Annotated in this window: 99 protein-coding genes, 2 tRNA genes and 4 pseudogenes (1 of these 105 only partly in view); 59 read left to right on the forward strand and 46 right to left on the reverse strand. The window is 73.2% G+C overall.

Annotation, left to right across the window (positions count from 1 at the left end):
- The first annotated feature begins 158 nt into the window (after window positions 1-158).
- Entirely contained in the window at window positions 159-770 is a 612-nt protein-coding gene (locus GXP71_RS00275; RefSeq protein ID WP_162351014.1) for a hypothetical protein, read from the forward strand.
- 125 nt (window positions 771-895) lie between these two features.
- Here GXP71_RS00275 and GXP71_RS00280 read toward each other — a convergent pair whose 3' ends face one another.
- On the reverse strand, window positions 896-1594 hold the full coding sequence (locus GXP71_RS00280; protein WP_162351015.1) for a class I SAM-dependent methyltransferase: 699 nt from the start codon (window positions 1592-1594) through the stop codon (window positions 896-898).
- A gap of 105 nt (window positions 1595-1699) precedes the next feature.
- On the opposite strand from GXP71_RS00280, the gene GXP71_RS00285 reads away from it, so the two are divergent.
- Complete coding sequence (locus tag GXP71_RS00285) at window positions 1700-2647, forward strand: AraC family transcriptional regulator (RefSeq protein WP_162351016.1); 948 nt, start codon at window positions 1700-1702, stop codon at window positions 2645-2647.
- A gap of 15 nt (window positions 2648-2662) precedes the next feature.
- Here the strand turns inward: GXP71_RS00285 and GXP71_RS00290 are convergent, their stop codons facing one another.
- The 4 genes from GXP71_RS00290 to GXP71_RS00305 form a co-directional block, all read right to left on the reverse strand.
- Window positions 2663-3055 (reverse strand): hypothetical protein, encoded by a 393-nt coding sequence (locus tag GXP71_RS00290; protein WP_162351017.1) that lies wholly within the window; start codon window positions 3053-3055, stop codon window positions 2663-2665.
- A gap of 15 nt (window positions 3056-3070) precedes the next feature.
- Window positions 3071-4564, reverse strand: a complete 1494-nt coding sequence (locus tag GXP71_RS00295) for an MDR family MFS transporter (protein ID WP_162351018.1) — start codon at window positions 4562-4564, stop codon at window positions 3071-3073.
- 239 nt (window positions 4565-4803) lie between these two features.
- Entirely contained in the window at window positions 4804-5373 is a 570-nt protein-coding gene (locus GXP71_RS00300; RefSeq protein WP_162351019.1) for a hypothetical protein, read from the reverse strand.
- Between the two features lie 46 nt (window positions 5374-5419).
- Window positions 5420-6568, reverse strand: a complete 1149-nt coding sequence (locus GXP71_RS00305) for a zinc-dependent alcohol dehydrogenase (RefSeq protein WP_162351020.1) — start codon at window positions 6566-6568, stop codon at window positions 5420-5422.
- 167 nt (window positions 6569-6735) lie between these two features.
- Here GXP71_RS00305 and GXP71_RS00310 point away from each other — a divergent pair, with 167 nt between their 5' ends.
- The 7 genes from GXP71_RS00310 (at window position 6736) to GXP71_RS00340 (ending at window position 20562) form a co-directional block, all read left to right on the forward strand.
- Window positions 6736-10446: a nitrate reductase subunit alpha gene (locus GXP71_RS00310; RefSeq protein ID WP_162351021.1), complete on the forward strand. Its 3711-nt coding sequence runs from the start codon at window positions 6736-6738 to the stop codon at window positions 10444-10446.
- Between the two features lie 37 nt (window positions 10447-10483).
- A complete protein-coding gene (narH, locus tag GXP71_RS00315; protein ID WP_162351022.1) occupies window positions 10484-12226 on the forward strand; it encodes a nitrate reductase subunit beta in 1743 nt (580 codons plus the stop codon).
- Window positions 12223-12930 carry a nitrate reductase molybdenum cofactor assembly chaperone gene (narJ, locus tag GXP71_RS00320; protein ID WP_238402524.1) on the forward strand — a complete coding sequence of 236 codons (708 nt, stop codon included), beginning with the start codon at window positions 12223-12225 and terminating at the stop codon, window positions 12928-12930. Before narH ends, narJ begins: the two co-directional genes overlap by 4 nt.
- Entirely contained in the window at window positions 12930-13691 is a 762-nt protein-coding gene (gene narI, locus GXP71_RS00325) for a respiratory nitrate reductase subunit gamma (protein ID WP_162351023.1), read from the forward strand. The genes narJ and narI overlap by 1 nt, the downstream gene beginning before the upstream one ends.
- Complete coding sequence (locus tag GXP71_RS00330) at window positions 13688-14896, forward strand: NarK/NasA family nitrate transporter (RefSeq protein WP_162351024.1); 1209 nt, start codon at window positions 13688-13690, stop codon at window positions 14894-14896. Before narI ends, GXP71_RS00330 begins: the two co-directional genes overlap by 4 nt.
- Before the next feature lie 454 nt (window positions 14897-15350).
- The gene (locus tag GXP71_RS00335) at window positions 15351-20147 is read left to right on the forward strand and encodes a hypothetical protein (RefSeq protein ID WP_238402526.1); all 4797 of its coding nucleotides are present in this window, start codon (window positions 15351-15353) and stop codon (window positions 20145-20147) included.
- Window positions 20148-20196: 49 nt separating this feature from the next.
- On the forward strand, window positions 20197-20562 hold the full coding sequence (locus GXP71_RS00340; RefSeq protein WP_162350964.1) for a hypothetical protein: 366 nt from the start codon (window positions 20197-20199) through the stop codon (window positions 20560-20562).
- A 223-nt stretch (window positions 20563-20785) separates the two neighbouring features.
- On the opposite strand, the gene mscL is transcribed toward GXP71_RS00340, so the two are convergent.
- The 3 genes from mscL to GXP71_RS00355 form a co-directional block, all read right to left on the reverse strand.
- On the reverse strand, window positions 20786-21346 hold the full coding sequence (mscL, locus tag GXP71_RS00345; protein WP_162351026.1) for a large conductance mechanosensitive channel protein MscL: 561 nt from the start codon (window positions 21344-21346) through the stop codon (window positions 20786-20788).
- A gap of 68 nt (window positions 21347-21414) precedes the next feature.
- Window positions 21415-22110, reverse strand: a complete 696-nt coding sequence (locus GXP71_RS00350) for an SAF domain-containing protein (RefSeq protein WP_238402527.1) — start codon at window positions 22108-22110, stop codon at window positions 21415-21417.
- Between the two features lie 270 nt (window positions 22111-22380).
- Window positions 22381-22716: an FmdB family zinc ribbon protein gene (locus GXP71_RS00355; protein ID WP_162351027.1), complete on the reverse strand. Its 336-nt coding sequence runs from the start codon at window positions 22714-22716 to the stop codon at window positions 22381-22383.
- Between the two features lie 209 nt (window positions 22717-22925).
- Here GXP71_RS00355 and GXP71_RS00360 point away from each other — a divergent pair, with 209 nt between their 5' ends.
- Complete coding sequence (locus GXP71_RS00360) at window positions 22926-25499, forward strand: penicillin acylase family protein (RefSeq protein WP_202924298.1); 2574 nt, start codon at window positions 22926-22928, stop codon at window positions 25497-25499.
- A gap of 74 nt (window positions 25500-25573) precedes the next feature.
- Here GXP71_RS00360 and GXP71_RS00365 read toward each other — a convergent pair whose 3' ends face one another.
- The gene (locus GXP71_RS00365) at window positions 25574-26221 is read right to left on the reverse strand and encodes a 5-formyltetrahydrofolate cyclo-ligase (RefSeq protein ID WP_162351028.1); all 648 of its coding nucleotides are present in this window, start codon (window positions 26219-26221) and stop codon (window positions 25574-25576) included.
- A 167-nt stretch (window positions 26222-26388) separates the two neighbouring features.
- Here GXP71_RS00365 and GXP71_RS00370 point away from each other — a divergent pair, with 167 nt between their 5' ends.
- The 5 genes from GXP71_RS00370 to GXP71_RS00390 all read left to right on the forward strand — a co-directional run bounded on the left by GXP71_RS00370 (window position 26389) and on the right by GXP71_RS00390 (window position 31354).
- On the forward strand, window positions 26389-27777 hold the full coding sequence (locus GXP71_RS00370) for a UTP--glucose-1-phosphate uridylyltransferase (RefSeq protein WP_162351029.1): 1389 nt from the start codon (window positions 26389-26391) through the stop codon (window positions 27775-27777).
- A 237-nt stretch (window positions 27778-28014) separates the two neighbouring features.
- The gene (gene glp / locus GXP71_RS00375; RefSeq protein WP_162351030.1) at window positions 28015-29253 is read left to right on the forward strand and encodes a gephyrin-like molybdotransferase Glp; all 1239 of its coding nucleotides are present in this window, start codon (window positions 28015-28017) and stop codon (window positions 29251-29253) included.
- A 1-nt stretch (window position 29254) separates the two neighbouring features.
- Window positions 29255-29863: a GNAT family N-acetyltransferase gene (locus GXP71_RS00380; RefSeq protein WP_162351031.1), complete on the forward strand. Its 609-nt coding sequence runs from the start codon at window positions 29255-29257 to the stop codon at window positions 29861-29863.
- A gap of 63 nt (window positions 29864-29926) precedes the next feature.
- Window positions 29927-31231, forward strand: coding sequence for a hypothetical protein (locus GXP71_RS00385; protein ID WP_162351032.1), 1305 nt, complete (start codon window positions 29927-29929; stop codon window positions 31229-31231).
- A 50-nt stretch (window positions 31232-31281) separates the two neighbouring features.
- Window positions 31282-31354, forward strand: a tRNA-Ala gene (locus GXP71_RS00390).
- A 61-nt stretch (window positions 31355-31415) separates the two neighbouring features.
- Here GXP71_RS00390 and GXP71_RS00395 read toward each other — a convergent pair.
- The 6 genes from GXP71_RS00395 to GXP71_RS00420 all read right to left on the reverse strand — a co-directional run bounded on the left by GXP71_RS00395 (window position 31416) and on the right by GXP71_RS00420 (window position 36543).
- Window positions 31416-32540, reverse strand: coding sequence for a tyrosine-type recombinase/integrase (locus GXP71_RS00395; protein ID WP_162351033.1), 1125 nt, complete (start codon window positions 32538-32540; stop codon window positions 31416-31418).
- On the reverse strand, window positions 32537-32710 hold the full coding sequence (locus GXP71_RS00400) for an AlpA family transcriptional regulator (protein ID WP_162351034.1): 174 nt from the start codon (window positions 32708-32710) through the stop codon (window positions 32537-32539). Before GXP71_RS00400 ends, GXP71_RS00395 begins: the two co-directional genes overlap by 4 nt.
- A gap of 38 nt (window positions 32711-32748) precedes the next feature.
- Entirely contained in the window at window positions 32749-34155 is a 1407-nt protein-coding gene (locus tag GXP71_RS00405) for a replication initiator (protein WP_162351035.1), read from the reverse strand.
- A gap of 116 nt (window positions 34156-34271) precedes the next feature.
- Window positions 34272-35741 carry an ATP-binding protein gene (locus tag GXP71_RS00410; protein ID WP_202924299.1) on the reverse strand — a complete coding sequence of 490 codons (1470 nt, stop codon included), beginning with the start codon at window positions 35739-35741 and terminating at the stop codon, window positions 34272-34274.
- On the reverse strand, window positions 35741-36088 hold the full coding sequence (locus GXP71_RS00415) for a hypothetical protein (RefSeq protein WP_162351036.1): 348 nt from the start codon (window positions 36086-36088) through the stop codon (window positions 35741-35743). The genes GXP71_RS00410 and GXP71_RS00415 overlap by 1 nt, the downstream gene beginning before the upstream one ends.
- A 29-nt stretch (window positions 36089-36117) precedes the next feature.
- Window positions 36118-36543, reverse strand: a complete 426-nt coding sequence (locus GXP71_RS00420) for a plasmid replication, integration and excision activator (RefSeq protein ID WP_162351037.1) — start codon at window positions 36541-36543, stop codon at window positions 36118-36120.
- Between the two features lie 159 nt (window positions 36544-36702).
- Between GXP71_RS00420 and GXP71_RS00425 the strand changes: the two genes are divergently transcribed.
- Together GXP71_RS00425 and GXP71_RS00430 are read left to right on the forward strand one after the other, a co-directional pair.
- Window positions 36703-37443 carry an XRE family transcriptional regulator gene (locus GXP71_RS00425; protein WP_238402775.1) on the forward strand — a complete coding sequence of 247 codons (741 nt, stop codon included), beginning with the start codon at window positions 36703-36705 and terminating at the stop codon, window positions 37441-37443.
- 20 nt (window positions 37444-37463) lie between these two features.
- Window positions 37464-37934, forward strand: coding sequence for an NUDIX hydrolase (locus GXP71_RS00430; protein ID WP_162351039.1), 471 nt, complete (start codon window positions 37464-37466; stop codon window positions 37932-37934).
- Here GXP71_RS00430 and GXP71_RS00435 read toward each other — a convergent pair.
- Window positions 37884-38435: an HD domain-containing protein gene (locus GXP71_RS00435; RefSeq protein ID WP_238402528.1), complete on the reverse strand. Its 552-nt coding sequence runs from the start codon at window positions 38433-38435 to the stop codon at window positions 37884-37886. The two genes, GXP71_RS00430 and GXP71_RS00435, sit on opposite strands and share 51 nt — an antisense overlap.
- 935 nt (window positions 38436-39370) lie before the next feature.
- Here GXP71_RS00435 and GXP71_RS00440 point away from each other — a divergent pair.
- Both GXP71_RS00440 and GXP71_RS00445 read left to right on the forward strand, forming a co-directional pair.
- Window positions 39371-41266, forward strand: a complete 1896-nt coding sequence (locus tag GXP71_RS00440; RefSeq protein WP_162351041.1) for an AHH domain-containing protein — start codon at window positions 39371-39373, stop codon at window positions 41264-41266.
- Between the two features lie 14 nt (window positions 41267-41280).
- Window positions 41281-41820: a hypothetical protein gene (locus GXP71_RS00445; RefSeq protein ID WP_162351042.1), complete on the forward strand. Its 540-nt coding sequence runs from the start codon at window positions 41281-41283 to the stop codon at window positions 41818-41820.
- Between the two features lie 212 nt (window positions 41821-42032).
- On the opposite strand, the gene GXP71_RS00450 is transcribed toward GXP71_RS00445, so the two are convergent.
- From GXP71_RS00450 to GXP71_RS20210, 6 genes are read right to left on the reverse strand one after another with little or no spacing between them, the layout of a single operon-like run.
- Window positions 42033-42710 (reverse strand): hypothetical protein, encoded by a 678-nt coding sequence (locus GXP71_RS00450; protein ID WP_162351043.1) that lies wholly within the window; start codon window positions 42708-42710, stop codon window positions 42033-42035.
- A complete protein-coding gene (locus GXP71_RS00455; RefSeq protein WP_162351044.1) occupies window positions 42701-44014 on the reverse strand; it encodes a M23 family metallopeptidase in 1314 nt (437 codons plus the stop codon). The genes GXP71_RS00450 and GXP71_RS00455 overlap by 10 nt, the downstream gene beginning before the upstream one ends.
- 15 nt (window positions 44015-44029) lie before the next feature.
- Complete coding sequence (locus GXP71_RS00460) at window positions 44030-44596, reverse strand: hypothetical protein (RefSeq protein WP_162351045.1); 567 nt, start codon at window positions 44594-44596, stop codon at window positions 44030-44032.
- Complete coding sequence (locus GXP71_RS00465; RefSeq protein ID WP_162351046.1) at window positions 44596-46731, reverse strand: hypothetical protein; 2136 nt, start codon at window positions 46729-46731, stop codon at window positions 44596-44598. Before GXP71_RS00465 ends, GXP71_RS00460 begins: the two co-directional genes overlap by 1 nt.
- Window positions 46728-49430: an ATP-binding protein gene (locus GXP71_RS00470; protein ID WP_162351047.1), complete on the reverse strand. Its 2703-nt coding sequence runs from the start codon at window positions 49428-49430 to the stop codon at window positions 46728-46730. The genes GXP71_RS00465 and GXP71_RS00470 overlap by 4 nt, the downstream gene beginning before the upstream one ends.
- Window positions 49430-49870 carry a hypothetical protein gene (locus tag GXP71_RS20210; RefSeq protein WP_162351048.1) on the reverse strand — a complete coding sequence of 147 codons (441 nt, stop codon included), beginning with the start codon at window positions 49868-49870 and terminating at the stop codon, window positions 49430-49432. The genes GXP71_RS00470 and GXP71_RS20210 overlap by 1 nt, the downstream gene beginning before the upstream one ends.
- A 51-nt stretch (window positions 49871-49921) precedes the next feature.
- Here GXP71_RS20210 and GXP71_RS00480 point away from each other — a divergent pair.
- The 3 genes and pseudogenes from GXP71_RS00480 to GXP71_RS00490 all read left to right on the forward strand — a co-directional run.
- Window positions 49922-50796, forward strand: a pseudogene (locus GXP71_RS00480) (IS5 family transposase); the annotation flags it as partial.
- Window positions 50797-50903: 107 nt separating this feature from the next.
- Window positions 50904-51479 (forward strand): hypothetical protein, encoded by a 576-nt coding sequence (locus tag GXP71_RS00485; RefSeq protein WP_162350965.1) that lies wholly within the window; start codon window positions 50904-50906, stop codon window positions 51477-51479.
- Window positions 51480-51528: 49 nt separating this feature from the next.
- Window positions 51529-52194 carry a hypothetical protein gene (locus GXP71_RS00490; RefSeq protein WP_162351049.1) on the forward strand — a complete coding sequence of 222 codons (666 nt, stop codon included), beginning with the start codon at window positions 51529-51531 and terminating at the stop codon, window positions 52192-52194.
- 335 nt (window positions 52195-52529) lie between these two features.
- Here GXP71_RS00490 and GXP71_RS00495 read toward each other — a convergent pair whose 3' ends face one another.
- Window positions 52530-53489, reverse strand: coding sequence for a hypothetical protein (locus GXP71_RS00495; RefSeq protein ID WP_162351050.1), 960 nt, complete (start codon window positions 53487-53489; stop codon window positions 52530-52532).
- Window positions 53490-53773: 284 nt separating this feature from the next.
- On the opposite strand from GXP71_RS00495, the pseudogene GXP71_RS20600 reads away from it, so the two are divergent.
- The 4 genes and pseudogenes from GXP71_RS20600 to GXP71_RS00515 form a co-directional block, all read left to right on the forward strand.
- Window positions 53774-54058 (forward strand): annotated as a pseudogene (locus GXP71_RS20600) (hypothetical protein); the annotation flags it as partial.
- Window positions 54059-54377: 319 nt separating this feature from the next.
- The gene (locus GXP71_RS00505; protein WP_238402529.1) at window positions 54378-55643 is read left to right on the forward strand and encodes a site-specific DNA-methyltransferase; all 1266 of its coding nucleotides are present in this window, start codon (window positions 54378-54380) and stop codon (window positions 55641-55643) included.
- Complete coding sequence (locus GXP71_RS00510) at window positions 55643-56509, forward strand: DNA methylase (RefSeq protein WP_162351051.1); 867 nt, start codon at window positions 55643-55645, stop codon at window positions 56507-56509. The genes GXP71_RS00505 and GXP71_RS00510 overlap by 1 nt, the downstream gene beginning before the upstream one ends.
- A 193-nt stretch (window positions 56510-56702) precedes the next feature.
- The gene (locus tag GXP71_RS00515; RefSeq protein WP_162351052.1) at window positions 56703-57305 is read left to right on the forward strand and encodes a hypothetical protein; all 603 of its coding nucleotides are present in this window, start codon (window positions 56703-56705) and stop codon (window positions 57303-57305) included.
- A gap of 279 nt (window positions 57306-57584) precedes the next feature.
- Here the strand turns inward: GXP71_RS00515 and GXP71_RS00520 are convergent, their stop codons facing one another.
- Window positions 57585-58166 carry a hypothetical protein gene (locus GXP71_RS00520; protein WP_162351053.1) on the reverse strand — a complete coding sequence of 194 codons (582 nt, stop codon included), beginning with the start codon at window positions 58164-58166 and terminating at the stop codon, window positions 57585-57587.
- A gap of 15 nt (window positions 58167-58181) precedes the next feature.
- A complete protein-coding gene (locus GXP71_RS00525) occupies window positions 58182-59984 on the reverse strand; it encodes an IS481 family transposase (RefSeq protein WP_238402776.1) in 1803 nt (600 codons plus the stop codon).
- Window positions 59985-60596: 612 nt separating this feature from the next.
- On the opposite strand from GXP71_RS00525, the gene GXP71_RS00530 reads away from it, so the two are divergent.
- On the forward strand, window positions 60597-60938 hold the full coding sequence (locus GXP71_RS00530; RefSeq protein WP_162351055.1) for a PadR family transcriptional regulator: 342 nt from the start codon (window positions 60597-60599) through the stop codon (window positions 60936-60938).
- On the forward strand, window positions 60935-61387 hold the full coding sequence (locus tag GXP71_RS00535; protein WP_162351056.1) for a hypothetical protein: 453 nt from the start codon (window positions 60935-60937) through the stop codon (window positions 61385-61387). Before GXP71_RS00530 ends, GXP71_RS00535 begins: the two co-directional genes overlap by 4 nt.
- An 88-nt stretch (window positions 61388-61475) precedes the next feature.
- On the opposite strand, the gene GXP71_RS00540 is transcribed toward GXP71_RS00535, so the two are convergent.
- Window positions 61476-61922, reverse strand: coding sequence for a hypothetical protein (locus GXP71_RS00540; protein ID WP_162351057.1), 447 nt, complete (start codon window positions 61920-61922; stop codon window positions 61476-61478).
- Window positions 61919-62473 (reverse strand): RNA polymerase sigma factor, encoded by a 555-nt coding sequence (locus tag GXP71_RS00545; protein WP_202924303.1) that lies wholly within the window; start codon window positions 62471-62473, stop codon window positions 61919-61921. Before GXP71_RS00545 ends, GXP71_RS00540 begins: the two co-directional genes overlap by 4 nt.
- Window positions 62474-62626: 153 nt before the next feature.
- On the opposite strand from GXP71_RS00545, the gene GXP71_RS00550 reads away from it, so the two are divergent.
- Genes GXP71_RS00550 through GXP71_RS00575 form a run of 6 tightly spaced genes read left to right on the forward strand, consistent with a single transcriptional unit; the run spans window position 62627 to window position 65200 of the window.
- Complete coding sequence (locus GXP71_RS00550) at window positions 62627-63085, forward strand: Asp23/Gls24 family envelope stress response protein (RefSeq protein WP_162351059.1); 459 nt, start codon at window positions 62627-62629, stop codon at window positions 63083-63085.
- Window positions 63082-63462 (forward strand): Asp23/Gls24 family envelope stress response protein, encoded by a 381-nt coding sequence (locus GXP71_RS00555; RefSeq protein ID WP_238402531.1) that lies wholly within the window; start codon window positions 63082-63084, stop codon window positions 63460-63462. The genes GXP71_RS00550 and GXP71_RS00555 overlap by 4 nt, the downstream gene beginning before the upstream one ends.
- A gap of 2 nt (window positions 63463-63464) precedes the next feature.
- Window positions 63465-63644, forward strand: coding sequence for a DUF2273 domain-containing protein (locus tag GXP71_RS00560; protein ID WP_162351060.1), 180 nt, complete (start codon window positions 63465-63467; stop codon window positions 63642-63644).
- Window positions 63637-64005 (forward strand): Asp23/Gls24 family envelope stress response protein, encoded by a 369-nt coding sequence (locus GXP71_RS00565; RefSeq protein ID WP_162351061.1) that lies wholly within the window; start codon window positions 63637-63639, stop codon window positions 64003-64005. Before GXP71_RS00560 ends, GXP71_RS00565 begins: the two co-directional genes overlap by 8 nt.
- Window positions 64002-64625: a DUF6286 domain-containing protein gene (locus GXP71_RS00570; protein ID WP_162351062.1), complete on the forward strand. Its 624-nt coding sequence runs from the start codon at window positions 64002-64004 to the stop codon at window positions 64623-64625. Before GXP71_RS00565 ends, GXP71_RS00570 begins: the two co-directional genes overlap by 4 nt.
- Complete coding sequence (locus GXP71_RS00575; protein ID WP_162351063.1) at window positions 64622-65200, forward strand: hypothetical protein; 579 nt, start codon at window positions 64622-64624, stop codon at window positions 65198-65200. The genes GXP71_RS00570 and GXP71_RS00575 overlap by 4 nt, the downstream gene beginning before the upstream one ends.
- 162 nt (window positions 65201-65362) lie before the next feature.
- Here GXP71_RS00575 and GXP71_RS00580 read toward each other — a convergent pair whose 3' ends face one another.
- Window positions 65363-65638, reverse strand: a complete 276-nt coding sequence (locus tag GXP71_RS00580; RefSeq protein ID WP_162351064.1) for a GlsB/YeaQ/YmgE family stress response membrane protein — start codon at window positions 65636-65638, stop codon at window positions 65363-65365.
- Window positions 65639-65826: 188 nt separating this feature from the next.
- Between GXP71_RS00580 and GXP71_RS00585 the strand changes: the two genes are divergently transcribed.
- Entirely contained in the window at window positions 65827-66810 is a 984-nt protein-coding gene (locus tag GXP71_RS00585) for a bile acid:sodium symporter family protein (protein WP_370520958.1), read from the forward strand.
- 49 nt (window positions 66811-66859) lie between these two features.
- Window positions 66860-68338, forward strand: coding sequence for a family 20 glycosylhydrolase (locus GXP71_RS00590; RefSeq protein ID WP_162351065.1), 1479 nt, complete (start codon window positions 66860-66862; stop codon window positions 68336-68338).
- Between the two features lie 48 nt (window positions 68339-68386).
- On the opposite strand, the gene GXP71_RS00595 is transcribed toward GXP71_RS00590, so the two are convergent.
- Window positions 68387-70378, reverse strand: coding sequence for a dolichyl-phosphate-mannose--protein mannosyltransferase (locus GXP71_RS00595; RefSeq protein WP_238402533.1), 1992 nt, complete (start codon window positions 70376-70378; stop codon window positions 68387-68389).
- An 84-nt stretch (window positions 70379-70462) separates the two neighbouring features.
- On the opposite strand from GXP71_RS00595, the gene rsmI reads away from it, so the two are divergent.
- The 3 genes from rsmI to GXP71_RS00610 all read left to right on the forward strand — a co-directional run bounded on the left by rsmI (window position 70463) and on the right by GXP71_RS00610 (window position 73855).
- Window positions 70463-71371 carry a 16S rRNA (cytidine(1402)-2'-O)-methyltransferase gene (gene rsmI / locus GXP71_RS00600; protein WP_370520959.1) on the forward strand — a complete coding sequence of 303 codons (909 nt, stop codon included), beginning with the start codon at window positions 70463-70465 and terminating at the stop codon, window positions 71369-71371.
- 155 nt (window positions 71372-71526) lie between these two features.
- Window positions 71527-73293 (forward strand): ABC transporter ATP-binding protein, encoded by a 1767-nt coding sequence (locus GXP71_RS00605; protein ID WP_162351066.1) that lies wholly within the window; start codon window positions 71527-71529, stop codon window positions 73291-73293.
- Between the two features lie 127 nt (window positions 73294-73420).
- The gene (locus tag GXP71_RS00610; RefSeq protein ID WP_162351067.1) at window positions 73421-73855 is read left to right on the forward strand and encodes a MarR family winged helix-turn-helix transcriptional regulator; all 435 of its coding nucleotides are present in this window, start codon (window positions 73421-73423) and stop codon (window positions 73853-73855) included.
- A 46-nt stretch (window positions 73856-73901) separates the two neighbouring features.
- Here the strand turns inward: GXP71_RS00610 and GXP71_RS00615 are convergent, their stop codons facing one another.
- Window positions 73902-74492 carry an isochorismatase family protein gene (locus GXP71_RS00615; protein ID WP_162351068.1) on the reverse strand — a complete coding sequence of 197 codons (591 nt, stop codon included), beginning with the start codon at window positions 74490-74492 and terminating at the stop codon, window positions 73902-73904.
- A 197-nt stretch (window positions 74493-74689) separates the two neighbouring features.
- Here GXP71_RS00615 and GXP71_RS00620 point away from each other — a divergent pair, with 197 nt between their 5' ends.
- The 12 genes and pseudogenes from GXP71_RS00620 to GXP71_RS20610 all read left to right on the forward strand — a co-directional run.
- Complete coding sequence (locus tag GXP71_RS00620; protein ID WP_238402534.1) at window positions 74690-75829, forward strand: sorbosone dehydrogenase family protein; 1140 nt, start codon at window positions 74690-74692, stop codon at window positions 75827-75829.
- 215 nt (window positions 75830-76044) lie between these two features.
- Window positions 76045-76212 (forward strand): hypothetical protein, encoded by a 168-nt coding sequence (locus tag GXP71_RS20065; RefSeq protein WP_200829872.1) that lies wholly within the window; start codon window positions 76045-76047, stop codon window positions 76210-76212.
- 19 nt (window positions 76213-76231) lie between these two features.
- Window positions 76232-77155 (forward strand): PH domain-containing protein, encoded by a 924-nt coding sequence (locus tag GXP71_RS00625; RefSeq protein ID WP_162351070.1) that lies wholly within the window; start codon window positions 76232-76234, stop codon window positions 77153-77155.
- Between the two features lie 78 nt (window positions 77156-77233).
- Entirely contained in the window at window positions 77234-77623 is a 390-nt protein-coding gene (locus tag GXP71_RS00630) for a hypothetical protein (RefSeq protein ID WP_162351071.1), read from the forward strand.
- Between the two features lie 56 nt (window positions 77624-77679).
- Window positions 77680-79464 carry a methionine--tRNA ligase gene (metG, locus tag GXP71_RS00635; protein WP_162351072.1) on the forward strand — a complete coding sequence of 595 codons (1785 nt, stop codon included), beginning with the start codon at window positions 77680-77682 and terminating at the stop codon, window positions 79462-79464.
- A gap of 1 nt (window position 79465) precedes the next feature.
- On the forward strand, window positions 79466-80416 hold the full coding sequence (locus GXP71_RS00640) for a TatD family hydrolase (RefSeq protein WP_162351073.1): 951 nt from the start codon (window positions 79466-79468) through the stop codon (window positions 80414-80416).
- A 181-nt stretch (window positions 80417-80597) separates the two neighbouring features.
- Window positions 80598-81788, forward strand: coding sequence for a ubiquitin-like domain-containing protein (locus GXP71_RS00645; RefSeq protein ID WP_238402535.1), 1191 nt, complete (start codon window positions 80598-80600; stop codon window positions 81786-81788).
- 324 nt (window positions 81789-82112) lie between these two features.
- On the forward strand, window positions 82113-83399 hold the full coding sequence (locus GXP71_RS00650) for a resuscitation-promoting factor (RefSeq protein WP_238402536.1): 1287 nt from the start codon (window positions 82113-82115) through the stop codon (window positions 83397-83399).
- Between the two features lie 88 nt (window positions 83400-83487).
- Entirely contained in the window at window positions 83488-84441 is a 954-nt protein-coding gene (gene rsmA, locus GXP71_RS00655) for a 16S rRNA (adenine(1518)-N(6)/adenine(1519)-N(6))-dimethyltransferase RsmA (protein ID WP_162351074.1), read from the forward strand.
- Window positions 84438-85382, forward strand: a complete 945-nt coding sequence (locus tag GXP71_RS00660) for a 4-(cytidine 5'-diphospho)-2-C-methyl-D-erythritol kinase (RefSeq protein ID WP_162351075.1) — start codon at window positions 84438-84440, stop codon at window positions 85380-85382. The genes rsmA and GXP71_RS00660 overlap by 4 nt, the downstream gene beginning before the upstream one ends.
- 96 nt (window positions 85383-85478) lie before the next feature.
- A pseudogene (locus GXP71_RS20605) lies at window positions 85479-85961 on the forward strand (ATP-binding cassette domain-containing protein); the annotation flags it as partial.
- A 153-nt stretch (window positions 85962-86114) separates the two neighbouring features.
- Window positions 86115-87281 (forward strand): annotated as a pseudogene (locus GXP71_RS20610) (ATP-binding cassette domain-containing protein); the annotation flags it as partial.
- A 28-nt stretch (window positions 87282-87309) separates the two neighbouring features.
- On the opposite strand, the gene GXP71_RS00670 reads toward GXP71_RS20610, so the two are convergent.
- Window positions 87310-87825, reverse strand: coding sequence for a hypothetical protein (locus GXP71_RS00670; RefSeq protein WP_162351077.1), 516 nt, complete (start codon window positions 87823-87825; stop codon window positions 87310-87312).
- A gap of 244 nt (window positions 87826-88069) precedes the next feature.
- Between GXP71_RS00670 and GXP71_RS00675 the strand changes: the two genes are divergently transcribed.
- Window positions 88070-88816 (forward strand): ZIP family metal transporter, encoded by a 747-nt coding sequence (locus tag GXP71_RS00675; RefSeq protein WP_162354130.1) that lies wholly within the window; start codon window positions 88070-88072, stop codon window positions 88814-88816.
- A gap of 42 nt (window positions 88817-88858) precedes the next feature.
- Here GXP71_RS00675 and GXP71_RS00680 read toward each other — a convergent pair whose 3' ends face one another.
- The 7 genes from GXP71_RS00680 to GXP71_RS00710 form a co-directional block, all read right to left on the reverse strand.
- Window positions 88859-89482 carry a GNAT family N-acetyltransferase gene (locus tag GXP71_RS00680; RefSeq protein ID WP_162351078.1) on the reverse strand — a complete coding sequence of 208 codons (624 nt, stop codon included), beginning with the start codon at window positions 89480-89482 and terminating at the stop codon, window positions 88859-88861.
- Window positions 89479-91782, reverse strand: coding sequence for a penicillin acylase family protein (locus GXP71_RS00685; RefSeq protein ID WP_162351079.1), 2304 nt, complete (start codon window positions 91780-91782; stop codon window positions 89479-89481). The genes GXP71_RS00680 and GXP71_RS00685 overlap by 4 nt, the downstream gene beginning before the upstream one ends.
- Window positions 91783-91870: 88 nt before the next feature.
- Window positions 91871-93742 (reverse strand): IucA/IucC family siderophore biosynthesis protein, encoded by a 1872-nt coding sequence (locus tag GXP71_RS00690; protein WP_162351080.1) that lies wholly within the window; start codon window positions 93740-93742, stop codon window positions 91871-91873.
- On the reverse strand, window positions 93739-94302 hold the full coding sequence (locus GXP71_RS20615; RefSeq protein ID WP_162351081.1) for a GNAT family N-acetyltransferase: 564 nt from the start codon (window positions 94300-94302) through the stop codon (window positions 93739-93741). Before GXP71_RS20615 ends, GXP71_RS00690 begins: the two co-directional genes overlap by 4 nt.
- Entirely contained in the window at window positions 94299-95657 is a 1359-nt protein-coding gene (locus GXP71_RS00700) for a lysine N(6)-hydroxylase/L-ornithine N(5)-oxygenase family protein (RefSeq protein WP_162351082.1), read from the reverse strand. Before GXP71_RS00700 ends, GXP71_RS20615 begins: the two co-directional genes overlap by 4 nt.
- Window positions 95654-97114 (reverse strand): pyridoxal-dependent decarboxylase, encoded by a 1461-nt coding sequence (locus tag GXP71_RS00705; protein WP_162351083.1) that lies wholly within the window; start codon window positions 97112-97114, stop codon window positions 95654-95656. Before GXP71_RS00705 ends, GXP71_RS00700 begins: the two co-directional genes overlap by 4 nt.
- 192 nt (window positions 97115-97306) lie before the next feature.
- Window positions 97307-98008 (reverse strand): TetR/AcrR family transcriptional regulator, encoded by a 702-nt coding sequence (locus tag GXP71_RS00710; protein ID WP_162351084.1) that lies wholly within the window; start codon window positions 98006-98008, stop codon window positions 97307-97309.
- A 93-nt stretch (window positions 98009-98101) separates the two neighbouring features.
- Here GXP71_RS00710 and GXP71_RS00715 point away from each other — a divergent pair, with 93 nt between their 5' ends.
- Window positions 98102-98842, forward strand: a complete 741-nt coding sequence (locus tag GXP71_RS00715; protein WP_162351085.1) for a DUF4386 domain-containing protein — start codon at window positions 98102-98104, stop codon at window positions 98840-98842.
- Between the two features lie 127 nt (window positions 98843-98969).
- Here GXP71_RS00715 and aztD read toward each other — a convergent pair whose 3' ends face one another.
- On the reverse strand, window positions 98970-100244 hold the full coding sequence (aztD, locus tag GXP71_RS00720; RefSeq protein WP_162351086.1) for a zinc metallochaperone AztD: 1275 nt from the start codon (window positions 100242-100244) through the stop codon (window positions 98970-98972).
- Between the two features lie 245 nt (window positions 100245-100489).
- Between aztD and GXP71_RS00725 the strand changes: the two genes are divergently transcribed.
- Window positions 100490-101134 (forward strand): DUF6518 family protein, encoded by a 645-nt coding sequence (locus tag GXP71_RS00725; RefSeq protein ID WP_162351087.1) that lies wholly within the window; start codon window positions 100490-100492, stop codon window positions 101132-101134.
- 114 nt (window positions 101135-101248) lie between these two features.
- On the opposite strand, the gene GXP71_RS00730 is transcribed toward GXP71_RS00725, so the two are convergent.
- From GXP71_RS00730 to GXP71_RS00740, 3 genes are read right to left on the reverse strand one after another with little or no spacing between them, the layout of a single operon-like run.
- A complete protein-coding gene (locus tag GXP71_RS00730; RefSeq protein WP_162351088.1) occupies window positions 101249-102514 on the reverse strand; it encodes a CynX/NimT family MFS transporter in 1266 nt (421 codons plus the stop codon).
- Between the two features lie 33 nt (window positions 102515-102547).
- Entirely contained in the window at window positions 102548-103072 is a 525-nt protein-coding gene (locus GXP71_RS00735) for a MarR family winged helix-turn-helix transcriptional regulator (protein WP_124344215.1), read from the reverse strand.
- A 53-nt stretch (window positions 103073-103125) separates the two neighbouring features.
- Complete coding sequence (locus tag GXP71_RS00740) at window positions 103126-103737, reverse strand: TetR/AcrR family transcriptional regulator (protein WP_162351089.1); 612 nt, start codon at window positions 103735-103737, stop codon at window positions 103126-103128.
- A gap of 125 nt (window positions 103738-103862) precedes the next feature.
- Here GXP71_RS00740 and GXP71_RS00745 point away from each other — a divergent pair.
- The 5 genes from GXP71_RS00745 (at window position 103863) to pth (ending at window position 108487) form a co-directional block, all read left to right on the forward strand.
- Window positions 103863-103934: transfer RNA gene (locus GXP71_RS00745), tRNA-Gln, on the forward strand.
- A 157-nt stretch (window positions 103935-104091) separates the two neighbouring features.
- Window positions 104092-105747 (forward strand): bifunctional UDP-N-acetylglucosamine diphosphorylase/glucosamine-1-phosphate N-acetyltransferase GlmU, encoded by a 1656-nt coding sequence (gene glmU / locus GXP71_RS00750; protein WP_162351090.1) that lies wholly within the window; start codon window positions 104092-104094, stop codon window positions 105745-105747.
- Window positions 105744-106727 carry a ribose-phosphate diphosphokinase gene (locus GXP71_RS00755; RefSeq protein ID WP_124342936.1) on the forward strand — a complete coding sequence of 328 codons (984 nt, stop codon included), beginning with the start codon at window positions 105744-105746 and terminating at the stop codon, window positions 106725-106727. Before glmU ends, GXP71_RS00755 begins: the two co-directional genes overlap by 4 nt.
- A gap of 424 nt (window positions 106728-107151) precedes the next feature.
- Window positions 107152-107781, forward strand: coding sequence for a 50S ribosomal protein L25/general stress protein Ctc (locus GXP71_RS00760; protein WP_162351091.1), 630 nt, complete (start codon window positions 107152-107154; stop codon window positions 107779-107781).
- An 85-nt stretch (window positions 107782-107866) separates the two neighbouring features.
- Window positions 107867-108487 carry an aminoacyl-tRNA hydrolase gene (gene pth / locus GXP71_RS00765; RefSeq protein WP_162351092.1) on the forward strand — a complete coding sequence of 207 codons (621 nt, stop codon included), beginning with the start codon at window positions 107867-107869 and terminating at the stop codon, window positions 108485-108487.
- A 149-nt stretch (window positions 108488-108636) separates the two neighbouring features.
- Here the strand turns inward: pth and GXP71_RS00770 are convergent, their stop codons facing one another.
- The 4 genes from GXP71_RS00770 to GXP71_RS00785 all read right to left on the reverse strand — a co-directional run.
- Complete coding sequence (locus tag GXP71_RS00770; RefSeq protein WP_162351093.1) at window positions 108637-110844, reverse strand: right-handed parallel beta-helix repeat-containing protein; 2208 nt, start codon at window positions 110842-110844, stop codon at window positions 108637-108639.
- A 401-nt stretch (window positions 110845-111245) separates the two neighbouring features.
- Window positions 111246-112868, reverse strand: a complete 1623-nt coding sequence (locus GXP71_RS00775; RefSeq protein ID WP_162351094.1) for a right-handed parallel beta-helix repeat-containing protein — start codon at window positions 112866-112868, stop codon at window positions 111246-111248.
- 583 nt (window positions 112869-113451) lie between these two features.
- Window positions 113452-114552 (reverse strand): glycosyltransferase family 1 protein, encoded by a 1101-nt coding sequence (locus GXP71_RS00780; RefSeq protein WP_162351095.1) that lies wholly within the window; start codon window positions 114550-114552, stop codon window positions 113452-113454.
- Window positions 114549-115343: the 3' portion of a glycosyltransferase family 2 protein gene (locus GXP71_RS00785; RefSeq protein ID WP_162351096.1), read on the reverse strand. The gene runs 135 nt beyond the window's last position; only the last 795 of its 930 coding nucleotides appear in the window; the start codon falls outside the window, past its right edge — the gene reads right to left on this strand; its stop codon occupies window positions 114549-114551. The genes GXP71_RS00780 and GXP71_RS00785 overlap by 4 nt, the downstream gene beginning before the upstream one ends.

Consider the following 115343-nt stretch of genomic DNA (forward strand, 5'->3'; position numbering starts at 1 on the left):
CGGGGACCGCTCGCACCGCACGCGGCCCCACGGGTTCACCGACGGGGACGACGCGCCGGCAGGACGACAGGCTGCGGAGACCCGGACGGACCGCGTCCCGACCCACGGCGGATCGCCCGTCGGCGCGCGCCCCGACGCACCCGCGGGGACACTGGGGCGTGCTCGACCGCTACGACGGCCACATCCTGGGGTTCGCGACGGCCGACGGCCGCCGGGTCGTCGTCGGTCGCTGGCTCCGCTCGCCGTGGCCGCCGTTCGCCGACGTCATGACGCAGGACTCCGACGGCCGACGCACGCTGCTCGCGCCGCATCGCGACGTCGCCGACGAGATCGCCGCCACCTACGTGTTCGACGACGTCGTCGTCACCCCCGTGCGCGTGACCTGCGACGCGGCGGCACGTCGCTGGCTCGTCGACGCCGGACCGCTCACCGCCGACGTCACGATCGGCGACCGCACGCCGCTCGGCCGGCTGCTCGCCGCCGTGCCGCGCTCGCTGGCCCGCTCCCGCACGTTCGCGACGCTCGCGGACCCCGTCGCCCGCGCGCTCCTCCCCGGTGTGCGGACCCGCGGCAGCGCGGGTGCCGGACGGCGCGAGTGGTACGGCGCGACCGACCAGCACGCCGTCGTGGACGCCCGCGTCGCCTGGGACGGTGAGCCGTGCGGCGACCTGGTGCCCGCCGTGCCGCCGGTCGCGTTCGGGTTCTCGTCCGTGCCGCGCCGCCCGACGGTCACCACCGTCCGCACGACGATCGAGCGCCCCGACCCGTAGGCGGCCGAGCACCGCGTCGCCGCACCCGCGGCCACCCCGGCGGCCCGATGCCCCCGGGCACCCGTCCTCCGTGACGGCCGAGCGATCCCGCGGACCGGCCGCCGACGCGTCGCCGACGCCGCGCGTCAGGCCTTCCTGGCGCCGACGTACGTGATCTCCGCGCCGGCGAGGCGCCCGCGCGCGACCTCCCGCGCGTCGACGAGCCCGGCCCCCGCGAGCAGCCGCACGAGCCCGTCGTCCTGGTTCGCGCGGACGCGGTCCGCGACGGCCGGCCCGAACCGCGGCGCGTGCGCCCGCACGGCTGAGCGGCCTCCGTGCGCACCCCCGCCGAAGTCGAGGATCGTGACGCGCCCGCCGGGCCGCAGCACGCGCGCGACCTCGGCGGCGGTGGCGGCCCGGTCGGCGTCGGGCACGTGGTGCAGCGCGAGCGAGGACACGACGTGGTCGACGCTCGCGTCGGGCAGCGGGACCGCCTGCCCGTACCCGCGCACGAACGTGAGCGGCACGCGTGCCCGTCGGGCCTTGCGCGCCGCCCGGCGCAGCGCGGGCAGGTCGGGGTCGAGGCCCGTGACGACCGCGTCCGGGATCGTGCGCGCGACGAGCTGCGCGACGTTGCCGGTGCCGCACCCCAGGTCCAGGACACGGTCGCCGGCGCGGATCCCGGCGAGGCCGACGAGCCGGGCGTGGCGGCGCCGCACGCCGGTCACGGTGCTGAGGACGTCGTAGAACGGCAGGAGCGGCGCCTTGCCGGTCGGGGGGAGGTAGGGCGTGACGGCGTCGTCGGCGAGGTCGTCGACGAGCGTCACGTCAGGCTTCGTGGACATCGGGCACCACCTGTTCTGGTCGTCGGCGGCGTGGTAGACCGTCGCCGGGCTCACACCAGCGTCGCGGCCCCACGGGGACGCGGACAGGACGGAAGTGCGGGGAGAATGCGACGTTCTTCGGCAGCCACGCCGCTGCCGTTCGCGCGCGCCCGGCGCCGCGCCGACGGCGCACCGGTCGTCGCGTACGACCGGCGTCCGGGACGTGTGCCGATCGGCGCCGAGCTCTTCAGCGGCGACCAGGTCTCGCCGCAGGCGCTGCCCGGGGGAGTGCCCCACGCGCACGACTTCTTCGTGCTGGTCCACGTCGCGCGCGGCTCGGGGACGCTGCTCGTCGACGGTCGGCCCGTCCCGCTCGTGCCCGGCGACACCTGCCTCGTGCCGCCCGGTCAGCTCGTCGGGGGAGCGACGACGGACGACCCCGCGGACGCCCGCTCGTGGGTCGTGTTCTTCACCGCCGACGCGGTGGCCGGCGCGACCGCGAGCCCGCTGGCCTGGCGCTTCCACCCGCTGCTCGCGCCCTTCGCGGAGACGGCCGGGGGCGGCCCGCGGACGCTGCGGGTGCCCGACGAGGACCGCAGCACGTGGGACGCGCTGCTCCGTGTGCTGGCCCGCGAGGCGCCCGCGCACGACGACCCGCCCGCGCTCGCGGCGACCGACGAGGCGGCGACGGCGGCGCTCACGCTGCTGCTCGTGTCGCTCGCGCGGCTGGTCGGTCCGCCCGCGGACGGCGGCGCCGACCCGCTGGTCGCCGCGGTGCTCGACGCGGTCGAGGCGGGCTTCCGTGACCCGATCTCGACGCGTGACGTCGCCCGCGCGCTCGGCTACACGACGGGCCACCTCACGACCGTCGTCCGTGAGCGGACCGGGCGGACGGTCCTCGAGTGGCTCACGGAGCGACGCATGATCGAGGCGCGCCGCCTGCTGGTCGAGACCGACCTGCCGGTCGCGGTCGTCGCCGAGCGCACGGGCCACCGGGACGCCGCCTACCTGGTGCGACGCTTCCGCGAGCAGCACGGCGTGACCCCCGCGCGGTGGCGCCGCGGCGCCCGCTGAGACGACGACGCGCGGTCAGTGCGCGCCGAGGCCGTCGATGACGCCCGGGTCGCCCGCGAACGGGCGCAGCGCCGCCGGTGCCGGGAAGGGCAGGACGTACCGCGTGACGACGGCGTTGACGTCGCCGAAGTCGTCGGTGGTGACGACGACCCGGTCGGCGGCGACCTCGGACATCCGGACCCGCACGACGCGCCCGTCGTCGAGCGTCAGCTGCCACCGGTCGGCGAGCCAGTGCAGGCCGTGGCCGTCGAGCGCCTCCTCGGCGTCGTGCCAGTCGACGACCCCGGTGAGCTCGCGGCCGATCCGGTCGACGGCGACGAAGCCGTCGCCGTCGACGCGGATCCAGCCGAGCAGCTCACGGTCGCCCTCGCGCCGGTGCTCGATCCAGTCGGCCGTGAGGCTGCTCATCGGTGCACGCCCGCCTCAGTGCCCGCCGCCGTGCGCGCCCTCGACCCGCTCGCGCGGCACCGCGAAGGCGAGCGGGAGCGCGACGAGCGACAGGATCGCGCCGACGAGGAACGCCGAGTGGATGCCGCCCGCGGTGGCCGCGACCTCGCTCGCACCGCCGTCGGCGAGCGCGATCGACTGCGCGGTGAGGACGGTGACGAACAGCGCCGTGCCGGCCGCACCGGCCACCTGCTGGAGCGTCCCGACGACCGCGGACCCGTGCGAGTACCGCTCGGCGGGCAGCGACCCGAGGGCCGAGGTGAACAGCGGCGTGAACATGAGCGCGAGCCCGGCCGACATCGTGAGGTGCGCGGCCAGCAGCATCCACGGCGAGGAGTCCGGCTGCAGCAGGACGAAGCCCCACAGCGCGAGGCTCAGCGCGATCGCGCCGGGCACGAGCAGCGGACGCGGCCCGACCTTGTCGTACGCGCGCCCGACGGCGGGCGCGAGCAGGCCCATGAGCAGCCCGCCCGGCAGCAGCAGCAGACCGGTCTGGAGGGTCGTGAGGCCCAGGACGGACTGCGCGTAGATCGGCAGCAGGATGATCACGCCGAACAGCGAGACCATGAGGCCCGCGAGCAGCGCGACGGACACCGCGAACGTGCGGGACGAGAACACGCGCAGGTCGAGCAGCGCGTCGTCGACGCGGGCGAGCGACCGCTGCCGCAGGACGAACAGCACGAGCGCGACCGCGCCGACACCGAGCGAGATCCAGGTGGTGGTCGCGACCCCGCCGTCGGTGATCTCGCCGAAGCCGGCCAGCCCGTAGACGATCCCGCCGAAGCCGAGCGCGGACAGGATGACGGAGGTCACGTCGACCTTGGCGTAGCGCGGCTCGGTGACGTTCGGCAGGCGCATCGCACCGAGCACGATCGCGACGACGGCGATCGGCAGGACGAGCCCGAACATCCAGCGCCAGCTGAGCACCGACAGGATGAGGCCGGAGATCGTCGGGCCGATCGCGGGCGCGACCGAGATGACGACGGAGATGTTGCCCATCGTGCGCCCGCGCGCGGCCGGCGGGGTGACCGTCATGACCGTCGTCATGAGCAGCGGGAGCATGATCGCCGTCCCCGACGCCTGGACGATCCGCCCGGCGAGCAGCACGACGAACCCGGGTGCGAGCGCGCAGATCAGCGTGCCGGTCGCGAACAGCGTCATGGCCAGCAGGAACGCGGGGCGCGTCGTGATGCGCTGCAGCACGAACCCGGTGACGGGGATGACGACGGCCATCGTCAGCATGAACGCCGTGGTCAGCCACTGCGCGGTCGACGCGGTGATCGCCAGGTCCTCCATGAGCCGCGGCAGCGCGACACCCATGATCGTCTCGTTGAGGATGACGACGAACGTCGAGACGAGCAGCACCGTGACGGCGAGGCGGTCGCGCGGGTTCATGCGGTCAGGGGGCGCGGCGGCAGCCTTGCCAGCGGCTGCGTCGTCGCGCAGCGGGGCGGTGGAGGTCTCGGTCACAGGGGCACCTGGCTTCCGGGGGGACGGTCGGGAGTGGTGTCGCACGCGTCGACGCGAGCGGCGTCGACGGCGGAGCGTCCAGTCTTGTCGAGGGGTCTGACACGGTCGACGCAAATACGCCACCGGCAGACGGGCCTCTTCCTGACCGACCGCCCACCACGCCACAACTCATCGGCCCGCGCGTTGCTTCCTTCCCCGGCGGGTGACGCGCGGACGCGTGACCTGCGCCCGCGCCGGGGTCAGGCCGCCCGGCGGCGCAGCGCGCGCACGACGAGCACGGCGCCGGCGGCCGCGAGCACCCACGGCCCCGCGACGAGGACCGGGTCCATCGCGTGGTGGTGGCGGTCGACGCGGTGGCCCTCGGCCCGCGACGCGAGCCCGTGGCGCCGACCCTCGGCGAGCACGCCCGTCTCGGTCACGGGGTTGTCGGGGTGCGGCGTCGCGAAGGACGCGAGGTGCTGCTCGACGGCGTCGACGCGGTCGGCGGCGATGAGCAGCAGCCAGTGCGCTGCCCGCCCCTCGCTGTAGGCGGCGTAGGCGTGCCGGCGGATCGCGCCCGAGACGCCGTGCAGCGGCTGTGCCGTCCCGAAGACCGGGGTCAGACGGGCGTGCTCGATCGACCGCTCGCGCGGCGCGAGCTCGGGCTGCTGCTCGGGCTCGGTCCAGTGCGCACCGGTCTCGAGGTCGGTGCGCTCGCGCGGGTACGACGGGCGGTCGGCGGGGTCCTTGTCGACGCCCCAGCCGGGGATGCGGGCGGCGAGCTGCTCGGGGGTCTCGGGCAGCGGGGGCTTGTCCGGGGTGTACGGCATGACGGACCTCCTCGGGAGGGCGGGCGGTGGGCGCTGTGCGGGAGGGTCAGCTCGCGCCCGGCAGGACGAGCGTCTTGACGCAGCCGTCGAGCTTCGCGGAGAACATGTGGTACCCCTCGGCGATGTCGTCGAGCGGGATGCGGTGCGTGACGATGTCGCTCGGCTTCAGGTAGCCGTTGCGGATGTGCTCGAGCAGCCGCGGCCACTGCCGCTTCACGGGGGCCTGGTTGGTGCGGATGGTGAGGCCCTTGTTGACGGCGTCGCCGAACTTCACGGCGGAGAAGATCGGGCCGTACGCGCCCATGACCGAGACGGTGCCGCCCTTGCGGACGGAGTCGATGGCCCAGTTCAGCGCGACCGGCGATCCGCCCTGCAGCTTGAGCTTGGTGCCCGTGACGTGCTGCGTGAGGTTGCCGTCGGCCTCCGCGCCGACCGCGTCGATGACGACGTCGGCGCCGAGGTACCCGGTCGCCTGCTTGAGGTGCACCACGATGTCGTCGACCTCGGCGAAGTTCACCGTCTCGGCGAACGCGAACGTGCGGGCCTTCTCGAGCCGGTAGTCGACGTGGTCGACGACGATGACGCGGCCGGCGCCCATGAGCCACGCGGACCGCGCGGCGAACAGCCCGACGGGTCCCGCGCCGAGCACGACGACGACGTCCCCCTCGGCGATGTCGCCGAGCTGCGCGCCGAAGTACCCGGTCGAGCACGCGTCGGTGAGCAGGACCGCGTCCTCGTCGGCCAGCCAGTCGGGGATCTTCGACGGCCCGACGTCGGCGAACGGGACGCGCACGAGCTCCGCCTGGCCTCCGTCGTACCCGCCCGTGGTGTGCGAGTAGCCGTAGATCCCGCCGACGGCCGTCGCGTTCGGGTTGACGTTGTGGCAGTTGGACCACAGGCCGCGAGCGCAGAAGAAGCACGTGCCGCAGAAGATGTTGAACGGCACCATGACGCGGTCGCCGACGGCGAGGTTCCGCACCGACGGGCCGACCTGCTCGACGACGCCGACGAACTCGTGGCCGAACGTGTGGCCGACCCGGGTGTCCGGCATCATCCCGTGGTAAAGATGCAGGTCGGAGCCGCAGATCGCCGCGCAGGTCACTCGCACGACCGCGTCGTTCGGGTGCTCGATGCGGGGGTCGGGCTTCTCCTCGACGCGGACCTTGTACGGGCCTCGGTAGACCATCGCGCGCATGGGGCGTCTCCTCGCGAGCCGTGGCGGCGCGCGCCCGGTCCCGACGCTTCCGACAGGCTCGCACGGGGGCGCGCAGGTCGCAGCCCGGCGTGGTCGGCTGGAGGACGACGCGTGCCGCGGGCGACTTCCGGTGGCGACGCCCGGCGGGCTCCGGCATGGTCGGGGACATGGGCGACGGGGCTCGACTCGACGGACCTGCGACGGACGCGCTCCTGCAGGCAGGGCGCTTCTTCACGCGGTGGGACGAGACCGCCGACAACCGCGCGGTCTTCCGCGAGGGCGGCCGGCGCGGCGACGCGTTCTACCGGGACCGCTGGCGCCACGACAAGGTGGTCCGCTCGACGCACGGCGTGAACTGCACGGGCTCGTGCTCGTGGAAGGTCTACGTCAAGGACGGGATCATCACGTGGGAGGCCCAGCAGACGGACTACCCGTCGCCGGGCCCGGACCGCCCCGACTACGAGCCGCGGGGCTGCCCGCGCGGGGCGGCGTTCTCCTGGTACACGTACTCGCCGACGCGGGTCCGCTACCCGTACGCGCGCGGCGTGCTCGTCGAGATGTACCGCGAGGCGAAGGCCCGGTTGAAGGACCCGGTGCTCGCGTGGGCGGACGTCGTCGGGGACCCCGAGCGGCGGCGGCGGTACCAGCAGGCCCGCGGCAAGGGCGGGCTCGTGCGCGTCGGCTGGGACGAGGCGGTCGAGATGGTCGCGGCGGGCCACGTGCACACCATCAAGACCTACGGGCCGGACCGCTGCGCGGGGTTCTCGCCGATCCCGGCGATGTCGATCGTGTCGCACTGCGTCGGGACGCGGTTCGTGCAGCTCATCGGCGGCGTGATGACGTCGTTCTACGACTGGTACGCCGACCTGCCCGTCGCGAGCCCGCAGATGTTCGGCGACCAGACGGACGTCCCGGAGTCGGGCGACTGGTGGGACGCGACATACCTCATGATGTGGGGCTCGAACGTCCCGGTCACGCGCACCCCGGACGCGCACTGGATGGCCGAGGTCCGCTACCGCGGCACGAAGGTCGTCACGGTGTCGCCGGACTACGCGGACAACACGAAGTTCGCCGACGAGTGGCTGCCCGCGCAGGCGGGCACGGACGCGGCGCTCGCGATGGCGATGGGGCACGTCGTGCTGCGGGAGTTCCTCGTCGACCGGGAGGTGCCGTTCTTCCGCGACTACGTGAAGCAGTACACGGACCTGCCGTTCCTGGTGACGCTGACGCCGCACGGCGAGGGTGGCTACGTCCCGTCCAAGTTCCTGCGCGCCGCCGACCTCCCGGACGCCGTCCCGGGGGCCGAGGGCGACGACTGGAAGACCGTCCTGCTCGACGCGGCGACCGGGCGGCCCGTCGTGCCGAACGGGTCGATGGGGTTCCGCTACACGGAGTCGGGCGAGGGGCGCTGGAACCTCGACCTGGAGGGCGTCGACCCGGCGCTGTCGGCGGCCGACGCGGTCGGCCCCGCGGACGCCGTCCCCGTGCTGCTGCCGGTGTTCGACCAGCCCGACGGGTCCGGCTCGGTGCTGCGGCGCGGCGTCCCCGCACGGCGCGTCGGCGACCACCTCGTCACGACCGTCTACGACCTCATGCTCGCGCAGTACGGCGTCGGGCGGGACGGGCTGCCGGGGGAGTGGGCGGCGGGCTACGACGACGCCGACACCCCCTACACGCCGGCCTGGCAGGAGGCGATCACGTCGGTCCCGGCGGCGGCCTGCGCGCGGATCGCGCGGGAGTTCGCGGCGAACGCGGAGAAGTCGCGTGGCCGGTCGATGATCATCATGGGCGCGGGCATCTGCCAGTGGTTCCACGGCGACGCGACGTACCGCGCGGTGCTGGCCCTGCTCGCGCTGACCGGGTGCTTCGGGCGCAACGGCGGCGGCTGGGCGCACTACGTCGGGCAGGAGAAGTGCCGCCCGCTGACGGGGTGGCTCTCGCTCGCGAACGCGCTCGACTGGTCGCGGCCGCCGCGGACCATGACGGGCACGTCGTACTGGTACATGCACACCGACCAGTGGCGCTTCGACGGCTACCGGGCCGACGCGCTCGCGTCGCCGCTGGCCGAGGGGCACCTCGCCGGCATGCACACCGCGGACACGATCGCGCAGTCGGCACGGCTCGGCTGGATGCCGTTCTACCCGCAGTTCGACCGCAACCCGCTGGACCTGGCGGACGAGGTGCGCGCGGCCGCCGACGCGGGCGAGGCGCCCGACGCGACGGCGGCACTCGTGGAGCGCATCGCGGACCGCCGGGTGCGCTTCGCCGTCGAGGACGTCGACGCCCCCGAGAACTGGCCGCGCACGCTGATCCTGTGGCGCGCGAACCTGCTGGGGTCGTCCGCGAAGGGCAACGAGTACTTCCTGCGCTACCTGCTCGGCACGCACTCGAACGTCACGGCCGAGCCGGCCGACGTGCGCCCCCGCGACGTGACCTGGCGCGACGGCGTCCCCGAGGGGAAGCTCGACCTGCTGGTCAGCGCGGACTTCCGCATGACGTCCACGACGCTGCTGTCCGACGTCGTGCTGCCCGCGGCGACCTGGTACGAGAAGTACGACCTGTCGTCGACGGACATGCACCCCTTCGTCCACGCGTTCACCCCGGCCATCGACCCGCCGTGGGAGGCGCGCTCCGACTTCGACGCGTTCCACCTGGTCGCACGCCGGTTCTCCGAGCTCGCGCGCACGCACCTCGGCACGCGGTACGACGTCGTGAGCGTCCCGGTCCAGCACGACACCCCCGGTGAGGCGGCGGGGCACGTCGGGGGCCGGGCGCGGGACTGGGCGGGCGGTGACATCGCGCCGCAGCCCGGCGTGAACCTGCCGCTGCTGCAGGTCGTCGAGCGGGACTACACGGCGGTCGCGGACAAGCTCGGCTCGCTCGGGCCGCTCGCCGACACGCTGGGGTTCACGATCAAGAACGTCACCTACCGGCTCGAGCACGAGGTCGAGCGGCTCGGTCGGCTCAACGGCGTCATGCTCGGCGGCGCGGGCGACGGGCGGCCGGCGCTCGACACCGACGTCAAGCTCGCCGAGGCCATCCTGTCGCTGTCCGGCACCACGAACGGCGAGCTCGCGACGCAGGGCTTCCGGTCGCTCGAACGTCGGGTGGGCAAGCCGCTCGCGGACCTCGCGGAGGGGTCGGAGGAGAAGCGGATCACGTTCGCCGACACCCAGGCCCGCCCGGTGCCCGTCATCACGTCGCCCGAGTGGTCGGGGTCGGAGACGGGAGGCCGCCGGTACGCGCCGTTCACGGTCAACGTCGAACGGCTCAAGCCGTGGCACACCCTCACCGGGCGCATGCACTTCTTCCTCGACCACGACTGGATGACGGACCTCGGCGAGGCGCTGCCGATCTACCGCCCGCCGCTCGACCTGCACCGGCTGCTCGGCGAGCCACGGCTCGGCCCCGACGGCGACGCGCAGGTCACCGTGCGGTACCTGACCCCGCACAACAAGTGGTCGATCCACTCCGAGTACCAGGACAACCTGCTGATGCTGTCGCTGTCGCGCGGCGGGCCCGTCTGCTGGGTGTCGGTGCAGGACGCGGCGATCATCGGGGCTGCCGACAACGACTGGATCGAGTGCGTCAACGCCAACGGCGTCTTCGTCGCGCGGGCGATCGTCAGCCACCGCCTGCCGCAGGGCGTCGTGTTCGTGCACCACGCGCAGGAGCGGACCATCGACGTCCCGAAGTCGGAGAAGACGGGGCGCCGCGGCGGCATCCACAACTCCGTGACCCGCCTGCTGGTCAAGCCCACGCACCTCGTCGGCGGCTACGCGCAGCTGTCCTACACGTTCAACTACCTCGGCCCCACCGGCAACCAACGGGACATCGTGGCGACGATCCGCCGCCGCTCGCAGGAGGTGGAGTACTGATGCTCACCGCACCGGAGGTCCAGGGGAGGGCCGACGCATGAGGGTCATGGCGCAGATGGCGATGGTCATGAACCTCGACAAGTGCATCGGGTGCCACACGTGCTCGGTCACCTGCAAGCAGGCGTGGACGAACCGCGCGGGCGTCGAGTACGTGTGGTTCAACAACGTCGAGACGCGGCCCGGGCAGGGGTACCCGCGACGCTACGAGGACCAGGAGCAGTGGCGCGGCGGCTGGACGCTCAACAAGCGCGGCCGGCTCACGCTCAAGGCCGGCGGCCGCGTCAAGAAGCTCCTGACGATCTTCGCGAGCCCCGTCCAGCCGAAGCTCGAGGACTACTACGAGCCGTGGACGTACGACTACGAGAACCTCATCGACGCGCCGCTCGGCGACGACTTCCCCGTCGCGCGCCCGAAGTCGCTCATCACGGGCGAGGACACGAAGATCCGGTGGTCGGCCAACTGGGACGACAACCTCGGCGGCACCGCCGAGATGGGGCACCTCGACCCGATGGTCGCGAAGGTCCGGGCGGAGTCCGAGGACCGCATCCGGTTCGAGCTCGAGCGCACGTTCATGATGTACCTGCCGCGGATCTGCGAGCACTGCCTCAACCCGTCGTGCATGGCGTCGTGCCCGTCGGGCGCGATCTACAAGCGGGCCGAGGACGGCATCGTCCTCGTCGACCAGGACCGCTGCCGCGGCTGGCGCCAGTGCGTCACCGGCTGCCCCTACAAGAAGATCTACTTCAACCACAAGACCGGCAAGGCCGAGAAGTGCACGTTCTGCTACCCGCGCGTCGAGGTGGGCCTGCCGACGGTGTGCTCGGAGACGTGCGTCGGGCGCCTGCGCTACATCGGCCTCGTGCTCTACGACGCCGACCGCGTCACGGAGGCTGCGTCGGTCCCCGACGACCAGGACCTCTACGAGTCCCAGCTCGACCTCATGCTCGACCCGACCGACCCCGCGGTGATCGCCGCCGCCCGCGAGCAGGGCATCCCCGCCGACTGGCTCGACGCCGCCCGCCGCTCGCCCGTCTACGCGCTCGCCAAGACGTACCGCGTCGCCCTCCCGCTGCACCCCGAGTACCGGACCATGCCGATGGTCTGGTACGTCCCGCCGCTCTCGCCCGTCGTCGACCTGCTGCGCGAGCAGGGGCACGACGCCGAGGACCACGGCAACCTGTTCGGCGCGATCGACGCGCTGCGCATCCCCGTCGAGTACCTCGCGTCGCTGTTCACCGCGGGCGACACCGACGTCGTCACGGGCGTCCTGCGCCGTCTCGCCGCGATGCGCGGCTACCTGCGCGGCATCACGCTCGACGAGGACGCCGACGAGCGCATCCCCGCGTCCGTCGGCATGACCGGGCAGCTCATGTACGCGATGTACCGGCTGCTCGCGATCGCCAAGTACGAGGACCGGTACGTCATCCCGAAGGCCCACGAGGAACGCGGGCACGAGCTCGAGGAGCTCGGCTGCTCGCTCGACTACGACGAGGGCCCGGGCATGTACGAGCAGGCGCCGTTCGGCGAGGCGTCCGGCCGGCCCGTGCCCGTCGCGGTCGAGACGTTCCACGCGCTCAAGCAGCGGCAGACGTCCGACCGGCTCGCGACACCGTCCGAGATGCACGGGAGGGTCAACCTGCTCAACTGGGACGGCAAGGGGACACCGCCCGGGCTGTTCCCGTCGTCCGGCGGACGGGCCACACCACCCGGACCGGGCGCGACCGGCGGGGCCGACGACGGGCCGGGCGTCGACCCGGGCGTCACGGGGACGCGGTCGTGAGGGGGCCGGTGGTCCGGGGGCGGCGCGCGTCGACGGCACGCCGGACGTCCGCGCGCGTCGTGCACCAGGCGGCGTCGTGGTGCCTCGCGTACCCCGACGACGACCTCGTCGACCGGCTGCCGCTGCTCGTGGCCGCCGTCGACGAGCTGCCCGCCGGAGCCGCGCGCGACGGGCTCCGCGGCTTCCTCGACCACGCCGCGACCACGCCGCTCGCCGACCTCCAGCGCGCCTACGTCGACGCGTTCGACCTGTCGGGCCGCCAGACGCTCTACCTGTCGTACTGGACCGACGGCGACACCCGCCGCCGCGGCGAGGTGCTCGCCGCCTTCAAGGCCCGGTACCGCGCGTCGGGGATGCTCGTCGACACCCGGGGCGAGCTGCCCGACCACCTGCCGCTCGTGCTCGAGTACGCCGCCGTCGCCGACCCTGCCGACGGGCCCGCGCTGCTGCAGGAGTACCGGCCCAGCCTCGAGCTCGTCCGGCTCGCGCTCGTGGAGGCCGGGAGCCCGTGGGCCGGGGTGCTCACCGCCGTCTGCGCGACGCTGCCCGGGGAGTCGCCGCGCGACCGCGCCGCGGTGCACGCGATGGCGGCGGCCGGGCCGCCGCGCGAGTCCGTCGGGCTCGACGCCGCCGACCCTCGGCTGCTGCCGCTCGCGGTGTCTGTCCCGGCCGGTGCTGACGGGCCGACCGGAGGAGGGCGCTGATGGACGTGCTGCTGTGGGGTGTCGTGCCGTACCTCGCGATCGTCACGCTCGTCGGCGGGACGATCTGGCGGTACCGGTACGACCAGTTCGGCTGGACGACCCGCTCGTCGCAGCTCTACGAGTCGCGCCTGCTGCGCATCGGCAGCCCGCTGTTCCACTTCGGGCTCGTGTTCGTCATCGTCGGGCACGTCGGCGGCCTCGTGATCCCGCAGTCGTGGACCGACGCGGCCGGGCTGTCGCAGGAGGCGTACCACGCGATGGCGCTGGTCGTGGGGGGCATCGCGGGCTTCTGCACGCTCGTCGGCGTCGCCATCCTCGTCTACCGGCGGCGCCGCACCGGGCCCGTGTTCATGGCGACGACGAAGAACGACAAGACCATGTACGTCGCGCTCGTCGCCGCGATCGTGCTCGGCCTCTGGACGACCCTGAACTCCGTCGGCGCGGGCCACGAGGCGCACAACTACCGCGAGACCGTCGCGCCCTGGTTCCGGTCGCTGTTCGTCCTCCAGCCCGACGTGGACTCGATGGCCGCCGCGCCCGCGTCGTTCCAGTGGCACACCCTCGTCGGCCTCGCCCTGATCGCGATCTTCCCGTTCACGCGCCTCGTGCACGCGTTCACCGCGCCGTTCCACTACCTGTTCCGCCCGTACATCGTCTACCGCAGCCGCGACGCCCGGCCCACACCCGGTGCGAGCGCACCCCGACGCGGGTGGGACCCCGTCGGCACACGTGACCGCGAAGGATCGGGGAGGGGCCGATGACGACCACCACAGCTCCGTCGACCCGCGTGGCGGGACGGACGCTCAACCTCGTCCTCGCGACGTGGACGTTCGCGATCACGTTCTGGGCCTGGAACCTCGTCGGGCCGCTCGCCGCGCGGTACACCGAGGAGCTCGGGCTCTCCGCGACCCAGAAGTCGCTGCTCGTCGCGACCCCCGTGCTCGTCGGTGCCGTCGGCCGCATCCCCGTCGGCGCGCTCACCGACCGCGTCGGCGGTCGGCGCATGCTCGGGATCCTGTCGCTGGTCTCGATCGTCCCCGTGCTGCTGGTCGCGTTCGCGGGTGAGCAGGAGTCGTACGCGCTGCTGCTGCTGTTCGGCTTCCTGCTCGGCATCGCCGGCACGACGTTCGCCGCGGGCATCCCGTTCGTCAACGCCTGGTACGAGCCCGCCCGCCGCGGCTTCGCGACCGGCGTCTTCGGCATCGGCATGGGCGGCACCGCGCTCTCGTCGTTCTTCACGCCGCGCATGGTGAACTCGTTCGGCTACGTGACGACGCACGTCCTGGTCGCGGTCGCGCTCGCGGTCACCGGCGTCGTGGTGCTCTCCGTCTCGCGCGACGCACCCGCCTGGAAGCCGTCGACGCAGCCCGTCGTGCCCAAGCTGCGCGCCGCGATCAAGCTGCCCGTGACCTGGCAGATGTCGTTCCTCTACGCCGTGACGTTCGGCGGCTTCGTCGCGTTCTCGACCTACCTGCCCACGTACCTGTCCGACGTCTACGGCTACGACCTCGCCGACGCCGGCGCGCGCACCGCGGGGTTCGCGATCGCGGCCGTCGTCGCGCGCCCGCTCGGCGGCATCCTCTCCGACCGCGTGCACCCCAAGCCCATCGTCCTCGTGTCCCTCGCCGGCGCCGCGGTCATGGCCGTGCTGCTGTCGTTCAAGCCCGTCCCGGAGATCCCCGCAGGCACCGAGTTCGTGCTCATGGCCTTCTTCCTCGGCATCGGGACGGGCGGCGTGTTCGCCTGGGTCGCCCGTCGTGCACCCGCCGACCGGGTGGGCTCGGTGTCGGGCATCGTGGGTGCTGCGGGTGGCCTCGGCGGGTACTTCCCACCGCTCGTCATGGGGGCCACGTACGACGAGGCGACGCACTCCTACACGGTCGGCCTGCTGCTGCTCTCGGCCACCGCTGTCGCGTCCTTCCTGTTCGTCCTGCTGCGCCTGAAGCGCGAGGACCGGGTAGCGTGAAGGACGGCGGCGACGACCGCGCCGACGGGTGTGCACAGCGGCAGACCCGATCGTGTGAAAACCGCTCCCCGGCGTGGCCTGGACGTTTGACCAAGAGCCCCCTCATGCCGCACACTCGTACTCGACGGTGCGCATCGCCTGCCCCCTGCGCGGTGCGCACCGTTTTGACTTCCCAGGAGCGGGACGGGTCTTCGGAACCGTCCCGCTCCGGTCGTCTGCCGGCACGTCCGCAACCCTCTCCGCACGCGGGTGAGCGCTGCGGCCCGGGGTGCGCCGCGCGGCCCCGTCGGCGGCGCCCGGACACCCCGGGATCCGTACGACGACGGACGGGAACCGCGTGACGGCGGGGAAGGGGCGCCCCACGACGTCCCCGGAGCGTGACCCGGCGACACCATCGGGGGAGCCACGGCGCGCCACGCCGCCGACCGCAGACCCTGCCGTTACCGTTCCTGGGGTGACAGTCCCCGCGCGCTCGTCCGGCACGGGTCCCGACCAGGCTCCCGCGACCGACGCGACCCCGAACGCCCCCGTCGCCCTCGTCGCCCCGCCGACCCGGGCCGACCTCGTCGACCGCGCGGTGGAACGCTGGCGCGAAGGCCTGGTCGAGGCCGCCGGCGGGTCGACCCTCGCCGACATGGAGCTGCTCGGCGACGCCGCGCTCGACCTCACCGCCGCCCACCCCTCGGGCATGGCACAGCTCTTCGCCGGCCGCCCCACCCGCCTGTCCAACCTGGTCCGCGAGGGCGCCGCGCTCTCGACCGCCCGCCGCCGTGCCCGTGCCGTCGCCTCGCGCGCCGCGGTGTACGAGCAGCGCTACGGCATCGCCCCGACCGCGCTCGCGATCGGCGTCGCGACCTGGACCGAGCGGCCCGCCGCACGCGACGACCACGACGACGTCGACGCGCTCGCCGTCGCGACCCGGCCCGCCGACCCCGCGCCCCGCTCGACCACGCAGGCCCGCACCGTCCGCGCGCCCGTCCTGCTGCGACCCGTCACGCTGCGCGCCCGCGGCACCGGCGAGGCCGACTACGAGATCGCGCTCGAGCCGACGCTCGACGTCAACCCCGTCCTCGCGCGGGCCCTGCGCACCCGGGGCGCCCTGCTCGACCCGGGCGCCGTCGCGCGCGGCACCTTCGAGAGCGGCGGCTTCGACCCGCGTGGCGCGCTCGCGCGCCTGTCGTCGCTCGGCGAGGCCGTGCTCGACGACTTCCGGCTGACCGAGAAGGTCGTCGTCGGGACGTTCGTGCACCCCGGGCAGATCCTCGTCGACGACCTCGACGCGCTGTCCGCGGCGCTCGACCAGCACGAGGTCGTCTGCGCGCTCGCCGGCGTCGACGTCGACCGTGAGCGCCTCGTCGTCCCCCTGCCCGAGCCCGTCGCGGGCGACCGCGACCCGGGCGTCGAGCGCGGCGTCGGTGACCTCGACCCCGCGCAGCAGCACCTGCTCGACGCGCTCAGCACGGGCGCCCACCTCTTCGTCGACGCCCCCACCGGCGCCGACGTCACGGGCACCCTCGCCGCGGTCGTCGCCGACGCCGCCGCGTCCGGCCGCACGGTCCTCTACGTCCCCGGCCACCGCCGGGGTGCCACCGCGCTCGCCGCCAGGCTCGACGAGCTCGGCCTCGGCGACCTGCTGCTCGACGTCGCCCCCGAGGCCGGCTGGCGCACCGCCGCGGCGCGCCGCCTGCTCGGTGCGATGACCCTCGACGCGCCCCCGGTCGACGGGCAGAGCCTGCACGTCCTGCGGACGCGCCTCGTCGAGCACCGCGAGCGGCTGCGCGCGTACGTCGACGACCTGCACGCGACCCGCACGCCGTGGGGCGCGTCGGCCTACGACGCACTGCAGCAGCTCGCCCGGCTGACCTCGACGCGTCCGGCACCGCGCACCACCGTGCGGCTCACGCCCGACGTCGCGCGCGTTCTGGACGCCGAGCGGCGCGCAGCCCTCGGCGCGGACCTCGTGCGGGCCGGCGAGCTCGGTGCGTTCGACGTCCGCCCCGTCGACACGCCCTGGTACGGCGCCGACCTGCGCACCCGCGCGGACGCCGACGTCGTCGTGCGCCGGATCTCGCGGCTGCTCGACGGTGCCCTGCCCGCGCTCGTCGAGCGCACCGCGCAGGTCGCGGCGGACACCGGGCTCACGCAGGCGACGTCCGTCGCGTCGTGGGCCGAGCAGCTCCGGATGCTCGACGGCGTCCGCGGGGCGCTCGACGTCTTCCTGCCGATCGTCTTCGAGCGGACCGCCGCCGACCTCGTCGCCGCGACCGCGACACCGCAGTGGCGCACCGAGCGGGGCGTCGACATGGGGTTCTGGCTGCGCCGTCGGCTGCGGCGGCAGGCGCGCGACATGGTCCGCCCGGGCCGTCCCGTCGCCGACCTCCATACCGCGCTGCTCGACGTCCAGGCGCAGCGCGAGATCTGGCAGGCGCACTGCCCCGCGGGTGGCTGGCCCCGGCTGCCCGACGGGCTCGAGCACATCGAGGAGGAGCACCAGGCCGTCGCCGAGGACCTGCGGGCCCTCGACGAGGTGCTCGCGTCGACCCCGGGTGGGGCCGGGCTCGCCCAGCTGCCGTTCGCCGCGCTCACCGAGCGGCTGTCGCGCCTGCGCGCCGACACGAGCGCGCTCGACACGCTGCCCGACCGCACCGGTCTGCTGCACCGGCTGCGCGCCGCCGGGCTCGGGGAGCTCGTCGACGACCTCGCGACGCGCCGCGTCGACCCCGCGCTCGCCCCCGCCGAGCTCGACCTGGCGTGGTGGAGCACGGTCATCGAGCAGATCCTCACGCAGGACCCCACGCTCGCGGGCTACGACGGTGCCGCGCTCGGCGACCTGTCCGCGCAGTACGCCGCGCTCGACCGCGCGCACGTCGCGAGCCTCGCCGGACCCGTCCGGCAGGCCGTCGCCGCGCACACGCAGGAGGTCCTGCGGCAGAACCGCGAGCAGTCCGAGTCGCTGTTCGTCGAGCTCGTCGAGGAGCGGCTCACGTCGCTGCGCGACACCATCGCGCGCCACCCCGACATCGCCCGCCGACTGCGTCCCGTCGTCGCCGCGAGCCCCATGCTCGTGCCGCAGGTGCTCCCGCCGTCGCGCACCGTCGACCTCGTCGTCATCGACGCCGCCGCGCACCTGCCCGTCGACATGGCCGTCGCCGCCATCGCGCGTGGCCGGCAGGTCGTCGTCGTCGGCGACGCCCGCTGCGCCTCCGGCACCGCCGTGCGCGAGCTCGCCGCGGTCCTGCCCGTCGTCGCCCTCCACGCCGAGACGTCGCGCCGCGACCCGTACCTCACCGCGTTCCTCGCCGCGCACGGCTACGAGGGCGTGCTGTCGCCGACCCCGCTGCCCGAGCACCGCCCGCTCGTGCGGCTCGACGTCGTCGACGGGACCGGCATGCCCGACGCCGCCACCGGCACCGTCGCCTCGACCCGCGCCGAGGTCGAGCACGTCGTCGAGCTCGTGCTGCACCACGCGCTCATGCAGCCCGACGAGTCGCTCGCCGTCGTCACCCCGTCCGCCGTGCACGCCGACGCGCTGCGCGACGCGATCCTCACCGAGGTCCGCGGCAACCCCGCCGTCGCCGCGTTCTTCGACGGCGGCCGCGCCGAGCCGTTCGTCGTCACCGACCTCGCCAACGTCGCGGGCCTGCGCCGCGAGGCCGTCATCCTGTCCGTCGGGTTCGGCCGCACGCCCCACCGCCGCGTCCTGCACTCGTTCGGCGTCGTCGGCGAGCCCGGTGGCGACGCGCTGCTCCTCGACGTCCTCGGCGCCACGCGACACCGGCTCACCGTCGTGTCCTGCTTCGGTGCCGACGACCTCGACCCCGAGCGCGTCCGCGCCGCCGGCCCGCGGCTGCTGCGCGACCTCCTCGCGTTCGCCGAGTCCCGCGGCGCCGGCGCCACCGGCGACGACGTGCGGCTCGTCGCGCCCGGTCCCCGCCCTGACGCCGACATCGACCTCCGCGCCGCCGAGGCGGCCGCCGAGACGTCGGGCGGGACCGCCGGCGGGTCGGCCTCGGCGTCGGCCGGGGTCGCTCGTGGCTCGGCGCACGACTCCGGCGAGCCCGACCGGCTGCTGCTCGACCTCGCCGAACGGCTCTGGCGGCACGGCCTGACCGTCGAGGTCGACTACGGCATCCCTGGCGGCACGCGCATCCCCATGGTCGTCGGGCACCCCGACGCGCACGACCGGCTGCTCGTCGCCGTCCTCACCGACGACGAGGCCTACGTCGGAGAGCCGTCCGTGCGCGTCCGCGACCGGCTCCTCGCCGACCGGCTCGAGCGGCTCGGCTGGACCGTCGTGCGCGTGTGGTCCGCCGCCGCGTTCCTCGACCCCCAGGCCGAGGTCGACCGCATCCGTCGCGCCGTGCACGGCCGCGTTCCCGCACCCGCGATCCCGCGCAAGGCACCGCTCGTGCTCGGCATCCCGTCGTCCGTCGACGAGAGCGACGACGTCGAGGAGCTGCCGCCCGTCACCGCACCCATCCGCATCTCCGTCCGCGCGACCCTCGCCGCGCGCCGCGCGGCCGGCGCCGACGACGTGGACGGGGCGACCGCCGACGACGAGCCCGACGCGGGGGCCCAAGGCCGCGACCGCAGCACGGGGACCGAAGGCCGCGATCGCGACGCCGGGTCCGAAGGCCGCGACCGAGGTGCGGGTGTCACGGGCGACGACCCCGACGCGAGCGACTTCACGCGCGACGCCGACGGCGCGGTCGCCGCTCGTGACATGGTCCGCTCGGAGGCAGGCGACGTCACGCACGACTCGGGCGGGGCGGTCGCCGCTCACGACATGGTCCGCTCGGAGGCAGGCGACGTCACGCACGACTCGGGCGGGGCGGTCGCCGCTCACGACACGGTCGACACGGACGACCCGACGACCGACGCCGGACGCGCTCCGATCGACGAGGCTGCGACGGCGGGGGCCGGGATGGACGCGGCCTCGGGCGAGGCGAGCGTCGCGCGGGTCGACGGTGAGTCGTCGACCGTGTCCCCGCCCACGACCGGTGCCCACCACGTGCAGCTCACGCTCGCCGGGGTGCCCGGTGCGCCGCGGCCCGACGTGCGCAAGGGTCTGCCGATCGGCGCCTACAGCGACGACCAGCTCGACGAGCTCGTCGCGTGGCTCCGGTCGGACGGGGAGGACCGCAACCGTGAGCAGCTCGCCGCCGCGCTCCGCGACGAGCTCGGGATCACGCGCCGCTCCTACCGGATCGACACGGCCGTCCGCTCGGCCGTGAGCCGCGCCCTGCGCTGACGCGCCGGGGTCTGCCGGACGGAGCTGCGCCGGATGGGATCATCGTGCGGTGAGCGACAGCCCCGAGAACCTGGCCTGGACGGAGGCCGTCGACGGTCCAGGTCGGACGTCGACCTCGGCCGTGCGTGCGGACGCCGGAGCGGCGTCCGGGCGGTCGCCGCGTGCCCCGCGACGAGCCGTCCGACGGGCCGGGACGGTGGGCACCGACGAGTCGGTGCTGCGTTCGACGCACCCGGCGGCTCCGGCCGACGGCCAGGACGACGCCGCGTCTCCCGCGACACCGGCGCAGCCCGCTGACGCGTCCCACGACCCGGCCGTCCCGCTGCGTGCCCTCGACGACACCGACGTCGGCTGGGGCCACGACGCCGACTCGAACGACGACCGTCTGCACCGCGACCGCCCCCCGCACTGGTGACGCGCGCGAGCACGCCGCGCGCGATCCGCGCTCGTCGGTGCCACCGGTGAACCACGCCACCGTCTGACGGGTGCGGGACGCGGCCCGCGCCGGTGCGCTCGTCCGGGGCGGCGACAGCGGTGGCCGTCGCCCACTCAGCGTCGGTGGGCGGTGTCGCCTGTCGCAGCGACGGTGAGCGGTGTCGCCTGTCGCAGCGACGGTGAGCGGGTTCGCCCGTGCGGTGTCAGGCGGTCGGAGGAGGCGTCGCCGGGCCGCTGCCCGGCTGGAACGTCGGGGGCGTGCCGGGAGCCGTGCCGGTCCCTGGAACCGCGCCGGCGTCGTTGGCCACGGCAGGGCTCGGGCGGGCGGCGAGCAGGTCGCGGATCTCCTGCAGCAGCAGGATGTCCTCGGCCGGGGCCTTGGGCTCCTCCTCCTCGCCGCGCTTGCGTCGTGCGGCCAGCGCGTTGAGAGGCAGCACGATGACGAAGTACACCGCGGCCGCTGTGATGAGGAACTGCAGCAGCGCGTTGAGGATGAGCCCGATCGAGAACGTGGCCCCGTTGATCGTGAAGCGGCCCAGGGCGGACAGGTCCGGCTCGCCGAAGATCGCCGCGATCAGCGGGCCGATGAACCCGTCCTGGAGCGCGGTGACCACGCCCGTGAACGCCGCGCCGATGACGACGCCGACGGCGAGCTCGATCGCGTTGCCGCGCGAGATGAAGTCCTTGAAGCCCTGGAACACCTTGGGCAGCCCGCGCAGGTGCTCGCCGGCGCCCCGCAGGCCCTTGTTGACGGTGTCGGTCATGTGTGCCCCCGGCAGCTCATGGCGTGCGTCAGGGCCGGTCGGAGGGGCCCTGTCGCTGGACTGGACGATCATGGCACGACCACCGCGGAGAGCAAGGCGGTCGCGGACGCCCCTGCGAGCGCGCGTGCCTCGTCGGGCGTGACGGCGACCAGGACCGGTGGCGCGGGGCCGGAATCCGCCCCGAAGGACGTCGGGTCGCGCGGGAGCTCCCCCGTGGTGGGCGTCGGCAGGACGAGGGCGCGCGTCGCGACGACCCGTCCGTCGCCCGCGTCGGGAGTCGCCGCGAGGACGTCGACGCGCATCCCGGGTCGCAGGAGCGCCGCGGCCGCCTCGTCGGCGAGGCGCACGGCGGTGACGACCGTGCCGGGTGGTCCGGCCGCGTCCGGCGCCACGAGGACGCCCGGGACCAGGGGGGTGCCGGCCACGAGGTCCACGGCCGTGACCCGTCCGACCACCACGTCGGCGTCGGCCGGGACGTCGTCCGGTGCGACGGCCACGGGCACGGCGTGCACCGTCACGTCACCGTCGACGAGCGTCGCACCGGCGTCGAGCGGCCGGGCGGCCACGACGAGGTCGACCGTCGGCGCCGGCGGGGGCCGCAGCGCGCCCACAACGCCCAGAGCGGCCGCGGCGAGCGTCAGCGCCAGCAGCGCAGGACGAGCCCGCCACAGCACGGCACGCGCGCGCAGCGCGGCGGGTGCGCGGCGGCGCGCGAGCGGTGGCGGGCGGTCCGGTCGGGGCCGGTCACGTCGGTCGGGATGCACGTCGGCGACGCTACGGACGCAGCCGCCAGGTCCCTCGGGCGCCGGACCGCCTCGGTGGACGTCAGCGTGCCGGCGCGGGCTGTGGACGGCTGGCGATCCGCGGGAGGACCTCCGTCCCGATGCGGTCGCGGGCGCCGCCGACGCGGCGTGACAGCCAGATGCCGTCAGCGCGGGGGACGGGGGAATGCCGTCAGCGCAGCCGGGCGGCGAGATGCCGTCAGCGCGGCGGGGCGGCGAGATGCCGACAACGCGGCGAGACGGCGGATGCCGTCAGGACGAGGCGGCGGGCGCCTTGCTCGTGGCCGACGTCGACGACGTCGTGCTCGGCGAGCTCGTCGACGGGCTGTCCGACGTGCCGGACGCAGACGACGACGAGGAGGGGGTGGACGACGAGGACGACGACGTCGTCGACGAGGACTTCGACCCGGACGAGCGCGCGTCGTTGCGGTAGAAGCCCGAGCCCTTGAACACGACGCCGACGGCCGAGAACACCTTGCGCAGGCGGCCCTCGCACTCGGGGCAGACGGTCAGCGAGGCGTCGGAGAACGACTGCTGGATCTCGAAGGCGTGACCGCACGCCGTGCACGCGTAGGCGTAGGTGGGCATCGGGGCTCCTGGACGAGGTCGACGGGCCGGCCCGGCGGGACGTCCGGGTGGCCTGGCACTCACATGGATCGAGTGCCAATCCTAACGGCACGCGCGCCGGCCGCATTCCGCCGGCTCCCGGACGGGCACCCCGCGCCGCGCCTGCCCTGGTCATCCCCAGGTCTGGTGTGTTGCCACCCGGGGCCCAGACGGACAAGTACCCTCGCAACGTGTCCCGCCTGCGCCTCGTCCGGGTCGCGTTCGCGACCGTTGCCGTCGTCCTCGTCCTCGCCCTGGTGGCGACGGCCGTGGGCGTGGTCGTCGTCCTGCGCCGTCCGCTGCCCGAGGTGTCCGGCGAGCTCACGCTGCCCGGCCTCGAGAGTGAGGTGACGGTCACCCGCGACCCGCGCGGCGTCCCGACGATCACGGCGTCGACGTCCGAGGACCTGTTCCGCGCGCAGGGGTACGTCACGGCCCAGGACCGCTTCTTCGAGATGGACTACCGCCGGCACGTCACCGCCGGGCGGCTGTCGGAGCTCGTCGGCGAGAACGAGGACGCGCTCGCGGCGGACAAGGTGATCCGGACGTTCGGCTGGCGGCACGTCGCCGAGCAGGAGTGGGACGTGGTCGAGCAGTCGACGCGCGACGCGCTCCAGGCCTACGCGGACGGCGTCAACGCGTACCTGGCGGACCGGGACCCGTCGCAGATCGCGGTCGAGTACACGGTCCTCGGGGCCCGGACCAGCACGCCGGCCCCGGAGAAGTGGGACCCGGTCGACTCGCTCGCGTGGCTCAAGGCGCTCGCGTGGGACCTGCGCGGCAACTACGACCGTGAGCTCGCGCGTGCGCGGACGTTCGCGTCGGTGCAGGACGTCGCCCGCGTCGAGCAGCTGTTCCCGGCCTACCCGCAGGACGTGAACCAGCCGATCCTGTCGGCGGAGCAGGTGGGTCAGGGCGCGACCACGACCGCGGCGACGACGGGGCTCGACCTCGCGGGCGACGACCTGCAGGCGGCGCTCGCGTCGGCGCAGCGGGCGCTCGACGCGGTGCCGCACCTGGTCGGGGACGGCGAGGGCGTCGGGTCGAACTCGTGGGTCGTCTCGGGCCGCTACACCGAGTCCGGCGCGCCGCTGCTGGCGAACGACCCGCACCTCGGGATCTCGGCCCCGGGCATCTGGGCCCAGGTGGGCCTGCGCTGCGCGGAGGTCACCGCGGAGTGCCCCTACGACGTCACGGGGTTCGCCAACGCGGGCATGCCCGGCGTCGTGATCGGCCACAACGCCGACCTCGCGTGGGGCCTGACGAACCTCGGGGCGGACGTCACGGACTTCTTCCTCGAGAAGGTCGACGACGACGTGACCGTGCGGGACGGCGGCACGGCGCCCATCCGGCACCGGCGTGAGGTGATCCACGTCAACGGCGGTCGGTCGGTCGAGCTCGACGTCCGCGAGACGGTGCACGGCCCGATCGTGTCCGACGTCCTCGACATCGACGCGGTCGAGGACACCCCCGTGCCCGACGGCGCGCCGGGCCGCCAGTTCGAGGTCGCGCTGGGCTGGACGGCGCTGCAGCCGGGCCGCACGGCCGACGCGCTGCTCGCGATGGCCACGGCACGCGACGCGGACGACATCGCCGCGGTCGCGGCGCTCCTCGAGGTGCCCGCGCAGAACATCGTGTTCGCGACGGTCGACGGCCACATCGGCTACCAGGCGCCGGGACGGATCCCGGTGCGGACGTCGGTGCTGGGCGGTCCGGTCCCGTCGGACGGCACGTGGCCGCGGCCGGGCTGGGACAGCGCGTACGACTGGCAGGGGTTCGTCGACCCGGCGGACATGCCCCGCACGCTCGACCCGGCGGAGGGGTTCGTCGTCGCCGCGAACCAGGCCGTGACGCCGAGCGGCGTGGGCCCGTTCCTCACCGACGACTGGGACTACGGCTACCGCTCGCAGCGGATCCGGACCCTGCTGACGGAGCGGCTCGCGACGGGCGAGCCCGTGTCCGTGGCCGACATGGCGGAGATCCAGTCGGACCAGCGGAACCCGTACGCCGACATGCTGGTGCCGACGCTGCTGTCGCTGCCGATCGAGGACGAGTTCGACGACGACGGCCAGGAGCTGCTGCGCGACTGGGACCGGGTGTCGTCGTCCGACTCCGCGGCGGCCGCGTACTTCGCGGCGGTGTGGAAGACGATCCTGACCCTCGCGTTCGACGACGACCTGCCCGACGACGCGTCGCCCGCGGGCGACTCACGCTGGCTCGAGGTCGTGCGACGCCTGGTCGACGACCCGTCGTCGCCCTGGTGGGACGACCGGTCCACGCCCGCCGTCGTCGAGGGCCGCGACGAGATCCTCACGCGCGCGATGGTGTCGGCCCGCCGGCAGCTCACGACGCAGCTCGGCCGCGACGCCGAGGACTGGCGCTGGGGCATGCTGCACGTCGCCGCGCCCGAGCACCCGGTGCTCGGCGGCGAGTCGCTCCCGGGCGTCCTGCGGCGCCTGGTCAACCCGTCGCCGCTGAGCGTCGGCGGGGGCTCGTCGATCGTCGACGCGACCGCGTGGGACGCGAGCACGCCGTCGTACGCGGTGACGGCCGCGCCGTCGATGCGGATGGTCGTGGACCTGGGCGACCTGGACTCGTCGACGTGGGTGAACCTCACCGGGACGTCGGGCCACCCGGCGAGCGTGCACTACACCGACCAGTTCAAGGCGTGGGCGACGGGGGAGACGTTCCCGTGGCCGTTCACGCAGGCCGCGACGCAGGCGGACGCGACGGACCACCTGACGCTGCTGCCGTCGACGGACTGACACCGTCCTCGCGCCGGTGGGCCGCTGCGCCCAGCCGGACCGTGCCCAGCGTCCCGGCCGACCGGTCGCGCCGGTCAGGCGGCGCCCGGCCCGACGGGTCGCCAGCCGTCGGGCGTCGCGACACCGTCGACGAGGCGGTCGTGCGGCTCACGCGGGAGGGGACGCGACTCGGCGTCGTACAGCTCCTCCGGGAAGACGATCGCGATGACGGGCGCCCCCGGCCGCGCGTGCTGCAGCGCCCGGTCGTACCACCCGCCGCCCTGCCCGAGCCGTGCGCCCGCGGTGTCGACCGCCAGCGCGGGGGCGAGCACGACGTCGGCGTCGGCGAGCGCGGCGGCACCGAGCGTGGGCCCGCCGGGCTCGGGCGGGCGACCGGGTGCACGTTCGCGCAGGTCCTCGGCGCCCGCGTACTCCGCCCAGTCGCGCTGCAGGCCGGAGCCGAGCACGGGAAGCAGCAGGCGGACGCCGCGGTCGGCGAGCGCGTCGAGCAGCGGCACGGTGCCGGGTTCGGAGGGGCGAGCGGCGTACAGCGCGACGCAGGTCGCCTCGGACACCGCGGGGATCGCGGTGACGACCTCGGCGAGCGCCTGTGCGGCCGCCTCGCGTCGTCGGGGGGAGCGTGCGTGCCGCGCGTCGCGGATCGAGCGCCGCAGCCGCTCCTTCACCTCCTCGACCTCGTCGCCCTCGGCGGCGTGCGGGTACGGCTGGGCGACGCTGCTCATGGGTCCAGTCTGGCCCACGGTGCGCGCGTCGGGGGCGCGTCGCGGCCGTGAACGTCGGCGGGACACGGGTCTCAGCACATGACGGGAGCCCGAACGACGGACCAATGTCACGGGTCGCGTGACGCCCGCCACTGCGCTCTCGCACCCGGTCGACCTAGCATCGCAAGATGAGCGCCCACGGACTCGCACAGGCCCAGCGCAAGATGACCGACGGCGGGGTGCACCCGACCGCGGTCGACGTGTTCACCCGCTTCTACGGACTCCTCGAGTCGGGGGAGACGGGGATGATCCCCGAGAGCGGCGTCCGCCCGCTGACCGACGTCCCGCACCTCTCGGACCTCGACGTGGACGACGCGGCCGCGCGCGACGCGCTCGCCGTGACCGCCGTCGTCAAGCTGAACGGCGGCCTCGGCACGTCGATGGGCATGGACCGCGCGAAGTCGCTGCTCCGCGTCCGCGACGACGCGACGTTCCTCGACGTGATCGCCGGTCAGGTCCTCGCGGCGCGCCAGGCGACGGGGGCCCGTCTGCCGCTCGTCCTCATGAACAGCTTCCGGACGCGCGACGACACGCTCGCGGCGCTCTCCGGCTACGCGGACCTCGTCGTCGACGGCCTGCCGCTGGACTTCGTGCAGAACCGTGAGCCGAAGCTGCGCGCCGACGACCTCACGCCCGTCGAGTGGTCCGCCGACCCCGACCTCGAGTGGTGCCCGCCGGGCCACGGCGACCTGTACACCGCGCTGCACGCGTCGGGCGTGCTCGACGCCCTGCTCGACGCGGGCTTCCGCTACGCGACGGTGTCGAACTCCGACAACCTCGGGGCGTCGCCCGACGCGCGCATCGCCGGGTGGTTCGCGGCGACGGGTGCGCCGTTCGCCGCCGAGGTCGCGCGTCGCACGCCCGCGGACCGCAAGGGCGGCCACCTCGTCGTCCGGGAGTCCGACGGCCGGATCGTGCTGCGCGAGTCGGCGCAGACCCCGAAGGACGACGCCGACGCGGCCGGCGACATCGACCGGCACCGCTACTTCAACACGAACAACCTGTGGCTCGACCTGCGGGCGCTGCGCGCCGAGCTCGACCGCACGGGCGGCGTCCTGGACCTGCCGCTGATCCGCAACGAGAAGACCGTCGACCCGGCGGACAAGACGTCGACCAAGGTCGTGCAGATCGAGTCGGCCATGGGCGCGGCGATCGAGGTCTTCGACGGCGCCGCGGTGCTCGAGGTCGACCGCTCGCGGTTCCTGCCGGTGAAGACCACGAACGACCTGCTCGTGCTCCGCTCGGACGTGTACCGGCTCGAGCCGGACCACCGGCTCGTCGCGCAGGTCGAGGCGCCGTTCGTCGACCTCGACGAGGACCACTACAAGGTCATCGCGGCGTTCGACGCACGCGTCCCCGCGACCCCGTCGCTCGCGCAGGCGACCTCGCTCCGGGTGCGCGGCGACTGGACGTTCGGCAGCGGCGTCGTCGTGACCGGCGACGCGGTGCTCGACGACCCGGGCACGCCGTCGCAGGTGCCGGACGGCGCGACCGTCGGACCGGACGGGCTCGGCTGACCCCTCCCTGACCGCCCGAGGGCCGTCGACGGTGCACGACGCCGCCGGCGGCCCTCGTCGCGTGCGGCGACCGCCGGAGCGTGACGTCGGAGGGCGCCGTCCGGCGCGGGCCGACCGGGAGCGCGTGCGCGAGCGCGCCGGCCGCCGCGGCCGGGCGACGAGGTCCGCCCCCGACCCGGCCCGACACGAGCGGGTCGCCCGGCGGGCGGTCGCCCGACGGCAGGGCAGAATGCGCGCATGAGATCGGTCCAGGACCACCTGGCCGCGGTGCTCGCCGCGGTCGGCCCGGTCGCGCCGCTCGACGTCGTGCTGCACGACGCCGTCGGCTGCATCCTCGCCGAGGACGTGGTCGCCGGCCGCGACCTGCCGCGGCAGGCGCTCGCGTCGCGTGACGGGTACGCGGTCGCAGCGCACGACACCGCGGTCGCGGCCGGGTACGCCGCGTCGCGCGCGCTGCCCGTGGCCCACGACGTCCGCCCCGGCCTCGAGGCGCCGCTGCGGCTGGTCCCCGGTCAGGCCGTGCGCGTCGCGTCGGGTGCGCCGCTGCCGCTCGGTGCCGACGCCGTCGTCCCGCTCGAGGAGACCGACCGCGGCACCGCGCAGGTCGCGATGCAGCGCCCCGCCGTCGCGGGCCAGCACGTCCGGCCCGCCGGGTCCGACGTCCGCGAGGGCGAGAAGGTGCTCGCCGCGGGCACGCGCCTCGGCGCACGCCAGCTCGCGCTCGCCGCGTCGCTCGGCCGCGGCCGGCTGCGGGTGCACCCGACACCGCGCGTCGTGCTGCTGTCCGTCGGCGACGAGCTCGTCGAGCCCGGCACGGTCGGGGCGCGCGACGGCGCGACGTTCGAGGCCGACGGGCACGCGCTCGAGGCCGCCGTGCGCGACGCCGGGGCCAACGCCGTCCGCGTCGGGATCGTCGCCGACGACCGCGCCACCCTGCGCGAGGCCCTCGACGACCAGCTCGTCCGCGCCGACATGGTGGTCGTCACCGGCGGCCTGTCCGAGCTCGCGCACGACACCGTCAAGGACGTGCTCGCCCCGCTCGGGACCGTCCGGCTCGACCAGGTCGCGATGACGCCGGGCTTCCGGCACGGGTTCGGGTCCGTCGGCGACGAGCTCGGCCGCGACCGCGCCGTCCCGATCTTCGCGCTGCAGGGCCACCCCGTCGCCGCGCAGGTGTCGTTCGAGGTGTTCGTGCGTCCCGCGCTGCGGGCCATGGCCGGCCACACCGAGCTCTTCCGCCCGTCCGTCGCGGCCGAGGCGACGAGCGGCTGGGTGTCGCCGCCCGGGCTCCGGCAGTTCGTGCCCGCGACGGTCCTCGGTTCGCCCGACGAGGGCTACCGCGTGACCCCCGTCGGCGAGCCCTCCGCGCCCACCGTCCGCGACCTGGCGCACGCGAACGCCCTGGCCGTCGTCGGCGAGCAGGACCTGACCGTGCACCCGGGGCAGGTCGTCCACTGCCTCGTCCTGGAGGGCTGAGGTGGCAGTCGGGTGGCCTGCCGTCCTGCAGGACGGGCCCGTGCGGCTGCGGCCGCTGCGGCGGCGTGACCAGGACACGTGGATGGAGCTGCGCTCGCGGAACGCGGGCTGGCTCGAGCCGTGGGACGCGACGAGCCCCGAGCCACCCCCGGCGGTGCGGCCGACGTTCGGCGCGTTCGTCCGGACGCTGTCGGCGCAGGCCCGGTCGGGAGTGACGCTGCCGTTCGCCGTCGACTTCGAGGACCGGCTCGTCGGCCAGCTCACGGTCGCGTCGATCGCGTACGGGTCGCTGCGGTCGGCGAGCATCGGCTACTGGGTGTCGGAGCACGTCGCGGGGCGCGGGATCACGCCGACCGCGGTCGCGCTGGCGACGGACCACTGCTTCGGCGTCCTCGGCCTGCACCGCGTCGAGATCAACATCCGCCCGGAGAACCGGCCGTCGCTGCGGGTCGTCGAGAAGCTCGGCTTCCGCGACGAAGGGCTGCGCGAGCGGTACCTGCACATCCAGGGCCGCTGGTGCGACCACCGCACGTTCGCCCTCACGGCGGAGGAGGTTCCCGAGGGGCTGCTGGCCCGCTGGCGCGCGACCCGTGGAGCCTCCGCGGGGTGACGCGCCACCCGACACGCCGATATGGTCCCGGCGAGTCCGTGGAACGACCCCTACCGTCGTGACGTGGACGATCTCGCAGGCCTCGTCGCCTTGGCGCTCGTGGCTCTGTGGGGGGCCTACCTGGTGCCGCACAAGCTGCGGCACCGGCAGCAGCTGCTCGAGTCCCGGGCTGACGACCGGTTCTCGGAGGCGCTGCGCGTGGTCGCCGTGAGCGAACGCACGGGCCGGCTCCGCCGGTCGGGGACGTTCCGACGGTCGCGCGAGGCGCCTGCGGTCGGATCGGCCGACTGCGGGACGACGAGCGGCGGATCGCCGGGGCTGCTGACCCCGGGCGCAGGGCTCCCGGTGCTCCATGCCGGGCCCGGGACAGGAGGTGCCACCGTGGACCGACCGACGGCGACGCAGGACAGGATCACCGCGGACGCGGCCCGTCGTGCCGCGCAGGCGCGCGCAGCGAGAGCGGCTTCGGTCGCGCGCCGTGCTGCCGCCGCACGGCGCCGTGCCGTGCTCGCAGGGGTGCTGGTGGTCGCGACGATCGCCGGCTGGACCATCGCGGGCCTCGCGCCCGCCGTGACGTGGGTCGCCGGTGCCGTGCCGAGCGTGCTGCTCGGCGGCGTGCTCGTGCTGGGCCGTCGTGCCGTGCTCGCGGGTCGTGCCGCCGACGCGGCGTGGGAGGCCCGCATGGCCGACGAGCGCCGGGTGTCCGGCGGTCCGCGGACCGGCGCGATGCGTGCGGTCGCGGAGGCGTCGCGCACGTCGTCCGCCCCGGCGTCGGCGCCGACGCGTGCCGTCACGGGCGCGCAGCCGACGGTCCGTGCGTCCTCGCCCGCGCAGAAGACCCCGGTCGTGGAGCGCGCCACCGACGAGGGCCAGCACGTCGAGACGCACGACGCGCACGTCCCGCACGCCATCGTGACAGGCCGTGCCGTGCACCCGTCGGAGGCGAGCACCGAGGTGTTCGCGCGCATCGTCGAGGACCGCGGCGAGGCCGAGGCCCCCGCGCGGCACGCGTCGACCGGACAGACGCCCGTCGTGCGGACCGGTGTCGCCGACCGCCTCGCGAAGGCGACGCGCGACGTGGACACCGACGACGCGACCCGCGCGCCCGCCGAGGACGAGGACGGCGCCTGGTCGCCCGTCCCCGTCCCGCGCCCGACCTACACGATGAAGGCCACCGCACCGCGCCGCGAGCCCGTCCCGCTCGAGGACACCGACGCGTCGACCGGTGCGAAGGCCGCCCCGGTGGGCGACACGGTCACCGAGCCTGTCGCGCAGGTCGTGGCCGAGGTCGCGGAGCCTCCGGCGGCGACCACCGGCAGCATCGACCTCAACGCGATCCTGGCCAAGCGCCGGGCCGCGGGGGAGTGACCCGATTTCACGAACGACCCTGGTGGGGTGCTAGTCTGTAGCCCGCTCGCGGGGCTGTGGCGCAGTTGGTAGCGCGTCTCGTTCGCAATGAGAAGGTCAGGGGTTCGAATCCCCTCAGCTCCACCGACGAGGACCCTCGTCCGACCAGGCTTAACGGCCCGGGAGGGCGAGGGTCTTCTGCTTGTCACTTCGGCGTGACCGCATCGCGCGTACCCCCCGCGTACCCCGCGCCCTGATTGAGCCTGTCGAGGCCGGCTCTGTCGGCTCCAGTTCCGAGGAAGTGCAGGTACCGGTTCGTCGTGGCGATCGACTCGTGCCCGCACCACGCCTGGACCGTCCCGGGGTCGACGCTTCGCGCGAGCCACAGGCAGGCCGCGGTGTGTCGCAGATCGTGTAGGCGGCGTCCGCCACCGGTCCTGGGCCAGGCCAGTGCGCGCAGGACGGTGGAGCGGTGCAGCTTCCCGCCTCGCGCGGTCGTCAGCAGCAGATCGTGTGGCGCCTTCCCGTGGGCGAGCTCGCGAACGAGCGGCAAGACCCGGTTCGCCAGCGGCACCCGGCGCGAGCTGCGGCCCTTGGTCGCCTTTCGCCCCACGCCCTCGGGGTCGGACCGGCGCACGAGCAGTCCCGGAGTCGGGACCTCGACGAAGTCGGCGACGGTCAGCGCTCGCGCCTCAGCCCATCGGAGGCCGGTCCACCCGAGGATCAGCAGAACGTTCGCCAGCACCGAGTCGCGCTCCGCCCACAGCTCGAAGTGGCGCTCAAGCTCTGCCTCCGTGAACGGGTGCATCTCGGTCCGTTCCTTCGAGCTCTTCGGCACCGGCACGCCGGTCACCGGGTTGTGGACGATCAGGTTCTCCCGCACGCACCACGAGAAGAACGTCGACAGGCTGGCGCGATAGCGGACTACCGAGGCGTACTCCAGCGGCTTTGGCGCCCGTCCACTGGCGCCCGCGGCACGCGGGGGTGCCGTGGAGAGCAAGGACTCGAACGACCGGGCGACGTCCCGACCGGTGACCGACGACAGGTGCACGTTCTGCATCGACGTCGGCATAAGCCGCATGAGGTCCCGGTCGGCGCGGAACGTCTTGACCGCAACTGTGCGCTCACGCACCGCCAACCAGCGCTGCAGGACCTTGCCTGTACGTTCCCTCCCCGCGCGCGGGTCGACACCGCCCTCAAGTGCGGCGCGCTCACGACGAAGCCACCCGTCAGCCTCGCGCTTGGTGTCGAACGTCCGCGACGCCACGACGACGCGTCCGCTCTTGAGGAACGCCCGGAACCGACCACCCGCGGTCTTCTGGATGCTCATGCCGCAACTCCCTGCAGCCAGGCGATCACGTCCGCCTTGCGGTAGCGCGGCAGCGCCGGCGACAGCCACGTCACCCGCGGGCCTCTCCCCGCCAACCGCCACCGGCAGACCGTCGACGGAGCGACCCGCAGCCACGTCGCCACTTCCTCGGTGGTCAGATACTCGTCCACGATTCCCCCTACTCCGTGTCGGTGCGCTCGTTCGGCGATCAGGCCGGCTGGGTGGTGCGCTGCTCTGCCCGCCACCGGGCGTACGCCCGCGCCCGGGATGCCGCGGCGTCCGCGAGTGCCTTGTCGCCGGCGCGCGGCCATCCGGAGCCGTCGTAAACCCACGAGCCGATGACCAGCGTTGTCTCTGCCGCTTCGGCCATGAGGCGCTCCTCGAGCTCGCGAGCGTCGAGCGCCGTCGCACGACTTCTCGCCTCGACCGCCATCCCTTGGAAGCGCCGACGAGCGCGTCGGAGGGCTCCGAGGGTCACCGAGTAGTGACGGGACTTCGTCGAGAAGTGGCCGCGGAACCCGAGCATCGACGCCCACCGGCCGAGCAGTGCGTACGGATGGCCAGCGCAGTCCCCGCACAACCGCGGGCGCCTGTCGCCGACGCGCTTCCCGCAGCCGAAAGGGCAGCCTGCCAGCGCGCGGGCGGCAAGCGCGCGGCAGGACTCGCTGAGCCACACCAGGTGGGGGAGAGCGTGGCCCGGCTCCACTCCGGCTGACTTCGTCGAGTACTTCGCCAGGTAGGCGGCTACCTGCTCGGCGGTGATCTCGTCACCCGCGACGGACCGGTCGCGGACGACCCGTACGTCCGTCTGCGCCCCGAAACGGAGCGTCCGTGCGACGTCGGACTCGTCGAGCGGGAGCGCGGGGCAGTGCGCGGCGACGGCGGCCTGCCGCACGACGTTCTCCAGCGCGGCAGCGGTGACCTGCGCGGGGGATCCGGGACCGTCCGGTCCATCTATCCGAACGAGGGCGTGGAAGTGGACCAGGCCGCGCGTCTGGAACTCGGCGACCTTGGCGTACTCGACGCGCACGTGACGCTTGAGGTCGACATCCCGCACCCCGAGCTCGACCGCGAGCTGGCGCCGCATGGCGATGGTGAACCGCCTCCAGAGCTCCGGCGCGTGCCACTGCCAGACGACCGCGGACTCCGTGTCGTAGCAGTCACGGCACAGCGGCGCGCCGACCCGAGGATCGAGGACGTCGTGCCGCGTCCAGCACGTGAGGCGGCGGCCGTGCGGACACATCGCGAGCCGGGTCCGCGGGTGGCACGGCTGTCTCCCGTCACGGACTGCGTGCACCGGGCCGAACGACGGTGCGGTGAGGGTGACGAACAGGAGGGGATTGGTGTTGACCGTCACGGGCACCCCCTTGCCGCCGTGCAGCCCGGTGGAGATGAGCTCGAAGGTGTCCCGCGCGTAGATGCGGGAGCAGGGCGGGCAGACGTCGGCCCGACGGTTGCCGCACGGCTTGTAGAGCAGCCCCATCGGTTCGTTGCCCGACCGGTAGGTCTCGACGATCTCGCCGGTCCGGAGGTCCACCGTCTCTGACTGCCCGACGAGGCGGACGGGGTGCAGGCAGTTGCCGACCTTGCTGAGCGTCGCCGTGAGGGCCGGCATCGTTCCGTCCCCGAGACGCCGGGCGATGGAGTCAGCCTCGGGCCCTGTCAGCAGGCCGAGGTCGAGGGGCGCGTCGGGCCCATGACCCCAGAAGCCGTCGTTCCGCGGCGTCGCCATCAGGCTGCCTCGGGATCCTCTGGTTCGCGCGGCGCGCGCGGTGTGCGGGGACGACGAGGAGCCACCTCGTCGACGTCGAGCCCCATCAAGGGGAGCACCTCGCCAGGAGCCTGAGCGTTGTCGAGCGACGCATCCTCCGGCAGGGCCGGGTACTGCTCGGCGACGAGCCGGATCAAGTCGTCGGGCCAGAAGTCGGCTCGGACACGTTCCACGACGCCGTCGTTTCGCACGACGTACCCGGCGCCGGGCATGGTCCGGTCGATCCGGTGCGCCGGTGCCACGTCTCCGTATCCGTCGCCCAGAACCATGCGGGTTTCCGAGGTCGACGCGAGCCGCAACGCGATCGTCTGCGTGAAGAGCTCCCGCATCCCCACCGTCTCCTTGCGCGGGTCCTGCACGAACGCGACGACGATCACCCCGAGCGCGCGCCCCTGGGTCAGGATCCGCTTGAGGAGCGTGGTGCCTTGGTTGACCACATCACGGGAGGCGTAGCCGGTGAGGACGGCGAGCTCGTCGATGAGGAGCACGTGCACCGGGTCACCCGGCGAAGGCTCGAACTTGCGAGTCCGTCCACGCATCGCACCCTGCCGCTCGGCGATGACTGCGTGCAGCGAGCTCAGGAGCCGAAGTGCGCTCTGCTCGTCGATCGCCACCGAGGAGAACATGCCGGCGCCCACGGCGACCTCGACTCCGCCCTTGAGGTCGATGCCCCACAGCCTCACGAAGCCGGCCCGGGCAGCTGGCGCCAGATTGCCGGCGATGCCCCAGAGGACTGACCCCTTCCCGGCGCCGGAGCGACCCACCACGAGGGTGTGCCGGCCGCCGAGCTGAAGCCGCCACGGCGCTCCGTCCGACAGACGGCCCAGCGTGACTGCGTCGGTCTCGATCTCGGAGGGGACCACCGGCGTCGTCGGTTCGTGGAGCAGCTCGCGCATCGTCAGCACCATCTCGACGACACCCGGGCCCACCCTGCGGGACTCCGCGGACTCCGCCTCGAACGCCGTGGCGATGGCCTCGAGTGCTCCGTCCAGGTCATCCACGGTCTGTCCCACCATTGCCCGGACGCGGAGCGTGAGGGTGTTGGTGCTTGTGCGGACGTGAAGCAGATGGGGGAGCGCGTCTCGCTTGTCGCCGCCCCACGGCCACGCGAGCCCGCAGCGTCGGGCGACCTCGCTCCACTCCCTGCGAGCCCGATGTCGCCACGCGCGCCGCCGGAGCAGACCCCCGAGCGTGGCCTCGTAGGTCAACGGACTCACCGCGTCCCAGGCGGCCCGCACGAGGTTGCACAGGGGCACCAGTGCGAACACCGCGGCGGCCGCCGCCTCGCGATCGGCGATCACCAGCAGGTTGCCGATCACGAGGCAGACGAGCACTGCGCGCCATGCCTGGCTGGTCCAGCGCACGAAGTTCCAGGTCGCGCCCGCCAGTCGACGCAGCACGAGCCCGGAGACGCGGAACACGGCAGACATCACGCCGCACCCGGGAGGACCGTGGTGTCCGGGGCCGGGCGAAGGTCACGCGGAAAAGCCCGCAGCGGCCGCAGGAGATCCCCACCGCAGAAGACCTTGAACTCCGGTTCCGGCCATCCGCCGCCGCTCCAGACGGCGAACCCCTCGCAGGTGCGGGTCGGCTCGTAGTCGGCCACATTACCGAGCGCGAGCCTCCACGCCAGGTACTCGGCGGTGGCCTGGCTCGTCGCGCGCACCGAGACCACTCCGAGGCCGACGCCCACCCACTCGACCTGGCCGTGCACCATCGTGACCACGTCAGCAGCCATGGTCAGCAACTCGGTGATGGTCGGTCCGGGCTCGTTCATCGGAGCTCGTCCGTGACTCAGCTCGGGCATCACGCCACCGCCTTCGGCTCTCCGACCTTGACGGCCTGGCCCGGCGTGATGAAGCCCTCGGCCCGGAACGACCAGGCGATGCGGGGCCGGCGGCCCGAGTCGTCGACGTACGGCAGTGCGGTCAGGCCTACGAACTCCACGGGCGTCCACGGCATCGGCGACGTGTTCTTCGGCGGGACGGGCTGGTGCTCAGCTGCGAACTTCACCGTCACGCCGATCTCGCGGCGACCCGCCTCGTCGTCGCCGTCGATGACGGTGCACTGCCACAGGGGCAGGCCCGTGTCCTTGTCCCGCTGCTGCGGTCGGAACCCGTCCGGGCGCTGCTCGGCCTGGAAGTCCGTGACGGGCTCGACGAGCCCTCGCAGGAACGCGCCCTTGGGGAACGCCGTGTCATGGGCGATCTCGAAACGCTTGGCCATTGCCATGATCTCGACTCCTCGTGCTCTGGTGTTCGTGCTTCCCGATTGGGCTACCTGCCCACGAACTACGAGACCCGTATGGAGCGGGACGCCGTCACCCCCTAGTGGGACGTCTTGGGACGTCCTACGATGATCAAAACGTCCCAAGGCGCCCCTGGAGGCGTGATGACGAACGAGCGACTCCGAGCGGCGATCGCCGATGCAGGGCTCTCGTTGCAGGGCTTCGGCGAGAAGGTCGGCGTTGACCCCAAGACCGTCGAGCGCTGGATCAGCACCGACCGGATCCCGCACCGGACGCACCGGATGAACGCCGCGCGCATCCTCGGCAAGACCGACGTGTTCCTGTGGCCGGCGACCGACTCGGATCCGCGTACGAGGTCAGCGACCAGGGCCGAGTTCGTCGACCTGTACCCGAGCCGCGCGTCGCTACCCGTCTCGACCTGGGCGGACTTCATCGACAACGCACGCGAGGCCGTCGACCTGCTCGCGTTCGCCGGCAGCTTCCTGCACGACAGCGTCCCCGACTTCGCCGAGCGGATCGCCGCACGAGCCAAGAGCGGGGTGCGGATCCGGTTGTTGTTCGGTGACCCGGAGAGTCCCGCAGTCGCCCTGCGGGGCGAGGAGGAGGGGATCGGTCCGCTCATGGCTGCTCGGTGCAGCCTGACCTGGAACTACCTCACTCCGTTGCTCGGGGGCGTCGCGGGGATCGAGGCTCGCAAGCACGGCAGCACGCTGTACGCCTCGCTGTTCCGTTTCGACGACCAGCTGCTGGTCAATCCGCACGCGCTGGGCGCGCCGGCCGGGCACTCGCCGATGATGCACGTGAACCGGATCCCCGGCGGCCGTCTCTTCTCCCACTACATGGAGTCGTTCGAGCGCACGTGGCAGGCCGCCAAGCCTGCGTGACCGCCCGTACGCTCGGAGGCATGGCGCGCATCGACTACATCGATGACCCGAACGCCCCGGAGATCAACTCCGTGGTGCCCTCCGTCGTGGCGATCGTCCAGGACGACGAAGGTCGCGTCCTGATGATCCACAAGACCGACAACAACAAGTGGGCCCTGCCGGGCGGCGGCCATGAGCCGGGCGAGAGCATCGCCGACACCGTCCTCCGCGAGGTCAAGGAGGAGACCGGCTACGACGTCGAGATCGACACGATCACTGGTACCTACACCAACCCGAACCACGTCATGCAGTACGACGACGGCGAGGTGCGCCAGCAGTTCTCCATCGCGTTCCGCGCCCGCCTGGTCGGAGGTTCCAGGCGCACGAGCTCCGAGAGCGACGAAGTCGAGTGGCTGACCCCGGAGCAGATCGAGTCGCTCGACCTCCACGCGTCGATGCGGCTACGGCTCGAGCACGCCCTCCGCGGCACCGGCCGGCCATTCATCGGATAGACCAAGACGCGCCCGCGCCCGACCGGCTGCAGCGAGGAGCTCTGCCCGAGAACGGCTGACAGCCCTGTGCACGGGGCTCGACGCCGGATATCGACCGAGAATCTCGGCGATACGGGTCTCCGGATCGGTAGGCGAGCCGTCCGGTGCAGTCACCAGGTCGAGAAGCGTGAGGACATCGAGGTCAGCCGGCGCCGCTGCAGGCATCGCGGCCAGTTGGGTCGCCAGCCCGCGCTCCTCGGCCTCGAATGCGGCCCCCGTGTGGTGCGCCACCAATGCGACGACGTCAGCGGGCGCTCCCTCGGCCACGAGGAACGCCGCCCCGTCGAGCGCGTGCAGGCCGGTCATCGACAGCTCTTCGGCGTAGCCAACGTCGTGCAGCCATGCGGCCGCCACGACCTCCGCCGAGATGCTGCCGACCGCGGCGAGCGACTCAGCCCGTTCCCCTACGGCGCGGACGTGCTCCCACCGGCGCCCGAGGTTTGAGAGGTACTCGGATGCCACCTTCGAGGCTCGCTCGGCGGTCCACATACGGACTCATCCTGCCGCAGCGCGGCCACATGTGGGTCGACCGCGGCCGATGGATGCCGACGCGACTGCGCGCCCTTCGAGCCATCGTTCGAACGTGCGTTCGAAGCAATCGATCGAGCGGGTACCGGTACACGAGCAGGCGCCCGATGCTCCAGTCGGGGCCCGCGCCGGCGATCGCTTGGTGCACGCTGAGACCCCCATCCCGGTGACGGTCTGGATTACGACCGGACGCGGACGTTCCTTCAAGTCTGAGGGCCACGCCCTCGCGTGGACTGCTCGACAGGTTCGCGTTCGCTACGTCGACCCGGGCGGGCGTGAGGGCTTCGCGTGGGTGTGGGCGTCGGCAGTGATCCGCCGTTAAGGCGTCCTCTCACAGGCTCGGTGGGGTGCTGTGTGTTCCTCCACCGGTGCGGCGATGCGACCGTCGCAACGAGAGCGGGACCGACACTGCCGCTCCTTGCAGACAGAGGCCCGGCGTCGCGCTGCCCACGACTGTGCCTTCAAGGCTGTCGGCGACGATTGCGCGCCCACTGGGCCGTCTGGATGAAAGGAAACAGAGTCTGCACCTGACGCTGGTGATCATCCATACGTTCCCGGTGACGCGCTTCGCGTGCGCGGGAACCGGAGGAGGGCTCGTGGGTAGCACGACGGCTGGGCGCCATGATCGTCGGGGCAGATCTCGCAGCCGGCGGCTCTCTCGGCGATCGTCGCACATTGCCCGTCACCGGCCTCTGCTGACGTCTGCACTCGTCGGGGCTCTCGCACTGTGCTCCGTGATCTCTGGCCCAGCGGGTCCGGTCGCCGCAGGCCTGAGCACGGTGGACAGTCCCGCAGGTCTGGCCGTTCTGGCGGACTCCGCAGCGGTGGCAGCCGGAGTAGGGACGGGCGTCGCTATCTCGCAGACCCTGATGGCTCCAGCAGCAACAGCCGACACCGGCACCGTAGGTGGCCTCACGTTCCACGACCCCAGCGCCCATGCTGAGACCGTCGCGGTCGCGATCGCTGGCTGGTTCGGGGTCGACCTGCACGTCTCAGACGGCGGCCCCACCGGCCTGCTCCCAGAGCCGGAGTTCGCGCCCGGCTGGGTCAACGGCGACAACGTCATGAACGGGCTGACAAGCTCCAGCGGCAGCGGCTGGAACCCGGCCAACATCCAGGTCACCGTCGACCACACCCCCGAATTCGGTGCCACCGACGGCACCTTCTCGTTCACCGGCAGCATCTCCGGCTCCTGTGATGGCGAACCGTGGACAAACCAAGCCGTCCGCATCCAACCGTTCGCACGCAACCCCGACACCGGCCAGGTGCAACCCCTGTACTTCACCGAGACCTTCGGAAACCTCGCCGGCGACTCCCTCGGACGCAACTGCGGCGGGCCCCTGACCCGAACCGACAGCCAGGTCTGGACCGGAACCCGCGGCGGTGCCTGGGGAACCGGGACGCCATGGACTTTCAGCCACGTCGAAGTCTCCATCCTCTACTCGCGCAACCAGACCGGCGAGGTCCTGCGCTGGTACCCCGAAGGTCACGCACTTCGCCCCGAGACGCCGGACCCCGGCTCCGGGACGGTGACCCAGACGCTGGAGTGCATCGACGCCAACGGTCACACCCAGACCGTCACTGCCGACACCGTCGGGACGCTGACCCCTGGCGCAGTCTTGGAGCTGCCCGACCTGCTGTGCCCCGAGGGCTCGGTCACCGCCGGCTTCGGCGCCACCTGGCGACCGAGCGCGGGCCAGGAGCAGCAACTCATCCCCGAGACCGAATCACCGTCGTGGGTCACCGAAATCCCCAGCCAGTACCCGCAGTGCCTCACCACGACCTGCTACTTGCAGTTGTCCCACCTCAACGAAGACGGCACCCCCACGAGCTGCGGCCCGCAGGCTGAGCAGTGCCCTAACTGGTACATCGAAGCCAGCCGCGCCGAGGACTACATGTGCAAGTGGGGTCCCTACCCCGTCGACCTCAACTACTGCTCAGTCTTCCGTGAGCCCGGCCGGGTCACACCGAACGCCGAGCTCGACGACAACGGCAACATCCACGTCCTCCTTTGGCCGCCGTTGAGCCTCGAATCGGCTCCCGTCGCCACGCTGCGATCGCTCCTGGTCAGCCGGTACGGCGATGAAAACGCCTGCAGCGTCCTCGGTGAGAAGCTCCGCTCTTTCGCTAGCTCGGTCGCCGTCCCCGATGCGGTGCTCGTCTGCGATGCGCTGGGTATCCAGCCCGCGTTGCGGTTTGCCGCCGCAACCTCGACCAGCGGGCCCGGCGCGGTCTTCATGGCCCTTCTCGACGCCGTGCTTGGCACCGAGCCGACCACCCTCGAGCCCGACTGCGCCAACCTCCGCGAAGATGGCGTCTGCCTGGATGACCAGACTGTGGTGGTCGACGAGCCCACTCCGGATCCTGACCCCGCCGGCGGCGGCGTGAGCCTGCCTCCGAACTGCATTGAAGATGCCGCCGCAGCGAAGATACTTCGCGACGCATGGAACTTGAAGGCCAATCTGCATATCCATCACTTGGCGACCAACAAGGGAAACAGTTGGGCTCCGATCTTTAAGGCCTTCCTCGCAGCGAACTACCCAACCCTCAACATCGATGCCGACTGGAACAAGTTGCCGATGCTGCAGAGCGGAAACCACAGCCCGAAGTACCACCGATGGGTCTACAACGCCATGATTCGCGCCAAGGCCCAGGCAGGTTCGGATGCGGATGAGTTCACTCGCCTCTTCAAACTCTGGGTCAAGGAGCCGATTCGCAACGCGGATCCGCTCGTCCTGGGGCATTCTTACTGGAAGTGCCGCTGATGGAAGGTGAACGCGTGACCACCACCTATCACGCCGTCGAGGCCGATATGTTGCCGCTTGCGTTTGCGTCGAGCGATCTGCATCGATCGTTCTGCGACTCCCTAAATATGGTCCCCGGATTGCGAACCGATGTCCCGGAGCTCGCCTGGCACTATGACGAGCCCGGCTCGCCCGACTGGGCGTCGACAATCGAGCGCACCCGGTTGGTGTCGGCCCGCACACGGAAAGTCCTAGAGCCCCTCCTGAGCCCTGCAGACAGCGTCCAATGGCTGCCTGCAACGCTGACTACCTCCGGCGGAGAATGTCTCACCTACTGGGTCATGCACTTCCCGGCTGCCTTCGATCCCTATGACCCGGTGGCGACGGTACGTGGCCCGAGCGGGCTCGCCATGCCCGGCACTGAGGTCCTGTCCGCCGCAAGGATCGCCGGGCACGAGATCTTCGCGCCCCCTCAGCAGGTCGACACGGTATTCGTCACCGAGCGCGTCATCAATGCGATGCGGGACAACGGGCTGACTGGATGGATCGCGGAACTGATGCCAACCACCGCCTAAGACGGCGACACCGATCGAGCGTCGTGGATTCGCGCCGTGGGCAGTTAAACCGTTGACCCTTGCGCGACACCGGCGAGACGTGTGCAACGCTTCACCTTTCGACCCCCCGAACACACGCGCGATGGTGGCCGCACCCCAGCCACGCTCGGCATCCGCACCTAGAGCGGCGCCGAGGGAGCCGCGCTTAGGTCCGATGCGTTCTCGACGGTGCGCTACACGTATGCAAATAGCCGGTGGAGCGGGATGCATCGCACCCTGCTCTGGAGTTCCGGGTGATAGCCGACCTGGTGCAACCACCAGTGGGACTGTGGGACGGCATGCACGCAGATGTCTCCGCCGACTTCAACAGGTTCCGAGGCGCCGACGAACCAGAACCACTCGCCCGCAGCGTTCCGTGAGCGCAGAGCTCGGCCTGTGAGAGCGCCGGCATCCCGGGCAGCGACAGGTCGGAGCACCGGAGGTTCGGTGGCATCGTCGCGCACGCGATCCAGCCACGAGGTCGGCAGGCCGGCGCAGCGGGCACCAGTCAGCTCCGAGTGTGACCCGCCCGGCGAGACTGCGTCCCTGTAGACCCAGGCGAACTCGACGGGCCACCACTGCATGACGGGCGTACGACGAGGGCTGACGTTCCAGGTCCAGTAGTGGAGGGGCGCGCAAACCGCGAGGCACTCGTGCAGAGCGCCGTCTCCGCGGAACTCGACCATCTCGCGCTCGGACTGAAGCAGCACCTGTCCGTCGATGAAGTAGCGGTCGGGGATGCCGATCGTCAGCTCGTCACCGACCTCGAGGTCTGGCGCGTAGGCAGCGGGAATCGGGTGGCGAGCCGGCGGCGGGGTCGTCTGCCACGTGAGGTCCTCGAACGCGAAGAACTCAGCCTCCATCATGACCATGCTCGCAGGTTCACTCCTCGCTGGACCATGAAGCCCTCGGGATCGACAGCCACCCCATTGACGTGCACCTCGAAGTGGTAGTGCGGCCCGGTGCCGACGCCACTGTCTCCGGAGAGTGCGATGACCTGCCCGCCTAGGACGTGGTCGCCTGGATTCACCAGTGCCTCGGAGAGGTGGAGATGCTCTGTTTCGACGCCGGAGGCGTGCGCGATCGTGATCGTGAGGCCGCCCCCAGAGCTCCACGAGACGCTGTGGACCACCCCCACCGTCGGTGAGGTGATGGCCGTGCCCACAGCGGCGTGGAAGTCGGTGCCCGCATGCAGTCGCCACTCCTGGAAGACGGGATGGAATCTCATGCCGAAGGCGGACGTGATTCGGGCTTCGAGGGGTGCGGTCCACTCGCCGGCCGGAACGACCTGTCCCGACGGTTGGCCAGGGGTGCCGGTGGACGAGGCGAGCTGGAACGTCGACGAGCAGAACGCGTCGATGTCGACACCGTTTGCCCTGTAGTCCGCCGCCGTCACGCGACTCGGCTGGTCGCTTAGCGGCTGCCCGACCATGACGGCACCGCCCGACTCGGCAACCGGCGACTCGCTGGCCAGAGCATCGACGATCACCGTCGCACGGGCTTCGTGCTTGGCGTACGCGCTGGGGAAGGCCGACCGTTGCACGCTCTGCGCCGCCACCGTGAGCGGCACCTCCGCCCAGCCGGTGACGTCGACGAGGCCTGCGGGCGACGCTCGGCCCGTAGCCGGACTGAAGTGCGGTGAAGTCCGCCCGCCGAAGAACGCCAGCGCCGCGAACGTCGGATCTCGAACCTGCTGCGGCGTGCCCCAGCCTTGCGAGGGGCGCTGCTGGAAGAGCCCGAGTGAGTCTCGGTCGCCGTGGTCGAGGTTCCGCAGCCCCGACTCCTGGAGGGCAGTGGCGATGGCCACGATGAGGCCGCGGCGTCCCACGCCAGCGGCGGCGCCGGCCGCGATGATCGCCTGGGCGTTAGCGATCTTGTCACCGTCGTCCGGACCGAATCCGGGCACGGCTCCGCCGGATGGGATCGCCGGCGAATCGTCGAGCGGCGGCGGTCGGTACGCCGCCTGGTCCACGGTGTAGCCCAGTTCGGTGCACGCGTTAGCTGCCGCGCCCGCCTGACCGCTGCTCGACACGAGCGTCACCGCGGCGACTCCAACGAAGACGGCGGCGCTGCCGACAACGACGACGGCCACGACGAGCTTGCGCCAATGGCGCGCGAGCCAGCCGAGGGCCTCAGTCTTCGCCCAGAGGACGAGCGTCGCGGTGATGGCTTCCACAGGTCCTGCTCCGCGTCACTCCGCCGGCTCGACGCTCGACGCGAGCCACTCACCGTCGGGCGCGACGACGACCCGCACCCGGACCCAGGCGCCGGTCGTCGGGACGTCGAGCACCGCTTCCTCGGCGTTCATCGCCACCTGTCGTGGCTCTCCCCGCACGGCGACCTCAGGGGTGCTGGCCGGATCCGTCATGCTTAGGCCGTTGGACCATAGGTCGTTCGTCACCAGCGGCCTCACACCGGCTGACCACGCCTCCGCACTGAGGTCGGGGCGGGCCCACGCGGCCACAAGGGAGGCGGCCGCGTCCGCCGCGGCGAACGCGGGATCCTGCGTGGACGAGTCGTAAGAGGAGTCGCCGCTCGTGGCTGGGCCGATGGCTGAGCGAGTCGGCACCGCCGATGCTGAGGGCGCTTCGTCGACCTGAGAGGCAGAGGAGACCGCGGTTGTCGCAGCGGACTCGGTCGCCCCGTCGTTGACCTCGCCGGCGAGAAACACGGCAGCGAGGACGGCGACCACGACGCCGATGAACCGCCTCGGCGAGTAGAGCGGCCAGCGGATGATCGGTCCGAGGGCTTCCCACATCAGCGGTCCTCCTGGGCCTCGTCGCCGCTTGTCCGCGCGGCCGTCGGCGGACGCCAGATCTCGAACACGGGATTGCCCTCGGCGTCATAGCGCGTCGTCGCCTCGACGACGCCCCTCGGCAGCTCGATGGAGTGCCCCAGAACCTCTCCCCGCGGAGCGTTCCGGTCGACCGGTGCAGCGAGGTCGACCTCGGGAGGTTCGGGTCTGATGGACGGGTGGTTCCGCAGTTCGCCTACCGGCTTGTCGCCGCCGTCGCTTGGCCGGGAGCGCCTGAGCGGCAGGCTGGCGGCGGTGGTCGCATAGTCGGACGTGGTCGCGAACGTCTCGCGGGTGCGAGGCGTCGCCGTGCCGGCCCCCGACGCCCCATCAGTCGCTGCAATCTCGCGCCGCGTGCGACGGGAAAGCGATCGGTCTGGTGTTTCTGCGGGGGAGATCCCGTCGTGACGCTCCGCGGATCGGCTCCTACCGACCGAGGCGGGCGCCGCGGGAAGCCCCCGGGCGTGCGACGCGGCCAACTCGGGCGGTCGCGTTCTGCTCGCAGCGATCTCGATCGCGTCGCCCGTCGCCACAGGCGACCGCTTGCTCATGCGGTACAGGCTTGGCTCGCGACCTGGCACGGGGCGCTCGTCGTCGCCTGCGGTGGCCTTGCTCTGTGCGTCGTCCACGCCGTCCCGGACGGCCCGACGTGTGGCCAGCGAGGTGACGAGCGTTCCGAGTCCCGCCCTCGCCATGCGCCGTGCTGCTCGTGAACCGGGAATCACCCGGCCCGGTCGGAGCAGTTTGAAGAGCACGAACGGGATGGCCGCGACGATCACGAGCTTGAGCCCGAAGGCGAGGTCAGAGTCCAGCACCGCTGTGTCGAGCAGGAGGTTCGCGAGCGCGGCGATGAAGAAGGCGGGCCCGAGGATGATGAAGCGTCCCACCTGCTTCAGCACACCGATGACCCAGTCCTGCGTGATGTAGAGGAGCCCGAGGACCCCGAACGCGGGCGCGAGCGGCACGAAGACGCGCGTCGCGGCATAAGCGACCACGACGAACACGGACGCCACGACGAGGAACGGCATCATCAACGCCACGCGCAGCACGACCGCCCCCGCGGCATCCCAGCGACCGTTGTTGCCGGTCAGCTGCTGGTAGGCGCTGGTGTCCTCTCGTTCCACGGCGGCTGCCGTCTGGGCCCAGGCTTGCTTCTTCGCCTCGACGATCGCCTGCCCGGCATCAGGGTCGTTCTTGACCGTCTCAGCCTCGCTCCACGACAGGTGCGACGCGCGGAACAGATCGGCGCCGTGCTCACGTGCGACCGCGCTGTCGGACGAGCCCAGCGCGCCCTCGAGCCATGCGTCGTAGAACACGTCGCGGTTGATCGTGTCGAACATGTCGTCGAGCGCTGACTGTGCCTCGCTGGTGCTCGCGCCGCCCTGCGTGTCGGGCACCGGTGGACCGTACGTGTCCGACGCGCCGATGGCCCGTGCCGACGTCGCGACGGTCGTCTGCACCAGCTCGTCGACCGCGCGAGCGGACGACACCGGGTAGCTCATGACGTAGGTCGCGCCGACGAGCACGAGCAGCGCCCAGCCGACCGTCGTGACGGCCGACGAGACCTCCGCCCGCATCGCGGCGATGAGCACCCCTGCCGCCACCAGGATGAGCGCCGCCGACACCCACGGATCCCAGAAGCCGCCCTTGATCGCGCTGGTCGCCGTCGTGAGGACGCCGTCGAGCGGGGCGAGGAAGTCGGGGGTGACCACGAGGCCGTACAGGCCGTGCGTGAACGCCGCGACGGACGCGCTGCCCGACATCAGCACGTTCGCCACACCCGTCTGCGCCTTCGGTAGAGCGTCCGACCCTGGCAGACAGCCGTTGTCGTAGGTCGCCCACTCGAAGGAGTACCCGTAGACGTCGGCGATCTTCACGTTCTCGTTGGCGAACGGGTCGCCATCGCTCGCCGTCGCGGGCTTGCCGTAGAGCTTCCCCGGCAGGCCGGCAAAGGGCGACGTCGGCTCCGGGGGAGTCGCGCACGCTCTCCCGGCCACCGGGCCGATGACCGGGAGAGGCGCAGCACCGACGGCCACCGCAGGCGCGGCGAGCGTGAGCCCCACCGCCAGGAGCGCGGCGACACCGGCGCGGCGGATCATGCCGCACCCTCCTCCGCGACGAGCTCGAGGGCCCGGCGCTTCGACGGGTCCGCGGTGGTGTTGAGGGCCGCGATCAGCCGCTCGTGGTTGCTGTAGTCGACGCGGATCTTCTCGACGCCGCCCTTGCCGTCCTCGCCGCCCATCCCGTCCCGGAAGATGAACTCACGGGGCGTGCCGGTGATCTCGGATCGACGCGAACGTCGCGAGAGCTTGGCGAACTCGGCCTCGTACCCGACGCCCGCAGGGAGGCCGAGCAGCCGGCAGTTGTGAACCTGCGCCTCTTCGTCCGTGGTCTTGCCGACGAACGCAGCGCCGATGAAGTTGTTGATGTTCTGACCGATCACGTTCGCGGCGTTCTGCGTCGACACGAGGGCCGCGATGTCGTGCTTCCGGGTGTCGGTGGCGACCTTCTGCACGAGGGTGCGTCCCGTCGACACCGCCGTGATCTCGTGGACCTCGTCGAGGAACATGCCCTTGCGCTCGTTGAAGTCCGCTCGGTAGACCGAACGCAGCGCCGACCACGCTGCCAGCGACATCACGGGCCGGCTCATGAGCTCGTCGTAGGACCACTCGGTCTTCGGCTTGTGCTCGTCGATCTGCGCGAGCCCTTTGAGGCTGAAGAAGGTCATCCGCCGGTCGCTGAGAACGCCACCGTGGTTGCCGCTGGACGGCGTCGCGAAGAACAGCCGCGACAGCTCACGCTCCGACGCCTCGCGCAGACGGCGCAGGATCCGCGCCGCAAGGTCGCGGTCGACATCCGAGTGCTGCAGCGCGATCAGAACGCCTTGAGCCGTCGAGTGCGGACGTGCCTCGGCTCGCGCGACGGCGTCCCGCAGGATCGCCAGTGCCGCCTGGTCGTCCTGGTCCTCGGCGGGTAGGCACCAGCGCAGGGTGTCGGTCATCAGGTCGCGACGCTGCGCTTCCGCCGCGGACTTGGCCAGTGCGAGCGCGTGCTGCGGGTCCGACTCCTCGCGGAACCAGACCACCTGCGGCTCGGGCACGAGAGCGTAGGGATTCAGCGCGCCCGGCTCTGACTGCAGCAGGTTGACCGCCGTCGCGACGCCTCGGAACTCCGGCAGCTGTGCCAGTGCTCCGAGGCGCCCGGACGGATCGAGGACGGTCCACGGCACTCCTTGGGCGCCCGTCTTGTAGACGACGCCGCCGGCGAAGAAGCTCTTGCCCGCACCGAGGCCGCCCACGATGGGCACGAGCCCCGAGCCCTCGACGACCTCGGGCCCGAACCACGGGTCCCAGGTCACTGGGCGCTCTGCGAAGCCGCTGGTGTAGCCGATCAGCACGCCGCGCTTGTCGCCCACCTCGGCGGTGGCCGCCGGAACACCGGCGGCCAGCTTGAGGATCGGCAGGTGCCGCGTGTGCCCGGTGTTCGCCAGCGGCTCCATCGGCACGAACTCGCGCGCGAGACGGAACTGATCGAACTCGCGCTCGATCTTGATCGCCGGCTTGTAGATCTTCTGCACGACCTTCGCGCGCTGCAGCGCCTCCTCCTGCGTCGGGGCCGACACGGCGATGCGGTACCAACCCCGTGTGCGCGTGGCGAGGCCGTCGAACCCGGAGCGCTGCTCGTCCTCGACGGCCGACGCTCGGTCGGCCTGGCGGGCCAACTGCCGCGGTGGCTGCTTGCCGTGGTCACCGACGTAGTGGTCTCGCTGCGCGAGCACGCGGTCGGAGAGCTTGTTCATCTCCTTCGACGTCTCGTCGGACGAGCGCACGTCGACGCGGAACGCCCACTCCACGGGGAAGGGCAGCTTGTCGGTCTTGGCGATCCACGGTTCGTCGACCTCGGGGATGTGCAGCTCACCCATCCGTCCGACCGTCAGGACGACGACGTGTCGCGTGATCGGCCGGTCGCTCATCGTCGAGTCGACCCGTACCGACTGCGCGAGCGGCTCGGCGCTCCAGTGCGTCGCACCGACGAGCTCGTGCAGGTCCTCCTTGGACCAGTGCGTCTCCTCGACCGTGTCCTGCGTGGGAGCAGGGCAGCCGAGAGCGAACGAGCGGGCCAGGAGCCATGCCATGTCGTTCCCGACGGCCGGGATCGCGTCGACGCCTGGGCCGGACATGATCTCGTCGATCTCGTCCAGGCGGCGCTGCAGTGCCTCGAGCTCCCGACGCGCCACGTCGGCGATGACACGGCCGGTCAGGTTCACCGCCGAGGAGCGGGAGCCCAGGTCCACCCCGAGGTACACGAGCTTGTCGCTCTGCATGCGGGACGCGAGCTGGATCTGGTCGCGCTCGAGGATCTTCGCGAACCCCTCCGTCGGTGCCGGCGAGTTCTCCCACGCGGCTTCCGCCCACGTCTCGACTGCGTACGGACGCGTGGTGATCCGCCCGTACACGGTCCGACCCACGAGCTCCGCGATCTGCCCGGCGTGCGCTTCGATCAGCGACTCACCGTCCGCGATCGTGCGGAAGCTCCAACGCTGAGGGTCGAGGAGGTACCACGCCACCATCCGTTTGTCGGAGAACGTCACGTGGTTGGCCACGCGCGACAGCGCCCACTTCATCGGGCTGGCCAGTCGTGGCGCATCTGGGTACCGCCCGCGGCCCTTCGCCGACTTCGCTCGCCTCAGCGGCGGAGCGTCGACGAGGTCCTCGGACGGGTCGTACGACACCGCCACGTCCTCGTCCTCGTCGACATCTGGCCGACGGCCGAACAGTGAGGTGAGCTTGAGCTGCATCATTCCCCCTGGTGCGCAGCGGACCGCCGATTCGCGTACGACCGCCAGCGCCGTCGACGCCCGGCGGGAAGGGCGTGGTCGGCCTCGATCGAGGTGGTCCGACGACGGAGTGCCGTCGTGTGCCGCCCGTGCAGCCCTCTCACGGGCATGCGCGCCGCGGTGAGCTCGTGCCAGAACGTCGTGACGAGCACGCTGATCGGGCGCTCGTGCGTGGTCTTGTCGACGATCCACTGCGACAGGCGCAGCGAGATCAGGACCGTCAAGGCGACGGACAGCAGAGTGAAGCCGACGCCCGTCTTCACGAGGAGCGCCAGCCCGAGCAGGATCACCACCGGCGTGACCGCGATCATGCGGTAGCGCATCCGCCCGATGTAGTACCCGGGCGGGCCGAGGTACGTCTGGTCGACGTCGTAGATCTCGTCGTCGTCGGGCAGACGCACGGCTAGAGCGTGTCTCCCAAAGGTTGCGTGGTTGGTCGCCATTCTGGCGACATGTCTCGTCGCGTGGTGCTGACCGACGCCCAGTGGGAGCGGATTGCGCCGCTGCTGCCGTCGACTGCTGGCCGTCGAGGCCGCCCGTTCAGAGATCATCGCCAGGTCGTCGAGGGCATCGTCTATCGGTACCGAACCGGCGTGGCATGGCGTGACCTGCCGTTCGAGTTCGGTCCATGGCAGACAGTGTGGAAGCGACACAAGCGGTTCAGCAGCGACGGGACCTGGGACGACGTGCTCACGGCCCTGCTTGCGCAGGCGGACGCCGCCGGGGAGATCGACTGGGCGGTCTCCATCGACTCCACGATCAACCGAGCCCACCAGCACGCCGCGACCCTGCCACGCACCACAGGGGGCCCAGTCGAATCACATGAATCAGCGACTCGAGCCGCCTGATCACGCGATCGGCCGCTCCCGGGGCGGCCTCTCCACCAAGATCCACCACGCCGTGGACGGCAAGGGCCGACCGCTGGCGGTGCTGGTTGGCCCCGGCCAAGGCGGGGACGCCCCCATGTGTCTGCCGATCCTGGAAGCGATCCGAGTACCACGGTTGGGACCTGGTCGGCCGCGCACCCGGCCGGACTCGGTGCTCGCGGATAGGGCCTTACTCCTCGCGCGCGATCCGGACTGAGCTGCGCCGCCGGGGCATCGTCGCGGTCATTCCTGAGCCACGCGACCAGCAAGGACACCGCAAGCGGCGCGGCTCGCACGGTGGCCGGCCCGTGACCTATGACCCCGTCGCCTACCGCGGCCGCAACGTCGTCGAACGCTCCTTCAACGCACTGAAGCACTGGCGTGCGCTGGCCACGCGCTACGACAAGCTCGCCACGGTCTACCGCGGCGGCGCCGTCCTGGCCGCAGTGTTGGCGTGGCTCCGCCACGGAGCGAGCCCGGAACCTCGGCACGTTCGGCCGTCCCCGAGTGGGCTATCCCTGGCCGGGTGTAGCCGTGCTCGCGCCCAGCAACCCGCGATACTGCCGGGGTGGGAGACTCACGGCGGGCAGGTCGAACGTCCGCGGAGCCAGCGGAGTGGAGGCGCGACGCTACGACCGCGGCGGCCGCGTACCAGGAGCTGCGCCGCCGTCTGGGCCAGCGACTCGTCGAAGAGGAGCAGACCTCTGACACCTGTGACCCCCACTCGGACGCCTACCACCTCGCGGCGAAGGACCCGTCGCTCCACCGCCTGCTGCTGGATGTGGTTCGTGGGGAACCCGACCAGGGCATCGCCCTGAGCCCCGTGTTCGCGGTCATCGAGGGGGAGGATCCGGCCTTGTCTCGATTGGCACTCGACGTACTCGAACCCGGGAGTCGCGAGCAGCTCATGGCAGAACAGCGTGCCCGCGACGTGGTCCTCGTTCGTGCCGCCGCCGCTGGCGATGCCAGTTCGGGTGAGCCGGCCGACACCTGGAGCCCCTGGGCTCAACGCCGAGCCTGCCGCACAGCGACCGACCTCCAGGTGCTCGACCTCCTCGGATCGAACGGGTTTTCCCGAGACGTGCGCGCCAAGGCCACGGAGCGCGCGCGCGGTCGGCGTAAAGAGGCCGCAGCCCAGCTCTAGTACTCAGAGGAGAACCATTACTTTGGGAGACACGCTCTAGGAGCCGACGATGTCGCTGCCCGGTCACCATGACTCCGTCGCCCAGGACCGCGCCGCCGCGCGCAAGGTGCTCGCCGCGGTCGCTGCTCGCGCGCAGGACGCCAAAGCGCCGCTTAGGACGTTCGGCTCGGCACGTGAGCGAAAATCGGTCGAGCGGTACGCCGAGCACATCGACCGCCGCTGCGCTCAAGTGGTCGAGTTGCAGGCCGCGGCCGAGGACGCCGCCAGCGCCGGTCTGGTCCCGCTCGGCGCCGACGACCTAGACGCCGCCCAATGTGTGCACGCGCAGTGGCTAGCCGCGGCGGACAGCCTGAGCGCGGCTGACCCGCTCGCGCTGCGGGTGCGCCACCGTGCCGCGCGGCTGCACCGGCAGGCGTTGGCCGGTTCGGACACCGCCGGGACGTGGAGCCTCGTGCTCGGGGTCGCCGCGATCGACGTCGAGCTCGCGCAGGCAGCCGCGCAGTGGTATCCGATCGTGGGTCTCGAAGCCGAGGACCGGTGGTGGCTGGACGGCGGCGCGAAGGTCGTCGAACAGATCGCCGGGCGGGACCGGCTCGTGCAGTCGATCGATCCGAAGCACGCGTCAACGCTCGACCTCGACCTGCCGACGGTCGACGATGTCAACGTCACCATCACCAACCTGCAGTACCGGGCTGCGGGCAACGCCCCGCTCTGACGACGACCGCTGTCGCAACCGATGCGCAGGGCCTCGTCGGGACCAGCGGTGTATCCGAGCAATCAGCGCACGTTCCAGACTGGCTGCCGGGAGACATCGCGCGCCCCGAGGACTCTGACGGACTGTGGGCCTCGCGGCTCCCGGGCTGCTGTTCGCAATCAAGCAGGTGCTACGGCTCCGCCGCGGCGACGGCGCCGGCGCCGGCGCCAAAACACGTGACTGCATGCTGCGCAGCGAACGTCGGCACGTCCGTCAGGTCGTCGTGATTCCCTGGCCAGCGTCGCCGCAATGATTGGGTTTTGGTGACTGTCCCGGCCTGGGCCGTCGCCAGGAGGTCAGCGTCGCCGCGGGCGGGACCTCGTCACAAGCCGCTGCGATCGCGCCCCTAACTGCGCTCGGCGACCGCGAGCCGACCCTCGCCCGCTCGCAAGCAGATCTTCGGCAGGCGCCGCTATGGCGGCGAGGTGGCGTCGAGCAGACAAGTCGCCCTGCTGCTGGACCTTCGCTAACCGCACAAGCAGCGAGCGGACCTGGGCGGCGTCCCACTGGTCAGCCGCACGGACGTCTGCAGCCATTTCTTCGGTAAGTGAACGAGCCTCCGAAATTCGTTCCCCTAGTTGTGCGGCCATGCGGATCGACTCCTGCAGGTCTTGAGGGGTTGCTCCTCGCGCGCGGGCTTCTTCGATCTTGGCGCGTGCTTGGTGGAGAAGCGTCTCCAGCCTTGCCAGTTCCACGCCCTGGGCGGCGAGATGCCGGTCCCTAGCGCGCAAGTCTCTGACATGGCGGCGCCGGGTCCAGCGGATGGAGATCCCCAGCCATGCGGCGCGGGCCGCTGTAGCCGGTTGGAGCAAGCGGGGGAACACCATGAGTGCGACGGCGAGGCCGGGAGTGAAGACCAGGGTAGAAAACGCCGCCAGGACGACAAACTCGGCAAACATCACAGTCCACTCTGACGAGGTCTCGTGGCTCTGTAAGGCTCGTAGTGCAATGGCTTCGGCGACGACGGCCAATATGAGAACGGCGCCAAAAGGCCAGCCCAGACGACGTAGCCGCGCGTGATCGTTCTGCTGGAGAGCGTGGCGGATCAGAAATCGGACCTCAAGCACGAGCGCAAGCCCGAGCACGGGAAGGAGCTGTGCGATCGCAGACCAGTAGTACAGCGTCTCATTAGGATCCACGGCTGTGAGTCTGTCAGCCGAGCGGCCGATCATGTATGCGCCCGCTCGGGCGCGTTCGGGGCGCGCGTCGCGGACACGAACGACACCACCCTCCGGCGCCACTTCGATGATCGGCATCCGGTAGATCTCGAGGGAGCAAGCCTTCACGCCTGACACGACCGTTCTCGGTGGCAGGACTATCTCGCTTCGTAAGCGCCGCGGTCGAACGGGGAGCCTGCTCACCGACACTAGGCACCGAAACAGGCGCGCACCGAGAGTAATGCCGTCCCCTCCTGTCCCTCCACGCTCGCCCGCGCGGCCGGTCGCACTAGCGGCACACCGCCGACCCGTCGAGGTGGTCGAGCTGCGTTCGCTGCCCTCACTGAGCCCGCCCGACGACCTCGACGAGGCCGCCCTACGGGTTGCGCGCCCGCCCTCTCCGCGGGCGGTCATTCCGGACGCCAGGAGGGCGCGAAACCGATCGTGGAGAATCGACCACCTACCTCCGGCCCGGAGGTCACCAGCCCCCAACACCACCGGACCGGCAGAAGTGGCGTTGGCCCTCATCGACTACCGGCTCGACTACCAACCGCTTCACCGCCGTCGACGTCGCCAGCGTTCCGGCTCTAACCCTGTGGGCCGTCGTCCAGTGGTGGGAAGGAGCCGGCGCCTCATCAGCGGTCGCTCTCGAAGCAGTCACGCTGCTCGACCCCACGCACCGGCTTGCCCGCGTCCTCGGTGCGCCCCCGCATGCCGGCGTCGGCCCCGGCGCGACCGGCCTCCCGAGTGAGCGCCCTGGCCGGCGGCGGGCCAAGTGGATGCCTCGCCGCAGCCGAGGGACCAGCGGACGCGATCGAAGCGACCCCGCTCAGGCACCACCACGACATCGTGACGTTCCAAGAGGGGAGCCCGGCCGAGCGTGGACCGGCGGTGCGCCAACGCGCTGTCGGGCGTGTGACGTAGGTTCGTGCCATACCGCGCGTCGACCAACCGCTGACGACAGCGAGCAAGCACACCGGAGGACGAGTGACCCAGGCTCTATTGCCGTTCGAAGCACCACCGCGGCGAGGGGGCAACACGACCACGTTCGTCGACAATATGCGGCTGCCGGTACACCGCTGGTTCCGTTACAGCGCAGGTTTCTCGGCCCAGTGGGCACGCGCCGTTCTCGCAGATTCCGGCGCCCGTCGCGTACTCGACCCGTTTGGCGGTTCCGGCACTACGGTGATCGCTGCCGAGCAGTCCAGCGTGTCCGGAATGGGTGTCGACGTCCACCCGTTTGTCTCGCGTATCGCCAAGGCCAAGCTCGCATGGCGCGCCGATCCTGACATCCTCCTCGAGCGCGCGCGCGCCGTGACGCTCGAGGTACAGCGTGCGCGTCGAGTGGAGGGGCCGTCGTCACCTTTGATTGCCAAGTGCTTTCCTGACACGGCTGCTCTTGAAGAGTTGCTGCGCGTTCGGGACGCGGTCGAGACCCTGCGGGCCGGAGACGCCTACGACGAGCTCTTGTGGCTCGCATTCGTCAGCATCATCCGTGCTTGCTCTCCAGCAGGCACAGCGCAGTGGCAGTACGTCCTGCCGAACAAGACCAAGAGTCGTGTGTTGGAGCCACGGGCCGCGTTTGAGTCTCGCGTGCGACTGTTTGCGGATGACATGTGGGCCATGCAGGACCACCTGGCTGCACCGGGGGGCCAGGTTTTCGAAGCCGACGCCCGGACGTTGGACGGCGTCAGTGATGGATGGGCTGATCTCATCTTGACGTCGCCGCCCTACGCCAACAACTTCGACTACGCGGACGCCACGCGCCTCGAGCAGTCGTTCCTCGGCGAAATCAACGGTTGGGGTGACCTCGGGCCACTTCGGAAGATGCTTTTAAAGTCCGCCACGCAGCACATGGGTCGGTGGGATCCCGCAGAGGCTTTGGATTCGCCGCTTGTCGAGCCGATCCGGCAGGAACTCTTCGAGGTTTACAGCAGACTTGCGGACGTCAAACGCGCCAAGGCAGGCAACAAGGCGTACGACCTGATGATCGCCGGCTACTTTTTCGACTCGGCCCAGGTTTGGCACGCGCTTCGGCGCGCGAGCGCCCCTGGTGTGAAAGTTTGCTACGTGGTCGGAGACTCCGCCCCATACGGGGTCCATGTGCCCGTCGAACGTTGGCTCGGAGACCTAGCGGTCGCGGCCGGCTTCAAGACATGGAACTTTGAGAAAGTGCGTGACCGCAACACGAAGTGGAAGAACCGTAAGCACGATCACCCCCTTCATGAGGGCCGACTCTGGATCGAGGGCTGATGGCTACGGCGCCGGGGCACTTGCTGGGGCAGATCATCGGAAACGTGATGGAAGAAGCGTTGCGGCCGGTGCTGCAAGACATGGCCAGTCGACATGACCTCTACCTGGACAGCAAGGGGCCGCGACCGGGGGTGCGCCCAGGCGCGAAGGTGAGTTGGGAGGACGACCTCGGCAACACGCACGACCTCGACTTCGTGCTGGAGCGTGGTGGTGACGCGTCGAAGGCGGGGAACCCTGCCGCCTTTGTCGAGGCCGCCTGGAGGCGCTACACCAAGCACTCGAAGGCCAAGGCGCAGGAGATCCAGGGCGCGGTGCTGCCGGTACTCGCGAAGTGGAACAACGTTAAGCCGACGCCAGCAGCCGTGGTCGCGGGCCTGTGGTCGGCACCGTCATTACAGCAACTGCGGTCGAGCGGGTTTGTCGTCCTTCACCTTGAGTTCGCCACTACGGTGGAGGTGTTTCGCTCGGCCGGTATTGATATTCAAGGACTCGGCGAGGACACTCCGGACTCCTTCTGGCGCACGCAATGCGACGCGTACGCCAATCTGAGCGCTACCCAGAAGAGCCACCTCGCTAACGCGCTCGGTGCTGCACACGCCGGCGAGCTGCAGACGTTCGTGTCAGAGTTGGAGCGTCGCGTCGTGCGCACAATTGATCACGTAGTTGTTACGCCCCTACACGGTAGCGGGTCCCGGTTTATGTTGGTCGCAGACGCGATTGCGGCCGTGAAGGGGTACTCGTGCGGTGTTGAGGCGGCGCCGTTCGTTCGTTTCGAGATCCGCATTACGTACACGAACGCTGACGTCATCCAGGCAACGTTCGGCTCGCCGGCCGACGCTGTCGACTTCCTAGACACTTTCGTGTGACGCGGTGAGCTAGACGTTTTGAACCTTTCCCTCGGTCGTTGCGCCAGTTGTGCCGAGTTTGCCGGTCGACTCTCCCCTGTGTCCGGTCGGACGGCAGAACATCTCGGCCACGGTGGCCCGCCGTCGCACCTGCCCAACAAGCGATATGGTCAGGGGTATGCGCATGACTGCTCCTGGTGCTTTCGAACCTAGCGTGGCATTTGACGGCTGGGTCGGTGCGATCCTCGGTGCGCTCGCCTCGATCGTGGTTGCGGTATTTGTCCTCCGGCGAACGCTTCGCCACGACCGCGACCAGTTTGAGCGGCAGTTGGATGAAGAGCGCGGCAGATTTGCTGAGCAACTCGAGCGGGAGCGCTCGCTGGGACTTGAGCAACGGCGCATGGAAGCGTTTGCGGACTTCTTGGCCGAACTGACCGAGTATCGGATGTACCCGTTCAACTGGGAGGTTCGCCGCGACCTAGAGCGCCGGGTTCGCATGTCGGTTCAGCGGTGGGCGATGTTCGTGGCTCCGCCGGATGTGGCCTTCCTCAGCAGGGTTGAGCGGAGCGCCGAAGCCGTCATCCGAAGTGCTCAGGATCATCTGCACGAGCAGGCGGAGCGCGGCGGTTGGTTCGACGACGACGGGGAGGAAATCGAGCCAACCGCCGTCGGGGACGGCGTCACTACGGGCTACGTCGACGGCATCGTGTCGTGGGGCCGGACTTGGCACGTGGATCCTGAGCGTCGGGCCGCTGCCGACGAGTGGTTCAAGACGAGCTTCCCCGAGTCCAGGCACCCCCGTCGCGTACGGCCGTGAAGACGCCCCCCTCCACCGGACCATCGGCGTGAGGCCAGGGTGGACCGTCCACCACAGCGTCGCGACTCGCCACCCTTGTTGCGGAGATCTGGCTCTAGTCCGGGCCTTGAGAAGGCCTCCGGACGCGCACTCACTGACACGGGCCGGCCCCGCTCGCTGTCCTGACTCAGGACCCTCTTGACGCTTCCGTCTCACGACCGGCTTGACAGATCGCCTAGGAAACGGAGGGTTCAGCGGTGCGCGGCCCCTGTGTCTCGATGCTAGGCCGCGCGTGATGCGTCAGGTCAGCGTGAAGGGGTCGGCGGGGTAGCCGAACCGGAGCATGACGTCCGTGGTGAAGGCGATGACAATCTCGTCGTCGGGGATGGCGGGCGTGTCGTCTTGTTGCGGGATGCCGGCGATGAACCAGACCGGGCCGGCGGCGAAGTCGAGCCGGAGCGCGACCGGCACTGAGACCGTCCGCGCGGGCTCGACGATGCGGCCGTAGCCGTTCCTGCCCGGTCCGAGCTCGATCTGTTCCCAGTGGGTCGTGGCGGCGGTGATCGGTTGGCCGGTGCGTGCCCGCCATTCGGGGTGGTCGGTGACCGACCAGTTCTCCGGTCCGTATTCGTCCTGGCGAAGGAATGAGGTCATCGGGTCGGGGAAGACCTCGACGCCATGCGGGTAGAACGTGTTGGTCCACAGCACCGACACCGGCCCCGTGCTGGTCGTGAGCCCGACGCCCATGACGGCGTGATGCCAGTCCCCGTGGTCCCACTCTCGTGGTTCGCCGTAGAGGTGGATGTCCCAGTACTCGACGGCCTCGATCCGTAGTCCGACCAGGGCGGCCGTCTTCCGGTCGTAGTCTTCCCGCGCGCTCACCCGGTGAACGATGCCCTAAGCCGTGCGCGGCCGTTGCCCCTTAATGCTGCGCACGGCGTGTTCGTTGGTTCGGCGCACGACGGTGGTGTCTCCGTCGGGCAAGTCGATCGCCAAGGTCTCCTGCGCGGCGTGGACGGTCACCGTCGCGCCGGCATTGATCCGCCCAAGGGGCACCTTCTGCCCGGCCACGACGATGACGCCGGTGGCCGAGGCGCGCCGTTGCACCGTGACCGGCTCGATCGCGGGGCGGGGTCGTTCGCCGGCGGGCACGGCCTGCTGGAGCGCGTACTGCTCACCGCGGGCCAGGGGGTTCGGCCTGGTCCGCAGGATGATCCTGGTGGCCGGGTCGAAGAAGATCAGCGGCGCGTCGTCCTCGATCCTCACCCCCACCCTGCGGCCCGCCAACGTCTCGGACACCGTGCACGTCTTGTTGCCCAGCGAGATGTTCCCACTGCGGTTGACGGTCCGGTGGATCTCGACCGCGCCGTCCCGGGGCCGGGCACGGGTGGACGCAGGCGGGTCTCCGGCCGGCCACGCGCCGCGGGCGGCCAGGACGTCCAGGTCGTTGACGCTCAGGCGGGACCGCACCGACTTGATCCGCTGGGCCCCGATGGACACGTGCACCCACTCGCAGTCCGCCCAGATCCGCGCGGTCTGCCCCGCCCGGTCCGGGCCGATCCAGACCTGCTGATGAGTCACGGTCATGTTCCCCGAGGCCGGCACGATCTTCTCGAGCTCGACCGCCGCCCCGGAACCCGCACCGCGCGCGGGTCGATCCCCGAGAGCTGCGGCGGCCTCGGGCGAGGCATCCGCGGCCGCGGTGGGCGCGAGCTCGAGGGAAGGCGGCACCCACAGCGGCAGCGCGACCTCCGCCTTCGTCGTCGTGAACCGGTCCGCGGGCATCACGGGCGCGTTCGGGTCCAACCCCTGGTGGGGACGCTCGGTGTTGTAGTGCGCGACCCACGCATCGACCGCGTCCTGCGCCTCGGCCAACGAGGTGAACGGGCCCAGCTCGCCGATCTCGGGCCGGAACGTGCCGTGAAACCTCTCCACTTTCCCGTTCTGGCTCGGAGAGGCGGGCGCGGTGAGCCGGTGCGTGATCGCGTTGTTCCGGCAGATCTTGTCGAACAACACCTCACCGCCCCGGGCGAACCGGGCGGTGAACTGCTTGCCGTTGTCCGTGATGACCTCCTCCGGCACCCCGTGCTCCGCCAACGCGCGGGCGAACGCCAGGCAGACCGCTCGGCCGGTCGCGTGCTCGACGACGGCGGCCATCACGCAGAACCGTGAGTGGTCGTCGACCCCGGTGACGATCTTCGCCTCGCGCAGTTCTCCGGTGACGGTCACGAGCTCGATCCCGCCGACGATGTCGATGCCCCACAACTGCATCGGCCCGGGCCGCTCGAACCGCTGGAACGACGACCGCGGCCGCTTCCGTGGGCGCGCCTTGACCAGCCCATGCCGCAGCAAGATCCGGTTGATCGTCGCCACCGCCGGCACCGCGGGCACCGCCGGTCCCTCACCGGGCCGCCAGGGCGGGTCGTCCCCGCGCAGCAGCTCCAACCGGATCCGCCGCGCACCCCAACGCGGATGCTCCCGCCGCAGCTCCACCACCACGACCTCGACCTCGCGCGAAGACCTGGCCGGACTCACTCGCGGGCGTGTGGGCCGGTCCGCGAGCCCGGCGACTCCACCGGACAGATACCGGGCCACCCACGTATGGACCGACTGCCGAGAGACCCCCACCCCCCGGGCCACCTCCGTCACGGGCACCCCGCTCAGCACCGCCCGGACCGCGTCCAACCTGCGCTCGACCACCGACAACGCAACCAGTGCCAATCCCGGCCTCCGCTCCGACGACGCCCGCGAACATCGTCGAGGAGGAGCCCGTCATCACGGCAGCTGTCAAGCACGTCCTGAGACAGAGGTGTCAAGCAGGTCCCGAGACAGGACAGCCGGCCCCGCTCGCGTTGTGTGAGAACTTTCCTTACTGACTCAAGCGCGCGGCTCCGCCGCGCGAGCCGGCCTCCCGGGCGGGGCCCCGCGCTCCACTCGCTTCGCTCGCTGCGCGCACCCCACCCGTCCAGCCGGCCACATGACGAAGAGCGGGTCCGGGCCTTCCCGGAACCGCCCTCTGCGTACCCCCCGCGTACCCCCGAGCTGCGACTCGTGGGCTCCCGACGCACGTCATGCAACCGTCGCACGCAGGCTGCGGACCCTGGCTCAGGCCTCCAATCCGTTCGCAATGAGAAGGTCAGGGGTTCGAATCCCCTCAGCTCCACCGCACGACGAAGGCCGGACCCACCAGGGTCCGGCCTTCGTCGTTCTCCGACCGCGTTCGGCGGGACCGCACCCGTCGTGGCTCGGCGGTCAGCGCCTGGACCGCCACCCGGTTGCGTGCGATGCATGCAACCGCCTACCGTGTACTGCATGGAACCAACGCCGGCGTCGGTCCTGACGCAGCTGCGCAAGGGCACGGTCGACTTCTGCGTCCTCGCCTGCCTGCGCTCCGGGCCCGCGTACGGGTTGGAGATCGCCGACCGTCTCCGACAGGACAAGGTGCTGTTCGACAGCGACGGCACCCTCTACCCGCTGCTGTCGCGGCTGCGTCAGCAGGGGTGGGTCACGACGACGCTGGAACCGTCTCCGGTCGGCCCGCCGCGCCGGTACTACCGCCTCACGGAGTCCGGGGAGTCCGCCCTGAAGGTCTTCATCGAGACCTGGGGGCGCTTCGCCGCCGACGTCACGACCACCATCGAGGAGCACTCATGACCACGACCCGACTGCCCGCGCGCCTCGAGGCCTATCTCGCCGACCTGGATCGCGCACTGGTGGGCACGGACGCGCGCGAGCGCGCCGAGACGATCCAGGCGATGCGCGAGCACGCTGCGGAGGTGCTCGCGCGGGACGGCGACTCGGACGCGACCGTCCAGCGGGTCATCGCCGAGCTCGGGCCCGTCGAGCAGATCGCGGCGAGCACCACGCCCGCCCCACCCTCTCCGGCACCTGTGGCGTGGGCGGACGTCTGGCTGCTGGTGTGCGCGGTCGCCAGCCTCGCGCTCTTCGTCTTCCCCCTTGTCGCGGTCGCGGCGCTCGTCTGGGCGATCGTGCGGCTCCGGGGGAGCGCGGGCAGCAGGGCGCTCCAGAAGGCGGCGCTGGTCGTGTCGGTCGCGTCCGTCGTGCTCGCCACCGGGCTGCTGGTCTCGCACTGGGTGAGCTGACCTGCCCGCGAGCCGGTGGGCGAGGCACGCCCCTCGGCGTCGGCGCTCCCGTCGATCCGGAGCGCGGCTCACCGTCCGGGATGCCGTGTCACAGGGTCCGAGGGTCGTCCGTGACGTCGTGGACCGAGACGTCGACGTGCACGCGCGCCACCGGCGGCGTGTCGAGGCCGAGGGTGGCGGCGACGGCGTCGGCCGCCCGCGCGCGGATGCGCGTCGCGAGGGGCACCAAGGGCGTGCCGTACAGCGCGACGACCTCGACGGTGAGCCGGTCGAGCGCGTCGTCCGCGGTGGTCGTGCAGGTGATCCGCAGCGCTGCGGCGTCGGCGAGGCCGTCGAGGGCGGCGCGGACCTGCGCGACGAGCACGGTGCTGGTGACCCACAGCTCACCGTCGACGGAGCTGCCGCGGACGGGCGCGGCGGGGCGGAAGGCGCGGACGGCGGCGGCGACGACGTCGTCGCGCAGCCCGACCCAGCCCGCGTCGGTGTGCTGACGCAGCGCTCGGGTCGCCTGGTCGAGAACCTGCTCGCCGTTCACCGCCACTCCTCCATCCGCTTGACCAGGTGCGCGCGAGCGCGGTGGAGCTGACCTCGCACGGTACTCGCGCTCGTCCCCGAGATCTGGGCGATCTCCTCGTAGCTCAGTCCTTCGACCTCGCGCAGGAGCCACGCGGACCGGGGTCCTGCGGGCAGCTCGCGGAGCGCCGCGTGGAGCGCGCCCAGCAGGTCGGAGCGTTCGAGAGACCGCTGCGGGTCGGCCACGCGCAGGTCGACCCTCTCGTCCGGGCTGAACGGGAGCGGGAGCGCGCCGCGTGCCCGGCGGCGCTGGAGCGAGCGGACCTTGTGCGCGGTGATCGAGAACAGCCAGGTGCGCAGGGACGACCGGCCCTCGAACTGCGGCAGGGACGTCCACGCGGCGGCGAACGCCTCCTGCACGCAGTCCTCGGTGTCCGCGGGGCTGTCGAGCATCCGCCGCGCGTAGCGGTAGAGGGCCGGGCCGTGCCGGTCCACGATCGCCCGGAACGCGGCGTGGTCGTGCAGCGCCGCACGCCGGGCCAGCACCGCGTCGGGCGTCCCCTCGTCGTCCACTCCTCGCACACTCCCGTGGTGACGCGGGCCGCGCATCCGGAACGGATCTTCCCGACGCGCGTGACGAATCCGGCGCAGCGGCGACCAACTGTGCGTCACCGTCGCGGCACCGCCGGCTCCGGCCCGCCGTGGCACCCGTCGAGAGAGGCCACCATGACCGAGTCCTCCGCCAAGACCGTCACCACCTCGCCGGTCGCGTCCCGCCAGAGCGCGCTCGTCACGCCCGAGGGGACCACCACGATCGCCGACACCGTGGTGAGCAAGATCGCCGGCATCGCCGCGAGCGAGGTGTCCGGCGTGCACGCGCTCGGCGGCGGGGCCGCCCGGGCGATGGGCACGCTCCGCGAGCGCATCCCCGGGGCCCGCACCAACCACTCGCAGGGTGTCTCGGTCGAGGTCGGCGAGACCGAGGCGGCGGTCGACCTCGACCTCGTCGCAGAGTACGGGGTCTCCATCACCGACCTCGCGAACGGCATCCGCCGGAACGTCATCAGCGCCGTCGAGCGGATGACAGGTCTGCACGTCGTCGAGGTCAACGTCGCGGTGAACGACGTGCACCTGCCGCAGGACGACCCGCAGCCTGCGCCGCCGCAGGAGCAGCGGGTCCAGTGAGCGACCTGACCACGCCCGGCCGCGGGCACCCGGTCGACGAGCAGGTCCGACCGGGCGACCCGGGTCGCGTCCTCGCCGACGTCCCCGAGCCTGGCTCGCTCGCCGAGGTCGTCGGGGCCGTGGTGCTCGCCGTCCCGGGCGTCGTGCGCCTGCACGGCGGGCCGTTCGGCGGGCTCGGCACGTACCTGCCCGGCCGTCGCGTGACGGGCGTGCGGATCGACGAGAGCGGCACCGAGGTGCACGTCGTCGTCTCGGCGACGCAGCCCGTCGCCGACACTGCCGCCCGGGTGCAGCGGGCCGTGTCCGCCGTCGCACCCATGCCCGTGCGGGTGCACGTCGACGACCTCGACGACCCTGCCGACCCGACCGAGGAGTGACCATGTCATCTGCTGCCATCGGCCTGTTCGCCGGCCTCCTGCTCGCGCTGGTCGCCGCCGTCGGGGGCTTCGCGATGTTCCTGCTGGCCCTCGTGCTGGGCGGCGTCGGCGTCGCCGTCGGGCTCGCCGTGGACGGGCGCCTCGACGTGACGGGTGCGCTGACGGGCCGACGCCGTGGCTGAGCCGGACGCCGGCGCGCGCGGCTCGCTGACCATCGCCGACCGGGCCCTGACGGCGATCACGCGGCAGGTGGCCCTCGAGGTGCCCGGCGTCGCGTCGGAGGAGCACGCAGGCGCGGTCGAGCGCACGCTGGGTCGCGGGTTCCCGCGCGTCTTCTGGCACCGTGCGGGCGACCACGCGGCCGTCGAGGTGGAGATCGCCCTCGAGTGGCCCGCGTCGGCCGCGCGCGTCACGACCGCGGTGCAGGACGCCGTGGCGCGCGAGCTCGCGCGGCAGGCCGGTCAGAAGGTCGGGCGGGTCGACGTCCGGGTGCGCGACGTCGTGCGGAACGCGGCGGCGCGGCCGAGGGCGAGGGTGCGATGACGCAGACCGGGACGCCGACGCCGACGCGGTCGCAGACGCCGCCGTCGGGGTTCGCGCCCGCTCGGGACGCGAGCCGCACCGCCCGTGCGGGCGTGCTCGGCATCGTGCTGGCGGTGCTCGTCGTCGCCCTCGGTGTCCTGTGCGTGCGCGAGGCGCTCGTGGCGGACGGCCGCGTCGACGGCACGCCGTGGCTCGTGCCCGCGGCGGACGCGCTCGACGGCCTGGCGCCGTCGGTCGCCGTCGCGGTGATCGGCGCCGTCGTGGCCCTGCTCGGGTTGTGGCTCGTCCTGCAGGCGTTCGGACGGCGCCGGCGGACGAGGCTCCCGGTCTCCACCGCGGGGGCTGCTGCGGCGACCTCGACCGGCGTGACGATCGGGGTGGTCGACGCGGCGCGGCTCGCCCGGATGGCGGCGCTCGACGTCGACGACGTGCTCGCGGCGCACGCCACAGCCACCCGGCGGACCGTGACGGTCACCGTGACGGTGCCTCCGGGCGCGCAGGTGACCGGGCCGGTGCAGGCGGCTGTGGCGCGCCAGCTCGCGCCGCTGTCCGCGCCCCCGTCCGTCAAGGTCGTGAGCAGGGTCAGCGACGAGCTGCGCAGCGGAGGGACGGGTTCATGAAGCGCTCCGTCCTCGCGGTCGACCGCGTCCTGCTGCTGCTCCTCGGCGTGGTCCTCGTCGTGGCGGGTGTCGCCGCGGTCGGCTGGCAGATCGGGTTCCTGACGGCGGTGTGGCCGTCGGCGCCGGACCGGCTCGCGGTGGACACGGAGCCGGTGACGGAGGCGTCGAGCTATCCGCTGCTGCTGGCGCTCGCCGGCGTGGCCCTGGTGGCTCTCGGCCTGTGGTGGCTCCTCGCGCACCTGCCACGCAGGTCGGTCGGCCCGCTGCGTCTGCCCGCAGGCGACCGGGCCGGGCGCCTGACCGTCGATCCCGGACCCGCCGTCGCGGTCGCCGCCGAGGTGCTGTCCGAGGCACCCGACGTGCGGTCGGCGCGCGGCTCGGTGCTGCGCGACCGCGGCGAGCTCGTCGTGCGGCTGCGGACGACGGTCGACCCCGCGGCCGACCTCCCCGCCGTCGTGGCGGCCTGCGACGGCGTCCTCGAGGAGCTCGCCCAGGTCCTGCCGTCCGAACGGCTCCGCTCCCGGGTCGAGATCAGCGTCCTCCGCGAGCCGGCGGCCGCACCGCGCGTGCAGTAGCCGTCGTCCGGGGTGCGCACGTGTCGGCGGTGGGCACGGCCGCAGGAGCGGCCCGACAGCCGCAGGCCCCGGACGGCCGAAGGGCCCGGACCGAGATGACGGTCCAGGCCCTTCGAGGCTGGTGCGGTGGTGCTGTCGCGCGCCGGGGCGGGCGCGGCTCCGTCAGAGGATGCTGCGACGGCGGCGGCCGCTGCCCGCCACTGCGGCGACACCGATCGCGGCGAGGCCGATCTGCAGGAACAGCTCGATCCAGTCGACGCCACCGGTGTCCCGGACACCGATGAGCGTGGCGAGCCAGGTGCCGACGAGGGCGGCCACGATCCCGACGACGATCGTCAGGAGGATCGAGATGCGCTGCCGGCCGCGCACGAGCAGGCGGCCGAGGATGCCGACGATCGCACCGATGATGATCGCGCTGATGATGCCTTCGGGGGTCATGTACAGCTCCTTGACATATCGGGGTTCATTCCGGTAGCCGGAAAACTAGAGCCGATCGGGTGAGAGCGCGCGGCGAGCGGACCCAGGGCGACGCACGTCACCCGGCAGAGTGGTCCAAAACGGGACAGAAGGGTGCATCCGGGTGCCCCGATGCGCTCGCATCCTGGACGCGCGGGCATGATGGGCCGGTGCCACGCCCCGACCGTCCCCGCCTCGTCCAGACGTTGCGGGGGTGGGTCGACCCGCTCGTCGTGATGATCGTCGCGGTCCTCCTGCTCGGGCTCCTCGTCCCCGCCCAGGGGGCGTTCGCCGACGTGCTCGGCACCGTCCGGACGTGCGCGATCGTGCTGCTGTTCTTCCTCTACGGCGCACGCATGCCGACGCGCGAGGTGCTCGACGGCCTGCGCAACTGGCGCCTGCAGGGCTCGATGCTCGCGGCCACCTACGTCCTGCTCCCCGTGCTCGGCCTGCTCGTCCAGCTGCTGCCCGACGCGGTCCTCGCCCCCGACCTGCGCCGCGGCGTGCTCTACCTGACGCTGCTGCCGTCGACCGTCCAGTCGTCCGTGGTGTTCACGTCCGTGGCACGCGGCAACGTCGCCGCCGCGATCACGGGTGCGACGATCTCCAACGTCTCGGGCATCGTCCTGACGCCGCTCATGGTCGGCGTGCTCATGACCGCGACCGGCGGCGCCCACGGCGGGTCGCTCACCGGCATCCTCCTGCAGCTCCTGCTGCCCTTCGCCGTCGGTCAGGTCGTGCAGCCGTGGATCGGCGGCTGGGTGCGCCGGCACGCGCGGCTCACGCGGTTCACCGACCGCGGCACGATCCTGCTCGTCGCCTACACGTCCGTCAGCCAGGCGTCCGTGTCGGGCGCGTGGGACGACGTGACCGCCGTCGCGCTGCTCGTCCTCGTGGTCGTGTGCGCACTCGTCCTGGGGGGCGTGCTCGCGGCGTCGTGGTGGGGCGGCGCACGCCTCGGGCTCGACCGGGCCGACCGCGCCGCGCTCCTCATGGTCGGCTCGACCAAGTCGCTCGCGACCGGTCTGCCCATGGCGGCGGTGCTGTTCACGCCCGTCGTCGCGGCGGGTGTCGCGCTGCCCGTCATCGTCTTCCACCAGCTGCAGCTCGCGACGTGCGCCGTGATCGCCCGCCGCATCGCCCGCGTCCAGTAGCGTGCCCCCGGCGCCCGTCCCCGGCGCCCGCCCCCGAGAAGGAGACCCGGTGCGGACCGTCGCCGTCATCCCCCGTCCCGTCCTGCTGGAGAGCACGGGGGAGGAGCCGTTCGTCCTGACGGCGCCGACCATCCTGGTCGTCGACAGCGCCCCCGAGCTCGTCGCCGTCGGGGTCCTCGCGGCCGACCTGCTGGGACGCCTGTCCGGGCGGCCCGTCGAGGTGCGCTACACCGAGGGCGGCGCGCGGAGCGTCGTGCGGCTCAGCGTGACCGACGACCTGCCCGCGTCCGACGAGGCGTACCGCGTCGTCGTCACCCCCGACCGGGTCGACCTGCAGGCGCGCACGCCCGCGGGGCTCGTGCGGGCCGTCGTGACGCTGCGGCAGGTCATCCAGGACACGGGCGACGGCCGGCTCACCATCGCGCCCGTCCGGATCGAGGACCACCCCCGCTACGCGTGGCGCGGCCTGTCGCTCGACGTCGCCCGGCACTTCTTCACCGTCGACGACGTGAAGTCCGTCATCGGGCTGCTCGCGCACTACAAGCTCAACGTCCTCCACCTGCACCTGACCGACGACCAGGGCTGGCGCGTCCACCTGCCGTCGCGCCCGCACCTCACGCGCGTCTCGGCGTCGACGTCCGTCGGCGGCGGACCGGGCGGCTTCTACAGCCCCGCGCAGCTCGCCGAGATCACCGACTACGCCGCGTCGCGCGGCATCCGCGTGGTCCCCGAGATCGACGTGCCCGGCCACGTCAACGCGGCGACGCACGCGTACGGCGAGCTCACGCCCAGCGGCGAGCCGACCGACGAGTACACCGGCATCGAGGTCGGGTTCAGCCGCCTGCACGACGACCTGCCCGCGACCCACGGGTTCCTGCGCGACGTGTTCACCGACCTCGCGGCCATGACGCCCGGCGAGTACGTGCACATCGGCGGCGACGAGGTCCTCACGATGGACCACGACGAGTACGCGCGCCTCGTCGGCTTCGTGTCGTCGGTCGTGCGCGACGCCGGCAAGAAGGTCGTCGGGTGGCAGGAGATCGCGTCGACGCCGCTCGAGCCCGGCACGGTCGTGCAGTACTGGGACATCAACGCCGACCCCGCGCCGTTCGTCGCCGCGGCGCAGGCCGGTGCCCGGGTGCTCATGTCGCCCGCGTCGAAGGCGTACCTCGACATGAAGTACGACGCGGGCACGCAGCTCGGCCTCGAGTGGGCCGGGCACGTCGAGCTGCGCGACTCCTACGAGTGGGAGCCGTCGACGCTCATCGCGGGCATCCCCGCCGAGGCCGTCGTCGGCGTCGAGGCCGCCGTCTTCTCGGAGACCCTGACGAACCTCACCGAGCTCACGTCGATGCTGCTGCCGCGGCTCGCCGCCGTCGCGGAGGTGGCGTGGACCGCACCCGAGCACCGCGACTGGGACGACTTCGCCGCGCGCGTCGCGCAGCACGGGGCGTTCTGGGACCACGTCGGGTTCGCCTGGTACGCGAGCCCGCAGGTCGCGTGGCCGGAAGGCCCGGCCGCGGGCTGACCTGTCGGCGTCGTCGGGCCCGGTCCCTGCGGCGTCAGACGCGCCGCGTCACACCCACTGGCTCATCCACATGTGGCTGTGCCAGAAGTCGTACGGGATCACCATGCCCGACCAGATCGGGTAGAAGAACACGCTCACCGCGACGATCAGCGCGAGCAGCACCCCCACGCACCAGATCGCGACGCGACGCTGCTTGGCGCCCAGCTCGTCCTCCGGCCCGATCACCAGCCCCAGCACGTAGGTGAGCGTGAGCACGACCCACGGCAGGAACGCGATCGAGTAGAACGTGAAGATCGTGCGGTGCGCGTACAGGAACCACGGCAACCAGCCCGCGACGATGCCCGACAGCACCGCGCCGGCGCGCCAGTCGCGGAACCGGACCAGCCACACCAGCGCCACGAGGATCGCGGCCGCGCCGCACCACCACAGCACCGGGTTGCCGAGCGCCGTGATCGCCTGCGAGCACTGGTCGGCACCGCACGCGTCGACGGCCGCCTGCCCCTGCAGACCCGACACCTCGGGCGGGTAGTACATCGACGTGGGCCGCCACTGCACGATCCAGCCGAGCGGGTGCGCTGCGTACGAGTGCGGTGTCTCGAGCCCGTTGTGGAACGCCCACATGTCCTGGTGGTACTTCCACAGCGAGCGCAGCGCGGGCGGCAGCCACTCGACGCCCTGGCCGGGGTTGAGCGCCGCCCACTGCCGGTTGTACGCGTCCGTCGACGCGAACCACGACCACCACGACCCCAGGTAGGTGACGACCCCGAGGCCGACCATCGCGACGCCCGCGACCACGCCGTCCCGCAGCACGCCCGCGCGCGCCCAGTGCCGCACCCCGACCGCGCGGCGGGCGGACAGGTCCCACGCCACCGTCATGAGCCCGAACACGGCCAGGAAGTAGATGCCCGACCACTTGGTGCCGATCGCCAGCCCGAGGAGCACCGCGGCCGCGAGGCGCCACCAGCGCCAGCCGAGCCGCGGCCCCCACCCGAGCTCGCCGCCCGCGTCGATCACGACCGCCGCGCGTTCCGCGAGCCGTCGTCGGGCCTGTTCACGGTCGATCAGCAGGGCCCCGAACGCGGCCAGCACGAAGAACGTCAGCACCGGGTCCAGCAGGCTGATGCGCGACATGACGATCGCCTCGCCGTCGACCGCGAGCAGCAGGCCCGCGACCACGCCGAGCGCGGTCGACGCGAACAGCCGCCGCGCGATGCGCGCGATCATCAGCACGGACAGCGTGCCGAGGATCGCGACCGACAACCGCCACGCCGCCGCCGAGTCCGGCCCGCCACCCAGCTGGATCCCGAGCCCGATGACCCACTTGCCGACCGGCGGGTGGACCACGTAGGACGCGACCGTGCCGAGCCCGCTCGTGTCGCCCGCCTCGAACGCCGGGTTCGGCTCCGCCGACCACTGCGCCTCGTAGCCGCGCGTGACCAGCGACCACGCGTCCTTCACGTAGTACGTCTCGTCGAAGACGAGCTTGTGCGGGCGGCCGAGCTCCCAGAACCGGGCGATGCCCGCGAGCAGCGTGACGGCGATCGGCCACAGCCAGCCGGCGAGGCGGTCGCGCGGGTTCGCGTCGAGCGCCAGCCGGTCGGCGCCGAGCAGCGTGCGCAGGAGGCGCTCGCGCGTGGGGAGCGGAGGCTCCTCCTCGGCGTGCTTGACGAGGTCGACGCGGTAGGGCTCGTCGTCCTCCCGCTCGTCGTCTCCGTCCCGCCCCCAGGCGTCCCGCTCGTCGCGGCCGTCCTGCTCGTCGTCGTCGTCCCGCTCGTCGGCGACCACGCCGGGGCCGGTGGCGGCCGCTGGGGTGCTCTCGTGCGGCGCGTCCTGCGCGGCGACCGGCGTCGGGACGCCGTCGGCCGTCGGCCCCGCCGGGGGCGGCGCAGCGCCGGTGGGCGCGCTCTCGTCGTCCCCGGCGGCGCGTTCGGTCGTCGTGACGGTGGCCGGCGTCGGGCCGGGGCGAGCCGCGGGCGCGTCGCCTGTGGGCGCGTCCGGGTGGTCCGGGAGCGCGGCGTCGTCGTCTCGCGTGGGCGGCACGTCGGTCATCGTAGGGGTGACCCCTGTGGCCGTGGCCAGGGGCGGACGAGGGGTGGACGCGCGACGGGTGGCAGGCTGTCGGGCGTGACCGGACCCGACGCACCCGACGCCGCTCCCCGCACCGTCCCGCGCGGCGACGCCCCGGCGACCGCGACCGGCGGGCGGCTCGTGCTCGCGGCGACCCCGATCGGCAACACCGACGACGCGTCGGCCCGCCTCCGGACGCTGCTGGCGGAGGCGGACGTCGTCGCGGCCGAGGACACGCGTCGGCTGCGCGCGCTCGCCGCCCGGCTCGGCGTCGAGGTGCGCGGGCGGGTCGTGAGCCACCACGAGCACAACGAGGCCGAGCGGGCCGCGGACCTGCTCGACGTCGTCGCGGGCGGGGGGACGGTCGTGGTCGTGACGGACGCGGGCATGCCCGCGGTGTCCGACCCCGGGTTCCGCGTCGTGACGGCCGCCGTCGCGGCGGGCCTGCCCGTGACCGCGGCGCCCGGCCCGAGCGCCGTGCTGACCGCCCTCGCGCTGTCCGGCCTGCCCACCGACCGGTTCTGCTTCGAGGGCTTCCTGCCGCGCAAGCCGGGGGAGCGGGCGCGTGCGCTCGCGGACCTCGCCGACGAGCGTCGGACGATGGTGTTCTTCGAGGCGCCGCACCGGCTCGACGACGTGCTCGACGCGATGGTCGAGGCGTTCGGCGCCGAGCGGGCCGCCGCGGTGTGCCGCGAGCTGACCAAGACGTACGAGGAGGTCCGGCGGGGTCCGCTCCGCGAGCTCGCGGCGTGGGCGCACGACGGTCAGGTGCGCGGCGAGATCGTCGTCGTGGTCGGCGGTGCGGACCGCCCGCAGGCGGCGTCGACGGCGGACCTGGTCGCCGAGGTGCTCGCGCGGGCCGACGCGGGCGAGCGGCTCAAGGACGCGGTGGCCGAGGTCGCGACCGTCGCGGGCGTCGCGAAGCGCGACCTGTACGCCGCGGCCCTGGCAGCCCGCTCCCGCTGAGACACCGGCGCGGCACGCGCTGACGCGGCCCGGACGTCGGTCGGCGGTCGAGACGCAGACTTCTGCGCCAGGACGCGACATCGATGTCGCGCGCTCCGGGGAAAGTCGCACGTCGTCCCGCACGATGCCGGGTCGAATCGTTACGATCTACGCTCGTGACCGCACCCCTCGAGGACACGTACGACGGCGCGCACCCCGTCCGCACGCTCGTCGGCCTCTACTCCGGCCAGCGCCGCCGCCTCGCCGCCGCCGCGCTCGCGTTCGCCGCCAAGCACTCGCCGATCTGGGTCATCCCCGTCCTCACCGCCGACGTGATCGACGTCGTCGTCGACCACCGCCCGCTGCACGACCTCTGGTGGGCGGCCGCGCTCATGCTGCTCGTCGTCGGGCAGAACCTGCCGATGCACTGGCTGTACGTCCGCGCGTTCTCGGTCGCGGTCCGCACGGTCGAGACGAACCTGCGCATGGCGCTGTCCCGCCGCCTGCAGGAGCTGTCGATCGGCTACCACCGCCGGGTCAGCGCGGGCGTGCTGCAGGCGAAGATCGTGCGCGACGTCGAGAACGTCGTGGAGAGCAGCCGGCAGGCGTTCGACTCGGGCATGTCGGCGACGACGACGCTCGTCGGCGCGGTCGTCGTCACCGCGGTGCGCGTGCCCGAGTTCCTGCCGGTGTTCGCGCTCGCGGTCCCGGCGGCCGCGGGGCTCGTGGTCGCGATGCGCCGCCGCATGACCTCGCACAACGCGGCGTTCCGTGCCGAGGTCGAGCACATGTCGGCCCGCGTCAGCGAGATGACGCACCTCGTCCCGATCACGCGTGCGCACGCCCTGGAGCGCGACGAGCTCGACCGCATGGGGGCGACGCTCGTCGGTGTGCGGGACGCGGGCATCCGCCTCGACGTGACGAACGGCTGGTTCGGCGCGCTCTCGTGGATCCTCATGCAGATGCTGTCCGTCGGCTGCCTCGTGGGCGCCGCGTGGGTCGCGTGGAACGGCATGTTCGACCTGTCCGCGGGCGACGTGACGATGCTGTCGAGCTACTTCGTGGCCCTCACGGGCGCCGTGACCGCGCTCATGACGATCGCGCCGATCGTCACCAAGGGCCTCGAGTCGGTGCGGTCGATGGGCGAGGTCCTGACCGAGCCCGACCTCGAGCGCAACGCGGGCAAGGCGACCGTCGACGACGTGCGCGGCGAGGTCGTCTTCGACGGCGTGCGGTTCGCGTACGACGACGCCCCCGACGAGCCCGCGGTCGACGGCCTCGACCTGCACGTGCGTGCGGGCGAGACGATCGCGCTCGTCGGGCCGTCAGGCTCGGGCAAGTCGACCGTGCTCAACCTCGTCATCGGCTTCCTCGCCCCGACGGGCGGGCGCCTCCTCCTCGACGGCCGCGACATGGCGACGCTCGACCTGCGCACCTACCGCCGGTTCCTCGCGGTCGTGCCGCAGGAGTCCCTGCTCTTCGAGGGGAGCGTCCGCGACAACGTCACCTACGGCAGCCCGGAGCTGTCCGACGACGCGGTGCTCGCCGCGCTGCGCGACGCGAACGCGCTGGAGTTCGTCGAGCAGATGGGCGGGCTCGACGCGGTGATCGGCGAGCGCGGCGCGCGTCTGTCAGGCGGTCAGCGGCAGCGGCTCGCGATCGCGCGCGCCCTGGTCCGTGACCCGCGGGTGCTCGTGCTCGACGAGGCCACGTCGGCGCTCGACACCGCGTCGGAACGGCTCGTGCAGGAGGCCCTCGGCCGCCTCATGGCGGGTCGGACGACGTTCGTCGTCGCGCACCGCCTGTCGACGATCCGCGGTGCCGACCGCATCGCGGTCCTGCGCGACGGGCGGCTCGTCGAGATCGGCACGCACACCGACCTCGTGTCGGCCGGCGGCGCCTACGCGGCGCTGGACGCGCAGTCCGCACCACCGGCCGCCTGACGGCACGGCCCTCGGCGCCCGACGGCGCCCGCGCCCGTACCGCCTGTCCGCAGCCGTCGCACGGTCCGAGGTGACGCGAGGCGCGACGACGGGCAGGATCGGGAGGGGACCAGGTGGGGAGGATCCGATGTCGCAGGCGCGCCCGATCGGCTACTGGGTCAAGCTCGTGGACCGGCTGCTGGAGGTCGGCCTCGACGCCGAGCTCGCCCGCGACGGCCTGACCCGCCGGCACTGGCAGGTGCTCGCAGTCGTCCAGGAGGACGGTCCGGTCGACGAGCTCGCGGTGGCGCGCGCGCTCGCGCCGTTCGACACCGCGGCCGGCGAGCCCGTGGGCACGGCCGAGCTCACGCTGCTGGTGTCGCGCCGCTGGGTCGTGCGGGACGGCGGCGGCTACGTGCTGACGGACGACGGTCGCGACCACGTCGCGGCGCTCGCCGAGCGCGTCCAGGGCTTCCGCGAGCGGATCGCCGAGGGCATCACCGCGGACGAGTACGCGACGGCGCTCGAGGTGCTCCAGCGCGTCGCGACCAACCTCGGCTGGGCCTCGCAGGACGACGACTGACTTCGCCGCCTCGGGGGTCGGTCGCCGCCCCCGTGGTCGGCCGAGGTCACAGGTCGGACGACGCCACGAGCTCCGCTCCCGCCGCCCGCATCTCCTCGCGCGCGGCCGCGCCGAGCTCGGGCGTGACGGGCGCGGTGAGGTCGGTCAGCACACGCGTCCGCAGGCCGAGCCCGACGGCGTCGATCGCGGTGGACCGCACGCAGTGCGACTCGGCGAGCCCGACGACGTCGACGTCGGTGATCCCGCCGTCGGACAGGATCTGCGCGAGCCCACGGCCCTCGCCGTCGACGCCCTCGAAGCCCGAGTACGCGGCGGCGTACTGGCCCTTCTTCACGGAGGCCTCGGGGACGATCGCGGACAGTGCGGGGTGCAGGTCGGCCTCGGCCGTCCCCGCGACGCCGTGCGGCGGCCAGGTGTCGACGTAGTCGGGCTCGTCGCTGAAGTGCGCACCCGGGTCGACGTGCCAGTCCTGCGTGGTGACGACGAGGTCGTACCGGGCGCGGTGGTCGGCGACGTAGAGCGCGATGTCGCGGGCGACCGCGTTGCCGCCCTCGACGGGCAGCGCGCCGCCCTCGCAGAAGGTGGGTTGCACGTCGACGACGACGAGCGCCCGGTGCGTCGGTTCCGCGGTGCTCATGGTGACCTCCTCGTGCGCTGACGTCCCGCGTCCAGCCTCGCACGCGGGGTGGCGGGCGGCACGGGTGCGTGCTCGTCTGGGGCATGACCTCCGCCGGGCCACGCACCCCGCACCGACGATCCCCGCACGGGTGCGACGCGCGCGACGGGCGCGACCGGCGCAACGGGCACGCACCGCTCGCGCTCGCCGTGGCCGCGGTGGTTCTCGCCGCCTCGGCCTGCACGTCGGGCGGGGATGTCGGCACCGCGGTGACGCCGACCGGCGCGCCCGGTGGCGAGGCGTCGACGTCGCCGACCGGGATGCCGGGCCCGTCGGGGCCGGCGACGGTCGAGGTCGCCGAGGTCGAGGACGTGACGACCGGGCTCGACGTGCCGTGGGGGCTCGCGTTCCTCGCCGACGGCTCGGCGCTCGTGACGCTGCGCGACGAGGCGCGCGTGGTGGTCGTGGCCCCCGACGGCGACGTCCACGAGGTGTCGGGGCCGGGCGCGGACGCGCTCGCGGACCTCGTGGCGCCGGGCGGGGAGGGCGGGTTGCTGGGGGTCGCGGTGCTCGCCGAGGACGGGGGCACCGCGGACGTCGTGCTCTACGCGACCACCGCGGACGACAACCGGGTGCTGCGGGGCACGCTCGACGGCACGACGCTCGGCGCGCTGACCCCCGTGCTCACGGGCATCCCGCGCGCGGGCAACCACGACGGAGGCCGCCTGGCGGTCGGACCGGACGGCTACCTCTACGTCACGACGGGCGACGCCGGGCAGCCCGGCCGGGCGCAGGACCCGTCGTCCCTGGGCGGCAAGATCCTGCGCGTCACGCCCGACGGTGCACCCGCGCCGGGCAACCCGGACCCGGCGTCGCCCGTGTGGAGCCTCGGGCACCGCAACGTGCAGGGGATCGGGTGGTCGTCGGACGGGCGGATGTTCGCGGCCGAGTTCGGGCAGAACACGTGGGACGAGCTCAACGTCGTCGAGCCCGGCGGCAACTACGGCTGGCCGGTCGTCGAGGGCGCGGGCGGCACGGACCAGGGGTTCGTCGACCCGGTCGCGACGTGGCCGACGAGCGACGCGTCACCGAGCGGGCTCGCGGTGACCGACGAGGGCGTCTACCTCGCCGGGCTGCGCGGCGAGCGGCTGTGGCGCCTGCCGCTGCTGCCGCCGGTCGACGGCGACGCGCGCGCCGGGCTGGGCACCCCGCAGGCGCTGCTGACCGGCGAGCACGGCCGGCTCCGCGCGGTCGCACCCGCCCCGGACGGGTCGCTCTGGGTGCTGACGAACAACACCGACGGGCGCGGCGACCCGCGCGACGGCGACGACCGGGTCCTGCGCGTCGTCGTCCGCTGAGGTCGACACGCCAGGGGCGGTCGGCGCGACACGCCGACCGATTCACCCGGTTCGCGCCACGCGGGGGGCCGCTCCCGTGGACCGGTGTGTCCGGTCAGTACCCTTTGCCGCGCCGGGACGCGTCGGACGGCCTCGCGCCGCCCGCCTCAGACCGTCCTCGGCCGACCCGGTCGGGGCCGACCCGCCCGACCCGCCGCCCGACCTGCGAGGACCGCATGCCGCCGAAGCTCAAGACCACGCTGTTCTGGATCGTCGCGATCTTCCTGGTGTACGCGATCGTCACGAGCCCCGACCGCGCCGCCGACCTCGTCCGTGCGTTGTGGGACATGATCACGGGCGCGTTCGCGAGCTTCGGCCGGTTCTTCGCGGGCCTCACCGAGTAGCGACGTCCGGCCGCACGCCATGACGACCCCCGACGCGATCGTCCGCAGCCACCGCAACATCCGGCGGTACGTGCTGCCGGGCGAGCGCGTCGTGTTCACCGCCCGCTCGCACTGGGGCAAGCTCGCCGAGCCCGTCCTCACCACGTTCGGCGGCTTCCTGCTGCTCGCGTTCCTCGTCGTGCCCGGTGCGGGGATGGTCGTGGGGCAGGAGAACGCGGACCGGCTGTGGCTGCTGTTCCTGCTGCTGCTCGGCCGCCTCGGCTGGAAGGTGCTCGACTGGCGCAACGAGTGGTTCGTCGCGACGGACAAGCGGATGCTCCTGCTGTACGGCCTGGTCACGCACAAGGTCGCGATGATGCCGCTCGTGAAGATCACCGACATGCGGTACTCGCGGTCGCTCGTCGGGCGCGTGCTCGGGTACGGGGAGTTCCTGCTCGAGTCCGCCGGCCAGGACCAGGCGATGCGACGCATCAACTGGGTCGCACGCCCCGACGCCACCTACCGCGAGCTGTGCGCCACGATCTTCACCCCCGGCAGCGCCGGGGCCCAGCCCTCCGCGCGGCAGCCGGGTTTCACCGCCGGGGGCTGGCCCGCGCAGCCGGGCGTGACGACGACGGCCGGCTGGCCTGCCCCGACGGGTGCGCCCGCTCCGGCGAGCCGGCCCGTGCAGGGTCCCGTCCCGTCGCCCGTGCCCGCACCGGCGACCCCGTGGCAGCCCGTCCCCGGCGGCGCGACCGTCCCCGGCGGTGCGACGGTGCCCGCCGCTCCCTCCGACCGGGTCGGGTCGCCCGTGCGCGAGCCCGCGTACCGTCCCGGCGACACGCAGCCGATCCGCATCCCGCCCGCCGCACGCGACGACCGCGGCTGGGACGTGTCGGGCGACCGCGCGACGTTCGTGCCGGTCGAGGACACCGAGGCCCGCGACCGCCTGTACGACGACTGACCTCACGGCCGCCGCGTTCGGCGACCGGTCGGGCGACCGCCCTTCCCCCGCACGCAGCGAGCGTGCTGGGGTGGGCGCGTGACGACGCCGACGACCACCGCCCCCGAGGTCCGGGTCCGGCGCCCGCTGCTCGTCGGCGGCGCGGTGACCGCCGTGTCCCTGCTGGGGATCGCCTGGGTGGCCCGCGACTCGCTGCGCCGCGTGCTGCTCCCGCGCCCGTCCGACGCGTGCCCCGCGATGCTCCCGGTGCCCGTGTCCTGCATGCCCGAGGCGCACGTGCTCGTCGCGGCGCTGACCGCGGGGACGGTCGTCGTGGTGCTCGCCGTGCTCGCGGCGGTCGTGCGCGCCCGCTTCCCGGCGCCGGTCGTGCGGACCGTGCTCGCCGCCCTCACCGTCGTCGGGGCGCTCGCGGTCGGGTACGTCGCGGTCTGGCCGTTCCCGACCCCCACGGGATGGCTGCCGGCCTGACGCCGCGCACCGGAACACCCGCGACCGGGCGCGACGCGCTCACCTAGGATCGCCGCATGTCCCGCATCCTGTCGGCCGTCGCGTGGCCCTACGCGAACGGCCCCCGCCACATCGGTCACGTCGCCGGCTTCGGCGTCCCGTCGGACGTCTTCTCCCGCTACATGCGGATGGCGGGCCACGACGTGCTCATGGTGTCGGGCACGGACGAGCACGGGACGCCGATCCTCGTGCAGGCGGAGAAGGAGGGCGTGAGCCCGCAGGCGCTCGCGGACCGCTACAACCGGGTCATCGTCGAGGACCTCGCGCAGCTCGGCCTCTCGTACGACCTGTTCACGCGGACGACGACGCGCAACCACTACGCGGTCGTGCAGGAGATGTTCCGCACGGTGCACAAGAACGGGTACATGGTCGAGCAGCAGACCATGGGTGCGATCAGCCCGAGCACGGGCCGCACGCTCCCGGACCGCTACATCGAGGGCACGTGCCCGATCTGCGGGTACGACGGCGCGCGCGGCGACCAGTGCGACAACTGCGGCAACCAGCTGGACGCGATCGACCTCATCAACCCGAAGAGCCGGATCAACGGCGAGACCCCGAAGTTCGTCGAGTCGACGCACTTCTTCCTCGACCTGCCCGCGTTCGCCCAGGCCCTCGAGCAGTGGCTGAGCACGCGCCAGGGCTGGCGCCCGAACGTCCTGAACTTCAGCCTCAACCTCATCGACGACATGCGTCCGCGGGCGATGACGCGGGACATCGACTGGGGCATCCCGGTGCCGCTGCCGGGCTGGCAGGAGAACCCGAACAAGCGTCTGTACGTGTGGTTCGACGCGGTCATCGGGTACCTGTCGGCGTCGATCGAGTGGGCGCGCCGCACGGGCGACCCCGAGGCGTGGCGCGGCTGGTGGAACGACCCCGAGGCCCTGTCGTACTACTTCATGGGCAAGGACAACATCACGTTCCACTCGCAGATCTGGCCCGCGGAGCTCATGGGCTACGACGGGCGCGGCTCGAAGGGCGGTGAGCCCGGCGTCTACGGCAACCTCCAGCTGCCGACGGAGGTCGTGTCGAGCGAGTACCTCAACGTCGCGGGCGAGCAGTTCAGCACGTCGCGCGGGGTCGTCATCCTGGTGCGCGACATGCTGTCCCGCTACCAGCCGGACGCGCTGCGCTACTACCTGTCGGTCGCCGGGCCGGAGACGCAGGACGCCGACTTCACGTGGGCGGACTTCAAGCGCCGGACGAACGACGAGCTCGTCGCGGGCTGGGGCAACCTGGTGAACCGGACCGCGAACATGATCCACACGAACTTCGGCGCGATCCCCGAGGCGGGCGCGCTGCAGCCGGTGGACGAGGCGCTGCGCGCGACGACGGCGGCCGGGTTCGGCACGGTCGGCAAGCTGCTCGGCGAGCACCGCAACCGGGCCGCGATCGGCGAGGCCATGCGCGTCGTGCAGGAGGCGAACCGGTACCTCTCGGAGACCGAGCCGTGGAAGCTGAAGACGGACCGCGAGCGCCTCGGCACCGTCCTGCACACGGCCGCGCAGGCCGTCGCGGACGCGAACACGATGCTCGCGCCGTTCCTGCCGTTCGCGGCGCAGAAGGTGCACGAGACGCTGGGCGGGTCCGGCACGTTCGCGCCGATGCCGCGCATCGACGAGGTCGAGGACCTGGACGACGCGTCGCGCTCGTACCCGATCATCACGGGCGACTACTCGGCGACCCCGCGGTGGGCGTCGGTGCCGCTGGTCCCGGGCACGTCGGTCGACAAGCCGGTGCCGGTCTTCACGAAGCTCGACGACGCGATCGTCGAGGAGGAGATCGCGCGCGCCGAGCAGGCCTGACGTGGCACGCACGCGCGACCGTGGCTGGCCGCCGCCGCCGGAGCGGCTGCCGCTGCCGGTCGTCGACAACCACACGCACCTCGAGTCGGTGCTGGGGTGGGTGGCCGACGGCTGGCAGCGGGCCGCGGACGGCACGGCGGTCGACGACGCCCCCGCGCCGACGCTCGACGAGCACCTGGCGCGGGCTGCGGCCGTCGGTGTGGACCGGATGGTGCAGGTGGGCTGCGACTACGAGTCGGTCGTGCTGACGGCCGACCTCGTGCAGGCGCACCCCGCGCTGCTCGGGGCCGTCGCGATCCACCCGAACGAGGCCGTGCTGCATGCGGGCGTCCGGGAGGTCGCGCCCGACGGGCTGACGCCGGACCCGCGGTTCGTGCACGAGGACGTCGGGCTCGACGAGGCGCTCGCGCGCGTGGCGGCGGTCGCGCGTGCGACGCCGCGGGTGCGCGCGATCGGGGAGACGGGGCTCGACTTCTTCCGTGCGGGCCCGCGGGGTCGCGAGGTGCAGCGGGAGGCGTTCCGGGCGCACGTCGCGCTGGCCAAGGAGCTCGGACTCGCCCTGCAGATCCACGACCGCGACGCGCACGCCGAGGTCGTCGAGGTCCTGCTGGCGGACGGTGCGCCCGAGCGGACGGTCTTCCACTGCTTCTCGGGCGACGCGGAGCTGGCCAGGCTCGCGGTGTCGCACGGCTGGTTCCTGTCGTTCGCGGGGCCGGTGTCGTTCGGTGCGAACGACGACCTGCGCGCGGCGCTGCGCGAGGTCCCGCCCGGGCTGCTGATGGTCGAGACCGACGCGCCGTACCTCACGGTCCACCCGTTCCGTGGCCGGCCGAACGCGCCCTACCTGCTGCCGGGCACGGTCCGCACGGTCGCCGAGGTCACGGGCCGGTCGCTCGAGGACGTGTGCGCCGGGGTCTCGGCGACGGCGGAGCAGGTCTACGGTCCCTGGTGACCTCCCGGTCGCGTCGTCGGGGGCGGTGCGCGCGCTGGTCACCGGGCGTCCGGGGGTCGGCCGCGGGTGGTCGGCCCGGTCACGGATCGGTTACGGTCGGACAGGCGTCCACGACGGTCGCCGCAGGGTGGTCCGCGAGGGTCGCCCGAGCCGTCCCCTCCCGGCCCGAAGGACCCACCGCGTGCGCCCTGACCACCCGCCCGTGACCGCCGCGCGGTCGCGCGCGCTGCCCGCCGTCGCGCGGGCCGTGGTCCTGGCCCTCGTCGTCGGCGTGACCAGCGCGTTCGCGGTGCTGCACAAGGAGGTCACGCTCGACGTCGACGGCCGGTCGGTCGAGGTGCAGGCGTTCGGCCGGACGGTCGCGGACGTGCTCGAGGGCAGCGACGTGCAGGTCGGGGAGCGCGACCTCGTGGCACCCGGGCTGGCGGACCCGATCGCGCGCGGCGGGCAGATCGTCGTGAGGCACGGTCACGAGCTGCAGGTCGAGGTCGACGGCGAGGAGCGCACCGTCTGGAGCACGGCGCTCACGGTGGGCGAGGCCGTCGACGGCCTCGGGCTCCGCGACGGCGAGGTGCGCCTGTCGGCGTCCCGCAGCTCGGCGCTGGAGCGCGGTGACGTGCTGCGCGTCTCCACCCTCAAGACGATCCACCTGGTCGTCGACGGCCAGGTCATCGACGGTCTGAGCAGCGCCGCGGTCGTGCGCGACGCGCTCAAGGACGTCGGCCTGGTGCTGAACGAGGGCGACAAGGTGTCGGTGCCGCTCGACGCGACGGCGGTCGACGGCCTCGTCGTGCTGGTCACGCGCGCCGGCACGGGCGGTGAGACCCTCACCGAGGCGATGCCGTTCGAGACCCAGGAGGTCGAGGACGCGACGCTCGTCAAGGGCAACAAGGTCGTGAAGACCAAGGGTCGCGCGGGCGTGCGCACGACGATGTACGAGCTGCAGGTCGTGGGCGGCGTCGTCGTGGGCCGGACGCCGATCGCGTCGGTCGTCACGACCCCGCCCGTGACGCAGGTCGTGCGGGTCGGCACCGCGGAGCTCCCGGACCCGTCGACGGTCGCGGTCGAGCCCGGTACCGCGCAGGCGATGGGCAAGGAGATGGCCGCGGCCCGCGGCTGGGGCGACGACCAGTTCGCGTGCCTGCTGTCGCTCTGGAACAAGGAGAGCGGCTGGCGCGTCAACGCCGAGAACAGGTCGTCGGGGGCGTACGGCATCCCGCAGGCGCTGCCCGGTTCGAAGATGGCGACGGTCGGCGCGGACTGGCAGACGAACCCCGCGACGCAGATCACCTGGGGCCTCAACTACATCAGCGCCCGGTACGGCACCCCGTGCGGTGCGTGGGCGCACAGCCAGGCCAAGGGCTGGTACTGACCCGTCCCGCCGCGCGCCGCTGACCTGCGGCGACGCTCCCGTGTGACGTCTCTCACCCCGCCGGTGCGCCTGCGCGGGCTTGGAGATCTGTCACGGTTCCGTTACGGTCGCGTGTCGGTCCTGCCCGTCCGGGCCCCCGTGTGCCTCTGACACGCGGCGGTCGCAGTCGGTGGTGCAGGGCCGTGCGACGGCTCGGACAGCAGCCGTCACGACGGCCGGATCGGGGATCCGGGACCGGTGGGGGACGACCCGAGGGTCGACCTCCCGCGTGCGCCACGTGCCACGTGCCCACCGGGTGCCCTGCGCGGGCGCGACCTGGACCCCGTGCCCGGGCACGACGACGGCTGGAGCCTCGTGACCTTCACGACCCGATTCCGCAGTTCCTTCGCGCGCACCAGCGCCGAGTCCCCCCAGACGCCGGGGGACGAGACCCCGACCGCCACCGACGGTCAGGGCGCCGCGACGAAGGGCCTCCGGTCCGGTCGTCGACTGGTCCCGCTCGTCGCCGCCGCCACGGTCCTCCTCGTGGGGGGCGCGACGGCCGGCTACGCCCACGCGAACAAGGCCGTGACGCTCGACGTCGACGGTGAGGTCGTGCGCGTCACGACGTTCGCCGGCTCCGTCGACGGGCTGCTCGCCGAGCACGGCGTCCAGCTCGGCGAGCGTGACGTCGTCACGCCGAGCGGTGCGCTCACCGAGGGCACCGACGTCGTCGTGCGCCACGCGCGCCAGGTGACCGTCTCCCTCGACGGCACCGAGAAGCCGGTGTGGACCACCGCGATCACCGCCGACGAGGCGCTCGACACGCTCGCGTCCCGCGCGGACGACGTCGCCCTCGTCGCGTCCCGCTCCGCCGCCGGCGGCCGCCCCGAGCTCGCGCTCGACCTCACGCTGCACGGCTCCGCCGACGTCCTCGTCGACGGCCAGACGCTCCAGACGCCGGACGGCGACGCACGCGTCGCGCAGGTGCTCGGCGAGCTCGGCATCACGCTCAACCCGCTCGACCGCGTCTCGGTCCGCCAGTCGCCCGAGGGGCGCGTGCAGGTCGTCGTGAACCGTGTCGCCGTGCAGGAGGTCGCCTCGACCCACGCGGTGCCGTTCGCGTCGAGCACGCAGGAGGACGCGACCCTCTACACCGGGCAGCGCAAGGTCGCCGTCGCGGGCGTCGCGGGCGTGCGCACGCTCGTCGAGCGCGTCACGACGGTCGACGGCGTCGAGACGGCCCGCGAGACGGTGTCGGACCAGGTCACGCAGGCCCCGGTCGACGAGCTCGTCAAGACGGGCACCAAGGCCCGCCCGGCGCCGGCCCCCAAGGCGCCGTCGTCCGGCTCGACGGCCGCGGCCGGCCCGATCACGGCGGGCGGCAGCGCCGACTCGCTCAACTGGGCCGCGCTCGCGAGGTGCGAGTCCGGCGGCAACCCCGCCGCCGTGTCGTCGACGGGCAAGTACCACGGCCTCTACCAGTTCTCGGTGGCGACGTGGCAGGCGGTCGGCGGCGCCGGCCTCCCGTCCCAGGCCAGCCCCGACGAGCAGACCGCGCGCGCGAAGATGCTGTACAACCGCTCGGGTGCGGGCCAGTGGCCGCACTGCGGGAAGTACCTCTTCTCCTGACGCGTCCCTGACGCGCTCCGACGCCCGCCACCCCGCCCCGGGGTCGGCGGGCGTCGGCGTCCCCGCGCGAGCGCCTAGGCTCTTCGCCATGTCGACCTCGCTGCTCGGGCCCGCGGAGATCCGGGCGCTCGCCGAGCGGGCCGGGGTGCGGCCCACCAAGACCCTGGGGCAGAACTTCGTGCTCGACGCGGGCACCGTCCGCAAGATCGTGCGGCAGGCCGACGTCGGGCCGGGGGAGCGCGTCGTCGAGGTCGGTCCCGGACTCGGGTCGCTGACGCTCGGGCTGCTCGAGGCGGACGCGGACGTCGTCGCGGTCGAGATCGACCCGGTCCTCGCGCGGCTGCTGCCCGGCACGGTCGCGGAGCACGTGCCCGGGCTCACGGTGGTGCAGGCCGACGACGTGGACGGCTCGCCCGTCGTCGTGCTGCGCGACGCGGACGGGCGCGACCGTCTGACGGTCGTGCTGCGCGACGCCCTCGAGGTGCGCGAGCTCCCCGGGAAGCCGCCCGTCGCGCTCGTCGCCAACCTGCCCTACAACGTGTCCGTGCCCGTCCTGCTGACGTTCCTCGAGCGGTTCGACTCCCTCGAGCGGGCGCTCGTCATGGTGCAGGCCGAGGTCGCGGACCGCCTCGCCGCACCGCCCGGCAGCCGCACGTACGGCGTGCCGTCGGCGAAGGCCGCCTGGTACACGCACGCGCGCCGCACCGCGACGGTCGGCCGCTCCGTGTTCTGGCCCGTCCCGAACGTCGACTCCGCGCTGGTCCGGCTCGACCGCCGCGAGCCGCCGACGACCACCGCGGCCCGCGAGGAGGTGTTCGCGGTCGTCGACGCGGCGTTCGCGCAGCGGCGCAAGATGCTGCGCCCAGCCCTCGCCACGCTCGCCGGGTCGGCCGACGCCGCGCAGGCCGCGCTCGTCGCCGCGGGCGTGGACCCGCAGGCCCGGGGCGAGAGGCTCGACATCGAGGCGTTCGCACGCATCGCCGAGCAGCTCGCGTCCCCCGCGGGCGCGGGTCCTGGCGGACCTGGCACAGTGGAGCCGTGACGCTGACCCCCGTGGCCCCGCTGCCCGAGCACGAGGTCAGGGTCCGCGCGCCCGGGAAGATCAACCTCTCGCTGCGCGTCGGGCCGCGCGACGAGGACGGCTACCACCCGCTGTCGACGGTGTTCCAGGCGGTCGGCGTCTTCGAGGAGGTCGTCGCGACGCCGTCGGAGACCTTCGAGCTCACGGTGAGCGGACCGCAGGCGGAGGTCGTCCCGACCGACGACGGCAACCTCGCGCTCCAGGCCGCACGCCTGCTCGCCGAGCGCGTCGGGATCGACACCGGTGTGCACCTGCACGTCGTCAAGGACGTGCCCGTCGCGGGCGGCATGGCGGGCGGCTCGGCCGACGCCGCTGCCGCGCTGGTCGCGTGCGACGCGCTCTGGCGGACCGGCCTGAGCCGCGACGACCTCCTGGACCTCGCCGCGAGCCTCGGGTCGGACGTGCCGTTCTCCCTGACCGGCCACACCGCCGTCGGGTCGGGGCGCGGGCACCTGCTGACGCCGGCCCTCACGCGCGGCGAGTTCCACTGGGCGTTCGCGGTGCAGCACCGCGGCCTGTCGACGCCCGCCGTGTACCGCGCCTTCGACGAGCTGCACGGGCACGACACCCCCGCCGAGCCGGACGCCGAGGCGGACGTCCCGCTCATGCAGGCGCTGCGCGCCGGTGACGCCCGTGCGCTCGGTGCCGCGCTCCACAACGACCTGCAGACGGCGGCCCTCGAGCTCGACCCCGGCCTCGCCGAGCCGCTCGCCGTGGCTGAGGACGCGGGGGCGCTCGGCGTGATCGTGTCCGGGTCCGGCCCGACCGTCGCCGCGCTCGCACGCAGCCGGCAGCACGCGCTCGTCCTCGCGGCCGCGTTCACCGCGTCGGGCGTCGCGGACCGCGTGCTCACCGCCGCCGGTCCGGTCGCAGGTGCCCGGGTGGTGTCGGCGACGGACTGACCGGTCGTCGCCGTGCGGCGTCGGCGGCCGGTGACCGCGGCCGGTGACCAGCGCGGTCGTCGAGGGCCCGATCCCGGCGGGTAGCCTGTCGCCTCGATGGCTCACCTGCTCGGCGCGGACCGCGTCACCCTCACGCTCGGCACGCGCACGCTCCTCGACGAGGTCAGCCTCGGCCTGGACGACGGCCAGCGCATCGGCGTCGTCGGTCCCAACGGCGCCGGCAAGTCCACCCTGCTGCGCGTCCTCGCCGGCCTCCAGGGGCCGGACGCCGGACGCGTCACGCGCGCGGGCGGTGCCCGGGTCGCCGTGCTCGACCAGCGCGACGAGCTCACGCCCGGCACGGTCCTCGACGCGGTGCACGGGTCGGCCGACGCGCACGAGTGGGCGTCCGACGCACGCATCCGCGCGGTGCACGCGGGCCTGCTGTCCGACGTCGGCCTCGACACCGACGTGTCGTCGCTGTCCGGCGGGCAGCGTCGCCGGGTCGCGCTCGCGGCGCTGCTGGTCCGCGACGACGAGGTGCTCGTGCTCGACGAGCCCACCAACCACCTCGACGTCGAGGGGGTCGCGTGGCTCGCCGCGCACCTCGTCGAGCGGTACGCGCGCGGGTCCGGTGCGCTCGTCGTCGTGACGCACGACCGCTGGTTCCTCGACGCGGTGTGCACGCGCACCTGGGAGGTGCACGACGGCGGCGTCGACCAGTACGACGGCGGGTACGCCGCCTACGTGCTCGCACGCGCGGAGCGTGCGCGGACCGCGGCCACCACGGAGGAGAAGCGGCAGAACCTGCTGCGCAAGGAGCTCGCGTGGCTGCGGCGCGGCGCACCCGCCCGCACGTCGAAGCCGCGGTTCCGCATCGACGCCGCGAACGCGCTCATCGCCGACGAGCCGCCGCCGCGCGACCGCATGGAGCTCGCCCGCATGGCGACGGCCCGGCTCGGCAAGGACGTGCTCGACGTCGAGGACGTGACCCTCGCGTTCGGCGACAAGGTGCTGCTCGACGACGTGACCTGGCGGCTGGGCCCGGGCGACCGGATCGGGGTCGTCGGCGTCAACGGCGCCGGCAAGACGACGCTGCTGCGCCTGCTCGCCGGGCGGCTCGCGCCCACGTCCGGGCGGGTCAAGCGCGGCAAGACCGTCGCGGTCGCCGAGCTGCGGCAGGACGTCGAGGACCTCGACGAGCTCGCGGACCTGCGCGTCGTCGAGGTCGTCGAGCGCGAGAAGCGGTCGATCGTCGTCGGCGGCAAGGAGCTCACCGCGTCGCAGCTCGTCGAACGGCTCGGCTTCCCGCGCGACCGCGCGCGCACCCCGGTGCGCGACCTGTCCGGTGGCGAGCGGCGGCGCCTGCAGCTGCTGCGGCTGCTCGTCGGCGAGCCCAACGTGCTGCTGCTCGACGAGCCGACCAACGACCTCGACACCGACACGCTCGCCGCGCTCGAGGACCTGCTCGACGGCTGGCCCGGCACGCTCGTCGTCGTCTCGCACGACCGGTACCTGCTCGAGCGCGTGTGCGACCGGCAGGTCGCGCTGCTCGGCGACGCGAAGCTCCGCGACCTGCCCGGCGGCGTCGAGCAGTACCTCGAGCTGCGCCACGCGGCAAGTGAGGCCCAGCCGCCCGCGGCGACCTCGCCCGCCTCCGACACGCCGCTGCCGGGGGACGCCACCGCCGTCGCGGGTCCCACGCAGGCCGAGGTCCGCGCCGCCCGCAAGGAGATCGCGCGCATCGAGCGACGGCTGTCGCGCATCGCCGACCTCGAGAAGGACCTGCACGACAAGATGGCCGCGCAGGCGACCGACCACCAGGCCGTCCTCGCGCTCGATGCCGAGCTGCGCACGCTCGCCGCCGAGAAGGACGACCTCGAGGCCGCCTGGCTCGAGGCCGCGGAGGTCGCGGGCTAGTCCGGGCCCGGGCTGCGCCGTCCGGCGGTCACGCGCCCAGCAGGTTCGACGCCGCGACGGCCGTCGCCGCCCCGACCACGAGCAGCAGCGTGCCCAGCATCGTGCAGATGCGGCCGGGCGACAGCCCCGCGAGCACCTGCCGGACGGTGCCGAGGAACGTGCCGAGCTGCTCGAGCGTGGCTCCCGCGGGCAGCATCCCGCCCACGGCCGACTGGGGCTTGTCGGGGTCGGGCGGCGTGTGGGGCACGGGCGGGACGGCGAACGCGTCGGACCGCACGGCCTCCGCGGTGAGCAGGCCGACGCCGACGCCGACGAGCAGCGCCCCGACCGCGACCGCCGCGCCGATGCCGTACATCGCGAGCGCTCGGTCCGCCGACGTCCCGGCGACGACGACCGCGACCGACGCCGCGACGGCGAACCCCGCACCACCCGCGGCGCTCCACCACCGCACCGAGCGGAGCGCGCTCGCGCGGTCGTGCAGCGGCGCCCACGTGACCGCCCCGAGGTGCGGCTGCTGCTCCGGCTCGCTCGACGTCCCGGCCATGGCGAGGTCCCCCCGATCCTCGTGCGCCCGACCCGTCCAGCGTCCGCTCCTGGACCGCGCGCGACAAGGATGATCCTCACGCGGCGGTCGCGACGGACCTCCGGCCGCGGCGGACGTCGCCGACGCCGCGCGGTTGCCGGGCGTGGTGGGGGCTGCGAGCGTGGCTCGTCGGTCGGCGTCGAGCCGGGGCGTCGTCACCGCGCTCGCCCGCGTCGACGGGGAGCCGGGCAGAGCGGAGGTCGTCGTGCCCGTGTGGGCGGAGGCGGGCCTGTGGGGCCTCGTCGCAGGTGCGGCGCTCGTCCTCGGCGCGCTCGTGGGGTGGCGGCTGCGCGTCCCGCAGCGCGTGGTCGCCGGGATCATGGCGTTCGGAGCCGGTGTGCTCATCTCGGCGCTGGCGTTCGACCTCGTCGACGAGGCGGAGCGCACGGGCGGCCTGACGGCGACCGTCGTCGGGTTCCTCGCGGGCGCGCTCGCGTACGTCGGCGCGAACGTCGTGCTCGCCCGGCGCGGTGCCCGGCACCGCAAGCGCTCGCAGGACCAGCAGTCGGGCCCGGAGGAGAGCGGCAGCGGTGCCGCGATCGCGATCGGTGCGCTGCTCGACGGGATCCCGGAGTCCGTCGTCCTCGGGCTCTCGCTGCTGGGCGGCGGAGGCGTCGGCGTGTCCGTGCTGGCCGCCATCGCGATCTCGAACCTCCCGGAGGGGTTGTCGAGCGCCTCCGGGATGCGCAACGCGGGGCGCAGCGCGCGCTACGTCTTCGGGGTGTGGGGCGGTATCGCCGTCGCGAGCGGGCTCGCCGCGCTCCTCGGCGCGTTGCTGCTCCAGGACGCCCCGGCGCAGGTGGTCGCGGCGATCACGGCCGTCGCCGCCGGGGCGATCCTCGCGATGGTGGCCGACACGATGATTCCCGAGGCGTTCGAGCGGACCCACCTGTACGCCGGCCTCATCGCGACCGTCGGGTTCCTGCTGGCGTTCGCGATCGAGCGCGCCTGACGCCCGGTGCGTCCGTGCGGCGGTCGTCGCGCGTGCGGAGCCTCACGCGCCCGACGTCGTGGGGCGTACCTGCGCCCAGCGCTCGCGGGTGAGGAAGGCGAGCTGTGCGCGCTTGGTCGGGAGGTCGACGACGGGTCCGAGCACGAAGCCCTGGCGGATGGCGCGTGACACCGCCCGGTCGTTGCGCGCGTCGGGCTCGATGACGACGCGACGTGCGGCCGGCGGTTCGAAGAGCGCGTCGAGCACGGCACCCATGAGCAGCGTCGAGAAGCGCGGGGTCGGGCGGCCGCGCGCACCGAGCAGGAAGTGCAGGCCGAGGTCGCCCGGCTGGACGTCGTAGGCCTCGCCGACCGGGTCGTGCTCGGGCTCGTACGTCTGCAGCAGCGCGACGGGCAGGCCGTCGCGGCGCAGCAGGAACGCGTGATGGCTCGGCAGGCCGTCGACGAACGCGTACGTGTCGCGCAGCTCGGTGCGGCTCAGCCCGCCGAGGCCCCAGAACCCGGTGTGCGGCTGCGTGACCCAGGCGTGCACGGTGTCGAGGTCGCCGTCGGGGTCGAGGACCGTCGTCGTGAGGACGCCCAGGCCGGGCACGTCGCGCTCGTCGACGACCGTGCCGCGCGGGCCCGAGCGCAGGCGCGCGCCCGTCGTGGGGGCGGTGGTGGTCATGGCAGGTCCTCCCGGTGCAGCCGGTCCCAGTCGGTGACGACCTCGGTCGTGCGGGCGTCGAGCCACGCGTCGAGCTGGTCGAGGGCGTGCGGGTCGCCGGGCACGCCGCTCGCGCCGAACGGCACGTTCCAGCGGCTGCGCTCCCGGTCGGCCAGGTCCCACACGTAGCGCGCGACCGAGACGCGCCACGACCGGTGCGTGACGCCGGGGGTCGACGACGTCGAGCGCACGCACTCCGTGTCGCCGCCGACGCCGGCGTCCACCCGGAACGGGGACGCGCACCCCGGGACCTCGTCGAGCACGTGCAGGGGATGCAGGCGGTGCAGGTCCGCCCAGGCGGGCGCGTCGGCGGGCGCGCCGTCCCCGTGGGCCTCGGCGACCACGTCCTCGAGCGCGGCACGGACCAGGGCCGGTCCGTCGAGACGCAGGCGGTCCGGGTCCGCGCGGTCCGCGTCGAGGAGCGCGGGAAGCGCGTCGGCGACCCGTGCGGGCACGACGAACCACGGCGCGAGGACAGGGCCGGCGCCCGCGTCGTCGTGCAGGGCCGCGAGCGACGGGTGCGCGGCGACGCGTCGGACGAGGGCCGACCGCCAGCGTGCGAAGTCGGCCGCGCTCCGGCTGTCGGCCGCCATCTCCCGGTCCCACGCCAGGAGCCGGTCGCGCAGCCTGCGTGCGTCGGCCGACAGGTCCACGGCGGCGGCCGAGACGTCCACGTCGGCGGGCGGGAGGTGCGCGAGGAGGCGGGCGGCGCCGTCGTGCCGCACGTCGCCGTGCACGCGCGCGGTGCTCGCCGCGTTCGCGGGCTCGTCGCGGGTCGCGTCGAGCAGCGTGCGGATGCGACGGGCTCGCTGCGGTGGGGCGTACAGCGCGCCCAGGTCCTGGTCGGGGCGTGCGGGGCGCTCGTTGGCGTCGACCGCGACGTCGGCGACCGGCTCGGGGTCGACGGGCGACACCCAGCGCGGCGGGCGCCCGGCGTCGGACCACGCGTCGTGCGGGCGGTGCCGGAGGCCCGCGTCGCGGTCGGGGACCCGTCCGGCGACGACGCGCAGGACCACGCCGCGCCGGTCCGCGACGAGCACGCGGTTGACCGGGTCGACCCAGTCCCGCAGCACGTCGGCGACCTGGGCCGCGGTGCGCACGTGCAGCAGCCGACGCAGGCACCCGACGCCCGCGTCGGCGGTCGCGCGCACGGGGAAGCGCACGGACCACGCGTCGCGCTCGACGGGCTCGTCGCCGGTCGCCGCGCCGCGTCCGCTCCCGCCCGACGTGGCGTCGCGCGGGGCGCGGACGGCCACGCGAGCAGGACCGTCGTCTGACGCGCCCTCCTGGCTCGAGGTCTCGTCGTCGCGCGGCGCGGGACGGTCGTCGGTGCCGCCCTGCCACAGCACCGGGCCGCGCGCGGTCTCGCCGACCAGCACCGGGACGTCCTCACCGCCGCGGACGCGGACCGTCTCCTCGTGCACCGTCGCCGGCTCCCAGCCGTCCGGCCCGCGCGCCTGCCAGCCGTCGGACGACCGGCGCAGGCGCTCGCGGAACACCTCGACGTGGTGCGCCATCGCGTTCGTCACGCCCCACGCGACGTCGCCCGTGTGCGCGACGTGCGGCACCCCGGGGACGCCCGGGAACGCGAGCCCGACGACGTCGACGCCCGGGCACGCGAGCCGGACCTGCTGGTAGACGCCCGGGAGCTCGAGCAGGCGGTGCGGGTCGCCCGCGACGAGCGGGAGACCGCTCGCGGTGCGCGACCCGTGCAGCGCCCACGCGTTGCTGCCGCCCGAGCCGGGGTCGCCCGCACCGCCCGCGGCGTCGAACAGGCCGACGGCGTCGTCGCCGAGCGCGCGCGCGACGTGGTCGTTCCACAGCAGCCGCGGGAACGTCGAGAACAGCACGTGCGCGACGAGCAGCACCCCGACCGGTCCCCACGCGGGCCACGGCTCACGTGGGGTGGAGCCGCCGAGGTGCGCGTCGAGCGCCTCGACCTCCGCGACGGGTCGCCCGCGCAGGCCGTCGTCGATCCCACGGACGTACGCGGCGAGCCACGCGCGGTCGTCGTCGGGCAGCGCGTCGTGCACCCGGCGCGCGGTGTGGGCGATGCGCAGGCGTCGCGCGAGCACGTCCCAGTCGATGCCCGCCGGGCCGATCCGCTCCGCGAGCCGACCCTCCGCACGCCAGAGGTCGACCTCGACCTGCCACGCGCGGTCGACCGCCGTCACGAGACCTTGCCCGTACGCGAGGCCGAGCTCGTCGTCCGCGCGCACGTGCGGCACGCCCCACGCGTCGCGGAACACCTCGACCGTCATGCGCCCACCCTGCTGCGGGCCCGAGCGGTCGCGCACGTCGTCACGCACGCGCGGGCGCGCGTCGCCGGGGACGCGGACGCGCACGCCGTCATGCGTCGCGCCGCCGCGCGACCGGGTTGGCGAGCGTGCCCGCGTAGATGAGCGAGCCCGACGGGTCGGTCAGGTCGACCATCTGCGCGGTGTTCCGCAGCTGGAGCCGGTTGAGGCACGAGTGCGCGAAGCGCCGGGCGCGCAGGTCGACGCGTCGGTGCAGGTCGGGGTGGCGTGCGGCGTGCGCGTCGATCACGTCCGCCACGAGGCCCCAGAACGCCCGCTCGTCGAGCAGCCCGTCGGTGTCGAGGATCGCGGCGAGGTGCCGCAGGAACCCGTCGAACACGTCGGTGAAGACGGCGAGCGCGGCCTCGTCGGCGTCCACGGGGTGCCGCACGCGCGCGACCTCGTCGGGCAGGGGCCGGTCGGTGAGGACGACGACCTCCTCGCCGATGTCCTTGAGGAACGCGCCGACCGGCACGTGCGCGTCGAGGTCGAGGATGACGTTCTCGCCGTGCGGCATGAACGCGAGGTCGTGCGCGAGCAGGCAGTGCACGAGCGGCGTGAGGTAGACGTCGAGGTAGCGCCGCACCCACGCGGTCGCGTCGAGCCCGGACGCGGCGACGAGCGCGCCGACGTAGGACGCGCCGTCCGCGTCGCGGTGCAGCAGCGACGCCATGGTCGCGAGCGCGTGCCCGGCCGGGACGAGCGGGACGGGACTCTCGCGCCACAGCGCGGCGACCATCTTGCGGTGCGCGTTCGGCTGCGGCGTGCGGTGGTACGCGTCGCCGGTGTACCCGATCGAGACGCGCTCGCGCAGCACGCGGAACCCGAGTGCGCCCAGCACGGGGTCACCCGCGACGAGGTCCGCGACCCAGTCGTTGATGACCGGTGTCGCCGCCATGTACGCGGGGGACAGGCCCCGCAGGAAGCCCATGTTCTGGATCGCGAGCGCGACCTTGACGTAGTGCCGCGACGGGTCGGACACGTTGAGCAGCGTGCGGATCGACTGCTGCGGCAGGTGGTCGTCGTCGCCCGTGCCCAGGAGGACGAGGTCGCGGCGGGCGACGTCGGGCGCGAACGTGATCGCGAGCCGGTGCTCCCACTGCCACGGGTGCACGGGCAGCCAGCGGTAGCCGGCCGGGTCGAGGCCCAGGTCGTGGAGCTGCGCGTGGAACCGGGCGATCGTCGCGCCGCCCAGCTCCGCGAGGTAGAACGCGTCCTCGTCGAGCCCCGCGCCGAGCGCGAGGTGGCTGACGTCGCGCCGCACCGCGAGCCACACGAGCCGCACGGGCCGGCCGGCCTCGGGCGCGTAGGCCGCGTGCTCGGTGACGCCGAACCCGATGCGCCCGTTGTTCGCGACGAACGACGGGTGCCCCTCGGTCATCGCGGCCTCGACCTCCCACAGCGGTGCGCCGACGAGGTCCGCGGCCGACGGGCCGCCGTGGTGCGCCTTGAACGCGCCGCTCGCGAGCGTCGACGCGATCTCCTCCAGGTACACCGCGAGCAGGTGGTCGGGGATGCGCAGCAGCGGCTGCAGCTCCAGGACCAGCGCCATCGCGTCGAGCGGCGCGGGCTCGCCGTCGACGTCACGCGTCAGGCTGGCCTCGTCGAGCGCCCAGTGCTCCAGCGACAGGCGACGGGCACGGAACCGGTAGACGACGCGGCCGTGGTCGAGGACCACGCGGTAGTCGTGCGGGTCGCGCTCGTCGTCGACGGGCCCCGAGGGCTCGAGATGCTCGGCGGGAGCGGTGGCCGTCGCCGCGGACTCCTCCAGGACAGGCGCGAGCAGCCGCTCGTGCGTGAGCTCCGACAGGGCCTTCGCGACGAGGTGCCGCTGCGCGACGGCCATGGTCTCGGGCCGCAGGTGCGCGACGGCGCTCCGCAGAGGCGTCAGCCCGGTGCCCGGACGTTCGGTGGTGGCGGTCATCGCAGGGTCCTTCCCAGGGGGCTCGCGGCGAGGTCGGCGCGCGTGCAGACGGACAGCAGCGCGCGCTTGCCGGGGAGGTCGACCTCCCGCAGCACGCGGAACCCGGCCGCGGCGTTCTTCGCGGCGATGCGGGTGTTGGTGACGTCGGGCTCGACGACGACGCGCGTCGCGCCGAGGTCGTCGAGCACGAACCGCACGACCTCCCGCATGACGGCCGAGGTGAGGCCGTGCACGGGGGCGCCGGTCGGCGGCGCGACGAGCAGGTGCATGCCCACGTCGCCGGGCTCGGCGTCGTGGACCGCGGCGAGCAGCACGTGCGCGGGGTCGTACGTCTCGACGAGGAACGTCGGCTCCCCGTCGACACGGCCCAGCCACGCGTGCTGGTGCGGGTCGGCCGCGAGGTCGTCGAGGTACGCGCGCAGCTCGTCGACGGTCAGGTGGCCCATCTCCCACGCCGTGGACCGCGGGTGCGTGAGCCACGCGTGCAGGCGCGCGAGGTGGGCGGCGGCGTCGAGCGGCTCGAGCGTCACGTCGAGCGAGGCGGCCGTCGTCGCCGTCATCGGGCACCGCCGACGAGCACGTCCGCGTCGGCGTCGGCGGGCGCGACCGGTCGCGCGTCGGCGGGCACCCCGAACTCCTGGAACGCGATGCGGCGCTCGCGGGGGTAGACCTCGTGCCCGACGACGGCCTCGAGGATCGCCGACGACCGCCACGCGCCGAACCCGAGGTCGGGTGCGGTGACGCCGTGCGTGTGCTCCTCGCCGTTCTGCACGAACACGCGCCCGCGCCCGCCGTCGACGGAGTAGTCGCGCGCGACGGCGAACCGTCCGCGCTCGTCGAGGTCGAGGCGGTCGAGCACGGGGTCGAGGAACGCGGGGACCTGCGCGGCGTACCCGGTCGCGAGGACCAGCGCGTCGGTCGTCCGCTCGTGCTCGGCGTCGAGCTGCCCGTGCCGCAGCCGCAGCGTGAACCGCTCGCCGTCCCACCGCGCGCCGACGACCTCGGTGTCCGTGAGGAGCGTCGTCGGGACGGGTCCGGCGGCGCTCTTGCGGTAGAGCGTGTCGTAGATGTCGTCGACGAGCGCCGCGCTGATGCCCTTCGACAGCGCGCGCTGCTCGCGCCCGACCCGGTCGCGCACGTCCGGCGGGAGGCCGTGGAAGTGGTCCGTGTACTCCGGGGACGTCATCTCGAGCGTGAGCTTCGTGTACTCCATCGGGAAGAACCGCGGTGAGCGCGTGACCCAGTCGAGCCGGTAGCCGCACCGGTCGACGTCCTCGAGCAGGTCGCGGTAGATCTCGGCCGCCGACTGCCCGCTGCCGACGACGGTCACGCTGCGCGCCGCCTGCAGCGACGCCCGGGACGGCAGGTAGTCGGCGCTGTGCACGACAGGCCCGCCGAGGCCCCGCAGCGCGGACGGGACCACCGGCTGCGTGCCGACGCCGAGCACGACGTGCCGCGTCCGGTACGTCTCGACGCCGCCGTCGGGCCGCTGGGCGCGCACGAGGTAGTCGTCGCCGTCGGCCTCGACCTGCACGACGGCGCGCCCCCAGCGCAGCGTCGCGAGCCGGCCGGCGACCCACCGGCAGTACGCGTCGTACTCGGCGCGCAGCGGGTAGAACGACTCGCGGATGTAGAAGGGGTAGAGCCGCCCGGTGGCCTTGAGCCAGGCGAGGAACGAGAAGCGCGACGTCGGGTCGGCCATCGTCACGAGGTCGGCGAGGAACGGGACCTGGATGGTCGCGCCCTCGAGCATCATCCCGTGGTGCCACGCGAAGCCGTCGCGGCCGTCGAGGAAGACCGCGTCGAGCCCGAGCGGGTCGGCGAGCGCGGCGAGGCCCAGGTTGAACGGGCCGATGCCGATGCCGACGAGGTCGTGCGTGCGGGTGCCGGTCGTGCCGTTCGCGCTCGCGCTCACCGGGCCACCGCCGCCGCGTCCGCGACCAGGTCGTCGCCCTCGACGAGCGCGGCCCCGGCGGCGCGCACGAGCTCGAGCACGCCGGCGACGTCGTCGAGCGTCGTGTCGGGGTTGAGCAGCGTGAGCTTGAGGCACGGCCGCCCGTCGACGACCGTCTTGGCGACGAGCGCGCGCCCCGAGCCGAACAGCGCCGCGCGGACCTGGGGGACGAGCGCGTCGGCCTGCGCGTCCGGGACCCCCGCGGGCTGGTACCGGAACAGGACGGTCGACAGCTGCGAGCGCCCGACGAGGACGAGGTCGTCGTCCTCGTCGACCCACCGCTGCGCGGCGGCGGCGAGGTCGAGCACCTCGTCGAACATCGCCCCGAGCCGGTCGGCGCCGAGCGCGCGCAGCGTCGTCCAGAGCTTGAGCGCGTCGAACCGGCGCGTCGTCTGGAGCGACTTGTCGACCTGGTTCGGCTCGTCGCTGTCCTGCGGGTTGAGGTAGTCGGCATGCCACGCGACGGGTGCGAGGTCGGCGGGGTCGCGCACGAGGAGCGCGCTCGACGACACCGGCTGGAAGAAGCTCTTGTGGAAGTCGACGGTGACGGAGCGGGCGCGCTCGATGCCGTCGAGCAGGTGCCGGCGGGTGGGGGAGACGAGCAGCCCGCAGCCGTAGGCGGCGTCGACGTGCAGCCACGTGCCGTCGGCCTCGCAGACGCGTGCGACGGGGTCGAGCGGGTCGACGCAGCCGCGGTCGGTCGTGCCCGCGGTCGCGACGACCGCCATCGGGACGTCGCCCGCGGCGCGGATCGCGGCGAGCGTGGCCGCGACGCCGTCGGGCCGCAGCCGCCCGACCGCGTCGACGGGGGCGGCGACGACGGCATCGGTCGCGAGGCCCAGCAGGAGCGCGGCCTTCTGGACGCTGAAGTGGCTCGACGTGCTGGCGACGACGCGCAGCCGCGGCAGGATGGCGCCACGGTCGGCGACGCCGGCGAGCGCGTGCTCGCGCGCCAGCAGCAGCCCCTGCAGGTTCGACTGCGTGCCGCCCGAGGTGAAGATCCCGTCCCCGGCGGCGAAGCCGATGCGGCGCGCGGTCCAGTCGACGACGCTGCGCTCGACGAACGTCCCGACCCCCGACTGGTCGAAGGTGTCGACCGACGGGTTGACGGCGGCGAGCACGGCCTCGGTCGCGACGGCGGGGAGCACGACGGGGCAGTTGAGGTGGGCCGCGTAGGTCGGCAGGTGGAACCACACCGCGTGCTCGAGGACGAGGTCGTCGACCTCGCGCAGCGCCGCGGGCGTGCCGATCGCCGGCCCGTCGAGGTCGACGGCGTCGACGAGCGACCGCAGCTGTGCGGGCGTCGCGCCGGAGTACGGCTGGGTGGTGGTCCGCAGGCGTGCGGCGATCCGGTCGACGGTGGTGCGCACCGTGTCGGCGTAGTGGTCGGCGGTGCGGGACGACAGCAGCTCGCGCACGCGAGGCCCCCCTGGGGTCGACGAAGTGGAGCGCTTCGCGGTGAGGTGATCCTTACCCAGCGAAGGCTCGCCTAACCTAACCGCATGCTCGCATGCGTCAAGCCGTGCGCCGAGGCGTGGACGATCCGGGTGAGACGGACAGGCGTCCGGGTCGGCGGGCGCGCGGCGGGCGCGGACCGTCGACGGTGCAGGTCAAGGCGTGCGGCGGCCGGCGCGCGCGGCCGCCGACGACCAACCGTCGCGGTGCAGCCGCTCGATCCCGTCGAGCAGGAGGTCGAGCGAGAACTCGAACTCGAACCGGTCGTCGCAGCCGGCCTCGACGACGCTGCCGGGATCGTGCGACGCCGCGCTCGCGACCGCGACGACGTGCGGGAACGCGGCGACGAACATCGCGGCGGTCTCGTCGTCGAGCGGCGTGCCCGCGGCCGTCGACTCGGTGTGCAGCTCCTGGCTGAACCCGAGCGCGCGGCTGCCGAGCGTGTGCATGACGTGGTGCGTGAGGTCGGTCGTGAGGCCGCCGCGCAGCAGGATCGCGATGGTCGCGTCGAGGTGGCCGAGGATGACCGGCGTCGGCGCCTCCTGCGCCTCGAGCACGCGGCGGGCCCACGGGTGCCGGAGCAGCGCGGCGCGCGCGTCGAGGATCCGGGTGCGCAGCGCGTCCTTCCACGGCAGGTCGGGATCGGTCGCGGGGATCTCGCCTATCACGCGGTCGACCATCGCGTCGAGCAGCTCGTCCTTGTGCGCGACGTGCTTGTACAGCGCCATCGGGACGACGCCCAGCTCCTGCGCGAGCCGCCTCATGCTGACGGCGTCGACACCCTCGGCGTCGGCGAGGTCGAGCGCGGCGTCCAGCACGCGGTCGCGCGTGAGCGGCGCGCGTCGCTCCTCCGCCATCCGGGTCACCTCCTTGACCGGTGTACACCGTACACCTACAGTCGGTCCGCATCAGGTGTACGCCGTACACCTCATCGAGCCGGGAGCACCGTCATGAAGTCCAGCCGTGGGAACGCCGTCGTCGTCGGCGCCTTCTTCGTCCTCGCCGCCGTCGCGGCCGTCGCGGGCCTCGCGCTCTACCAGCCCGCGCTGAGCGACCCGGGGTACGTGCTCGGCGGCGGGGCCGACACGCAGGTCCTGCTCGGCGGACTCCTCGAGGTCGTGCTCGCGGTGTCCTGCATCGGGACGGCCGTCACGATCTACCCCGTGATCCGGCGGCACGCCCCCGCGGCGTCGATCGCGTACGTCGCGGGCCGGCTGCTCGAGGCCGCCGTCATCTGCGTCGGGATCGTCGCGACGCTCGCGCTCGTCACGCTGCGCCAGGAGCGCGCCGCGGGCGTCGAGGGCACCGCCGACGACGGCGCGCTCGTCGCCGTCGCGCACGGCCTCGTCGCCGTGCACGACTGGACGTTCCTCCTCGGGCCTGGGCTCGTGATCGGTCTCAACACCCTCGTGCTCGCGGCCGTCGTCCACCGCGCGCGCCTCGTCCCGCGCGCGATCACGGTGCTCGGTCTCGTCGGCGGCCCGCTCGTCTTCCTGTCCTCGACGCTCGTGCTGTTCGGGGCGTACGCGCAGGTCTCGCCGGTCGCGATGGCCGCTGCGATCCCCGTCACCGCCTGGGAGATGAGCCTCGCGGTCTACCTGATCGTCAAGGGCTACCGCACGTCCACGCAGCTGCCGGTCGCGAGCGACGTCGTCGACGCGGGTCGGCACACGGTCGCGCTTCCGGCCTGACCGACCCACCACCCGGCGCGCCGGACCGGCTCTCGGGCCGTCCGGCTCGTCGCCGGGCCGCACGACTCACCGGCGCCCGCGCGGGTCGCCCCACCGCGCGGGCGCCGGGAGAGTCGGAGGGGCGGCGTCAGTGCGCGTGCCGCCCGGCCGCGGACGTCAGCTCGTTCGGCGTGACGTCGAGCTCGGCCGACCGCCACACCTCGCCGGTCGCGACGTCGACCGCGAGCACCCGGTTCGTCGCCGGGTCCGTGACGTAGGCGGTCCGGTCGAGGACGTGCAGCGTCGGGCGGGGCTCCTGCCACTCGTCGGGCTCGGTCCACGCGTCGATCAGCGGGATCGAGCGCGTGAGCGTCCCGGCCTCGGGGTCGATCACGTGCAGCGACCCGTCGGTCCCGAGGACCAGGGCCTCGCCGTCGTGGCCGCGGCCGAGCGAGCGGAAGGTGTACGACGCCGGCAGGTCGACCAGGCGCAGCGACGCGGTGCGGGTGTCGACGAGCGACACGCGCGTCGGCCGCTCGAGCTCGGCCTCGGGGTCGGACTTGTAGTCGCCGAGCACGACGGGCGACTCCTCGCTGCCCGCCTGGTTGCCGATGCGCCCGTACGCGTCGGGGCTCGCGACCTTGGTGATCGTGTCCTCGCCGACGACGACGAGGCCGTCCTGGCAACCCACGACGACGACCTCGTCCGCGGCGACAGCCTCGCCGTGCACCCCGGGGCACGCGTCGGTCGCGGCGACCTCGGCGTCGTCCGCGTCGAGCAGCCGCACGCCGCTGCGCTCCTCCTCGGTGCCGTCCGACACGACGAGCGCGTCGTCCCCGCGCAGCACCGCGACGCCGTGGTGCGGCGACGGGGTCGTGTACGTGCGGGTCACGGCGTCCTCCCCGCCCGCGACGTCGTGCACGTCGAGCACCGTGACCTCGCCGGTGCCGTCGTCGAACAGCGCGACGCGGTCGTCGTGCACGACGACGTGCCCCGGCTTCTCGGCGGCGTAGGTGACGTCGGTGAGGACGGGGTCGGCGGTCCAGTAGTGGGCGTGGTCGCCGTGCTCCTCGGCCCAGGTGCCCGCGTCGAGCACCTGGAAGCCCGCGTCGGTCGACACCATCACGTGGCGGCCGTCGCCCGCGGGGTTCACGCGCAGGAAGCCGTCCTTCTCGATCCGGTCGACGGTCGCGAGCGTGTCCGCGTCGAGCACGAGCAGGCCGCCGTCGTAGGTGACGACGAGCCGGGGCTGGTAGGTCGCGGCCTCGGCGGCCCCGTCCGACGGCGTGCTCTCGGTCGCGGTCGACGCGGGGGGCGCGTCCTCGGCGGTGCCGGCGCACGCCGCGAGGAGGACGAGGGGGAGTGCGGCCGCGGCCGCGCGGCTCGCACCGCGGAGGCGGGGGCGGGCGTGGGTGTGGGTCATGAGGTCGTCAGGTGCCGCGCGGCGGCACCGGCTCCTTCCTGGTCGTGGCGCGACGCGGCTGCGTCACGAGCAGGACCGTAGCAGACGATGACTATCGTTCTCATTAAGACGCCGAGGGGCCCGAGGGTCGACCTACGGGCGCACACGACGTCGTCGACCCGTCCGACCATGGGCCGACGTGATCGCGGCACACCCCTCCCGCGGACCGACGCGACGCACCCGTGCGTGGACCTAGCGTCGGGGCCGTGACCAGCACCGTCGACGTCCCCGGCGTCGCCCCCGCGCGCCGCACCACCGCGACCCTCGCCGTCCTCGGGCTCGCCGCGGTGCTCGGGCTCGCCTGGGGCGTCGCGACGTCCTTCCTCCAGACGGTCCTGCCCGCGCCGTTCGCCGGGCTCGCGAACGCGGTGTCGCCGTGGCTCGTCGTGCCGTTCCTCGTCGGCGCCCGCACGCGGACCCGGCCGGTCGCGCTCGTCGCGGGCCTGCTCGCGTGCGTCCTGCAGGTCGTCGGCTACTACGTCACCGCGGACCTGCGGGGCTTCGGGCTCTCGATCACCTCGATCGCCGAGTGGATCGTGACGGGCGTCGTCGGCGGGCCGGTCTTCGGGCTCGCCGGCCACCTCTGGCGCACGGCGACGGGACGCCTGCGCGGGCTCGGCGAGGCGCTGCTCGTCGCCGTCTGGGCGACCGAGGCCGTCGTCTCCTACGGCATCCGGCTCGGCTACGTCGGGGACGCCCTCGTCTTCGGGTCCGTCGCCGTCGCGCTGCTCCTCACCGTCGGACGCCGACCCGGGCCGCTGCGCGCGACGCTCCGGTGGCTCGCCGTCACGGTGCCCGCCGGTGTCGCCGGGATGCTCGCGCTCGAGCCGATGCTGCGCGTCGTCGGCTGACACGCGGCCGCGCGGCACCGACCTGCCCTCGCGGCGGCCGGCGCCCTGACGCCGGCCCGGCCCCGCGCCGGCAGGCCGCGCGCTCGCTCGCCCTCGCGCTCGAGCCGTGCGCCGTCAGGCCGTCCGACGCACGGAGCGCAGCGCGAGCTGCGCCGCCACGGCCATCGTGAGGATCGAGCCGAGCACCACGAGGAGCGGCGCCTGCCACCCGCCCGACGCCGCGTGCACCGCGCCGAGCACGCTCGGTCCCGCGGCACCGCACGCGTACCCGAAGCTCTGCACCGCCGCCGACATGCGTCGCGCCGCGCGCTGCGACCCCGCGGTCTGCGCGACGACCGTGAAGATCACCGCGAAGTTGCCGCCCTGCGCGACGCCCGCGAGCGTGCACCACACGCCCCACGCGCCCGGCGCGAGCACGAGCCCGATCGGCAGCGTGACCCACCCCAGGGCGATCGCGAGCGACACCACCCGCATCGGCACGCGCCGCGACAGCGCGATCGGCACGGCCACGCCGCCGACCATCCCGAACAGCTGGAACAGCGCCGCGGCGCCGCCGGACGCGGTGGGGTCCATGCCCGTGCCGTCGTGCAGCACGGTCGGCAGCCACGCGCTCACGGCGTAGTACCCGAACGCCTGGCCCGCGAACGAGACCGCGAGCAGCCAGGTCACCGGCCGGCGCAGGGCGTCCGGAACCGTGCGGCCCGCGTGCGCGCCCGCCGTTCCCGCGACTGCGTCCCCGCCCGACCGGGCCTCCGGTGCCTCGTCGTCGCCCGCGGCCCCCGCCGCCCGGACCCGGGGATCGGCACGCCGGCCGTACGCGCGCCGCCACACCACGAGCCCCACGACCGCCAGGCCGCCCCATGACGCGAGCGCCCAGCGCCACCCGACGAGCGACGCGAGCGGCTCGGTCAGGGTCGTCGTCAGGACGCTGCCCGCGTTGAGCGCCGCGGTGTAGAGACCCGTTGCCCGGGGGACCGCCGACGGGAAGTCGCGGCCGATCACGACCGGCACCGCGACGTTCCCCGCGGTGATCGCGACCCCGATGAGCACGGTCCCGACGAGCGCCGTGCCGAAGCCGTCGACGGACCGCAGGACCGTCCCGGCCAGCACCGTCACGAGCGACGCCGTCACGACGCGCGTCGTGCCCTGCCGTGCGAGCAGCACAGCCACGAGGGGTGTTGCCAGCGCGAAGCACAGCACCGGCACGCCCGTGAGCAGCCCGACGCCCGCCGCGGACAGGCCCAGGTCGGCCTGGACGTCGTCGACGACCGGGGCGAGCGCGGTGATCGGTGCGCGCAGGTTGAGCGCGTAGAGCAGGACCGCGGCGAGCAGCAGCCCGCGCGCACCGTCCGCGGCAGCCCGCCGAGCCGCCGCCGTCATGCCCTCGGGGCCGGTCGGGCCGCCGTCATGCCCTCACGACGCGTCGAACGGTGCCACGACCTCACGCAGCAGGTCCGCGAGCCGCTGCCGGTCCGCCTCGTCGAGCTCGCCGAGGAGCCCGCGCTCGACGTCCAGCAGGTCCGCGAACGCCGCGTCGACCCGCGTCCGGCCCGCCTCCGTGAGCTGCACCAGCACGCCGCGCCGGTCGTCCGGCGACGGCTGCCGCTCGACCAGCCCGTGCTCCACGAGCCGGTCGATGCGGTTCGTCATCGTGCCGCTCGTCACGAGCGTCTGCGTGAGCAGCGCGCCGGGGGAGAGCCGGTAGGGAGCGCCCGCGCGGCGCAGCGCCGACAGGACGTCGAACTCCCAGGTCTCGAGGTCGTGCCGCGCGAAGGCTCCGCGGCGGGCGAGGTCGAGGTGGCGGGCGAGCCGGCTCACGCGCGAGAGGACCGTCAGCGGGCGCACGTCGAGGTCCGGCCGCTCGCGCTCCCACGCGAGCACGATCCGGTCGACCTCGTCCTGCGCCCCCGGGTCGTCGGGCGCCGTCCCCGGCGTCATGAGCGCGAGATTACTCGACGTCGACACAACCGGACCGGGACCCGGGCGTGTCGTCACGCGACCGGCTCGGTGTTCCGTGTGAGCTCCGGGCGCCGCTCGAGCCCGGCCAGCCCGTTCCACGCGAGGTTCACGAGGTGCGCCGCGACCTCGGCCTTGCGCGGGCGGCGCGCGTCGAGCCACCACTGGCCCGTGAGCGCGACCATCCCGACCAGCATCTGCGCGTAGATCGGCGCGGTGCGCGGGTCGAGCCCCTGCCCGCGGAACTGGTCGGCCAGCAGGTGCTCGACCTGCGTCGCGACGTCGCCGATGAGGCTCGAGAACGTGCCCGTCGCCTGCGCCACGGGGGAGTCGCGCACGAGGATCCGGAAGCCGTCCTCCGACGCCTCGATGTAGCTGAGCAGGGCCAGCGCGGTGCGCTCGACCAGCACCTTCGGGTGGCCGCCGCCCTCGAGCGCACCTGTGAGCGCACCGGTCAGCGCCTGGATCTCCCGGTCGACGACGACCGCGTAGATCCCCTCCTTGCCGCCGAAGTGCTCGTACACGACCGGCTTCGAGACCTCCGCGCGCGACGCGATCTCCTCGATGCTGGTCCCGTCGAAGCCCTTCTCGGCGAACAGCCGGCGGGAGACGTCGAGGAGCTGCGCACGACGTTCGGTCCCCGTCATGCGCGAGCGGGGTGCTCGCCTCGTCTCCGCAGCCACGGGGAACATCATGCCGTGCGCGGGCCCCGGCACGGCCGCGGACGGTGCCCGGGCGCCTGGCAGACTGTCGGCCGACGGCACGGCGCCGGTCCGCCCTGGTGTAACGGCAGCACGCAGGCCTTTGGAGCCTTGCGGTCCAGGTTCGAATCCTGGGGGCGGAGCAGGTTGCACGACGGCACCGTGCGCGGCGCGTCCGGGGGAGCGGTGCGCGCCGGCGGGACGGGCCGTCGGGACGCCCCGGACGCGGCGGTAGAGTGCAGGTGCCCACGGTCCCGCCGCCCGGAGTGCTCCGGGCAGACCCGCGAGGAGCACCCACAGGTGACGTTCCCCCGCCCGGCTGCCGTCGTCGTCCTCGCTGCTGGTGAGGGAACGCGGATGCGCTCGGCAACCCCCAAGGTCCTGCACACCCTCGCCGGCCGGAGCATGCTCGGCCACGCGCTCGCCACGGCTCGCGCGCTCGACCCCGGTCGGGTCGTCGTGGTCGTCCGCCACGGTCGCGAGGCCGTCGCGGCGCACGTCGCCGAGGTCGACCCGCAGGCGCTGCTCGCGGACCAGGACGACATCCCCGGCACCGGCCGCGCCGTCCAGGTCGCGATGTCGGCGCTCGACGCCGCCGCGCAGGCGCAGGCGGCCGGCGCGACCGGTCACGGCGTCGGTGAGCCCGGCTCCGCCGCGGGTGTGCTGCTCGACGGCGCGGTCGTCGTGGTCGCGGGTGACGTCCCGCTGCTCGACGCGGGCACGCTCGGCGAGCTGCTCGCCGCGCACCACGCGGACGGCAACGCCGTGACGGTCCTCACGACCGAGGTCGACGACCCGACCGGCTACGGCCGCATCCTGCGTGAGCCCGGCACGGGCGACGTGCTCGGCATCGTCGAGCAGAAGGACGCGGACGACGAGCAGCGCGCGATCACCGAGATCAACTCGTCGATCTACGTGTTCGACGCGGCGGTGCTGCGCGGCGCGCTCGGCCGGCTCGGTCGCGACAACGCGCAGGGCGAGGTCTACCTGACGGACGTGCTGGCGATCGCCCGCGCCGACGGGCGCCACGTCCGGGCGCTGCGGACGGACGACCCCGTGATCGTCGAGGGCGTGAACGACCGCGTGCAGCTCGCGCGGCTGCGGGCGGAGCTCAACCGCCGGATCCTCGAGGACTGGATGCGCGACGGCGTGACCGTCGTCGACCCGGCGACGACGTGGGTCGACGTGGACGTCGAGCTCGAGCGCGACGTCACGCTGCTGCCGGGCACGCAGCTGCACGGTGCGACGGTCGTCCGCGAGGGCGCGACGGTCGGCCCGGACACGACGCTCACGAGCGTCGAGGTCGGCCCCCGCGCGACGGTGAGCCGCACGCACGGCGAGCTCGCGGTGATCGGCGAGGGCGCGAGCGTCGGCCCGTTCGCCTACCTGCGGCCGGGCACGGTGCTCGGCACCGACGGCAAGATCGGCACGTTCGTCGAGACGAAGAACGCGCAGATCGGCACGGGCTCGAAGGTCCCGCACCTGTCCTACGTGGGTGACGCGACGATCGGCGAGCACACGAACATCGGCGCCGCGTCGGTGACCGTCAACTACGACGGCGTCAACAAGCACCGCACGACGATCGGCTCGCACGCCCGCACGGGCGCGGACAACATGTTCGTCGCGCCCGTCACGGTGGGTGACGGCGCGTACACGGGTGCGGGCAGCGTGATCCGGCGCGACGTCCCGCCCGGCGCCCTCGCGGTGTCCGCGGGCTCGCAGCGCAACATCGAGGGCTGGGTCGTGCGCGCCCGGGCCGGCACGGCCGCCGCCGACGCCGCCGCGCGTGCCGGTGTCGGCGCGGCCGACGAGCTGTCCCCGCAGGCGCGCGCCGAGCGCGAGCGCGCCGCCCAGGCCGCCAGCGGCCCGCGCCAGACGCCCCCGCCCGACCTGCCCGACCAGCCCACCCCGCTCGCCGACCCGGCCGGCACGACCCCTGAGGAGTCGGCGCGATGACCGGCATCGTCTCGAACGACGGCGAGAAGCGCCTCGTGCTCGTCTCCGGACGCGCGCACACCGAGCTCGCGACGGACGTCGCGGAGCACCTGGGCATCGAGCTCGTGCCGACGACGGCCTACGACTTCGCGAACGGCGAGATCTACACCCGGTTCGGCGAGTCGGTGCGCGGGTCGGACGCGTTCGTCCTGCAGTCGCACGCCCGGCCGATCAACCAGTGGATCATGGAGCAGCTGCTCATGGTCGACGCCCTCAAGCGGGCGTCCGCGAAGACGATCACCGTCGTCGCGCCCTTCTACGGCTACGCGCGCCAGGACAAGAAGCACCGCGGTCGCGAGCCGATCTCGGCCCGCCTGCTGGCGGACCTGTTCAAGACGGCCGGCGCGGACCGCCTCATGAGCGTCGACCTGCACACCGCGCAGATCCAGGGCTTCTTCGACGGCCCGGTCGACCACCTGTGGGCGATGCCGACGCTCATCGACTACGTGCGCACGCGCGTCGACTCGTCGAACGTCACGGTCGTCTCGCCCGACGCCGGCCGCATCCGCGTTGCGGAGCAGTGGGCGGCGAAGCTCGGCGGGGCGCCCCTGGCGTTCGTGCACAAGACGCGTGACATCCGCAGCCCCAACAAGACGGTCGCGAACCGCGTCGTCGGCGAGGTCGAGGGCCGGTCGTGCGTGCTCGTCGACGACCTCATCGACACGGGCGGCACGATCGCCGGCGCGGTGCGCGTGCTGCTCGACGCGGGTGCGAAGGACGTCATCGTCGCCGCGACCCACGGCGTCCTGTCGCACCCGGCGGCCGAGCGCCTGCAGGAGAGCGGCGCGCGTGAGGTGATCGTCACGGACTCGCTGCCGATCGAGGACGAGACGCGCTTCGAGAAGCTCACGGTCCTGTCGATCGCACCGCTGATCGCGCGCGCGATCCGCGAGGTCTTCGACGACGGCTCGGTGACGTCGCTGTTCGACGGCAACGCCTGACCTGCACCGACGGCCCCGGACCTGCGCGCGACGCGGGTCCGGGGCCGTCGCGGTGCCCGGCCGCGCACGACGCCCCGGGCACGATCGCCGGTGTCGTGACCTGGCGGTCACCCGGTCGTGGGCCGGCCGGGCGGGAGTTGGGGATGGGTGCCGCCAGCGGGTAAGATCGTCAGGTTGCCTCGGCGAGGGACGTCGGACGGTCGTACGACGTGGCCCAGGTGCGGTGCAGGTCCACCGCCCGGGTCGCACGGCCGCACCAGCTCCGTGATCGACTGGGCGCACGCCTCCGCGTGCCCGTCCTGCGCCCCGCGTCGAGGCCACCACCCACGCCGTTCGTCACGTGCCGCCGCCTCGGTGGCGGCACCGTCATCTCACCGTCACCCCGTCCGCGCCCGGTCGCGGACGCCTGCTCCTGGGAGTCACCGTGTCCGAGGTCAAGCTCGTCGCCACCGCCCGCACCGAGTTCGGCAAGGGCGCCGCCCGCCGCCTGCGCCGCGCCCACCAGATCCCCGCCGTCCTGTACGGGCACGGCTCGGACCCGGTCCACGTGTCCCTCCCGGGCCACGAGACGATGCTCGCGGTCAAGCACGCGAACGCGCTCTTCGAGATCGAGCTCGACGGCAAGACCACCCTCGCCCTGGCCAAGGACGTCCAGATCGAGCCGGTGCGCAACGTCATCGAGCACGTCGACCTGCTCATCGTGACGAAGGGCGAGAAGGTCTCCGTCGAGGTGCCGGTGCACGTCGTCGGCGAGTCCGCGCCCGGCACGATCCACGTCGTCGAGACGCAGGCCGTGTCCCTGGAGGCCGAGGCGACGCACCTGCCGCAGAACGTCGAGGTCGACATCGCGGGCCTCGAGGCCGGCGCGATCGTCCACGCGGGCGACCTCACGCTCCCCAAGGGCGCGACGCTCGTCACGGACGCCGAGGCGATCGTGCTGACCGTCTCGCAGCCGCAGGCGTCGGCGGACGACATCGCCGCCGACGAGGCCGCTGCCGAGCTCGCCGCCGAGCAGTCGGCCGCCTCCGCCGCGGACGCCCCGGCCGAGGCCTGAGCCTCCAGCACCACCCGCGACGCCCGGTACCGTTCCTGCGGTGCCGGGCGTCGTCGTTCGTCCGACCTCGACGCAGGGAGCGTTCATGACCGACGGACCGTGGCTCGTCGTGGGTCTCGGCAACCCCGGGCCGCAGTACGCGGGCAACCGGCACAACGTGGGCCAGATGGTCCTCGACGAGCTCGCGCGCCGCACGGGCGCGTCGTTCGGCGGCAAGGGTGGCGGCGTGCTGTCGCGACGGCCTCAGGCGGCCGTCGCCGAGGCCCGGCTCGGGACGCTCCCGGGCGGCGTGCCGGGTCCGCGCGTGATCCTCGCGAAGCCGACGACGTACATGAACGTCTCGGGCGGGCCCGTCGCGGCACTCGCGAAGTACTACGACGTGCCCGTCGAGCGTGTCGTCATGGTGCACGACGAGCTCGACATCCCGTTCGCGGACGTGCGGCTCAAGCGCGGCGGCGGCGAGGGCGGGCACAACGGCCTGCGTGACACGACGAAGGCACTCGGGTCGAAGGACTACGTGCGGGTGCGCGTCGGCGTGGGCCGGCCGCCGGGTCGGATGGACCCCGCCGACTTCGTGCTGCGGGACTTCGCGAAGCCCGAGCTCAAGGACCTGCCGTGGCTGGTCGACGCGGCGGCGGACGCCGTGGAGGCGGTCGTCGTCGAGGGTCTCGAGAAGGCGCAGCTGCGCTTCCACACCAAGGCCTGACCGCGGTCAGGGCGGCGACGGCCGGCGTACCGCCCGCGCGCCCGACCCGCGGGCCGGGCGGCGACGGCCGGCGTACCGCCGCGCGCCTGGACGCGACCGAGGCCGGCACCCCGTCGATCGGGTGCCGGCCTCGGTCGTCCGTGCTGCCGTCAGTCGCCGCGCGAGACGCTCACGGGGCTGCCGTCGGTCCACGTGTTGCGCGCCACGGTCAGCACCTTGGTCGTGCTCGACGGTGCGATGATCGCGCAGCTCGCGACGCGCTGGTCGCGGGTGAACACGTTGTCGGTGATGACGACGCCCTGGAACGCGCCCCTGCCCTTCTCGGCGAAGTTCACGGTGCACCCGCCGCCCCCGGCCCAGTTCTTGGAGATCGTCACGTTCGAGACGACGCCCTGGTCCTGCGTGAACTGGATGCCGCTGTTGGTCGCGTCCTCGATCGTGTTGCCGACGATCGTGATGTTGGACCCGGCCTGGATCTGCACGGTGTCGTCGTGGCTCGGGGTGTTGTTCTGCAGCGGGTCCTTCTCGTAGTGCAGGTTGTCGTGCAGCCAGGACGACTCGATCGTCACGTTGCCGCCGGTGAGGTGGAACACGTCGATCACGTCGTGGATGTTGCTGCGGCGCACGGTGATGTTCGAGCCGCGCACGCCGTCGATGTGGGCGGACGGGGCCTGCGCGTAGAGCTCGCTGTCCTGGATGAGCACGCTCGCACCGCTCGTGTTGTTGGTGACGAGCGCGCGCTGGATGGTCGTCGCGTAGCCGCGGATGATCGAGTTCTTGATCGTCACGTTGGGCGCGGCGATCTTGACGAACCCGCGGATGTCCAGCGAGTCGACCACCGCTCCGGGCGTGGTGACCGTGAGGTCGCCCTCGTGCACGGTCAGCCGCGTGCCGGCGGGGACGCCGGTGTTCGACGCGCCGGGCTTGGCCGAGCCGGGGGCTGCCGTCGTCTGCGGCTTGGGCGTCGGAGTCGCCGTCGGGGCGGCGGTCGGCTTGGGCGTGGCGGTCGCGGTCGGCGTGGCCGTCGGGGTCGGCGTCGGGGTCGGGGTGGGCGTCGGCGTGGGGGTCGCGGTGGGCGTGGGCGTCCGCGTCGGGGGTGGCACGGTCACGCCGCCGGGTCCGACGACGTACCCGACGACCTCGGGCGTGACGCGCACGCTCGCGTCGGTCGACGTGAGCGTGATGGTGTCGCGGGCAGAGCCGCCGAGCGGGACGAGCGCCTGGTTGCGCGCGGGCGCGTCGGGCGACGCGACGAGGAAGGACGTCTCGCGGCACTCGTCGGAGGCGGCGGTGCCCGGGCACGCGCTCACGGTGGTCGGGCGCCACGCGCCCTTGGCGGTCAGGCGCACCTGGACGGCGGTCGCGTTGGCGGGGACGTCCTCGAGCCGGAGCGGCGTGCTCGCGCCGGACCTCACGACCGTCGCGCCGAGCGTGTCCGGCTCGTCGAGCGTCTGGAGGTTGCCGCCGGTGCTGCTGACGGTCCGGGCGACGTACCAGCCGTCGACGTCGACCGCGATGGTGTGGTCGCCCTGCTGGTTGAAGAGCTGCAGGGTCCCGCCCGCACCGAGGCGGACGACGAGCGACGCCTGTCGGGCGCGTTCCGGGATCGGGTTGAGCACCGACGTCGCGGCGCACGTCGCCGCGGTCTGGCCCTCGGGGCAGACGGCGACGTAGGACGTCTCGGTGCTCGCGGTCGACGTGAGGCGCAGGGCGACGGCGGTCGCGCCCTTCGGCGCCTCGGGCACGGCGACGGTCGTGGTGCCTCGACCCGAGACGGTGGTCTCGAGCACGCGGTGCGGGTCGACGGGCACGTACAGCGAGTCCTCGGCGGCGGAGCCCTTGGCGGCGTCGACGCCGAACCCGTGCAGGTCGGCGAACACGCGGGTGTCGGCGCTCGCCTGGAGGGTGACGGTCGGTCGTGCGGCGCTCACCGGCACGGAGACCGTCGCGGACGCGGGCTCCTCGGCCGTGACGACGAGCGCGGGTGCGGCGGTGCAGGCGTCCGTCGCCGCGGTGCCGGGGCAGACGGAGACGCGGGTGGTCGCCGCCGTCGTGCGGGCGGCCGTGACCTGCAGCGTGGCGGACGTCGCGCCTGCCGGGACCGCGGGGAGCGTGACGGTGACGGTGCCGCCGGCGGCGAGCGTCGTGCCGGAGAGCACACGGTTCGGGGCGACGGGGCGGTAGACCCCGATGGGGGCGGACTCCGCGGGGGCGATGATCGCGACGACGAGGGCGACGGCGAGGGCTGCGGCGGAGGCGACCGTGGTGACGAGGCGCCGCGTCGGTGCGGCCGCCCGTGGGCGGCGTGCTGCGCGGTGGGTCGGCGGGTGCTGCGTCTCGCTGTGTCGTCCTCGCACGGGCGGTCTCCGAAGGTCGGGGCCAGGTCGTCGAGCGGCGATCCGACAGGGTCCGTCACGGGTGGGAGCACCCGTTCGTGGAGGGTCCTGCCGTGCCCGCGAGAGCCCGGGCCTGCGACTTCGTCGCGTAGGTGGCCCTGGCTCGCCGCGCACGCCGACTATAGGAGAAACACCCATTCGGCGGAATCACGGCGTCTCGGACATGCGTCCCGGACGCCGTGACCTGTTCGTGACCTGCGTCGGGACCGCGAGGCAACGGATCTCGACATGTGGGACGTCTTCACCCGCCCGTCCTGAGCCACGACGGACGGAGCCCGCCCCGGGGGGTCCGGGGCGGGCTCCGTCGTGCGGTCGCGCCGGCCCGGTGGGACCGGCGCGACCGGGGTGTGCAGATGGGCTGGTCAGCTGCCCTTGCGGACCGAGGCGACGACGCCGTCGGTGAAGTAGTTGTTCGAGGTGGTGACGACTGTGGTGGTGGGCGCGATGATCGCGCAGTTGTAGTTCTTGGTCGTGCGCCCGAACTTGTTGTCCTTGACGGTGATCCCCTGGAAGGGGCCCTTGCCCTTCTCGGCGAGGTTCACGGTGCAGCCGCCGCCGTCGAGCATGTTCTTGTCGATGGTGACGTTGGAGACGGTGCCCTGGTCCTGGGTGAACTGGATGCCGGTGTTGAACGCGCCCGAGATGTTGTTGCCGACGATCCGCATGTTGTTGCCCTTCTGGATCTGGATCGAGTCGTCGTGGCTCGGGGTGTTGTTCTGGGCGGGGTCGACCTCGTAGTGCAGGTTGTCGTGCAGGTAGGAGGCCTCGATGGTGACGTTGTCGCCGTAGATGTGGGCCATGTCGATGACGTCGTGCAGGTTCACGCGCTGGAGCTTGAAGTTGTAGCCGCGCACGCCGTCGACCCAGGGGCCGGGCACGGAGTTGTAGAGCTCGGAGTCGATCACCGTGACCGACGCGGTCGAGGACGCGCTGGTGACGAGCGCGGTCTGCGTCGAGGTCGCGCGGCCGCGGATGATCGAGTTCTTGATCGTGACGTTCGGGGCGGCGACCTTGACGAAGCCGCGCACGTCGAGCCCGTCGATCACGGTGTTGGGCGTCGTGATGGTGAGGTCGCCGTTGTGCACGGTGAGCTTGGTGCCGTTCGGGACGCCGGTGGTGGTCGCGTCGGGAACGTACGTGCCGACGGCACCCGGGGCGACGGGCGCGGGGACCGACGCCTCGGTGGACGTGGCGCGGACGTCGGCGACGCGGACCGTGATGGGGGCGTTGGTCACGGACGAGCCGGTGTAGCCGGCGAACGCGATGCCGCCGGGGGCCTGCAGGGCCGCGGCGCTGTCGGTCGCGGTGAGCTGCCAGTCGGCGGGCTCGGTCGCGGTGGTCGACCAGACCTTCGCCTTGAGCGTGGTGGGCGCGGTGCCGGTGACGACCAGGCGCACGTTGAGCTGCTTGCCGGCCGCGCCCAGGCCCATGAGGGTCTGCGAGGAGAGCGTCGTGACGGTCGAGCCGTTCACGCTGATCAGCGACGCGCGGATGTTGCCGTCGGCCAGCACCTTCGCACGCAGGCGGTAGGCCGCGGTGGCCGAGACGTTGCGGCCCGTGACGTCGGCGTCGACGGCACCGCCGACCGGCGCCTTGTCGAGGCTGACCACCGCACGGAGGTCGGTGTCGGTCGACTTCACGGACGGCAGCGAGGAGCTGAGCTGCCAGCCGGCCTTGCGCACGGCCATGCTCGCGGTGCCGTTGGCGACGGTGTAGTCGGTCGCGTCGCCGCCGGCGGCGGCCCATGCCCCACCCGTCGTCGCGGTGCCCCAGCCACCCTGCACCGTGCGCCCGAACGCGTCGACGGCGACCGTCGTCGGGGCGGTGATGGTCGCGGCGAGCGACTGGGCGCTGCTGGTGTAGTCGGGCGTCGTCGCGGAGGCCGGGACCGCGAGGCTCACGAGGCCCACGGAGAGCGCACCGGTGAGCACCGCGAGGGCGGCGCGGCGGACCGGCGCGGAGACGTGCAGGCGTGCGGAAGACATGCAAAAACTCCTCGGGGTATGAGAGTCGCTAGGGCCCTCGACCGGGTCGGGTCGTGGCCGGGGCAGGAGCCCGGGGGAACCTGCGGGCTGCCTGGCCCGCGGTTCGCGACGCCAATCAACTTATCGGCGGGATTCCGCCGGACTTGCGCCACTGGTCCCAACTTTATGTCAGCCGTTATGTCCTGAAGTGGGCACCCGGCGACGTCCGACATACCCTGACCTGTGCCTTCGCTGGGGAATGTCCGGATTGCCCGGGGTGACAAGTTTTCCAGGTGAGTTATGTCACAGGTGCGTCGCGTATCGCCCACGACGGCAGCAATCGGACGAAATCGTTATCGACGCCGTCACCCGAACGGCCCTGGTCGGGCCTCGGGGAGGGTGCGGCGCGCCCCCGCCGACGGCCTCTCCGGGGCGCCGCGCTCCGCCGCCCGGGGGAGCGGGCGCACCCGTGCGGCGCGCTTCTGGTAGGCGTGCGGGACGGGGTGAAATGCGCGTGCGCCGGCCGGGCGGAGGGCCGGACGGGTGAACGCGGCGTCACGCGTCCGGGTGACGGACGGTCGTCCCGCCTACCGGACGGGGAGCGTCAGCGCGCGGCGGTCTCCCGGACGGCGGCCGCGCGGCGCAGCGCCGCGACCAGCTCGGCGGCCGACCGGTCCCACCCGAACGCCTCCACGTGGCGGCGCGCCGCGTCGGCGTCGAGCACGAGCCGCCCCGCGAACGCGTCCGTGAGGTGCGCGGCGAACGCGCCCGCGGCGTCGGGCGCCGCGAGGTCGACGTAGGTGCACGCCGCACCCCCGGCCTCCGGGACGGCCGTCGCGTCGGACGCCACGACCGGCGTCCCCACGGCGAGCGCCTCGAGCACCGGGATGCCCCACCCCTCGCCACGGCTCGGGAAGAGGAACACCGTCGCGCGCCGGTACAGCTCCCACAGCTCGTCCTGCGGCACGTCGCTCAGGTGGACGGCGCGCGGCTCGGCGGCGAGGCGCGCGAGCGTCGTCGGGTCCTCGAAGTCGTCGCGCCCGACGACCACCAGCCGCACGTCGGGGTCCGCGACCCGCGCGAACGCGTCGAGCGCGAGCGCGAGGTTCTTGCGGGGCTCCAGGCGCCCGACCATGAGCGCGTACCGCGTCCCCGCCGGCACCTGCTCCGGCAGCGCGGCGGACGTCGGCGGGGGCGGCTCGACGCCGTTGTGCACGAGCAGCACGTCCTCCGCGCGCCGGCGGTAGACCCGCGCGATCTGCGACCGCGAGTACTCCGACACCGTGGCGACCGTCCCCGCGCGCCGGGCCGACCAGCCCACCAGCACCTTGTTGCGCCAACGGGTCCCGCGGCCGAAGAACTCCGGGTGGGTCTCGAACAGCACGTCGTGCACGACGACGAGCTGACGGTCCGGGTAGCGCGGCGGGCTGAAGTACTGCGTCACCAGCACATCGAGACGGTCCTCGCGCACGGCGCGCGGCCAGAACCGGAGGTTGCGGCCGACCGGCCCGCCGGGTGGCAGCACGCGGTGCTCGACCTCGACGTCCCCGAGCAACGACGCCGTGCGCGCCGGGTCACCCGAGTACACGACGAACGTGAGGTCGGGCGCGAGCGCCGGAGCCCGCCGCAGCGTCTCGAGCACCCACGTCCGCGTGCCCTGGAACTTGCCGTCGAGCACGTGCGCGTCGACCCCGACCCGCGTCACGCGGCCACCTCCGTCCGTCGTGCGCGCGCCGCGGGGCGCACCAGCGCGCGCACCGCCCAGCCGACGCCCTCCGCGGAACCGCGGACGACCGCCCCCACCGGGCGCACGGGCCGCAGCAGCTGCCGCCGCCCGCCGCGCAGCAGGACCTGCCACGCGTACGCGGGCGTGCGCCACAACCAGCGGCGGACGTCGGCCGGGGGCAGGTGCTTCGCCGCGAACACGAGCCGGTTGCGGCAGTTGTAGCGGTAGTACGTCGGCGACTTCGCGCGGGACCCGGCCGTCTCCTGCGTGCCGCCGACGTCGTGCACGACGACCAGGTCGTGCCGCACCTGCAGCGTGCCGCCGGCCGCCGTCCAGCGCGCCGACAGGTCGACGTCCTCCCAGTAGAGGAAGTAGTCGTCGTCGAACCCGCCCACGCGCGTCCACTCGCCCACGTCCGCCGCGAGGCACGCCCCCGACAGCCACCCCGCCGTCTGCGGGCCCGCGGGCGCCTCCACGTTGCGCGTCCGCGCGCCGGCGACGTCGAGCGCGCCGCCCGTGAACCACGGACGGCCGTCCGGCCGGAGCACGCGCGGCGACACCAGCGTCCCGGGGGACGTGGCGACGGCGTCGGCGAGCGCGTCGAGCACCGCGGCCGTGACGCGCGCATCGGGGTTCACGACGACGACGGACGTGCAGCCGAGCGCCGCGGCCCGCGCCACGCCCGTGTCGACCGCAGCGCCGAACCCCGCGTTCGTCGGGTTCTCGACCAGCTCCCAGCCGTGCTCGGCGGCGACCGCGCGCACGTCGGA

Source organism: Cellulomonas sp. H30R-01, from assembly GCF_010119915.1.
Lineage (GTDB): Bacteria > Actinomycetota > Actinomycetes > Actinomycetales > Cellulomonadaceae > Cellulomonas > Cellulomonas algicola.

Excerpts from the sequence above, each read along its gene's own strand:
- GXP71_RS00280 (WP_162351015.1), bottom strand. The coding sequence starts at position 1,594 with ATGTCCACGAAGCCTGACGTGACGCTCGTCGACGACCTCGCCGACGAC.
- GXP71_RS00285 (WP_162351016.1), top strand. The coding sequence starts at position 1,700 with ATGCGACGTTCTTCGGCAGCCACGCCGCTGCCGTTCGCGCGCGCCCGG.
- GXP71_RS00290 (WP_162351017.1), bottom strand. The coding sequence starts at position 3,055 with ATGAGCAGCCTCACGGCCGACTGGATCGAGCACCGGCGCGAGGGCGAC.
- GXP71_RS00300 (WP_162351019.1), bottom strand. The coding sequence starts at position 5,373 with ATGCCGTACACCCCGGACAAGCCCCCGCTGCCCGAGACCCCCGAGCAG.
- GXP71_RS00305 (WP_162351020.1), bottom strand. The coding sequence starts at position 6,568 with ATGCGCGCGATGGTCTACCGAGGCCCGTACAAGGTCCGCGTCGAGGAG.
- GXP71_RS00310 (WP_162351021.1), top strand. The coding sequence starts at position 6,736 with ATGGGCGACGGGGCTCGACTCGACGGACCTGCGACGGACGCGCTCCTG.
- narH (WP_162351022.1), top strand. The coding sequence starts at position 10,484 with ATGAGGGTCATGGCGCAGATGGCGATGGTCATGAACCTCGACAAGTGC.
- narI (WP_162351023.1), top strand. The coding sequence starts at position 12,930 with ATGGACGTGCTGCTGTGGGGTGTCGTGCCGTACCTCGCGATCGTCACG.
- GXP71_RS00330 (WP_162351024.1), top strand. The coding sequence starts at position 13,688 with ATGACGACCACCACAGCTCCGTCGACCCGCGTGGCGGGACGGACGCTC.
- mscL (WP_162351026.1), bottom strand. The coding sequence starts at position 21,346 with ATGACCGACACCGTCAACAAGGGCCTGCGGGGCGCCGGCGAGCACCTG.
- GXP71_RS00355 (WP_162351027.1), bottom strand. The coding sequence starts at position 22,716 with ATGCCCACCTACGCCTACGCGTGCACGGCGTGCGGTCACGCCTTCGAG.
- GXP71_RS00365 (WP_162351028.1), bottom strand. The coding sequence starts at position 26,221 with ATGAGCAGCGTCGCCCAGCCGTACCCGCACGCCGCCGAGGGCGACGAG.
- GXP71_RS00370 (WP_162351029.1), top strand. The coding sequence starts at position 26,389 with ATGAGCGCCCACGGACTCGCACAGGCCCAGCGCAAGATGACCGACGGC.
- glp (WP_162351030.1), top strand. The coding sequence starts at position 28,015 with ATGAGATCGGTCCAGGACCACCTGGCCGCGGTGCTCGCCGCGGTCGGC.
- GXP71_RS00395 (WP_162351033.1), bottom strand. The coding sequence starts at position 32,540 with ATGAGCATCCAGAAGACCGCGGGTGGTCGGTTCCGGGCGTTCCTCAAG.
- GXP71_RS00405 (WP_162351035.1), bottom strand. The coding sequence starts at position 34,155 with ATGCCGGCCCTCACGGCGACGCTCAGCAAGGTCGGCAACTGCCTGCAC.
- GXP71_RS00410 (WP_202924299.1), bottom strand. The coding sequence starts at position 35,741 with ATGTCTGCCGTGTTCCGCGTCTCCGGGCTCGTGCTGCGTCGACTGGCG.
- GXP71_RS00415 (WP_162351036.1), bottom strand. The coding sequence starts at position 36,088 with ATGAACGAGCCCGGACCGACCATCACCGAGTTGCTGACCATGGCTGCT.
- GXP71_RS00420 (WP_162351037.1), bottom strand. The coding sequence starts at position 36,543 with ATGGCAATGGCCAAGCGTTTCGAGATCGCCCATGACACGGCGTTCCCC.
- GXP71_RS00425 (WP_238402775.1), top strand. The coding sequence starts at position 36,703 with ATGACGAACGAGCGACTCCGAGCGGCGATCGCCGATGCAGGGCTCTCG.
- GXP71_RS00430 (WP_162351039.1), top strand. The coding sequence starts at position 37,464 with ATGGCGCGCATCGACTACATCGATGACCCGAACGCCCCGGAGATCAAC.
- GXP71_RS00440 (WP_162351041.1), top strand. The coding sequence starts at position 39,371 with ATGGCTCCAGCAGCAACAGCCGACACCGGCACCGTAGGTGGCCTCACG.
- GXP71_RS00450 (WP_162351043.1), bottom strand. The coding sequence starts at position 42,710 with ATGGTCATGATGGAGGCTGAGTTCTTCGCGTTCGAGGACCTCACGTGG.
- GXP71_RS00460 (WP_162351045.1), bottom strand. The coding sequence starts at position 44,596 with ATGTGGGAAGCCCTCGGACCGATCATCCGCTGGCCGCTCTACTCGCCG.
- GXP71_RS00465 (WP_162351046.1), bottom strand. The coding sequence starts at position 46,731 with ATGATCCGCCGCGCCGGTGTCGCCGCGCTCCTGGCGGTGGGGCTCACG.
- GXP71_RS00470 (WP_162351047.1), bottom strand. The coding sequence starts at position 49,430 with ATGCAGCTCAAGCTCACCTCACTGTTCGGCCGTCGGCCAGATGTCGAC.
- GXP71_RS00490 (WP_162351049.1), top strand. The coding sequence starts at position 51,529 with ATGTCGCTGCCCGGTCACCATGACTCCGTCGCCCAGGACCGCGCCGCC.
- GXP71_RS00495 (WP_162351050.1), bottom strand. The coding sequence starts at position 53,489 with ATGCCGATCATCGAAGTGGCGCCGGAGGGTGGTGTCGTTCGTGTCCGC.
- GXP71_RS00510 (WP_162351051.1), top strand. The coding sequence starts at position 55,643 with ATGGCTACGGCGCCGGGGCACTTGCTGGGGCAGATCATCGGAAACGTG.
- GXP71_RS00530 (WP_162351055.1), top strand. The coding sequence starts at position 60,597 with ATGGAACCAACGCCGGCGTCGGTCCTGACGCAGCTGCGCAAGGGCACG.
- GXP71_RS00535 (WP_162351056.1), top strand. The coding sequence starts at position 60,935 with ATGACCACGACCCGACTGCCCGCGCGCCTCGAGGCCTATCTCGCCGAC.
- GXP71_RS00550 (WP_162351059.1), top strand. The coding sequence starts at position 62,627 with ATGACCGAGTCCTCCGCCAAGACCGTCACCACCTCGCCGGTCGCGTCC.
- GXP71_RS00560 (WP_162351060.1), top strand. The coding sequence starts at position 63,465 with ATGTCATCTGCTGCCATCGGCCTGTTCGCCGGCCTCCTGCTCGCGCTG.
- GXP71_RS00570 (WP_162351062.1), top strand. The coding sequence starts at position 64,002 with ATGACGCAGACCGGGACGCCGACGCCGACGCGGTCGCAGACGCCGCCG.
- GXP71_RS00575 (WP_162351063.1), top strand. The coding sequence starts at position 64,622 with ATGAAGCGCTCCGTCCTCGCGGTCGACCGCGTCCTGCTGCTGCTCCTC.
- GXP71_RS00580 (WP_162351064.1), bottom strand. The coding sequence starts at position 65,638 with ATGACCCCCGAAGGCATCATCAGCGCGATCATCATCGGTGCGATCGTC.
- GXP71_RS00610 (WP_162351067.1), top strand. The coding sequence starts at position 73,421 with ATGTCGCAGGCGCGCCCGATCGGCTACTGGGTCAAGCTCGTGGACCGG.
- GXP71_RS00615 (WP_162351068.1), bottom strand. The coding sequence starts at position 74,492 with ATGAGCACCGCGGAACCGACGCACCGGGCGCTCGTCGTCGTCGACGTG.
- GXP71_RS20065 (WP_200829872.1), top strand. The coding sequence starts at position 76,045 with ATGCCGCCGAAGCTCAAGACCACGCTGTTCTGGATCGTCGCGATCTTC.
- GXP71_RS00625 (WP_162351070.1), top strand. The coding sequence starts at position 76,232 with ATGACGACCCCCGACGCGATCGTCCGCAGCCACCGCAACATCCGGCGG.
- metG (WP_162351072.1), top strand. The coding sequence starts at position 77,680 with ATGTCCCGCATCCTGTCGGCCGTCGCGTGGCCCTACGCGAACGGCCCC.
- rsmA (WP_162351074.1), top strand. The coding sequence starts at position 83,488 with ATGTCGACCTCGCTGCTCGGGCCCGCGGAGATCCGGGCGCTCGCCGAG.
- GXP71_RS00670 (WP_162351077.1), bottom strand. The coding sequence starts at position 87,825 with ATGGCCGGGACGTCGAGCGAGCCGGAGCAGCAGCCGCACCTCGGGGCG.
- GXP71_RS00680 (WP_162351078.1), bottom strand. The coding sequence starts at position 89,482 with ATGACCACCACCGCCCCCACGACGGGCGCGCGCCTGCGCTCGGGCCCG.
- GXP71_RS00685 (WP_162351079.1), bottom strand. The coding sequence starts at position 91,782 with ATGACGGTCGAGGTGTTCCGCGACGCGTGGGGCGTGCCGCACGTGCGC.
- GXP71_RS00690 (WP_162351080.1), bottom strand. The coding sequence starts at position 93,742 with ATGACCGCCACCACCGAACGTCCGGGCACCGGGCTGACGCCTCTGCGG.
- GXP71_RS20615 (WP_162351081.1), bottom strand. The coding sequence starts at position 94,302 with ATGACGGCGACGACGGCCGCCTCGCTCGACGTGACGCTCGAGCCGCTC.
- GXP71_RS00710 (WP_162351084.1), bottom strand. The coding sequence starts at position 98,008 with ATGGCGGAGGAGCGACGCGCGCCGCTCACGCGCGACCGCGTGCTGGAC.
- GXP71_RS00715 (WP_162351085.1), top strand. The coding sequence starts at position 98,102 with ATGAAGTCCAGCCGTGGGAACGCCGTCGTCGTCGGCGCCTTCTTCGTC.
- aztD (WP_162351086.1), bottom strand. The coding sequence starts at position 100,244 with ATGACCCACACCCACGCCCGCCCCCGCCTCCGCGGTGCGAGCCGCGCG.
- GXP71_RS00730 (WP_162351088.1), bottom strand. The coding sequence starts at position 102,514 with ATGACGGCGGCGGCTCGGCGGGCTGCCGCGGACGGTGCGCGCGGGCTG.
- GXP71_RS00735 (WP_124344215.1), bottom strand. The coding sequence starts at position 103,072 with ATGACGCCGGGGACGGCGCCCGACGACCCGGGGGCGCAGGACGAGGTC.
- GXP71_RS00740 (WP_162351089.1), bottom strand. The coding sequence starts at position 103,737 with ATGACGGGGACCGAACGTCGTGCGCAGCTCCTCGACGTCTCCCGCCGG.
- GXP71_RS00755 (WP_124342936.1), top strand. The coding sequence starts at position 105,744 with ATGACCGGCATCGTCTCGAACGACGGCGAGAAGCGCCTCGTGCTCGTC.
- pth (WP_162351092.1), top strand. The coding sequence starts at position 107,867 with ATGACCGACGGACCGTGGCTCGTCGTGGGTCTCGGCAACCCCGGGCCG.
- GXP71_RS00775 (WP_162351094.1), bottom strand. The coding sequence starts at position 112,868 with ATGTCTTCCGCACGCCTGCACGTCTCCGCGCCGGTCCGCCGCGCCGCC.